General features: G+C 33.6%; 87 protein-coding genes and 1 other RNA gene (2 of these 88 cut by a window edge). 48 read left to right on the top strand and 40 right to left on the bottom strand.

Annotated elements, in window-relative coordinates; genetic code table 11:
- The 9 genes from HNV08_RS12010 to HNV08_RS11970 all read right to left on the bottom strand — a co-directional run.
- Positions 1 to 1,199, bottom strand: partial view of an alpha-amylase gene (locus tag HNV08_RS12010; protein WP_173281571.1) — the 5' portion only. It extends 178 nt beyond the left edge of the window; the window shows 1,199 of its 1,377 coding nt (coding positions 1–1,199); it begins with the start codon at positions 1,197 to 1,199; its stop codon lies off the left edge, out of view.
- 233 nt (positions 1,200 to 1,432) lie between these two features.
- Positions 1,433 to 2,599, bottom strand: coding sequence for an acyl-CoA dehydrogenase family protein (locus tag HNV08_RS12005; RefSeq protein WP_173281570.1), 1,167 nt, complete (start codon positions 2,597 to 2,599; stop codon positions 1,433 to 1,435).
- Positions 2,600 to 2,611: 12 nt separating this feature from the next.
- Positions 2,612 to 3,499, bottom strand: a complete 888-nt coding sequence (locus HNV08_RS12000; RefSeq protein ID WP_173281569.1) for a ComEA family DNA-binding protein — start codon at positions 3,497 to 3,499, stop codon at positions 2,612 to 2,614.
- Between the two features lie 28 nt (positions 3,500 to 3,527).
- The gene (locus tag HNV08_RS11995) at positions 3,528 to 5,117 is read right to left on the bottom strand and encodes an alanine/glycine:cation symporter family protein (RefSeq protein WP_173281568.1); all 1,590 of its coding nucleotides are present in this window, start codon (positions 5,115 to 5,117) and stop codon (positions 3,528 to 3,530) included.
- Positions 5,118 to 5,210: 93 nt separating this feature from the next.
- Positions 5,211 to 6,236 (bottom strand): potassium channel family protein, encoded by a 1,026-nt coding sequence (locus tag HNV08_RS11990; protein ID WP_173281567.1) that lies wholly within the window; start codon positions 6,234 to 6,236, stop codon positions 5,211 to 5,213.
- A gap of 6 nt (positions 6,237 to 6,242) precedes the next feature.
- The gene (locus tag HNV08_RS11985; RefSeq protein WP_173281566.1) at positions 6,243 to 6,470 is read right to left on the bottom strand and encodes a PspC domain-containing protein; all 228 of its coding nucleotides are present in this window, start codon (positions 6,468 to 6,470) and stop codon (positions 6,243 to 6,245) included.
- A gap of 14 nt (positions 6,471 to 6,484) precedes the next feature.
- On the bottom strand, positions 6,485 to 7,759 hold the full coding sequence (locus HNV08_RS11980) for a DUF2851 family protein (protein WP_173281565.1): 1,275 nt from the start codon (positions 7,757 to 7,759) through the stop codon (positions 6,485 to 6,487).
- An 81-nt stretch (positions 7,760 to 7,840) separates the two neighbouring features.
- Positions 7,841 to 8,821: a PLP-dependent cysteine synthase family protein gene (locus HNV08_RS11975; RefSeq protein ID WP_173281564.1), complete on the bottom strand. Its 981-nt coding sequence runs from the start codon at positions 8,819 to 8,821 to the stop codon at positions 7,841 to 7,843.
- A 132-nt stretch (positions 8,822 to 8,953) separates the two neighbouring features.
- Positions 8,954 to 10,186, bottom strand: coding sequence for an ABC transporter permease (locus HNV08_RS11970; RefSeq protein ID WP_173281563.1), 1,233 nt, complete (start codon positions 10,184 to 10,186; stop codon positions 8,954 to 8,956).
- A gap of 9 nt (positions 10,187 to 10,195) precedes the next feature.
- Between HNV08_RS11970 and HNV08_RS11965 the strand changes: the two genes are divergently transcribed.
- Positions 10,196 to 11,542: an exo-beta-N-acetylmuramidase NamZ family protein gene (locus HNV08_RS11965; protein WP_173281562.1), complete on the top strand. Its 1,347-nt coding sequence runs from the start codon at positions 10,196 to 10,198 to the stop codon at positions 11,540 to 11,542.
- A 333-nt stretch (positions 11,543 to 11,875) separates the two neighbouring features.
- Here HNV08_RS11965 and HNV08_RS11960 read toward each other — a convergent pair whose 3' ends face one another.
- From HNV08_RS11960 to HNV08_RS11945, 4 genes are all read right to left on the bottom strand, one after another.
- Positions 11,876 to 12,712: a glycerophosphodiester phosphodiesterase family protein gene (locus tag HNV08_RS11960; RefSeq protein ID WP_173281561.1), complete on the bottom strand. Its 837-nt coding sequence runs from the start codon at positions 12,710 to 12,712 to the stop codon at positions 11,876 to 11,878.
- Positions 12,713 to 12,740: 28 nt separating this feature from the next.
- On the bottom strand, positions 12,741 to 13,583 hold the full coding sequence (locus HNV08_RS11955; RefSeq protein ID WP_173281560.1) for a sterol desaturase family protein: 843 nt from the start codon (positions 13,581 to 13,583) through the stop codon (positions 12,741 to 12,743).
- Positions 13,584 to 14,438 (bottom strand): hypothetical protein, encoded by an 855-nt coding sequence (locus HNV08_RS11950; RefSeq protein WP_173281559.1) that lies wholly within the window; start codon positions 14,436 to 14,438, stop codon positions 13,584 to 13,586.
- Between the two features lie 94 nt (positions 14,439 to 14,532).
- Positions 14,533 to 15,027 (bottom strand): YkgJ family cysteine cluster protein, encoded by a 495-nt coding sequence (locus HNV08_RS11945; protein WP_173281558.1) that lies wholly within the window; start codon positions 15,025 to 15,027, stop codon positions 14,533 to 14,535.
- Between the two features lie 70 nt (positions 15,028 to 15,097).
- Here HNV08_RS11945 and HNV08_RS11940 point away from each other — a divergent pair, with 70 nt between their 5' ends.
- Positions 15,098 to 15,796: a class I SAM-dependent methyltransferase gene (locus HNV08_RS11940; protein ID WP_173281557.1), complete on the top strand. Its 699-nt coding sequence runs from the start codon at positions 15,098 to 15,100 to the stop codon at positions 15,794 to 15,796.
- A gap of 170 nt (positions 15,797 to 15,966) precedes the next feature.
- On the opposite strand, the gene HNV08_RS11935 is transcribed toward HNV08_RS11940, so the two are convergent.
- From HNV08_RS11935 to HNV08_RS11925, 3 genes are all read right to left on the bottom strand, one after another.
- Positions 15,967 to 17,586, bottom strand: coding sequence for an amidohydrolase (locus HNV08_RS11935; RefSeq protein ID WP_173281556.1), 1,620 nt, complete (start codon positions 17,584 to 17,586; stop codon positions 15,967 to 15,969).
- Positions 17,587 to 17,752: 166 nt separating this feature from the next.
- A complete protein-coding gene (locus HNV08_RS11930; protein WP_173281555.1) occupies positions 17,753 to 19,474 on the bottom strand; it encodes a porin family protein in 1,722 nt (573 codons plus the stop codon).
- A 61-nt stretch (positions 19,475 to 19,535) separates the two neighbouring features.
- On the bottom strand, positions 19,536 to 22,556 hold the full coding sequence (locus HNV08_RS11925; RefSeq protein ID WP_173281554.1) for a tetratricopeptide repeat protein: 3,021 nt from the start codon (positions 22,554 to 22,556) through the stop codon (positions 19,536 to 19,538).
- 240 nt (positions 22,557 to 22,796) lie between these two features.
- Between HNV08_RS11925 and HNV08_RS11920 the strand changes: the two genes are divergently transcribed.
- On the top strand, positions 22,797 to 23,480 hold the full coding sequence (locus HNV08_RS11920) for a cell division ATP-binding protein FtsE (RefSeq protein WP_173281553.1): 684 nt from the start codon (positions 22,797 to 22,799) through the stop codon (positions 23,478 to 23,480).
- Between the two features lie 3 nt (positions 23,481 to 23,483).
- Positions 23,484 to 24,353: a hypothetical protein gene (locus HNV08_RS11915; RefSeq protein ID WP_173281552.1), complete on the top strand. Its 870-nt coding sequence runs from the start codon at positions 23,484 to 23,486 to the stop codon at positions 24,351 to 24,353.
- On the opposite strand, the gene HNV08_RS16435 is transcribed toward HNV08_RS11915, so the two are convergent.
- Entirely contained in the window at positions 24,350 to 25,183 is an 834-nt protein-coding gene (locus HNV08_RS16435) for a 2OG-Fe(II) oxygenase (RefSeq protein ID WP_317170242.1), read from the bottom strand. The two genes, HNV08_RS11915 and HNV08_RS16435, sit on opposite strands and share 4 nt — an antisense overlap.
- A gap of 123 nt (positions 25,184 to 25,306) precedes the next feature.
- Here HNV08_RS16435 and HNV08_RS11905 point away from each other — a divergent pair, with 123 nt between their 5' ends.
- A complete protein-coding gene (locus HNV08_RS11905; protein WP_173281551.1) occupies positions 25,307 to 26,596 on the top strand; it encodes a capsular polysaccharide export protein, LipB/KpsS family in 1,290 nt (429 codons plus the stop codon).
- The gene (locus HNV08_RS11900; RefSeq protein ID WP_173281550.1) at positions 26,589 to 27,539 is read left to right on the top strand and encodes a glycosyltransferase family 2 protein; all 951 of its coding nucleotides are present in this window, start codon (positions 26,589 to 26,591) and stop codon (positions 27,537 to 27,539) included. The genes HNV08_RS11905 and HNV08_RS11900 overlap by 8 nt, the downstream gene beginning before the upstream one ends.
- On the opposite strand, the gene HNV08_RS11895 is transcribed toward HNV08_RS11900, so the two are convergent.
- Positions 27,519 to 27,929 (bottom strand): sugar 3,4-ketoisomerase, encoded by a 411-nt coding sequence (locus tag HNV08_RS11895; RefSeq protein ID WP_173281549.1) that lies wholly within the window; start codon positions 27,927 to 27,929, stop codon positions 27,519 to 27,521. The two genes, HNV08_RS11900 and HNV08_RS11895, sit on opposite strands and share 21 nt — an antisense overlap.
- Entirely contained in the window at positions 27,929 to 29,023 is a 1,095-nt protein-coding gene (locus tag HNV08_RS11890) for a glycosyltransferase (RefSeq protein WP_173281548.1), read from the bottom strand. Before HNV08_RS11890 ends, HNV08_RS11895 begins: the two co-directional genes overlap by 1 nt.
- A 44-nt stretch (positions 29,024 to 29,067) precedes the next feature.
- Between HNV08_RS11890 and HNV08_RS11885 the strand changes: the two genes are divergently transcribed.
- A complete protein-coding gene (locus HNV08_RS11885) occupies positions 29,068 to 30,216 on the top strand; it encodes a glycosyltransferase (protein ID WP_173281547.1) in 1,149 nt (382 codons plus the stop codon).
- Positions 30,217 to 30,223: 7 nt separating this feature from the next.
- Here the strand turns inward: HNV08_RS11885 and HNV08_RS11880 are convergent, their stop codons facing one another.
- From HNV08_RS11880 to HNV08_RS11855, 6 genes are all read right to left on the bottom strand, one after another.
- Positions 30,224 to 31,513 carry an O-antigen translocase gene (locus HNV08_RS11880; RefSeq protein WP_173281546.1) on the bottom strand — a complete coding sequence of 430 codons (1,290 nt, stop codon included), beginning with the start codon at positions 31,511 to 31,513 and terminating at the stop codon, positions 30,224 to 30,226.
- Positions 31,514 to 31,516: 3 nt separating this feature from the next.
- A complete protein-coding gene (locus tag HNV08_RS11875) occupies positions 31,517 to 32,833 on the bottom strand; it encodes an O-antigen translocase (RefSeq protein ID WP_173281545.1) in 1,317 nt (438 codons plus the stop codon).
- Positions 32,834 to 33,928, bottom strand: a complete 1,095-nt coding sequence (locus HNV08_RS11870; protein WP_173281544.1) for a DegT/DnrJ/EryC1/StrS family aminotransferase — start codon at positions 33,926 to 33,928, stop codon at positions 32,834 to 32,836.
- A gap of 8 nt (positions 33,929 to 33,936) precedes the next feature.
- Positions 33,937 to 34,920 carry a GNAT family N-acetyltransferase gene (locus HNV08_RS11865; RefSeq protein ID WP_173281543.1) on the bottom strand — a complete coding sequence of 328 codons (984 nt, stop codon included), beginning with the start codon at positions 34,918 to 34,920 and terminating at the stop codon, positions 33,937 to 33,939.
- An 87-nt stretch (positions 34,921 to 35,007) separates the two neighbouring features.
- Positions 35,008 to 35,967 (bottom strand): glycosyltransferase family 2 protein, encoded by a 960-nt coding sequence (locus HNV08_RS11860; protein WP_173281542.1) that lies wholly within the window; start codon positions 35,965 to 35,967, stop codon positions 35,008 to 35,010.
- A gap of 46 nt (positions 35,968 to 36,013) precedes the next feature.
- Positions 36,014 to 37,771, bottom strand: a complete 1,758-nt coding sequence (locus HNV08_RS11855; protein ID WP_173281541.1) for a hypothetical protein — start codon at positions 37,769 to 37,771, stop codon at positions 36,014 to 36,016.
- Positions 37,772 to 37,879: 108 nt separating this feature from the next.
- On the opposite strand from HNV08_RS11855, the gene HNV08_RS11850 reads away from it, so the two are divergent.
- The gene (locus HNV08_RS11850; protein WP_173281540.1) at positions 37,880 to 38,497 is read left to right on the top strand and encodes a class I SAM-dependent methyltransferase; all 618 of its coding nucleotides are present in this window, start codon (positions 37,880 to 37,882) and stop codon (positions 38,495 to 38,497) included.
- 126 nt (positions 38,498 to 38,623) lie between these two features.
- Here HNV08_RS11850 and typA read toward each other — a convergent pair whose 3' ends face one another.
- Positions 38,624 to 40,423 (bottom strand): translational GTPase TypA, encoded by a 1,800-nt coding sequence (gene typA, locus HNV08_RS11845; RefSeq protein ID WP_173281592.1) that lies wholly within the window; start codon positions 40,421 to 40,423, stop codon positions 38,624 to 38,626.
- A gap of 201 nt (positions 40,424 to 40,624) precedes the next feature.
- On the opposite strand from typA, the gene HNV08_RS11840 reads away from it, so the two are divergent.
- The 4 genes from HNV08_RS11840 to HNV08_RS11825 all read left to right on the top strand — a co-directional run bounded on the left by HNV08_RS11840 (position 40,625) and on the right by HNV08_RS11825 (position 43,123).
- A complete protein-coding gene (locus HNV08_RS11840) occupies positions 40,625 to 40,984 on the top strand; it encodes a hypothetical protein (RefSeq protein WP_173281539.1) in 360 nt (119 codons plus the stop codon).
- Between the two features lie 154 nt (positions 40,985 to 41,138).
- Positions 41,139 to 41,681 (top strand): hypothetical protein, encoded by a 543-nt coding sequence (locus HNV08_RS11835; RefSeq protein ID WP_173281538.1) that lies wholly within the window; start codon positions 41,139 to 41,141, stop codon positions 41,679 to 41,681.
- Between the two features lie 87 nt (positions 41,682 to 41,768).
- Positions 41,769 to 42,587 carry a 3-deoxy-8-phosphooctulonate synthase gene (kdsA, locus tag HNV08_RS11830; RefSeq protein WP_173281537.1) on the top strand — a complete coding sequence of 273 codons (819 nt, stop codon included), beginning with the start codon at positions 41,769 to 41,771 and terminating at the stop codon, positions 42,585 to 42,587.
- On the top strand, positions 42,587 to 43,123 hold the full coding sequence (locus tag HNV08_RS11825; protein WP_173281536.1) for a hypothetical protein: 537 nt from the start codon (positions 42,587 to 42,589) through the stop codon (positions 43,121 to 43,123). Before kdsA ends, HNV08_RS11825 begins: the two co-directional genes overlap by 1 nt.
- Before the next feature lie 5 nt (positions 43,124 to 43,128).
- Here the strand turns inward: HNV08_RS11825 and HNV08_RS11820 are convergent, their stop codons facing one another.
- Both HNV08_RS11820 and HNV08_RS11815 read right to left on the bottom strand, forming a co-directional pair.
- Positions 43,129 to 43,500: a DUF1801 domain-containing protein gene (locus tag HNV08_RS11820; RefSeq protein ID WP_173281535.1), complete on the bottom strand. Its 372-nt coding sequence runs from the start codon at positions 43,498 to 43,500 to the stop codon at positions 43,129 to 43,131.
- Positions 43,501 to 43,509: 9 nt separating this feature from the next.
- Positions 43,510 to 43,863 carry a hypothetical protein gene (locus HNV08_RS11815; protein WP_173281534.1) on the bottom strand — a complete coding sequence of 118 codons (354 nt, stop codon included), beginning with the start codon at positions 43,861 to 43,863 and terminating at the stop codon, positions 43,510 to 43,512.
- A gap of 108 nt (positions 43,864 to 43,971) precedes the next feature.
- Here HNV08_RS11815 and HNV08_RS11810 point away from each other — a divergent pair, with 108 nt between their 5' ends.
- The 11 genes from HNV08_RS11810 to HNV08_RS11760 all read left to right on the top strand — a co-directional run bounded on the left by HNV08_RS11810 (position 43,972) and on the right by HNV08_RS11760 (position 50,808).
- Positions 43,972 to 44,586, top strand: a complete 615-nt coding sequence (locus HNV08_RS11810) for a hypothetical protein (RefSeq protein WP_173281533.1) — start codon at positions 43,972 to 43,974, stop codon at positions 44,584 to 44,586.
- A gap of 7 nt (positions 44,587 to 44,593) precedes the next feature.
- Positions 44,594 to 44,965, top strand: a complete 372-nt coding sequence (locus tag HNV08_RS11805) for a hypothetical protein (protein ID WP_173281532.1) — start codon at positions 44,594 to 44,596, stop codon at positions 44,963 to 44,965.
- 32 nt (positions 44,966 to 44,997) lie between these two features.
- On the top strand, positions 44,998 to 45,291 hold the full coding sequence (locus HNV08_RS11800) for a winged helix-turn-helix domain-containing protein (RefSeq protein ID WP_173281531.1): 294 nt from the start codon (positions 44,998 to 45,000) through the stop codon (positions 45,289 to 45,291).
- 15 nt (positions 45,292 to 45,306) lie between these two features.
- Positions 45,307 to 46,071 carry an oxygenase MpaB family protein gene (locus HNV08_RS11795; protein WP_173281530.1) on the top strand — a complete coding sequence of 255 codons (765 nt, stop codon included), beginning with the start codon at positions 45,307 to 45,309 and terminating at the stop codon, positions 46,069 to 46,071.
- Positions 46,072 to 46,164: 93 nt separating this feature from the next.
- Positions 46,165 to 47,559, top strand: a complete 1,395-nt coding sequence (locus HNV08_RS11790) for a DUF4153 domain-containing protein (RefSeq protein WP_173281529.1) — start codon at positions 46,165 to 46,167, stop codon at positions 47,557 to 47,559.
- A 1-nt stretch (position 47,560) separates the two neighbouring features.
- A complete protein-coding gene (locus HNV08_RS11785) occupies positions 47,561 to 47,893 on the top strand; it encodes a hypothetical protein (RefSeq protein ID WP_173281528.1) in 333 nt (110 codons plus the stop codon).
- Positions 47,890 to 48,408, top strand: coding sequence for a hypothetical protein (locus HNV08_RS11780; protein ID WP_173281527.1), 519 nt, complete (start codon positions 47,890 to 47,892; stop codon positions 48,406 to 48,408). Before HNV08_RS11785 ends, HNV08_RS11780 begins: the two co-directional genes overlap by 4 nt.
- Complete coding sequence (locus tag HNV08_RS11775) at positions 48,405 to 49,019, top strand: SanA/YdcF family protein (protein ID WP_173281526.1); 615 nt, start codon at positions 48,405 to 48,407, stop codon at positions 49,017 to 49,019. Before HNV08_RS11780 ends, HNV08_RS11775 begins: the two co-directional genes overlap by 4 nt.
- Positions 49,020 to 49,034: 15 nt before the next feature.
- On the top strand, positions 49,035 to 49,433 hold the full coding sequence (locus tag HNV08_RS11770; RefSeq protein WP_173281525.1) for a ribosomal maturation YjgA family protein: 399 nt from the start codon (positions 49,035 to 49,037) through the stop codon (positions 49,431 to 49,433).
- The gene (locus tag HNV08_RS11765; RefSeq protein WP_173281524.1) at positions 49,430 to 50,095 is read left to right on the top strand and encodes a DUF1361 domain-containing protein; all 666 of its coding nucleotides are present in this window, start codon (positions 49,430 to 49,432) and stop codon (positions 50,093 to 50,095) included. The genes HNV08_RS11770 and HNV08_RS11765 overlap by 4 nt, the downstream gene beginning before the upstream one ends.
- 11 nt (positions 50,096 to 50,106) lie before the next feature.
- Positions 50,107 to 50,808 (top strand): hypothetical protein, encoded by a 702-nt coding sequence (locus tag HNV08_RS11760; RefSeq protein ID WP_173281523.1) that lies wholly within the window; start codon positions 50,107 to 50,109, stop codon positions 50,806 to 50,808.
- A gap of 3 nt (positions 50,809 to 50,811) precedes the next feature.
- Here HNV08_RS11760 and HNV08_RS11755 read toward each other — a convergent pair whose 3' ends face one another.
- The 4 genes from HNV08_RS11755 to HNV08_RS11740 all read right to left on the bottom strand — a co-directional run bounded on the left by HNV08_RS11755 (position 50,812) and on the right by HNV08_RS11740 (position 56,898).
- Positions 50,812 to 51,606: an SDR family NAD(P)-dependent oxidoreductase gene (locus HNV08_RS11755; protein WP_173281522.1), complete on the bottom strand. Its 795-nt coding sequence runs from the start codon at positions 51,604 to 51,606 to the stop codon at positions 50,812 to 50,814.
- Positions 51,596 to 52,798: an NAD(P)-dependent oxidoreductase gene (locus tag HNV08_RS11750; RefSeq protein ID WP_173281521.1), complete on the bottom strand. Its 1,203-nt coding sequence runs from the start codon at positions 52,796 to 52,798 to the stop codon at positions 51,596 to 51,598. Before HNV08_RS11750 ends, HNV08_RS11755 begins: the two co-directional genes overlap by 11 nt.
- Positions 52,799 to 52,965: 167 nt before the next feature.
- Complete coding sequence (locus HNV08_RS11745) at positions 52,966 to 53,475, bottom strand: T9SS type A sorting domain-containing protein (protein WP_173281520.1); 510 nt, start codon at positions 53,473 to 53,475, stop codon at positions 52,966 to 52,968.
- Between the two features lie 90 nt (positions 53,476 to 53,565).
- Positions 53,566 to 56,898, bottom strand: a complete 3,333-nt coding sequence (locus HNV08_RS11740; RefSeq protein ID WP_173281519.1) for a LamG-like jellyroll fold domain-containing protein — start codon at positions 56,896 to 56,898, stop codon at positions 53,566 to 53,568.
- Positions 56,899 to 57,425: 527 nt separating this feature from the next.
- Here HNV08_RS11740 and ssrA point away from each other — a divergent pair.
- The 3 genes from ssrA to HNV08_RS11725 all read left to right on the top strand — a co-directional run bounded on the left by ssrA (position 57,426) and on the right by HNV08_RS11725 (position 62,254).
- Positions 57,426 to 57,822, top strand: a transfer-messenger RNA (tmRNA) gene (ssrA, locus tag HNV08_RS11735).
- A 355-nt stretch (positions 57,823 to 58,177) separates the two neighbouring features.
- Positions 58,178 to 60,826, top strand: a complete 2,649-nt coding sequence (locus HNV08_RS11730; RefSeq protein WP_173281518.1) for a T9SS type A sorting domain-containing protein — start codon at positions 58,178 to 58,180, stop codon at positions 60,824 to 60,826.
- Between the two features lie 312 nt (positions 60,827 to 61,138).
- Positions 61,139 to 62,254: a formylglycine-generating enzyme family protein gene (locus HNV08_RS11725; protein ID WP_173281517.1), complete on the top strand. Its 1,116-nt coding sequence runs from the start codon at positions 61,139 to 61,141 to the stop codon at positions 62,252 to 62,254.
- A 112-nt stretch (positions 62,255 to 62,366) separates the two neighbouring features.
- Here the strand turns inward: HNV08_RS11725 and HNV08_RS11720 are convergent, their stop codons facing one another.
- The 6 genes from HNV08_RS11720 to HNV08_RS11695 form a co-directional block, all read right to left on the bottom strand.
- The gene (locus HNV08_RS11720; RefSeq protein ID WP_173281516.1) at positions 62,367 to 64,205 is read right to left on the bottom strand and encodes an arylsulfatase; all 1,839 of its coding nucleotides are present in this window, start codon (positions 64,203 to 64,205) and stop codon (positions 62,367 to 62,369) included.
- 38 nt (positions 64,206 to 64,243) lie between these two features.
- Positions 64,244 to 65,644 (bottom strand): sulfatase family protein, encoded by a 1,401-nt coding sequence (locus HNV08_RS11715; protein WP_173281515.1) that lies wholly within the window; start codon positions 65,642 to 65,644, stop codon positions 64,244 to 64,246.
- A 13-nt stretch (positions 65,645 to 65,657) separates the two neighbouring features.
- Entirely contained in the window at positions 65,658 to 67,199 is a 1,542-nt protein-coding gene (locus tag HNV08_RS11710) for a sulfatase family protein (RefSeq protein WP_173281514.1), read from the bottom strand.
- A 4-nt stretch (positions 67,200 to 67,203) separates the two neighbouring features.
- Entirely contained in the window at positions 67,204 to 68,358 is a 1,155-nt protein-coding gene (locus tag HNV08_RS11705; protein ID WP_173281513.1) for a putative glycoside hydrolase, read from the bottom strand.
- 10 nt (positions 68,359 to 68,368) lie between these two features.
- Positions 68,369 to 70,120, bottom strand: coding sequence for an alpha-L-fucosidase (locus HNV08_RS11700; protein ID WP_206677691.1), 1,752 nt, complete (start codon positions 70,118 to 70,120; stop codon positions 68,369 to 68,371).
- Between the two features lie 165 nt (positions 70,121 to 70,285).
- Positions 70,286 to 73,423, bottom strand: a complete 3,138-nt coding sequence (locus HNV08_RS11695) for a TonB-dependent receptor (protein WP_173281511.1) — start codon at positions 73,421 to 73,423, stop codon at positions 70,286 to 70,288.
- Positions 73,424 to 73,635: 212 nt separating this feature from the next.
- Between HNV08_RS11695 and HNV08_RS11690 the strand changes: the two genes are divergently transcribed.
- The 11 genes from HNV08_RS11690 to HNV08_RS11640 all read left to right on the top strand — a co-directional run bounded on the left by HNV08_RS11690 (position 73,636) and on the right by HNV08_RS11640 (position 93,001).
- Positions 73,636 to 75,165, top strand: a complete 1,530-nt coding sequence (locus HNV08_RS11690) for an alpha-L-fucosidase (RefSeq protein WP_317170239.1) — start codon at positions 73,636 to 73,638, stop codon at positions 75,163 to 75,165.
- Between the two features lie 23 nt (positions 75,166 to 75,188).
- On the top strand, positions 75,189 to 76,376 hold the full coding sequence (locus HNV08_RS11685) for a putative glycoside hydrolase (protein ID WP_173281509.1): 1,188 nt from the start codon (positions 75,189 to 75,191) through the stop codon (positions 76,374 to 76,376).
- A 28-nt stretch (positions 76,377 to 76,404) separates the two neighbouring features.
- A complete protein-coding gene (locus HNV08_RS11680; RefSeq protein WP_173281508.1) occupies positions 76,405 to 78,264 on the top strand; it encodes a sulfatase in 1,860 nt (619 codons plus the stop codon).
- Between the two features lie 30 nt (positions 78,265 to 78,294).
- Positions 78,295 to 80,187 (top strand): sulfatase, encoded by a 1,893-nt coding sequence (locus tag HNV08_RS11675; RefSeq protein WP_173281507.1) that lies wholly within the window; start codon positions 78,295 to 78,297, stop codon positions 80,185 to 80,187.
- A gap of 12 nt (positions 80,188 to 80,199) precedes the next feature.
- On the top strand, positions 80,200 to 81,678 hold the full coding sequence (locus HNV08_RS11670; protein ID WP_173281506.1) for an arylsulfatase: 1,479 nt from the start codon (positions 80,200 to 80,202) through the stop codon (positions 81,676 to 81,678).
- Positions 81,679 to 81,690: 12 nt separating this feature from the next.
- A complete protein-coding gene (locus tag HNV08_RS11665; RefSeq protein ID WP_173281505.1) occupies positions 81,691 to 83,583 on the top strand; it encodes an alpha-L-fucosidase in 1,893 nt (630 codons plus the stop codon).
- A complete protein-coding gene (locus HNV08_RS11660) occupies positions 83,573 to 85,180 on the top strand; it encodes a sulfatase family protein (RefSeq protein WP_173281504.1) in 1,608 nt (535 codons plus the stop codon). The genes HNV08_RS11665 and HNV08_RS11660 overlap by 11 nt, the downstream gene beginning before the upstream one ends.
- 5 nt (positions 85,181 to 85,185) lie before the next feature.
- Complete coding sequence (locus HNV08_RS11655) at positions 85,186 to 86,619, top strand: sulfatase-like hydrolase/transferase (protein WP_173281503.1); 1,434 nt, start codon at positions 85,186 to 85,188, stop codon at positions 86,617 to 86,619.
- Positions 86,620 to 86,852: 233 nt separating this feature from the next.
- Complete coding sequence (locus HNV08_RS11650; protein WP_206677690.1) at positions 86,853 to 88,301, top strand: sulfatase family protein; 1,449 nt, start codon at positions 86,853 to 86,855, stop codon at positions 88,299 to 88,301.
- Between the two features lie 289 nt (positions 88,302 to 88,590).
- Positions 88,591 to 91,359, top strand: a complete 2,769-nt coding sequence (locus tag HNV08_RS11645; RefSeq protein WP_173281502.1) for a chitobiase/beta-hexosaminidase C-terminal domain-containing protein — start codon at positions 88,591 to 88,593, stop codon at positions 91,357 to 91,359.
- Positions 91,360 to 91,414: 55 nt separating this feature from the next.
- On the top strand, positions 91,415 to 93,001 hold the full coding sequence (locus tag HNV08_RS11640) for a glycoside hydrolase family protein (protein WP_206677689.1): 1,587 nt from the start codon (positions 91,415 to 91,417) through the stop codon (positions 92,999 to 93,001).
- 152 nt (positions 93,002 to 93,153) lie between these two features.
- Here the strand turns inward: HNV08_RS11640 and HNV08_RS11635 are convergent, their stop codons facing one another.
- Positions 93,154 to 94,722 carry a sulfatase family protein gene (locus HNV08_RS11635; protein WP_173281501.1) on the bottom strand — a complete coding sequence of 523 codons (1,569 nt, stop codon included), beginning with the start codon at positions 94,720 to 94,722 and terminating at the stop codon, positions 93,154 to 93,156.
- A gap of 379 nt (positions 94,723 to 95,101) precedes the next feature.
- Between HNV08_RS11635 and HNV08_RS11630 the strand changes: the two genes are divergently transcribed.
- The 9 genes from HNV08_RS11630 (at position 95,102) to HNV08_RS11590 (ending at position 109,928) form a co-directional block, all read left to right on the top strand.
- Positions 95,102 to 97,570: a glycoside hydrolase family 95 protein gene (locus HNV08_RS11630; protein ID WP_173281500.1), complete on the top strand. Its 2,469-nt coding sequence runs from the start codon at positions 95,102 to 95,104 to the stop codon at positions 97,568 to 97,570.
- Between the two features lie 95 nt (positions 97,571 to 97,665).
- A complete protein-coding gene (locus HNV08_RS11625) occupies positions 97,666 to 100,179 on the top strand; it encodes a right-handed parallel beta-helix repeat-containing protein (RefSeq protein WP_173281499.1) in 2,514 nt (837 codons plus the stop codon).
- A gap of 304 nt (positions 100,180 to 100,483) precedes the next feature.
- Positions 100,484 to 102,397 carry a glycoside hydrolase family 97 protein gene (locus HNV08_RS11620; protein WP_206677688.1) on the top strand — a complete coding sequence of 638 codons (1,914 nt, stop codon included), beginning with the start codon at positions 100,484 to 100,486 and terminating at the stop codon, positions 102,395 to 102,397.
- An 84-nt stretch (positions 102,398 to 102,481) separates the two neighbouring features.
- Complete coding sequence (locus HNV08_RS11615; RefSeq protein WP_206677687.1) at positions 102,482 to 103,744, top strand: DUF6786 family protein; 1,263 nt, start codon at positions 102,482 to 102,484, stop codon at positions 103,742 to 103,744.
- 10 nt (positions 103,745 to 103,754) lie between these two features.
- Positions 103,755 to 104,792: a family 43 glycosylhydrolase gene (locus HNV08_RS11610; RefSeq protein WP_173281498.1), complete on the top strand. Its 1,038-nt coding sequence runs from the start codon at positions 103,755 to 103,757 to the stop codon at positions 104,790 to 104,792.
- Between the two features lie 146 nt (positions 104,793 to 104,938).
- Positions 104,939 to 106,357, top strand: coding sequence for a sulfatase (locus tag HNV08_RS11605; protein WP_173281497.1), 1,419 nt, complete (start codon positions 104,939 to 104,941; stop codon positions 106,355 to 106,357).
- A gap of 15 nt (positions 106,358 to 106,372) precedes the next feature.
- Positions 106,373 to 107,512 carry an alpha/beta hydrolase gene (locus tag HNV08_RS11600; protein ID WP_206677686.1) on the top strand — a complete coding sequence of 380 codons (1,140 nt, stop codon included), beginning with the start codon at positions 106,373 to 106,375 and terminating at the stop codon, positions 107,510 to 107,512.
- 42 nt (positions 107,513 to 107,554) lie between these two features.
- Positions 107,555 to 109,057, top strand: coding sequence for a sulfatase family protein (locus HNV08_RS11595; protein WP_173281496.1), 1,503 nt, complete (start codon positions 107,555 to 107,557; stop codon positions 109,055 to 109,057).
- A 7-nt stretch (positions 109,058 to 109,064) separates the two neighbouring features.
- Entirely contained in the window at positions 109,065 to 109,928 is an 864-nt protein-coding gene (locus HNV08_RS11590) for an alpha/beta hydrolase (RefSeq protein WP_173281495.1), read from the top strand.
- A gap of 16 nt (positions 109,929 to 109,944) precedes the next feature.
- Here HNV08_RS11590 and HNV08_RS11585 read toward each other — a convergent pair whose 3' ends face one another.
- On the bottom strand, positions 109,945 to 111,096 hold the full coding sequence (locus tag HNV08_RS11585) for an adenylyltransferase/cytidyltransferase family protein (protein ID WP_173281494.1): 1,152 nt from the start codon (positions 111,094 to 111,096) through the stop codon (positions 109,945 to 109,947).
- 362 nt (positions 111,097 to 111,458) lie between these two features.
- Here HNV08_RS11585 and HNV08_RS11580 point away from each other — a divergent pair, with 362 nt between their 5' ends.
- A complete protein-coding gene (locus tag HNV08_RS11580) occupies positions 111,459 to 113,843 on the top strand; it encodes a glycosyl hydrolase family 95 catalytic domain-containing protein (RefSeq protein WP_173281493.1) in 2,385 nt (794 codons plus the stop codon).
- A 95-nt stretch (positions 113,844 to 113,938) separates the two neighbouring features.
- Positions 113,939 to 115,343 carry the 5' portion of a sulfatase-like hydrolase/transferase gene (locus HNV08_RS11575; protein WP_173281492.1) on the top strand. Its footprint extends 116 nt past the window's final position, so only the first 1,405 of its 1,521 coding nucleotides appear in the window; its start codon is at positions 113,939 to 113,941; the stop codon falls past the right edge of the window.

The following is a 115,343-nucleotide window of genomic DNA, read 5'->3' as shown; positions in this document are numbered from 1 at the left end:
AAACCAGAATTATTATAACCATTTCGTTTAGCGATATATTCATCTGTGTCTACATGCAATATTTGAGTAGATCCGCCAGCTAAATTATTGTGTATCCATATTAAATTATTAAGACGTTCTTTATTTAACCACTCTTCATAATCTTTGTAAAAAATAGTAGGATAACCTTCATGTGTTAATATATATGCATAAGCCAAAATTTTATTATTAATTATTTCATCTGTATCATGATTGGTAACAAATGTCACTGCTCTAGATGCATTTTGCTTCCATAACATATCATCATTTAAGGCATTTAAATTATTACCCATAAATGCATCTTTCATCTTATAATAACAGGCAAAATCAAAAGCACTAGCCTCAGCAGAGCTCGTCCAAGAATTTAATAACGATACATTACTATCCCATAATTCACCCACAGAAAACCCACCTACTTCGTCTTTCCATGCTTTTACTACCCATGGATCAAATCCTTTAACATAGTCAAAACGCCAGCCATCAAAGCCTATGACATCTCTGTAATATTTAGCCACACTATTTGAGTTTTTCCATAACCAATCTTGCACATAAGTTTGGTTATGTGATAAATCTGGAAAACCGCCAAATGCACCACTATCATTATTTTGAATATTGTTTGGATGAAAATCAGTTGCTGATCTGTAGAATAATCCTGACATAGGATTAAAATCCGTCCAGGTATTTCCACCAGCATACGGATTTGACTCACTAGCTCCTCCACTATTATGGTTTATCACAATATCTGCAATAACACTAAGGCCATTTTGATGTGCCGTGTTTATCATATTTATTAACTCTGTTCTAGAGCCAAAACGTGTTTCAACACTACCCATTTGATTGTATTCTCCAAAATCATAATAATCAAAAGGATCATAACCCATTGAAAATGGACCATTCTGCGCTTTTGAAGCTGGCGGCACCCAGATGGCATCGATTCCGGCAGTACTCCAAGCCGCTACTTTTGAGTTTACGGTATTCCACCACGTTCCTCCTGCAGGAACATCCCAATAAAAAGCTTGCATCATAACACCTGTTCCTATTGGTTTTAATCCGTTTTTTGCAGTAGCAACAGTGACTTTAGTTGGCTGAATTGATTCGTTTTCTGTAGTAATTTCATCTTGACTACAATGAAAACAACATAGGACTAAGCACGCTAATCCAAAAAGTTTAAAATATTTCATAGTTATTAATTTAGTTGTTCTTAAAACTAATGAAATATTAAAGTTGAACAAAACACAAATACACACGAAAACGTTTTCGTGTTAATAAATTCATAAATAATATATACACAAAATACGAATACAATAAAAAACCTATCATAATTTTGATAGGTTTTAATTTTTAAGAATTCTTAATTTAATTTTTACGCGCTTCTAAAGATCTATTTTAAGCGCCATATATGGAATACAATATATTAGGTCGCGGGCTTATAATCTTTATTATCAATAACCATTTTTGCAATTATCTCTTTAAGAATCTCAGATGTTCCACCACCAATTGGACCTAGGCGACTATCTCTAGCCATACGTGCTAATGGATATTCTTCCATATATCCATAACCACCTAAAAACTGAAGACATTGGTAAATGACATCATCTGCCATTTTTGTAGATTGCAATTTCGCCATCGTGGCTTCTTTTACAACATAGTCGCCTAAATCTAGACGCTTGGTTACGTAATAATTAAATTGCTTACAAATCTCCATCTGAGTTTCACAATCTGCGTATGTATGTCTTAATGCTTGGAATTTATCAATTGTTCTACCAAAAGCAGTACGTTCACTCATATATTGTTTAGCATATTCTAAAGCATACTGTGCTCTAGCATGCGCATTCACCGCCATAATTAATCGTTCAAGAGCAAAATGTTGCATTATATAAGGAAAACCTTGATTTTCTTCACCCATTAAATTTGCTGCAGGAATCTCAACATTATCAAATGCAATTTCACCAGTATCCGATGCTCTCCATCCTAGTTTATCTAATTTTGTAGCTGAAATACCTGGTGTATTTCTATCCATTACAAAAATGCTTATACCTTTATTTCCGAGGTCAGGGCTTGTCTTAGCCGCAACAATTAAATAGTCACTATAAACTCCGTTTGTAATAAATGTTTTAGATCCATTTATTTTATATGTATCTCCTTCTCTAACAGCTGTAGTTCTCATACCAGCAACATCACTTCCACCAAATGGTTCCGTAATACATAAACAACCAATAGCATCACCTAGCGCACTTGGTGTTAAATATTTTTCTTTTTGCTCATGATTCCCTTCTTTATTTAAATGTGTCATTGCCAAATAAGCATGTGCCCACATGGCTGCTGCAAAACCACCAGAATTAATTCGTTGCAATTCTTCTAAGAAAATAACCGTGTAAAACAAATCTAAATCTAATCCACCATAATTTTCTGGTGTCGCTAAACCAAAGTAACCCATATCTCCAAATTTCTTCCAGATGAAACGTTCAATATGACCAGTTTCTTCCCATTTATCAATATGAGGCACAACCTCTTTATTTAAAAAATCTCTAAGACTAGATCTAAATAGATTGTGTTCTTCAGTAAAATATAAGTCAGACATACATTGTTGTTTTTAGAGCTGCAAATATAGTTTAATTATCTCGTATTTTTTGATAGGAAAATCTTCTACCTTTAGTAAATCTTCTATCGCATTAAAGCCACCCCTAAGTGTTCTTTCTTCAATAATATTGTTCGCAATTTCATAATCTATATACTGAATTGTGACTAACTGATCTCTAGTTGCAGTATTTAAATTATAGGTTTGAATAGCTCTTGGTGTCTTTACTGTAAAATCATTTTTAATGCGCTCAATCACTTCTTGTTCTAAACCATATATTTCGTTTAACTGAATATCTGAAATAAATCCTCCACTAAATTTATTTCGATATTTAATAATCCGTTCAGACAATTTTTCACCTACACCATAAACTTTTCGCAATTGGTTCGCTGAAGCAATATTTAAATCAATCTTTTGATTATATGATTTCGGTGTTGAAGCTTTTGAATATGAATTATTATAACCTTGAGACTTTGGTTTTGGGTTAGAAATCCATTCTGGAAATTTAAAATAAGGCGAAATTTTAGCTAAAAACGAATCTGAAACTTTAGTCACGTTCTGAAAATCTTTGGCAGAATTAACCCATTGATTGGTTGCCCTAAATTGATGTAACCTATCAATTTCTTCATTAGACATTCCTAAAGAATAGCCTTTATAGTCTGTTATATAATTAGGATTGAAAGGATAAATTTTTGGTTTCTTATTCTCCATTTCAACCAAACGTAAAGCATCTACTTCTTTTCTAAATTCATCAAGTTTAGTATTGTTCTTTATGCTATCATCTGAGGTGTTAAAAAAAATATTAGGAACAAACCAATAAAGACATTGAATAATTACAATCAATGCCAACAACAAAAAAACCCCATTCCGTTGTTGATTAGTAAACTGGAAATGGGATTTCATAATATTTTGAAATTAATATTTGTAAGGCTTATTTCGCTTTAATAGCCTTCATAAATTTACTTAATTCTTCCTTTACTTTTGGTGCAAGAATCACTAAACCTACCATATTAGGTACCATCATAGCAAAAATCATGGCGTCTGAGAATCCAATAACTGAACCTAAACTAATTGATGCTCCTACGATAACAAATAAACAAAATAGCACTTTATAAATGTATTCTGTATTTTTAGATCTTCCGAATAAATAAGCCCAACCTTGGTAACCATAGTATGACCAAGAAATCATAGTACTAAATGCAAATAATACTACAGCCACTGTTAAAACATATGGGAACCATGAGATAACAGACTCAAATGCACCAGACGTTAATAAAATAGCTTCAGCATCATTTAAACCTGCATTTGCTGAAGTTACATTACCTGTAATAACCAATACTAAAGCAGTCATTGTACAAACTACAACTGTATCAATAAATGGTTCTAATAACGCTACCATACCTTCCGATGCGGCATATTTTGTTTTTACAGCTGAATGTGCAATAGACGCTGACCCAACACCAGCTTCATTTGAAAAAGCTGCTCTTCTAAATCCTTGTACTAAAACACCAATTGCTCCACCTGCTACACCTTCTGGACTAAATGCTCCATTAAATATTTGTATGAATGCATCTCCAACCATGCTAAAGTTCGCAAAGATTACAAAAAGTGAAGCAGCTACATAAATGGCAACCATAAATGGTACAATCTTATCAGTAACTTTCGCGATTTTCTTTATACCACCAATAATTACGATACCAACAAGAATCGCCATCACCAAACCAAATACCCAACGGTATCCATTTATAAACGATTCTTCGCCTCCTGTCATATGCTCAAATAATTGAGCAGCTTGGTTGACTTGAAACATGTTTCCGCCTCCAAATGAGCCACCAATTACAAATACTGCGAAAACTGCGGCTAATACTTTTCCTAAACCACCTAATCCTTTAGAATTTAAACCTTTGGTTAGATAATACATTGGTCCACCAAATACGGTTCCGTCTTCTGAAATATCTCTATATTTTACACCTAATGTACATTCCACAAATTTAGAGGCCATACCTAGAAAACCGGCTATGATCATCCAAAATGTTGCACCAGCTCCACCAATTGATACTGCAATAGCGACACCTGCAATATTTCCTAAACCTACGGTTGCAGACAATGCTGCTGTTAAAGCTTGAAAGTGAGACACTTCTCCTTCGTGATCTTCTATAGCAATGGTTTCAATATTATCGCCACCTGGTGTTGAGTCACCTGCACCAATTAAAGATTCATGATGATCTATATCATCATATTTTCCTCTTACGATATTTACTGAAGTAAAAAAGCCTTTAAAATTTATAAACTTAAAATAAATGGTAAAGTATAATGCACCTAAAATTAATGGAAACAATACCCAAAATACTTTTACGCCTCCTCCAAAATCAATCTGGTAAAATATTGCGCGTACAAACCAACCAGTGGCACTTTCAAAAGCGTCGTCTATTTTTTGATCAATACCTACTTCTTGGGCTTCTTGAGCAATGTTTAATAATGGTAATATAAGGGCAAAAATTGATAGAAGATATTTCTTCATGTGTAAGAGTTGTTAGTTAGTTTTGTGATTAAAGTTGACAAGATGCTAAAAATTATTGAGTTTTTAAAGTCTATTTAGTTAAAATGGTTGCATCTATTGACCAATATTGAATTCTAAATTCAATTTTCTGATCTGTTCGGGACGCCCTAAAACAATTACTTTAGAACCTGGAATGAGTTTTGTATCAGCTTCCGGATTTACAATATATTCACCTTTATCATCCTTAAAACCAATAACTGTACAACCCGATTTTTTTCGAAGATCTAACTCCCTAATCGTCTTAACCTCATTAATATTATATAGTTGCTCTACTTGTACTTCTTCGATGTTAATGTTACGTTCACCTACAATGCCAAGGTTATCAATAAATTCTACTAAATCTGGAATCACAACCAAGGAAGCCATATGATCACCACCAATTTTATCTGGTAATATGACATTATTAGCACCTGCTAATTTTAGTTTATTATAGGATGTTTCTTGAGATGCTCTACTTATAATTTTTAATTGTTTGTTGATCTGTCTGGCTGACAAAACCACAAACAAATTATCTGCATCACTCGGTAAAGCACTTATTAATGTATTGGCTTTACCAATGCCAGCTTCACTTAACACTTCATCTTCATTGGCATTTCCAAAAACATAAGGAATAGCGTCTTCTTGTAATTTATTTATAATATCCTTATCGCGTTCTATAACGACATAAGGTTTATTATAATCTTCTAGCTTTCTCGCAGCTTGTTTTCCATTTCGACCAAAACCACAAATGATAATATGATTTGTCATGGCATCAATTTTCTTTTGCATTTTACGTTGTTTTATGTCTTCAAAATTATTTTTACTAAGTATAAATTCAGTAATAATAGAAATTGCATAACCTACAATGACTACACTCGCCAAAATTAAAAATATGGTAAATATTTTAGATTGCGTATCTAACGGATTTACTTCTGCAAAACCAACAGTAGTAACGGTTATTACAGTCATGTAAATAGCATCTAACCAATCATAATCTGAGATAAATCTATAACCACATACACCAACTGTTAGCAAAATCACTAACATCATTATTGCCGTGTAAATCTTAGATCTATATAGTCTTATTAGCGGATTATCCATTGTGAATTATAAATCGAAAACCGAAGAGCGTTTTGTGTAAATAATATCTTTTATTCGCATCCAAAATGCTAAAAACAAATATAGGGCAAAACCAAATCCAACGGTTACAAACGTTAAATACATAAATGATGTTCTAACAATTTTTGCTCTAATCCCTAAACGATCTGCAATACGCTGACAAACGTAATAGCCTCGTTTTTGAAAATATAATAATAAACTGTGAGATTTATTCATAACATGCAAGTTACCTAAATTTTAACGATTAAGCTATTACCAATTGCACATTGTAAACACTTATTTTTATCACAATAATTTTGTTTTAATTGAATCAAAGCTTGAGAATTTAGTGCATTTTTATCAATTGTTTTTAAATCTAAAAATTTAGACACTACACTGTTATGCTCTATTTTTAATTCTTTAATAAGCTGAAACACATCATCTTCTACCGATTTCCCTAAGGATTTAGCATAACTAAACTGAATAGGAATTAAGGTATTTATGATGAGTAAATCTACAAACGATTTCGTTAATAGTTTTTTTGAGGATTTTGAAGACTTCTTAAATGTATAATGGGTTTGCCAAAATTCGGTTACACCCAAATCAAAAAACTCGTAAATAGCATCTTTAGATTTTAGTTGTAATATTTTAGAAAACAGACCTTGTTCCTTACTATACAAATTTGCGAATTGAGATAAACGAACAGTAGGAAAATTTGGTGGTCTTAGTCTAAAAAATTGCAATGGTAATACACCAAGGTTAGTAAGATTGAATTTTTGTTTCAAGAATTCATAACGTTTTTTTAAATCGTTAAAGTAAACCTCTTCTACACCAGAATCTCTCAACAAATTCGATTGGCCAAATAATAATGCTTCTACATCTAAAACATCACTTTGTAATTTTCTAAGTATTGAAAAGTCAATGGAATTGGCTAAACTAAAAAATGGTTCTCCATTCACTTTTAATCCGAAGTTTTTTAATACCATTTTAAACATTACTGCTTCCCAATCGTTATTAGATTCTTTTAATAATTGATGAATGGTTTGTGATTTTCGTTCTAACCTTTCGATGTACAAACGTTCTAGCCAATTATTGAATAAGAAATCATCCACATCAGAAAAACTAGATTCACAATTTATCCAAGATTTAGATTCCATAAGTTGTCTATACTTGTGTATTAGACTTAAATCCACATAGTGTTTTAGTTCTAAAGTTGGAATTTCGGAATTGTCCTTTCTATAAATTTCAGTATCGTGCTCCCAAACGACGTGAAGAATTACATTATCATAGGCCTTATCCGTTTCGTGACTATGAACATACCAATCTGAAGATTTTAAATGTATTTCTACATTTCCGGCCCAAAGTTGATCGGCTATTCGAAGCTGAGCATTAAAAAAATCTGGACCTGCATTATGATTATGCTGTCCTAAATTAATGATACGGATTGATTCTTCTTTTGTAGTTTTTAATACGGCTGAATCAAAGGCTTTATGTTTCCAGATATAATGTAGGAAATCCTCTTGCATGCTCTAAAATAAAAAAATCCTGACTACTAATCAGGATTTTTATTTATAATATTTTAGTTTCATGGGTGTTACACGAATAATCTATTCTATGTATCCCATCTCACGCATCCAATCATCATTGAACATTTTTCCAACATAGCGGCTTCCATGATCATGAAATAAAACCACAACGACATCGTCTGGTTTAAAATGTTCTTTTAACTGTAACACACCTTTAATAGCAGAACCTGCAGAATTTCCTAAAAACATACCTTCTTCCTTTGCTAAACGTTGTGTATAAACGCATGCATCTTTATCTGTTACTTTGGTAAAGCCATCAATTAAACTAAAGTCTACATTTTTTGGCAATATATCTTCTCCAATTCCTTCGGTGACATAAGGATATATTTCGTTTTCATCGAAAATGCCTGTTTCGTGATATTTCTTAAAAACAGAACCATAAGTATCTACACCCCAAACTTTAATATTTGGGTTTTGCTCTTTGAGATATTTACCAACACCAGAAATGGTTCCTCCTGTGCCAACACCTACAACGAAGTGGGTAATTTTACCTTCGGTTTGTTTCCAAATTTCGGGACCTGTACTTTGGTAATGTGCTTTTGTATTACTCGGATTGTCATATTGATTGACATACCAAGCATTTGGTGTTTCTTCACCTAAACGTTTTGAAACCGAATAATAACTACGTGGATCTGTAGGTTCTACATTTGTAGGACAAACAATAACCTCAGCACCAACAGCACGCATAATATCTACCTTTTCTTTAGATTGCTTATCTGCCATTACGAAAATACACTTGTATCCTTTAACTATAGCAGCTAAGGCTAATCCCATGCCTGTATTACCAGAAGTTCCTTCTATTATTGTGCCTCCTGGTTTTAATCTTCCATCAGCCTCAGCATCTTCAATCATCTGCAAAGCCATTCGGTCTTTAACAGAATTTCCTGGATTAAAAGTTTCGTATTTAGCAAGTACTAAGCATGGTAAATCCTCAACCAGTTTGTTCATTTTAACTAATGGTGTATTACCTATTGTACCTAATATATTATCTACGTAGTCCATTTTTGTTTTTTTGCGGTTACAAAAATAAGTGAAAAGTTAAAAGTATATAGTTAAAAGTTGGATATTATCTTGGCTAACCTAAAACCGAAACTATGCCAATAAATAAAAAAAGCGCGTAGCAATTACGCTATATTAATCGAATCTCATCGCCTTCACTGGTGATATTTTAGAAATAATTACAGAAGGAATTAGCAACATTAACAAACACGCTAAAAATGTACCTATATTGAGCAACAGTACATAATCCCAACTGATATAAACAGGTGCAGTACTCACATAATAGGTATCAGGATTTAGAGGAAAAAGCTTCAAATATTTTTGAGCAAATAGCAAGCCTAAGCCAATGAGGTTGCCCCAAAACAAACCTAAACCAATTAAGTAAGACGCGTTATACAAAAATATTTTTCTTATAGTCCAATTAGAGCTTCCCAATGCTTTTAATATGCCTATCATTTGAGTGCGTTCTAATATCAACACTAATAACGCTGTAATCATATTAATACCAGCTACGATTATCATTATAGCTATAATGCCGTAGGTATTTTTATCAAATATTTTAATCCATTCAAAAATGGTGTAAAATTTTTGAGTAATTGAAATAGCATTTAAATGAGAGTCTGTATTTTTATAAACCTGTTGGCTAATAGTATCTATTTCAGAAAAATCATCTATAAAAACCTCAAAATTTCCTATTTGATCTGATTTCCATTTATTCAATCGCTGAATATGTCTTAAATCTGCAAGAAGAAATTTCTCATCGAGCTCTTGAAAACCTGAGTTGTAAATACCTACAATTTTCAAATTCATTATTCTCGGTAATTTATCTTCTTGTTCTGCAAAAAGCGTTTGAAATTTATCACCAACTTTAAAGTTTAATCTATTTGCTAAATACGAAGAAATAAGCACATCTTCATTTCGTTTTTGTGTATAATCTGGAAGTTGTCCTTCTACTAAAAATTCTTCGAAATAGTCCCAATTATAATCGGCTCCTACACCTTTTACGACTACGCCTTCAAAATCTGTTTTGGTCCTAATAATCGCAAATTTTGTTGCTACAGCTTGGACATGATTAACGCCTTCAACACTATTAAAGTTAGGATAAAAATCTTGATCTATGGAAATAGGCACTTGTGACTCATCTGAAGCATTGGTGTCATAATTAGTAATTTCTATATGTCCATTAAACGCTACAACTTTGTCTCTAATTTTTTGCTGTAAACCTAAGCCTGTTGCTATGGCAATGAGCATTACAATAATACCAATAGCAATTGCTGCGATACCAATTTTAATAATTGGTGCCGAAACACTACTTTTATACGTTTTATTGCCAATTATACGTTTAGCTATAAATAACTCGAAATTCAAACCTACTATATGCTTTTAAAGGTTGTCAAAAATACAGTTTTATTCTCGATAATTATTGGGATTTTCCTCTTTACGTTTTCTTGTGGAAACAGAATGAAGACTGAGGTCGGGACTGGTAATGAAAACATTTCGGATGGCAAAGCTACGTCTAGTGTATTGAATGTCACTGATTCTGTGTCTATTGCACCAACGCATAGCCAAACAATAGCGACTCAAAACCAACCAATTATTGTTGGCGCGAATAGAACCGAACAGTATATTGATTTATTAAAGAATAAGCGCATTGGGATTGTAGCCAATTTAACCAGTGTTATCGATGTTACACCTAGAGCATTAGAAACCATTCATTCGGCCAGACTTTATATTCACTTAGTAGATTCGTTACTAAAACACCAGATTAATATTAAAAAGGTATTTTCTCCAGAACACGGGTTTAGAGGCACAGCAGATGCAGGTGAATTAGTAAAAGATGGTGTTGATACCAAAACTAATCTTCCTATTATATCATTACATGGTAAATATAAAAAACCAACAAAAGCGCATTTAAAAGATATCGATCTTATGGTTTTTGACATTCAAGATGTTGGTGTACGCTTTTACACGTATATTTCAACCTTACATTATGTAATGGAAGCCTGTGCTGAAAATGATATTCCTTTATTAATATTAGATAGACCAAATCCAAATGGTAATTATATTGATGGTCCCGTTTTAGAAAAAAAGCACAGTAGCTTTTTAGGAATGCATCCTATTCCTCTCGTTCATGGTATGACCATTGGCGAATATGCCAAAATGATCAATGGCGAAGCTTGGTTAAACCATGGTATCAAATGCGATATTACTGTTGTAGAATTAAAAAACTACAGTCATTCTCGTTCTTATAAGTTGCCTATAAGACCTTCTCCTAATTTACCTAATGACCAATCTATTCGATTATATCCTAGTTTGGGATTATTTGAAGGTACTAACATAAATGCTGGTCGAGGTACTGAATATCAATTTCAAAGGTATGGTGCGCCATTTTTAGATAAAAATCATTATCCTTTCTCTTATACGCCTGTTTCAAATTTTGGCTCTAAATACCCAAAACATCAAAACAAAATTTGTTATGGTGTGGATTTGTCTACAATTAAAGCAGAACGCTCTTTTAGTCTTAAATATATCATTGATGCGTATCATCACGCTACAGACAAATCTAAATTTTTTAATACTTCAAATTTCACGACACATGCTGGCACTTCATTATTACAGCAACAAATTGAATCTGGCTTAACTGAAGAAGCCATAAAAGCTACTTGGAAAAAAGACCTAGAAGCGTACAAAAAAAGGCGTCGATTATACTTAATCTACAATTGATGAATTGTTGCGATGATCCTTGTAAAGTATAGGATCGTCAATTAGTTCTGCAGCACGACTATTCGTGTCTTTACTATTCGTGTCTTTTTTAAGCTTAGAATTTTCGTGATTTTGTAAAGTAAAACCTAGCAGACTTGCTAGAATTAAAATGAGGAAAATGCGTATAAAGTTTTTCAAAATAAATATAATTAGCATCACAATACCTGTGATAACACCATAAAAATAAATTCCCTCTGTCTTAAACCTAAGAATTATTAATATTTATAGACCTAAAAAGCCTATGAACTGCATAAAAAGGAGAAGAAGTGCTGTGTTTTATGTTTTTTATAGGTACTATTCTTGCAACACCTTAATTAACCGATCTGGATAATCACTAATAATCCCATCAACATCCCAAGCGATTAATGCCTTCATGTCTTGTGTTTCATTTACCGTCCAAGGAACCACTTTAAAATTTTCTGCTTTTAAATTTCTTACAATAGTTGCGTCTAATAGTTTGTAATAAGGGCTTACGATATTGGGCATTTTTTCACTATCTAACATGGAAATTTTCCCACAAATATCTTCGTCTTCTTCCACCAATAAAGCGATGACTGTTTCTGGAGATTGTTTTATAATTTCTCTTAAAATTCGCACATCAAATGACTGAAGAACAACTAGAGATTCTACTTGATGCTTAGTAATCTCATCTAAAACCAATTTTACATACCGATCTGGTTGTGGCGTAAAAATGTTATAATAGGCCTTCTCTGATTTTATCTCAATATTAAAAGTAACATTAGATTTTTTTTGCTTTACCAGTTCAAAAACGTCAGATAGTAATGGCTTATAAGTTTTTAGTTTTTCTTGTTTTGGATACGACGGATGAAATTTTAAACCACAATCAAACTGTTTAATTTCATTATAATTCATGTCGTATAAATTATAATGTTTTTCCAAAGCTTCCGGAATTTCATTTCCTACAGCGTCTAAACAAATCACAGGATTCATAAAAGGCTCATGTGACACTACGACTTTGTTATCTTTGGAAATAACAATATCTAATTCTAAAGTATTCACGCCTAAATCTATCGCTTTTTCAAACGCAGGTAACGTGTTTTCTGGCATTAAACCTCTACAGCCTCTGTGTCCCTGAATGTCTATTTGCCTTTTGTTTTCATTACAACGCATACAACACAATATCAACCATAATAATAATTTAATTTTCAGTATCTGCCGAAAGTGTTGGCTTTTCATAGTTTTGAAATGGCTGCTTTAGCAGTTCTTTTATATTGCTGTTTTTAACTTCATCTGGAAAAACATCTACACCATAAATTAACTTTTCACGATCCATGTACATATAGGTTCCAAAAATACGATCCCAAATACTAAAAATATTTCCATAATTAGAGTCTGTATATGGTAGCCTATAATGATGATGCGTTTTATGCATATCTGGCGAAATTATAACATAGCTTAATACTTTATCTACACCTTTAGGTAATTTTATATTGGCATGTGTAAATTGTGTAAATATTAAAGACATTGCTTGATAAAGCATTACTAATGCAATTGGTGTACCAACGGCAAAAACACCAAATAAAGTAAAAGCAAATCTTATTAGGCTTTCTACAGGATGATGTCTATTAGCCGTAGTTGTATCTACCTTATGATCTGTATGATGTACCAAATGCACCATCCATAGTGGTTTTACTTTGTGCTCTACATAATGTGCCAAATACGCACCAAAAAAATCAAGTAATAAAATACCTAGCAAAGCATACAACCATAGCGGCATTTGTGGTAACCAATTAATAACACCAAAATCGTTTGCAACGACCCAATCTGCAGAACCTAAAAGTAAAAATGCTAATGCAAAATTGATAATGATTGTGGTCAGTGTAAAAAATAAGTTTGGTAGCGCATGCTTCCATTTCTTATACTTAAATTTAAACAACGGCAAGCCACTTTCTAGCAACCAAAAAAATGTTAGTCCACCAATAAGTATAAGACTTCTGTGTAACGAAGGAATGGTTTCAAAATAATCAATAATGTTCTTCAATTAGTTATTATTTAAATTTATAATCTGTTGTGCTTTCTTCAAATTTACTGAAGAAATCTTAGATTTCCATTCCTCGGCATTGGTTTTATCCTCTAAAATTGTATATGTTGTATAATACAAAAATGCAAAAAAGCCTTCATTAGATTTTTCTATCGTTTCTGGTTCTAGGCGTTTTAACTGCCTTAAAACTTTTTTCGGTCGTTTTTTAATTAAGCCGTATTTAATTCTTAAAAGTTCTAAGCGTTGAGACAATCCTTTTTTATCGCCTTCACTTTGTAAAAACAAATTAGCTTCGTCTAAGTAAATCTCTGACAACCTTATTACATCACGCCTCACATTGGCATTCAAAAACAGAGAAAAGTCTAAATATTTTGAAGCTAAATAATAAGCAGAATAGAAATCCTTTTTTTGACGATACCCTTTTAATTCTAGAGAAATAAATTCTGTATTTAATGCATAATTCTTAATAAACACCGATATATTCTCGTAGTCTTCTGGGTTGCCGTTAACATTTAAAATATTACCATTAACATCTAAAATCTTTATCGTATCATCATTAAATTTATCTATATAGGCTTGACTTCTTTTGCCCTTAATTTCATGATACAAATCTGCATATTGATATTCGCTCACTATAACAGGCACAAAATTTTTCCATATTAAAGGACTTATGTATTCATCTTCAAATAGGTTATTAATTAGCATTAAATTACCTTCTTCATCGTTCACAAAAACAGGGTATTGAAATTTTGATGTCTCCTCCCAAACCATCAAAATCATTTTGTTTTCTACCGATGCCATACTTTTTGCAATGTCCAAATTGGTCATCCAAGCTTGCGCAAATGTGCAGTTCACTGTAAATAGAATACATATTGTTTTTATAACCAGATTTCTCATAAATAAATTTTAAAACATTAACTATCAAAAACTATTCCTAATGACATAAATATTAAAATTGAATCCGTTTTTTCATTTCTTCAACAATGTTATATGCAGCCGGACAAATGGCAACATTCTTCATGGTTAAATTAGAAATTTGTTGAAACTTCTTTCTATCTGTATGCGGAAATTCTCTGCAAGCCTTTGGTCTCACATCATATATAGAACAATAATTATCTGCACCTAAAAACGTACAAGGCACTGATTGCAATACATAATCATTCTCTTCATCTAAACGCAAATACGTTTCAATAAACTGTTGCTCTTTCATCTTAAAAGACTTAGAAATACGCTGAATATCTTTATCTGTAAATAAAGGACCTGTTGTCTTACAGCAATTTGCACATTCTAAACAATCAGTACGCTCAAACGCATCTTCATGCAATTCTTGCATTAAATAATCGAGCTGTTTTGGAGGCTTCTTTTTTAGCTTTGTAAAAAAGGTTTTATTCTCCTTATGCTTATCTTTGGCCAGCTTAGGAAGGTTATTGATTTGGTCTTGCATAAAACAAATTTAAGTAAAGTTCTCGATACAATTTTGAGAAAAATCAAAATCACTCCAAATCACAAAACTTATGAAGAAAGATATATTTGGCAAAGCACTACTAGACTACCAAAATGGTAATTATACTGAAGACATTATCACGTCTACAAATATATCTGATGAAGATGCCTTACCACTTCCTTATTTATTTAGACCATACGCAGACATGCCAAAACTAGAGCAAAAAGCTTTGCAATTATCTAAAGGTAATATTTTAGATGTAGGTTGTGGCTCTGGAAGTCATTCGCTGTGGTTACAAAATAAAGGACTAAATGTAAAAGCTATTGATAGTTCTAAAGGTGCAATTGAAGTCGCTAAAAAAAGAGGTGTAATTAATGCCGCATTACAACCACTTTTAGAAGAAACGGAGTCGTTTGACACCATTCTATTATTGATGAATGGCACAGGAATTTTTCAAGAATTAGCTCTAGTTGCTCAAAACTTAAAGCATTTAAAATCTCTATTAAAACCAGGAGGTCAAATTCTTATTGATTCTTCTGATATTTCTTATATGTACGAAGATGATGATGGTGGACAATGGTTAGACTTAACCCAAAGTTATCCTGGAGAACTCGATTACTATTTGTCTTATAAAGGCGAAAAAGAAACTGCAATGAAATGGCTTTATCTCGATTTTGAAACTTTAAAAACGGCTTGTTTAACGGTTGGTTTGAAATGTGAAAAGGTTATGGATGGCGAACATTTTGATTATTTGGCGCGCTTGTTTTAATTTGTTTCTGAGGAAGATTAATGCTCGCAAAGTCACAAAGTTTTATGTGTTAATCAGTCAATGAATTTTTAGTATACATCTATGACTCGCAGTAACTAATCCACCGTGTAACTCTGAAGCTTTGATTCTCTGAAACTTTACAACTTTGAAACTTTTTTAACTAATCCCTTCTACTGCACTTCACCTCCAACGACAGTATTCAATACCTTAATGTTAGGAATTTCCTTAGTATCAACCGTCATAATATCTTTATCTAAGATGATGAAGTCTGCAAATTTACCAACTTCGATACTTCCCTTTTCGTTCTCTTCAAAATTTGAATAAGCGGCCCAAATGGTCATTCCTCTTAAAGCTTCTTCTCTCGTTAACGCATTTTCTATTTGAAAACCTCCTTCTGGATATTGCTCTAAATCTTGTCTACCAACTGCGGCATAAAATGTTAAAAACGGACTAACACGTTCTACAGGAAAATCGGTTCCTAAGGCTACTTTCCCATAAGCTTCTAGCAATTGTTTATAGGCATACGCTCCTTTTATACGTTCTTCTCCTACTCTATCTTCTGCCCAATACATGTCACTCGTTGCGTGCGTTGGTTGAATTGATGGCATAATATTTTTATACATCTTAAAATCTTCATCAGATACAATTTGGGCATGCTCTACGCGCCAACGTTTATCTTTTTTACCTTTTAAAACCTTAGAATACGTTTCTAAAACCGCATGGTTTGCAGAATCTCCAATAGCATGTGTATTCATTTGAAATTCAGAATTGGCAATACGCTCAGCCGATGTTTTCAAAGTTTCTAAGTCGGTAACTAATAAACCTAAATGATTAGGCTTATCACTGTATGGTTCTTTTAACAACGCTCCTCTAGATCCTAGAGCACCATCTGCGTAAAACTTAAACGACCGTACATTCAATCGATCTGTTTTTGTAATGCCTTTACTTAAAAAATAGTCTAAATTATCTTCGGAATAAGATACCATAGCGTAAATACGCATTTTTAGTTTTCCGGATGCTTGAAGCGCTTCAATTAGCTCAATAGATTCCTGGTTTAAACCTGCATCATCAACGGTTGTTAAACCCAAATCAAAACATATTTTTTGAGCCTCTAATAAGGCTTTTGCTGCTTCAAGCTTTGTTGGTTCTGGCCAAAATTCCATTACCAAAGACTCCGCATTATCAATTAAAACTCCTGTTAATTCGCCGTTTTCTAATACAACTTCTCCGCCATCAATTTTACTATGCTTCGTCACTTTACCCAAATCTAAAGCGGCTTGGTTCACCAAAATCGCATGGCCATCTATACGTGTTAGTGCAATTGGTGTGTTAGGAAACAATTTGTCTAGTAATTTTTTATTCGGATATTGTTTGTCTTCCCAATCGTTCTGATCCCAACCTCTACCTACGATGAATTTTTGTCGTTTTACATTCTGAAAATCTAAAACACGCTTCATGACATCTTCAAAACTTTTTGTACCAACTAAATCTACCGCTTGCTGATTAAAACCTAAACCTAAGAAATGACAATGTGCATCTATAAAACCTGGCACTATAGTTTTACCATCTGCGTTTAATGTATCAATTGCTTTAAAGGTGTCATTAATTTCTGAAGTTGATCCTACAGCAATGATTTTACCATCCTTTACAGCAAATGATTCTGCTTTATTAAAGTGTTTATCTACAGTATAAATATTGGCATTTGTCACTATCAAATCCGCTTGAAGCTTATCTTTTTGGCAAGCAAACAGTGTAAAGAGAATTACAATAGAAAGTATTTTTTTTATCATTGCTTTTGATTTTGGTGGTTGGCAATCTGCATCATGTGTTTACAACACTTCATGTTATATCGCAGGCTGTTGTAAAAATAAGAAAAGCGTTTCGAAACCGAAACGCTTTTTAATATATCTAAATAGATCCTATTTATTTTAATAAAAACACGGAAATATTTCCGAATTAAAAATCGAACTGATACGTTGCTCCTGCTAAAAGTTGAATCCCTTGAACTGGGTAATCTAACCAACGCTCATAATCTTGATTAAAAATGTTATTCGCTTTAGCAAATACAGATAATTGCTCATTGATTTTATAGCCAACGTGTGCATTAAGATCAAAATAGCTGTCTAAACTCACTCTAGTTACACTAGGCTGAGCAAACAACATATTTACAATACGTTCATCTTTACGTTCACCAACATAATACCCACTTGCTCCTGCAAACCATTGTTCTGTAATTTGATAATCTACAAATAATGAAGCTTCCAAATCTGGTAAATTCCATGCTTGTGGTTGATCTTTCGTATCATACGCAAAATATTGCCCTTTGATACCTAGCGAAAAATTTCTGTTAACATCTACATTTAATTCGCCCGAAATTGAAAATGTAGTAATATTATCATAAACCACATTAAATGAATTTCCAAAATGATAATCTTCAGTTGGTATGTCTGGTGCTCCATTAGACTTAAATAAAGCTTTTCCTTTTTCAGAACCATAGTTACCTCTTACATTATAACTTAGATTGTTTGTTAATTTTCCTTTAACACCAACGAAAGCACTAAACTGCTGGTTGGTTGGTGCTACACCCAAGGTTGGCGACACAAATGGATTAGTATTAGCAAAACTATAATACGAATTTTGAATCACAGAACCTGTTAAACCACCATAAGCAATTAAAAGTTCATCAACTAAACGGTAAGAGGCGTCTATGTTTGGATGAATATAGAACTTACTCTTACTTAATTCGGTGTCGTTAAAGAACGTTAATCTCACACCTAAATTAATCGTTAAATCATCTTTATTTAACTGATATGAAGGTGCTAAACCAATCATAAAATTACCATAATTTAGTTCACTAGTATCTTCGTAATTAGTATCAAAACTACCCGAAATTCCATCTAAAAATACTTCTGCTTCTATATCTGCATCTCGTATAGATACTTCAAAATTAGTATTGGCATTGAATAAATTCTCTCCAGATCCACGATCATCTCCAAAACGTCTAAAACGTAGACTCGCATCTTTTACAATAGCATCATCAAAATTAATTTTTCCACCAATATTAAAGCTTGTGAAGGTATGTTTAGAATCTATAAAATCTGCTTCTGCTTGTCCAAAGAATTCTTGTGGTAAGCCATACCAATTATAGGTTTGCATATCAAAACCGCCATCTACTTTCCAAGAAAATTCTCTTAAGTTTTTAGCGTAATGTGCGTTCAATTTTGTTTTTGAAAAATTATCATCTAGTAATAAATCGTCAATTCCACCTTGAGACGAATGATGACTAAAATAACCACCAACATTCTCATCTCTACTTAACTCATGGTTTAAATATACTTCTCCTAATATCGTAGTGTAAGTACCAACACCTAAAGAGGCGTAATTATCATATAATTTAACAGCTTTCACTTTATCTACTGTTGCTGCTTTTCCTTTTGCTGGAGTAAAGGTTGAAGCCACAGGAATTGAAAAAATATTATACTTAATGTCCTTTTTCTTAACAGCATTAGAATCTATTAATTTAGGATTATCCTTTATCTTAAAGGCATCTGAAATGGTTGGCTGATATGGTTTTATAACATTAACCGTTTGGTCTGCTATGGTGTCTTTTTCTTGAGCCACCACAAAAGACAAACTACTTGATATGGTGAGTATAAAAATTAAAAACTTGATTTTCATTTTATAGGTTTTGATTTGAATTTACTTTGACTAAAACTTCTCGCCTTCCGAAAGAATTGTTTTAATCTTCAGTTTCAATTGATGAATTTGTTTTAGCTTCTTCTGCTTTTATTTTGTTGAGTTCTTGTTGCGCTTCGTTTACCACTTCCGTAAAATCTGGAAAATTACTAATCACACTTTCTAAAATATAGGTTGCTTGAAACGCATCACCTAAAGCATAAAAATTCTTAGCCATGACAACTAATCCTTTAGCGCTAAACAATTTGTAGCTACCATAATCCTTTGCTAATCTTTGTATTACTGTGTTAGATGCTTCATATTCACCAGCTTTGTTTTTAAAATAGCCATTATAGTAAAGTGCTTCAGCGGCAACACTACCTGTTGCTATTTTTTCTACCTCAGCATACGCTGTTTTTGCCTTCGTTTCATTTCCGGTTTTTATGGCAGAACGCGCTATGATTAATTTAGCATCACTGGTTACTTTAGTATCTAAATTAGAATTACCTAATACGTTTTCGGCATAATTTTCTGCCTTAGTAAAATCTTCCTTTTGGTAGTAAGCATTCATTAAATTAGATTGTGCATAGATGACATTCTGAGGATAATCTGCTTCTAACTCCAAATCTTTTAAAACTGGTATGGCTTTATCCCATTGCGATTGACTTAAATAAATCTCACAAAGTTTAACCGTTGCTTGTTCTGTATATTCAGATTTTGAAGCATCTACAACCGCTTTGTAATGTGGCTGCGCATTTTCAAATAAATCTTTTTTATAATACAACTGAGCCATATAGAAGTGCGCTTTTAAATTATGAATACCATTTGGAAACTCATTTAAGTATTTATTAAATTGACGAATCGCTTTATCCGTTTCATTATCTAAATAAGGTTTTTCTGCCGCTAAATAAGTGGCATTATCTAAATCTACGTCTGTCACCTCAACATAATCTAAGGTTCTCACCCAATTGGCATACTCATCAACTCGACCTAGATCTATATATATTAATCTTACTGTTGAAACCGCTTGAACAGCCTCACCAGAGCCAGGAAAATCTGTCGCTACTTTTTTAAACTTGCTCAAAGCACGCTCGTTGTCGTTTCCGTTATAATACACTAAACCTTGACGCAACAAAGCCTTAGATGTAAACGCACTTTTACTATATTCAGAATTTAAACGATCATACATTTGCATTGCCTTATCTGTGTCGCTCGCTTTTACATAAGAGTTAGCCAACTCATACATGGCATCATCTCGCAATGCCGATTTAGGATAGTCATTAATAAAGGATTTTAATTCTGAAATTTTTGCAGACCCTTTACCTAAATAGCCTTGACTCATAGCGGTTTGAAACGCTGCATAATCGGTTTCAATTTTATTAATCTGAATGGCTTTATTATAAGCCGAAATTGCATTTTGGTATTGACTAGACACAAAATAACCATCTGCCAATCTTAAATAGGCATCGTTTTTTCGAAGTAAATCTGCCGAATTTGAATCTATAAACTTCTCAAAATAACTAGAGGCATTAGTATACTCTTTCAACTTAAAATACGTATAAGCTAAATTGTAATTGAGGTGTTCATTTTCTTCTAATTTTGAAGCTTCACTTAAACCTGCAAATTGCTTAAAACCAATTAATGCATCGTTATAATTACTGAGATTATATTCCGTTTCTGCTTTCCAAAACGTTGCTCTAGCGACATAAATAGGATCAATGGATTCTTTTAAAGAACCATTAAACAGATCTAAAGCTTCATTGAATTTGTTCTCATTATACAATTCTACAGCTCTAAAAAATGCTACTTTTTGGTATGCTGCTTTATTCTCAAAACTGTTTTTCCCTTTTAACAACACCAAAGCTTCTTTGTAATTTTTTGATGTGATATAAGAGTCTATTAATAGAGTTTCTATTTCTTCTTTGTAGCCAGAATTTGGATATTGATCGAGATAACTCGTTAGTACTTGTGGTACAGATTGGTAAGGGTTCCCAATATCATAACTAATCTTTGCATAATTTAGCCACGCGTCTTCCTGTATTTTTAGATCATAATCCATTTGAGATGCATTTCTAAACGCGTTTAAAGCTTCTTGTTTTTTATCTAAATTAATATAGCTTTCACCTAAATGGTAATAGGCATTTTGCGCAACAGAATTGTCGCCTCCAATAATTTTGTTGAATTCTGAAATAGCGCTTTCAAAATCATTTTGTTTATAATACGCATAGCCTAATTGGTAATAATCGGTATTATTCCATTTGCGTTGCTTGCCTTTGTATGCCTTTAAGTATGGAATCGCTTCTGCATATTTTTCTAGATTAAAATAGCTTTCACCAATGATTTTTGAAAGTTCAGATTTTTCAGCTGCATTACTTTTAGGCAATTGGGCTTCTGCTAGCTCAATAGCTTTATCAAACTTACCAAGTTTAAAATTTAAATCTGCTTGATAATAGGATAGCTTCTCTTTATATTTTTCGTTATCACTAACCTGATCAAAATACTCATTGGCTGTATCGTAATCATCACCTTGATACGCTAAAAACCCAATATAATATTTAGCTTGAGAACCATATTCTTTAGAATTCACAACTCTGTTGAGATACTTCGTTGCTTTCTTTTCGTCTTTAGTTGAATATAAAGAGTAACCATAATTAAAATTAAATCTTTCTTTTTCTTTACGAGCAATGCTTCTTTCATCAACACGCTCATACCATTTACGGGAATAGGCGTATTTACCATTATTAAAATAGTAATCGGCAACATCTAAAAAAGCCGTATTTCTCTTTGTACTTGTTGGATATTCTTCAACAAATTCTGTGATTAAATCATCTGCATTTTTCTGATTTAATCGCACAGCACAATTAGCAATATAATAGGCACAATCCGATTGAATCGTCACATCATCCGAGTCATTTTTCACGTCTTGAAACAACGACTGTGATGCCTTATATTGTTTATTGTTGTATAACGTTAAAGCCTTTTGATAGTCTTGTAAATCACTTGTATAAACGGCTGATTTTTGCGCAAATACAAATGACGAAAACACTAGAAAAACGATGATTAACTGTTTTTTGAGTAACACCATTATTTTACAATTTTTTGAATGATTTAATTTCGGTTCAAATATAATTCAATACCTATTCTATAACGATAGAATTTTTTTATAATTATACACCAAGTTATTAAAAGTAGTTTTCTATAAGGTCTTTTTAATTGATTGCAATTAGTTAGCTAATTTTAAAAATCAGAAATTAACTTATAGCTTTTGCTAATTGAGATTTTAAGCAATACTTTTACAGTTACCAATAATTTTTATATCAACATTATGTCTGAGACGGTTTTAGAACTTAAAGATGCTACAATTTACCAAGGTGAAAGTATGGTACTTTCTAAAGTTAATTTTGAAATGCAAAAAGGCGACTTTGTCTACCTCATAGGTAAAACAGGTAGCGGAAAGAGTAGCTTTATGCAAACCTTATATGGCGATTTACAATTAACAGAAGGAGAAGGAACTGTAGTCGATTTTAATCTTAAAACCATGAAGGAAAAAGATATTCCTTTTTTAAGGCGTAAGTTGGGTATTGTTTTTCAGGATTTTAAATTGTTACCAGACCGAACCATCATTGGGAATTTAGAATTTGTACTAAAAGCTACAGGTTGGAAAGACAAAGAGCGCATTAAAGACCGAATTGATTCCGTTTTAGATAAAGTGGCTATGAAAACAAAAGGATTTAAATATCCTCATGAACTGTCTGGTGGTGAACAACAACGTATTGCTATAGCGCGTGCTTTATTAAATGATCCTGAACTGATAATTGCAGATGAGCCTACAGGTAATTTAGATCCGCAAACGAGTATAGAAGTTATGGAAGTATTGCAAGACATTAACAAAAATGGCAACACTATTTTAATGGCTACTCATGATTATGCTCTACTATTAAAATACCCAAGTAAGACCCTAAAATGTGATGAAAACAAAGTCTTTGAGGTTGTACAACGTAAGAGTTAACATATGAGTTTTTTATTAAATCGTTTATCTCAAAAACGCATCTGGACCAGAATCTATAAAGAACGTTTATCGGAGCCTTTACATTTAAACCTAATTAGTTTTTTTGTATTGCTTTTTGGTTCGTTTAGAAGCAAAGTTTTATATGATTTGGTGTTAAGACCTCACCACGCCTTTAGTATTTTAAAAGCCGCAGACCAAGCTAAGGAACGAGGCTTTTCTGAAATTAGTGTTTTAGAATTTGGTGTAGCCCATGGCAGTGGCTTAATGAACATGATTAAGGTTGCTGAAAAAGTGACTAAAACTACAGGTATTAAGATAAACATTTATGGATTTGACACAGGTAAAGGCATGCCAGAACCTGTAGATTATAGAGATCATCCTGAGTATTATAATACTGGCGATTTTCCTATGAATAGAGATCTACTTGAAGACAGAATAAAAGGAAAAGCACAACTATTTATTGGGCCAATAAAGGAAACTTTAAAAGAGTTTTTAAAAACAACGTCTTCAGAAACACCAATTGGTTTTGTGTCTATCGATGTAGATTATTACAGTTCTACCATGGAAGTTTTAGAGTTATTCAAGGAAGACCCTAATCTATTTTTACCTCTAACTTATATTTATTTTGATGACATCTTTATGGAAAACCATAATGACAAATCAGGAGAACTGTTAGCCATTAAAGAATTTAATGACACGCAAAAATTAAGGAACATCGTCTATCATAAATTCTTAGTAAACAAGCGCTTATTTAAGAATTCTAATTGGACCAAACAAATTTACTATTTGCATGTTTTAGATCATCCTTATAGGTTTGAAACGCAACGAAACGAAGCGCAAAGGGTTTTAGATAATCCTTATCTTAACATTTAAGATTCTTCGTCCTTTTTATAAATATGTGGATTTTTTCTAATCCCTTTTTTAAATACTTTACGCACTAATGTTCTTAGTTTAGCATCTGTATCTAATATGAAATTTTTTACGGTTTCACCTGGTCTACCCTTGTATTTAGTAACATGAAATTTATCGGTTGGCTTCAATGCCTTTGGACTAAAATAATAATTAGAAATACAACATCTAGACGCTTCTTTAGCATTTACTTTATTTACAGAATGCCAAGAGGTATCATGAGTTGCCATAACCACCAAACGATTAAATTTACTCTCAACAACAATAGGCTCTTTTTTAGGTCCATTTGGCCACAACTCTAAATGTCCTCCATTTTTTAGTTCCCAATTTGGTGTAACATAATACAGTAAATTTAATACACGCCAACGCTTACGTTCCGCGTCATGTGAATTATCTAAATGTGGATTTAAAAAATTCTCATAAGCCATTAATGACAATCCACCTGCATATAACGAGTTATCTGCATATAATGTATCTATCTCACAAAGCTCACCTATTAATTGAACCACACGTTCATCTTGAAAAGCATAAATCACTTTCTCAAGTAAAGGATTATGATTATCCATTTGAGCAGACACATACTTATATTCTCTTATCGTATTTAAGCATCGCATGTCACTTTTATCAGGAAACACTTCAAAACATGCTTTTGCTATGTCTTCAGGTAATAAATCATCGATATAAAAATAACCAATACGCGATTTAGAAGCATTATACGTTGATAAAACATGTGCCTTTTGAGCTACGATTTTATCACAAATATGATTAATAATATCTTCTGAAGAATAATCCACTTTTCACTAATTTAATGCTATGGCAAGATAATTTAAATTCGTTTAATGCTAAAGTCTTTGAGCTTCATTTATAATTTAATTACATTGTACTCCAATTAATATTTATTGAGCGTATAACCATACATGAAAGTCATTTGCCTTAGTACATTAGATAAATTTTCTAGATTTTATCTTGATATTGAGCGTCAACTAAAAGCTAAGAACCATTCAAAAATTAGCTTAAAAGTTTACAGCCTTTATATTAGTGGTTTTCTTTATACACTTTTTAGATTTAAACCCAGTTATTGGATCACAGTTAAAGCCTGGATTTTAGCTCATAGAAGACGAAAACATTATTTGTCTATTATTAATTCTCAAGACGTCTATAAGTCTTTTGCATTTGATACGTATTATAAATTCCATACGGCCTTAAGCGATAAGATACCTACCATAGCCTTACAACTACAAACCTTAGCGTACATTGATGTTTTTGAGGCTAAATTCACAAAAGAACAACCAGATTTCCTTATTACCATTGGCGATTCTAGGTTATGCATAGAAATAGCTATTGCTGTAGCAAAAAGTAAAAACATAAAGGTCTTTTATATAGAACAAGGTCCATTTAACACCACTTTTTTTGATGACAAAGGTGTCAATGCTAATATTAGTTTCAGAGACAAAGACACAACTTCCTTAAAAATTAATAGACCTACAGAACCCATTAGATCACATACTGAAAAATACAAGCGTTCGCCAATCTATCGTGGTTTAGATATGGTTTTAATGACTTTGTTTGAACACACGTCTTTGTATCCTCCAGATTTAAAATACAGTGATTTAAACAGTTATAGGTCAAAAACCGCTAGTAAGCAAAATATAAACCTCTCCTCCGAGAACACTATATTGTTAATTTTACAAGTACCTTTAGATGTGAATATGATTTACCATAGTCCTTTATACAACACACACACCGAAATCATAGCAGACATCTATAGCTATTTACCAAAAGCAGTCACTTTAGTGGTTAGAGAGCATCCACTTTATATAAATAAATATGAGCCTAGTTTATATAACTATATTTCAAAAAACAACATTGTTATAGATAATACTTCAACATTACATCATGCTTTAGAAAATGCTAAAGTTGTAATAGTAAATAATTCTACTGTAGGCATTGAGGCTATTTTAAAATATAAACCTGTAGTGGTATTAGGAAATGCTTTTTATGACCATTCTTCTGTCTGTTTAAAACTTGGCAACAAACAAGAACTCTCTAATGTATTAGAAAAGGCGCTTAATTTTGTACCAGACACAACTAAAATCGATACTTTTGAAACAGAATTATATAATAGTGTATTAATCCAAGGCGCTATTACTGATAAAGTTTTAAAATCTTCAAAAACGATTGCTAATTATTTACTAGACAATGAATAATACGCCTTTTTTCTCTGTTGTTATTCCTTTGTATAATAAGGAAAAATATATTTCAGAATGCCTAAAAAGTGCCTTAGATCAAAATTTTGAAGATTATGAAATAGTTATTGTAAATGATGGCTCAACTGACCAAAGTGTCACTATTGTAGAATCTTTTTCATCGGATAAAATAAAACTATTTCATCAAAAAAATGCAGGTGCTAGCGCAGCGAGAAACAATGGTGTAAATTTTGCAACTGCCAAATACGTAGCATTTTTAGACGCAGATGATATTTGGAAAAACAACCATTTAGCCTGTTTAAAAGCCAGTATAGAATTGCATCCAAATGCTGGATTATATGCGAACAACTATTGCATAAAGTATAATATAAATCATGTTATTCCTGCACAAATAAATATTGTAGAAAACGCAAAACAACCTATAATTATTGAGGATTTTTTCAAAGCAAGTCTTAATGACACCATTGTGTGGACATCTGCTGCTGCCATGGAAAAAACTAAATTCATAGATTACGGTATGTTCAATCCTATTTACTTAAGTAGCCAAGATCTCGATTTATGGATTAGAATCGCATTAAAAGAACCGATCGTTTTTAATCCGGAAATTACAATGATTTACGACAAATCTATTGAAGGAAGTTTAGGAAAGTTTGAGGACAATGCAGCTAGATTCATACTGTTTAATTCCTTTACAGCATATGAAAAAGACAATTTATATTTGAAAAAATATTTAGATATTAAACGCTATGGATTAGCATTGAGAACAAAAATAAATGGAGAAACCAAAATTTACAAAGACACTTTAAAAACCTTAAATTATAACCATCTCAATTTTAAACAGAAAACCTTATTAAAGACGCCTACATTTTTATTACAATTACTAAATACGGTAAGACCATATATCATTAAGAGTAAAATATACCTATACCTTTTTAAAAGTTAAAAACTCATCAAAATCTCTGATATAATCATCCTCATTATAAACCGAAGAGGCCAAAACTAAACACACACATCCTGAAGAAAAATTATCAATTTCTCGCCAAATACCTGGCACAATTAATAAGCCTTTGTGCGGTTTGTTGAGATAAACCGTTTTACTTTCTTTTCCATCCTTTAACAGCACATTGAAACTACCAGATAATGGAATAATAAGCTGATAGAGATTTTTATGAGCATGTCCTCCTCTAAAAGCATCAGAAGGCACATCATATAAATAATATACACGTTCAATTTTGAAAGGAACAGTATCTTTTTCTATCACTGCCAATAAGCCACGATCATCATGTACTTTTGGGATTTCTATAATTTCAACATCGTTTATTCTAGTATTCATTAATTATCAATTAAGATTTGCCACTCTTTAGATATCTTTTCAACAGAAAAAGATGCTACACTCTTTTTAGCATTGGCTTTACAACGAAGATATAATTTTTCGTCATTAATAAAACGATTAAATGCATTTGCTAACACTTCAGGATTATGATTTTCCACCAATAAACCGTTGTATTCATTATCCACAACACCATCTTCAAAGTTTTTGTATTCTACACTAACTACAGGAATTCCGCTTGCTAATGATTCTAAAACGGTCATTGGAAAACCTTCAAATTCACTTGTTAAAACTGTAAATTTTGAAGCATTTATATATTTAAATGGATTTTCTGAAAACGGTTTAATTTCAACAAAATCACTAAGCTCTGAGTTTACAATTTTATCATGTATCAACGTTTTGTCTTTACCATTTCCCATTAAAATCAACTTAATATTTTTACTGGGAAGTTGAGATTTTGAATATGCATCTATTAAAAGTGACAGATTTTTTTGTTTTTCTTCAAAGCGTCCATACCAAAAAATAAAATGGCTTAATGGTTCTATTTTTTTAACTTTTAAACGATCTATGTATTCAAAATCAATAGGATTATATATGGTGTTTAAATTTTTAAACTTATATAATTCGTCAACTTTTTTCTCAATACCATTTGATACTGAAACAATTGATTTTACATTTTTATAAAAGTACTTTGTTAAAAATTTATTTGGAGGAAAATAAAGTTCAATAGTAAAATTATGCACCACATATATAGTAGATTTAGGATAAATCAAACCTGAAATCATATATTCAGAAAAACGTTTACTGCGTACTCGATGATCTATAACAACATCGATTTTATTTGATGATAAAAAGTTTTTAAATAAAAGAAAACGATTAAACCTTCCATAAACAGTATCATTTTGCTCTTTAATAGCTCCAAGGTTAAATAATGTTCCTTTAAATGGATATTTTATACCATTTAATATGGTTACTATGTAAACATCATACCCTAAGTCCGAAAGAAAAACAGACTGCATTGCTGCGACCCGATCCGCACCACCTTCACTTAGTGAACGCGCTACAATACAAATTCTTTTTTTATGTTTACTTTGCATAACCTTTAAATAAAGGATAAAGATATTAAATGAAACCGCAATAAATGAAAGTTTTACTCTTTGGTGAATATAATAGAGCGCAATGGAATATAAAACAAGGATTAAAAAGCTTAGGACATGATGCCATTCTAGTTAGTACAAGAGATGGTTTTAAAAAAGTAGATGTAGACATTGAAATTAGAGATCCTTACAATTCTTATATTCTAAAAAAATTGAGGATAATTATTAAAAGGTTTTCAGGAATTGATATCACAGCAGTCTCCATTAAGCGCCAAATAAAATCTAAAAAACATTTATTGTCAAATCATGACGTTGTTCAATTTATTAATGAAGCAATATTTGATTTCGAAAGAAAAGACCAACGTATCATATTCAATTGGCTATCTGATTGGAATAAAAATGTCTTTTTATTATCAGCTGGTTTAGATTATCCAAGTGTCAGTTATGCTTTCGATAAGAAATTTAGATATTCTATTTTAACACCCTATTTTGAAAACAAAGGCACTAAGAAAGACTTTTCGCCTGCACTCAGTTATTTAACGGAATCTCACATAGATTTACATAAACATATTTTTAATACTATTAAAGGTGTCGTTTCTAACGATTTAGACTATCACATTCCATTAATTGGATATAAAAAATATTTAGGCATGATTCCACATGCCATTGATTTAAGTCAACTAGAATTTAGGAAACTACAAATACAAAACAAGATTGTTATTTTTCATGGCATCAATACGCATAATTATTTTAAAAAAGGAAATGATATTTTTGAGAAAGCCTTAGAAATTATTCAACAGAAATTTGATGATAAGGTAGAAATCATAACAGCTCAAAACCTACCATACAAAGACTACATTAAAAGTTTTGATAAAGCACACATTTTATTAGATCAAGTGTATGCATACGACCAAGGATACAATGCTTTAGAAGCTATGGCAAAAGGCAAAGTTGTTTTTACTGGTGCCGAAAAAGAATGGTTAGAGTATTATAATCTTAAAGAAGATACGATTGCAATAAATGCTTTACCAGATGCAGAGGCTATTGCGAAAAAATTAGAATGGTTAATTCTCAATCCTGAAAAACTAATTGAGATTTCCATTAACGCCAGACAGTTTGTGGAAGCACACCACGATCACATTAAATGTGCTGCTGAATATTTAAAAATTTGGCAAAACCATATCGAGCAGTAGGTCTCAGTTATTTTTGTTCCTTACTTTGCGTATTATAATAGTATTTAATCACAAACACGACGACTATAAAATAAATCACGTACCTCGCAAAATGAGCCAAAACAACACCTTCTGTTCCGAAATATGATATAAATAACTTAGTGAGTACAAAAAACAAGACTAATGAAATTAACTCTGTAAACACAAAACTCTTCACTAAGCGTTTTGCTAAAAATTGATGTGCTAAAACCACTGAGGCCAAGCGCACTAAATCTCCTAAAAGTTGCCATTTAAATAAGGGTTCCATGCCAATAAAATCTGGATATACCAACTGTATAATCACATGTCTTAACAAATAAACCAACAACATTCCTAAGGCAAAAATGGGCAGAATGGATTTATAGATTTTTAAAACTTCATGCTTAAATTCGTTTTTACTGTGAATATTAGAAAATTTTGGCAACACGTACAGCGTAAATAATCCCGTTGCAAATACCATATAATTTTTTGAAATAAATGTAATAGCCGTCCAATAACCTGCTTCATTAATATTTATTTCTTTCGTCACTAAAGATCTAATATCTAATTCTATATAATTAATTAAAAAAGTAGAGATAAAAGACATTAAGGTAAAGGCCAATAACTTTTTTCTGTAATTAAAATTAAGTTTTATGGATTTAAAGTCTACATAACCCTTAAGGGTTTTACCAAACACAAATACCAGAACTAACAATTGAATAACTGGCACCAAAATAATTGCAATTAATACACCTTTTAGGTTTAAACGAAACAAACCAATTAATAGCACAACTGCACCAAGTAGGTAACTAATGAGCTCAATTTCAGCATAGCGTTTATAATCAGACAAACCACTTATAACAGCATTAACCACTCTATTTACAGCAATAAACGGAACAATTACAGCTAACAATTGAAACACATACAAGTAGTCTTGCGAAGAAAACAAATAATCTGAAAAGAAAGAGGCGCCAAAATATAATACAGCCGATGATAAAACCGACCCAACAAGTACAAAAAGAGTTACCGAAGAAAATAACTTTGTTAGCTCTGGCTGATCATCCTTAAACTGCGCTATATATTTAACAACACCAGAAAACACGCCTAATGTAGAGGTAGACGTAAGCATTGCTAATACATTTCTAATCTGACCTATATTGGCTATTCCGGCTTCGCCAACTGCTACTGCTAAAAGTCTTTGGATAAAAACAGACACTACCAATCTTATAGAAATGACCAAGGCATTAAGCGAAGTTATCTTCAGCACAAGGTTACCACTAAGAAATTTTGGGAGTTTCACGTTTTATGGATTGGTTTCTTCTAATTCTTCACGCGATAAGATACCAAATAAAGAATTATTAAATATAAGTAAGACAATTGCAAAATAAATTAAGTAACTAACAAAGTGACCCATTACGGCTCCTTTTAAACCAAACTCATCAATTAAATAAATACTAGAAAAACACATGGTTACAAATAGAAATATTTCTAGAATAATATAATGCCCAAACATTTTTTTAAGCAAGAATTTATACACTATTACTGAGGCCAAAATACGCATAATATCGCCTAATATTTGATACCCAAATAAGTGTTCTACATCCTGAAACTCTTCTGAAAACATTAAACGTACCAGCAATGATCTACTTAAATAAATCACAAATAACATTAGTACAAATGCAGGCATAATGCTTTTATAAAACCAAAATACTTCTTTTTTAAATGCACTTTTAGACTCAATTTTAGAAAATCGAGGTAAAATATAAAGTAACATTAAAGAATTAATAAACATTAAATAATATTCTGAAACGCGCGTCATAGCCGTCCAATAACCTGCCTGATATATACCTACCTCAGCAACAAGATAATTTCTAATTATAATCATAACTATAGGTAAAGCAACTGCACTTACTAACGCCATTACCATGTTAGGACTTAATGTTTTCACAACCGATAAACTTACATTAGATAGTTTTATTCTACTTATAAAACTTTTTCTAAATGCAATACCTACAATAGTGATTAATAAATTTAATGCTGGTGATATTACTATGGCCAAAAGAGCTCCTGTAATATTTTCTCTCACTATTAATAATACGGTTACTAAAAGCCCTAAAACCTGACCAATGGTATTAATTATTAATAAATATTTATGCTTAGAAAAGCCATTCATTATGGAGAAAACAAACATGTTTAACGCATAAAATGGCAATACAATAGCTAAGGCCTTAATTATATTTGTAAACCTATATTCCGAAAAAAACAATAACTCATTAAGGGTTTCGGCATTATAGTAACATAATAGAGCTAATAGAAAAGATGAAAAAAAGCCAAGGTAAAATACAGTAGATAAGACTTCGGAAAGCTTTGATAAATTTTCTTTAATCTGACTGATAAATTTTACAACGCCACTATACAATCCAGAAATTGCAACGGACTGTACTGCATTTATAAAATTTTTAAGGTTACCTATCAATGCCATTCCGTATGGCCCAATATAGATGGCAATACATTTTGAAATGATTATACCAGATAAAATCTTGAGTCCTAAATTGGCTGTATTTAGTCTTGCAGACTTTGCTAAAAATCCTCTGCTGATGTCATTAAAATACTTTTTCAATTAGTACGAATTTAATATTGCTATGACCTGCTGTACTTCTTCAGTGCTCATCACTGGACTTATAGGTAAACTAATTATTTTTTTATGTATCTGTTCTGTTATTGGTAATTCTACATTAGAAAACGAACTTAAAGCTTGTTGCTTGTGCGCAGGTGTAGGATAATGAATTAACCATTCTATTTTATGTGCATCTAAAAACTGTGTAAATTCGGTTCTATTTTCTACCTCTACCACAAAGGCATAAAACACGTGCGCTTTTGTCGTATCATAAAATGGCAATTTAATTTTAGGATTTTTAATTCCGCTTACATATGCACTTGCAATTTTACGTCGTTTGTCGTTATCTGCGTCAAGCGTTTTTAGTTTAATATTTAAAAAAGCCGCTTGCATATCATCTAATCGGCTATTAACCCCAACAATCTCATTAACATATTTCTTTGCACTTCCATAATTGCGAAGTAATTTCACGACGTCAACCAATTGAGGGTTTGAGGTCGTAATAGCACCTCCATCTCCTAAAGCTCCCAAATTTTTACTTGGATAAAAACTAAATGCTGCGGCATGAGACAAACTTCCAGCTTTTCCTAATTTACACTCCGCACCATGCGCTTGAGCGGCATCTTCAATTAAAAGCAAGTTATGAGTTTCTGCTATTTTTTGTAGACTTTCCACATTGCATAACTGACCATAGAGATGTACCATAATAATGGCTTTAGCATCCGTTATATTTGCTTTTACAGAGGCCACTGAAATATTATAGGTTTCTGGATCTGGCTCTACTAAAACAGGTACTAAATCCGCATGCAAAACCGACAAAATTGTAGCAATAAATGTATTTGCAGGCACTAAAACTTTATCGCCTTTTTTTAAAATTCCTAGTTGAATATAACCTTTTAAAATAAGTGTTAATGCATCCAAACCATTGGCAGTACCAACACAATATGTTGTTCCACAATATTTTGCAAACTCATTTTCAAAGTGGGTTACATTTTTTCCTAATACAAAGTATGCATCGTCTAAAGAAGACTTAAATGAGGCTTCAAATGCGTCTCGATATCTGTTGTTAATTTTATGTAAGTCTAAGAATTTAATCATATTTACATTTATACTCGAGGTACTTTTAAATTTTTATGACTATTTGTTTTTACAAGAAACGTATTGGCAGTATGGCTTCTAGCGCCACAACTTTCTTTCCAAAAAATTAAGCCTTCGTTTATCTTAGAACCATGGTCTTCACTCGAAATATTAAAATCGAAATAGCGTTTATCTTCACACATGTCATTGATAATAAAATAATAAGCCAAATCTAGACTACCAAAACTATTTTTATCCCTATTACCAGACACATATTGTGGGTGTACTGTGGTTGCTGTTAAGAAAACCGTTGTGCCTGCAACTACTTTATTATCCTTATAAATATTGACTTGTTTTATATGCTCAGGAAAACGCGATGCTAATAACTCTATTTCTTCTAATGTATGAACCGGTTTTATACCATGTTTATTTTCTAAATTAGGAATGAGGACATCGTTCCAGAAGCCTTCAAAATTTGAATCTACTTTTAACTCCAATCCTGATCGTAATGCCTTGTTAATGCCTTCTCTTCTATTCTTTTGAAAACGTAATTTATGTGCATAATCGATAACCATTAAAACATCTTTCTTCAACAATTGCGCATTAGCCTTGTATAGAAAATAATCTAACTCATCTGATGGCATTTTATTGTAAAAGGTAGGAATAACTCGTATTTCTATTTCTTCCAAGCCCTGAGCTTCATAATAGGCCAACATAGCTTTAAATGCTTCTAATGCTGTGAGTAATTTTGCACTGTCCTTGAGTACAAAACTTCCATAAGTTAAACCTTGATGAGATATCACTTTATTACCAACAACATTAGCTGGCAATAGCGCAAATAGTTCATCATTTTTATAAATCATCACTGAGACATCTTTAAATCTATCACCGTGATAATCCATAAAATCTCTATAAAACAAGAACGTGGCATTCTTTGCTTTTTTCACAAAGCCATCCCATTCTGATTTTAAACTAGGTTGATATGATTTTACTACAAAAATGGTATTTGACATTTAGTTGGTGACCAAATTAATTAAAAAACTATGAAATAGGTAATTGTTTAGCAACTAGCGTGCTTTTAGATTTACAACGTACGCATCTCAATCGGTTTTCTTTGGTGTGCTAATCGTTTCAATATTTGTGGTATCTACTATATATAGTGGTCGCCCTTTTACATTCACGTTAATTCTACTAATATACTCGCCTATCACACCAATAGACAACAATTGAATTCCTCCAATGAAGGCAGCACTCATAATTAACGACGTCCAACCTGTAATGGTTTGTTCTAACGCGTAATGTGAAAATACGGCATATATAATGAGTAAGAAAGAAAAAAAAGATATTAGAAATCCTAAGCGACTTACAAACAGTAAGGGTTTGTCAGAAAATCCTGTGATGCCATCAAAGGCTAAACGAATCATCTTTCCGTATGAATATCCAGATGTACCGTGTTTCCTAGAATCTCTGCTATAAAGCACATGTGTTTGTTTTAAGCCTAACCATGCTATTTGGCCTCTTAAATACTTATTCTGTTCAGGCATTTTATTAATGGCTTCTACTACTTTTTTAGAAACTATTCTAAAATCTCCAGCATCTAACGGTATATCGAAAGACACCATTTTTTTCAGTACTCTATAGTACAATTTAGCCGTAATTTTTTTAAAAATAGATTCACCTATTCGTTTCTGTCGCTTTGCATAAACCACATCAAAACCTTCATTAAACTTGGCATATAATTCTGAAATTAATTCTGGAGGATCTTGTAAATCAGAATCAATAATTACTGTACATCGCGCGTTGCTATACTCCAAACCAGCAGAAACCGCTATTTGATGCCCAAAATTTCGACTTAAATTAAGATAATACACACGTGAATCAGACTGTGATAGTTCTAGAATTTTTAACAAAGAATCATCAGAACTACCATCATTTACAAATAGTATTTCATAATGTTCTGTAATAGAATTTACGGTGTTTTTAATTCTATCATAGAGCATTTGTAAATTCCCAGATTCGTTATAAACTGGGATAATTATGGACAATTCATTTTCTTGCATATTCCTTACCTTAATAAGGTTACTAATATAATATAAATCAATGAGCTTATTTTAGCGTTTCGTCTGCTTGAAAAATATTAAAATAAGCATTACTCCAAACGATCGTATAATGATTGCGTTCTAAGAAAGCATTCATAATAGCATTACGCTCATTACTATGAGCATTGGTGTTTTGTTTCTCTGTTGACATATAATCGTCGATAGGTTCTGAAAACTCGTAAAAAGTATCAAACTTTTGTTGTACAACGATTGGCAATTTGGATATTTCTTTTTCTGCTTTATTAAGTTTTTTTTCAAATGAATTATAATCATAAATCCAAACCCAAGGATTATACATATAAGGTTTAGTCACTGTTAAAAAATGTAACATTGGGATTTTATCATAAATCATTAAATAGTCATCTTTAGCCACGTATTTATCTAAATTCATAAGCAAGTCATTAATAATATTGGCTCTACGTTCTGTTGTGTAAATGCCTTTTGCCAATGGACTATTAATAGCAAAGGTTTTGTGTAATCTACTTCCGCTATCAAAATAAGACTGTTGGGATATATGATAGCTTTTAAGCATTAAAAATGCCAACACAGTAGCATATAAAAACATTTGAACTGTAGGCTTTGTCAACTTAATACTTAATGGATCGGAATTCCGTTTTTTAAATACAAGATCTAAATTTTTAACACCGTAAAAAAATAGAGGCAAACTAATCCAAATTGCCATATAACCACTATTCTTAATACCACCTCCTGTTCCTAAGGTTATAGTAATTAAAGTTAAAAAAGATAAAAAGCCAATAATTTTTAGGGCATTGCTTATTTGATATCCGAACAAAACAAGGCCGCAACCTATTAAACAAAGACTATATATTGGATATATATTATGAGTATTAAACCAATAGCATAACACCACAACTGTGACACCAAAAATCAGATAATTGTAGATCTGTTTGTTTGATAGAACGTGTTTAATTACGTAGTACAACACTAATATAAGACTAAGTTTAATGGTTTCCTTCGCAACATTAAGATAGTTATAAAATGGCGCACTAAACACAGATTTAAAACTATGAGAGCTATTTTCTGTTTGCCCTAAATCCACTATTGTAAGTAGTGCATTTTTCATTATGTCTACTTGACCAAGTAAACTAAGCGTTACATATACCAGTAAAAAACCAATTACGGAACCCAAACCCACAAAAAGGATAGGTTTCACAGATTTATAAACTGATTGTTTCTTTAAATAAAACGCAAACGGAATTACTAAGACTAAAGAAAACAGCACCACGTTTGGAATCCTAGTAAATACATTGATACTGAGAAGAAATCCTGCCCAAATGAATAATTGATTACGACTGTTAATAACTGCTTTATAAAGTAAATAGATAATTAAAACAGACATCAGTGCAGTTAACTGATTGTGATAATATGTTAAATAACCAAAATCATTTACAAATAGCACCATCACTAAAGCGCCTAACAAAAACCTTTTGGGTACAAACGGTTTTAATAACCTATATGAAAGGTAAAATGTTGCTGTATTGACAAGTATCGCTAAAATTCTAAACCACAAAATCCCACCATCTTCATATAAGAGATACCAAATACCACCTACAAAACCAGCAAACCAATACAAAAAATTATATTCTACACTCTCTGGATTGGCAAAAATCTGCTGATAAAAAGTTAAAACAAAACCGTCATCACACACATCAAAGCCTTGAAAAGCCAAAATAAGTTGTAAAACCACAATAATACTAAGTGTGATTGCTAAACTGTATTTTTTAATAATTGAAGATGGATTCATTGCGTTTGAATCTAAAAATAAAAGAGGGTTTAAGTAAAATTCAAATATAACACCTTATTTTATGCTTATTCTATTAATTTAGCTGCAATAAAAATACAGACTAAAAACGTGTCCATAAATCTCGATCCAAGAAAAATTCTTAGTCATCCTATTGTTTATACAACATATCAAAAAATAGTAGGTGGTTATAGAGCTCGTAAACTTTTTGTTGAAAAAAATGTAAACATAATCGCTGGCCAAAAAATCTTAGATATTGGCTGTGGTCCTGGTGACATACTAGAATTTTTACCAGAAGTAGACTATACAGGTATTGATTTAGATGAAAATTACATTGCGCAGGCCAAAAAAAAATATGGGCAAAGAGGCCATTTTAAATGTGCAGGTGTGGATGGTTTAGATTTAGAAGACAATCACACCTTTGATATCGTAATATCGGCTGGCGTGTTACATCATTTAACCGACGAACAATGTTTTAATTTATTTAAAATTGCGGTTAAAGCTTTAAAACCTAATGGTCGTTTTATTTCATTTGATGGTTGCTATATTCCTAATCAAAATAAAATCTCAGAATATTTCTTAAAGAAAGATAGAGGTCAATTTGTAAGAACTCAGGCTGAATATGAACGTCTTTCTAAAGCGTACTTCAATTCCGTTGAGTCTACAATTGATGAATCTTATTTTTACATACCATATACTTCGATTATTATGGATTGTAAAAACCAATAATAATACCTCATCTCGTATTCTGACATAATTGACAAAAAAAAGAGAAACACTTTTCAGTATTTCTCTTTTCTATATTATAGAAGTCATCTATGTTTTTCTGAAATAAATTTAGAATGACACTATGTATTACAAATTCTTGTTACGCTTACGATCTACTTCTTTTAAATAGATTTTACGCAATCTTAAGTGATTTGGAGTAACTTCAACATACTCATCTTTCTGAATATATTCTAACGCCTCTTCTAAAGAAAACTTAATAGCAGGTATAATCTTAGCTTTATCATCTGCTCCTGAAGAACGTACATTACTCAATTTCTTAGTTTTGGTAACGTTAACCGTCATATCATCTTGACGCGAATTCTCACCAATTACCTGACCTTCATAAATATCTTCACCTGGATCTACGAAGAATTTACCTCTATCTTGTAATTTATCAATAGAATAAGGAATGGCTTGTCCGTTTTCCATAGATACTAATGATCCATTTTGACGTTCTGGAATTCCACCTTTAAGTGGCTTATAATCTACAAAACGGTGTGCCATAATAGCTTCACCTGCTGTAGCAGTTAATAACTGATTTCTTAATCCTATAATTCCTCTAGAAGGTACTATAAATTCACAAACCATACGATCTCCTTTAGCTTCCATGCTAATCATTTCACCTTTACGCATTGTTACCATCTCAATGGCTTTACCTGATACGTTTTCTGGTAAATCAATAGTCATTTCTTCAAAAGGCTCACATTTAACACCATCAACTTCTTTGATGATTACTTGTGGCTGACCAATTTGTAATTCGTAACCTTCACGACGCATTGTTTCAATTAATACAGATAAGTGTAATACACCACGACCAAAAACCATGAATTTATCTGCGCTATCTGTTTCTTCAACACGTAAGGCTAAGTTCTTCTCTAATTCCTTAGTTAAACGATCTTTAATATGACGCGATGTTACAAACTTTCCATCTTTACCAAAGAAAGGTGAATCGTTAATGGTGAACAACATACTCATTGTTGGCTCATCGATAGCGATTGTTTTTAAACCTTCTGGGTTTTCAATATCTGCAACGGTATCACCAATTTCAAATCCTTCTAGTCCTACAATAGCACAAATATCACCTGTTTGTACTTCTTCTACTTTTTTACGACCTACACCTTCAAACGTATGTAATTCCTTTATTTTACTCTTTACTATAGAGCCATCTCTTTTTACTAAAGAGATTTGTTGATTTACTTTTAAACCACCTCTTGTTAAACGACCAATAGCTATTCGGCCTGTAAATGAAGAGAAATCTAAAGATGTAATTAACATTTGAGTTGTGCCTTCTTCGATTTTCGGTTCAGGAATATGCTCAATAACCATATCTAATAATGGTTCAACATTTTCCGTTTCTACTTGCCAGTCATCGCTCATCCAATTGTTCTTTGCAGAACCGTATACTGTTGGAAAATCTAACTGCCATTCTTCTGCACCAAGTTCAAACATTAAGTCAAAAACTTTTTCATGAACCTCATCTGGCGTACAGTTTTCTTTATCTACTTTATTAACAACGACACAAGGCTTTAACCCTAAATCAATTGCTTTTTGTAATACAAAACGTGTTTGTGGCATTGGCCCTTCAAAAGCATCTACCAATAATAATACACCATCTGCCATGTTTAAAACACGCTCTACTTCACCTCCAAAATCGGCGTGACCAGGTGTATCAATTACATTAATCTTTGTGTCTTTATAAACAACAGAAACGTTTTTAGACGTAATTGTAATACCTCTTTCACGTTCTAGATCATTGTTATCTAGTATTAAATCTCCTGTGTTTTCATTTTCACGAAATAATTGACAGTGATACATTATCTTATCTACCAATGTTGTCTTTCCGTGATCGACGTGTGCAATAATTGCAATGTTTTTAATCTTAGTCATAACTGATGCTGATTTTAAGCGTGCAAAGGTACATCTAATTCTACTCATTTCGTTAATAAATTGTTATAATTTCATTTTCAAATCATCTGATGTCGTATCTTAGGATAAATAATTGATTAACAGCACATAGACAATGTTCTTGTTTCTACACTGCCACATATCATTTGAAGTTACTAATTGTTGATCCTAAATATTTTACAGATGCAACGCGTTTTAAAATCCTCTAAGTTTATCCCTTTTATCTATTTTTTGTCTGTCGTTATTTATTGGTTTACAATACTAAATAAGTCAGAAGGCATTTCTGCCTATCCTATTTTACTCTTTGGAATTCCCTTTGTTTGGCAACTCATAAAACCGAGCAAACAACTTAATTTCTCATTGGGTATTGTGTTTGTTTGTCTATCGTCTTATCTATGCTTTGCCTATATTTTTAATCTATTGCATATTTTTAATTGGACAGAAGCCGTTAAAAAACTGCTGTTTCTAGGTGGTATTCTGGTTGTTGGAAATTTAGTAATGTCCCTTTGGATGATTAGAAATAGTATGACTAGGAATTTTTGAGGATTGGTTGATGGTTGATGGTTGATGGTTGATGGTTGATGGTTGATGGTTGATGGTTGATGGTTGATGGTTGATGGTAAAATTTTGAAATAAAACGATACAATTACACCTTCATATTTGTATATTTATTGACAAAACAATTAACTCTAAAACTTTGACGATTCTGAATTTAAATTTCAAAAAACTAAAAACGATTATTTGCTTACCTTTATTTATTTCTTTATTAGGATGCCCAGAAGAAGATGAATGTACCAAAACCATCGAAATTCCTCAAACATATTTTGTAGGGAATCAGAGTTATTCGCATATAACTACACAAGAAGTTTCGTGTGATTTTGAATTATTAGAAGTGCCTGAAATTATTGAGGCACCCGTTTTAGAGAATTTTTCTTATCAAATATTAAGTTTTAATTATGTACCAGATACAGGTAATAACACCACATTACTTCAATATGAGATTCAACTTAATAATCATAATGATTTTGATGTTACAGGCTTTCCAATATTAACTATTTACGACGGAAATTTTGAAATCTCAGGAAACCTCTCATCAGATGCAGATGAACCTTGTAATGCGATTTCAGCGAACTCTAGCTGTATACTTTCCATGAATAAAGAATACGACATAGAACCTGGAATTCTTCCACCAGACACCTACCAAATTGTTAATGTAGAATACCTTGGCCTAAACGAATAACCCTTAGCGTAAATGTTGTTCTGCTTTAAGTATAAATGTTATAGTTAAATAGTATATTTGTACACTAATTATTGCCTTTATACTGATATGGATTTAAAACGTATTCCTAAACTAAAACATACAGATTCTAACAACTTTTTTTTACTCTGTGGACCATGCGCTATTGAAGGCGAAGACATGGCATTGCGCATTGCAGAGAAGGTCATTAACATTACTGACAAATTAGAAATTCCTTACATATTTAAAGGCAGTTTTAAAAAAGCAAACCGAAGTAGAATTGATAGTTTTACAGGAATTGGAAACGAAAAAGCCTTAAAAATTCTTAGAAAGGTTTCTGAAACGTTTGATGTTCCTACAGTGACAGATATACATGAAGCTTCTGATGCTGCGATGGCTGCAGAATATGTTGATGTGTTGCAAATACCTGCATTTTTAGTAAGACAGACCGACTTGGTTGTTGCGGCAGCCAAAACAGGAAAAGTGGTTAACTTAAAGAAAGGGCAATTTATGAGTCCGGAAGCCATGAAACATGCTGTACAAAAAGTAAAAGATGCTGGTAACGAAAAAGCTTGGATTACAGATCGAGGTACCATGTTTGGCTATCAAGATATGATTGTAGACTTTAGAGGCATACCAACCATGCGTCAATTTGCACCAACGGTTTTAGATGTTACGCATTCTCTACAACAACCAAATCAAACTATTGGTGTCACAGGTGGACGACCAGATATGATTGAAACCATTGCCAGAGCAGGTATTGTTAATAATGTAGATGGTTTATTTATTGAGACCCACTTCGATCCTGCAAATGCTAAAAGTGATGGTGCCAATATGCTACATTTAGATAATTTAGAAGGTTTATTAAAGCATCTGGTAGCCATAAGGAAGACTATTAACAACTTCTAATGAAGTTCCATAGCTTAATCATAATTTCAGTTTTATTTTCTAGCAATTTTTGCTTTACACAACCAGGAGAAATAGAAAAAGCCAAAGCACCTCGAAAACTAAATTTAGTATTTTCTTCAGGTGTTTTAGTTCAAAAAGAAGTTTTTACTGAGTTTAACGTCATAATTGGAAACGTTAGTAATGAATTTCCTCCAAAAATGTTCCCGATTGTTGGTGTTCAAGGTTTAAGAATAGGAATGGAAACAAATTTAAAGCGTGATGAAAACTTTAATATCGCACCAAAATTAGGCTACGAAATCTCTATTACTTTTTTTTCTATACGCTTATCTGCACTTAATTATTTTAAAAACGAACAATCAGAATTTAGAATTTTACCAGAACTAGGCGCTAGCTTTGGAGGAATGGTTAATCTAACATATGGCTATGGCATTAGTTTTAACAATACAATTGGCGGAATTTCTAACCACAGACTTTCCCTAAATATTAATTTAAACCGTAAATTAATGAAGGCCAACTACAAACTCATAAAGTCTTAAATTATTTAGACATCCTTCTTATAAAACCCTTTCTGTTTTATTCCTTCAACGTCTTTTAAAATCGAAATAAAAATAGAATCGTCTATATCATCTAGTGTTTTATAACGCAGTGATTTCACTACTTTACGTTTTTCGGTCACTAAATAGGCATCCCATTTTTTTGATAAATGCGCAGAATGCCAAAACCCTACGTCTACATAATCTTTACTCTGATTGATATAACAGATTGGTCGCTTATCTATATAATAACAAGGCAAACGCCATTTGTATAACAAATCTGCTTCAGGCAAAGTATGTTCTATTAACACTTGCAAATGCAAATAAATAGACTTGTATGGTTCTACTTGTTTTAAGATATGTGCTTCAGCCGGATTCATTTCTACATTTTAGAATAGTCTTAAAACACCAATAACCAATAATGCTATACCAATAATAGCTTTAAAAGGCATTAATGATGCTGAAATTTTTCTTAAGGTTGTCTCTAAAGCAGGCACTTTGCTAAAGACATGTGTTAATAAAAGAATACCTCCTAAAATACTCACAATATTTAAGAGCAAACTGCCTCTTATAGTAAGTATAGATAAAACCACAAGCGCACCACCAATTACGGTTTGAAAAGGCACTAATTTTCCTGCTATATTATTAAAAAAATTGCTTTCACCATCCCATTTATCTAGTGTTGCAAGACCGAGTAAAATACCTCCAGAAATATTTGCTATTGTTAAGAGTAATCCAATCATTTCAAAAATTTTTGTTATTCGTTAGATGATAAATTTAGCTAAAACTGCAAAATAAATTTGTTGAAACCGAATAATTTATTTTACTTTGTATTTCAAAGTACTTTAAAAATGAGCGATAAAGATTATTTAAAAGACATTAGTGAGATTAAAAATCTTATGAATAAATCCTCACGATTTATTTCTTTAAGTGGTTTATCTGGCGTTCTCGCTGGTATCTATGCCCTTATTGGTGCAGCGATTGCTTACTGGTTAGTAATGACATACAGTAATGGCACTTTATATATATTCCATGGTAGGGTATTTTGGGCTTGCATGGCTGTTTTAATGATGATAGCCATTTTGAGCGCAGTTACTGGTATCATCCTCACGACTAGAAAAGCTAAAAAAACTGGCGACAAAATGTGGGACAACTCCTCTAAACGTCTCTTGTTAAATTTTCTAATTCCGCTAACGGTTGGTGGTGTTTATTGTTTAATTATTTTAAGTCAAGGTACATATGGACAAACAGGTGGTTTAATGCTTATTTTTTACGGGTTAGCCTTAGTGTGTGCTTCAAAATATAGCATAGGCGACATTCAATATTTGGGTTATATCCAGATTATATTAGGACTAATAGCCAGTTATTATCCTGGTTATGGGTTTTGGCTTTGGGCCATTGGCTTTGGAGTAATGCATATTATTTATGGGACTTGGATGCATTTTAAATATGATGTAAATAAATAGAATACCAATGAAATCAATTCTAAACATAACGTTTTTGGCATCATTATTATTCCTATGTACATCGTGTCATTTTAATAAAGGACATTTTGTAATTACCAATGCAAGTGATTTTAAAATTGATTCATTAGCCATTAACCCTAATACTAAACAAGAATTTATTAGCTTAGACCAAGGCGAAAGTATGGCCTACAGCATATCAATGACTGAAGCAAAATCAGATGGTAGCTACTTCATTTCTTATAAAAATCATGAAAACAGCAACAAGATTTCAAAATCCTTTGGTTATTATTCTAATGGTCATCAAATTGAAGATGAAATACATATAACAGTATTAAATGATACTGTTTTAATTAAAAGTAAATTTGACAAAACATATTAAAGACAGAAATTCCGGCATTTGTTGGAAACACTATGAGTATAATTACTAACATAAATAAACTTTTTGATCACAGAATACGACTAGGCATTATGTCTGTACTTATGGTTAATGAGTATGCCGATTTTAAAATGCTAAAGGAATTGTTAGGTGCCACAGACGGCAACTTAGCCAGCCACACCAAAGCCTTAGAAAAAGCAGACTATATTTTAGTTGAAAAACAATTTATTGGAAGAAAACCAAACACCAGATATAGTGCTACTAAACTGGGTAAATTAGAATTTAAAAAACATATTGAAGCGCTTGAAAAATTAATAAACAAGACTTAATTTTTAGAAATTTCGATGGAAAACTTTGTACATAAAAACTCAATAGTCAGAGAAATCTGGGGAACTAGCGACACCATTCTTTTGGTATTTGCTGGTGCATCTGCAGAGTTTGCTGCCAACAAAGCTGTCGATTGGCTTTATTTTACAGGCAAATTACCATCTGACCCTTTAGGACGCTTATTTTCTACGGTTAACTATGCCAAAGCCATTGTATTTTCTGAGAAAGATGATGCCATAAAAGCTATAAATCATATTACCGCAATTCACACGTCTGTTGAAAACAAACGCGGCGCAAAGATTCCGCAATGGGCTTATAAAGATGTTTTGTATATGCTGATTGATTATTCGATTCGTGCTTATGAAATTTTAGAAAGAGAACTTCAACTTGAAGAAAAACAAGACGTTTTAAACGTGTTTGGCAATGTTGGTTCTAGAATGGGAATTAAAAATCTACCACTTACCTACTCTGATTTTGAAATTGAAAGACAAAACCATTTAGACGAAAATTTAAAAAACGGAAACTATACTAAAGACTTATACAAACAATACCGAAAACATCTAGGCCTTTTTAGGTATCGTCTATTATTAGAGTCGCAGATATTACTGTTACAAGATTCTGTAAGAACGTTACTCCTATTAAGAAAAGTATCATTATTAAAACCCTTAATTTCAGTTTATAAAATTTTTAGAAGCCTTAAACTCGATTGGATTTTAAAAGACATCATTTTACCAACAGCCTATAAACAAGATATAAAACGATTAAATATTACAACCACATAAATTAACGAAACCCAATATTTCGACTACAACTCGTATGTCGCTTTTTTTTTAATCATTTACTTTGAAATACAAAGTACTTTAAAATAATTAAATATGAAAAAATTAGCACTCTTTATCGCAGCCTTATTATTTAGCACCTTATTCTACGACCAATCCATAGGACTTAACCTATTTCTATTTAGTATACTTACCGTTGTAATTCTGTTTATTAATAATAAATCGCATTTTAAAAACAGAAAAACCCAAATCTATTCGGCTGCGTATCTTATTACAGGTTTAACTATATTTTTTCATAATTCTACACTTTCAATTATTGCCAATTTCGTGGCATTTTTCACGTTAATTGGCCATCTTTCTGAAACGAAATCGTCCATTTATATCAATTGGCTTAATGGATTGTATACCACTATTGCTGGTTTCTTCCACAGAAATTTTGCATTAGCAAATACAAAATCTAAAGACGAGGATATAGAAGAAAAAGAACCTATTGACTATCTACATTGGGCAAAAATCATATTGATTCCTGCTGTAATTCTTATCACTTTTATTGCATTGTATAAAGAAGGGAATCCTGTATTTAGTAATATTATTGACCAAATAGATTTTAGCTTCGTTAATATTCAATGGTTATTAGTGGCTGGTTTGGGTTATTATCTATTCAATAATATCTATGCACCAATTGAAGTAGAACCTGCTACAGAATTAGATTTAAAAACGGAAAATGATTTACAAAAAACCAGTACGTTTTCACTACCTAAACTTAAGCAAGAAAACCAACTTGGCGTGATTCTTATTTCATTATTAAACGCTCTTATAGTACTCTACCTCATCACTGATGTTGCATTTATAACTTCAGATTTCGAAATAAAAGCCTCGCTTTTTTCTGCCCAAGTGCATAGTGGTATTAATGCACTCATTGCATCTATTGTCATTGCCATTATGATATTACTTTACGTTTTTAGAGGAAATCTCAACTTCTATGAGCAAAACAAAACTCTAAAACGTTTAGCCTACACTTGGATTATTCTCAATATTCTTCTTGTTTTTAGTATCACATTTAAAAACAGTCAGTACATCTACTACTTTGGGTTAACCTATAAAAGAATTGGTGTTTTAGTGTATTTAATCTTAGCAACAATTGGTTTGGCAACGACCTTGTTAAAAATAGGTTCCATTAAAAACAATTGGTATTTGTTTAGAGTCAATACGCAAGCCGCGTTTATCATCCTCATAGCATCTAGCACTGTAAACTGGGATTATCACATTACGAACTACAATTTTAATTATGCGAAATCAATGGATTTTAAATATCTACTCAACCTTTCTGATAACAACACTTTTATATTAAATGAACAACTAAACACTAAAGCGCTAGATGAAGAAGATGTTGCTCAAATTAAATCTAAATATCACAAATACATCTATGAATTAAGAACCAGTAATTGGCAAGAGTTACAATACGATAATTTTAAACTCAATTCTAAATAACATGCTTGGATTAATTCTAATTGCCATTTTCTTTGGTGTCGGATTTACATTTCTCATACTAAGAATTAGTATATCTAGTATGTTTTGGTTTTCAAAAAAACCGAACGATAAAATGTATGTTTTTAAAAATCAGTTTCCATATTACATGATGGTTTTATCCGCAATACTAGCAACAATCCTAATCGGTTTTGATTTTGCCTTTGTTGCTTCGTATTACGCATTAGGTGTTTACTGTTTTGCACTTTTAATTTGGAATTTTAAGTTGAAACATTGTAAAAAAACATACACTACCACAACACGTTTAATAGAACAACATCATCCCAATTTACCATGAACAACCTATTGAAAATATTTAAAGACAAGCGGAAACAACTCATCATTTGGCTGTTTGAACATTCGCAACGTTTCTATACATCTATGTTTAAAAATCATCAACCTTGGCAAGTGTCTAAAGCCGATTTACTTAACTATCCGAAGGCGTCGTTTGGAAGACATTTAGGCGATTTTTTAGATGAAAATAATTTTGAATTAATCCCAAAAGTTGAACGACACGATTGTTACCATGTACTTTGTGGTTACAGCACTAAAGTAGAAGATGAAATTGCACTTCAATGCCTTTGTTATGGCAACGGAAAACGCAGTCCGTATTTGTATGGCGCCATAATTTTGGGTATTGCTATCCTTCCAGATTATTATAAATATTACTATAACTCTTTTAAAACAGGAAAGGCTGCCAATGCATTTCATCATTACGATTATCAGAAATTATTACACGTTTCTATTTCAGATTTTAGAGATGTTATTTTCTCAAAAAATGAACTATTCAATCTTAATTTAAACACAGCATGAAAAAACTAAAACTATTAATTCTAGCAGGTATTTTAGTAACCATAGGTGTCTTAGCTACCTTTCATTGGGTTGGTTACAAAGCCAAAGGATTGACTTACAATGATGTGGATAGTATTCCAAAAAACACAGTCGGACTCGTACTTGGTGCAAGCCGTTTGGCGTCTAGTGGTAACATTAATCTATTTTACAAACACAGAGTTGATGCAGCCGTTGCGCTTTACAAAGCCGGAAAAATTGAATACATATTAGTCAGTGGAGACAACAGCCGAAAAGACTATGATGAACCTACAGATTTTAAAAACGATTTAATTGAAAAAGGCATTCCGGCAGAACGTATATTTTTAGATTATGCTGGTTTTAGAACGCTTGATTCCATAGTTAGAGCCAAAGAAATATTTGGCCAAGATGCGCTCACTATTATTTCTCAAAAGTTTCATAATGAACGTGCTATTTATATCGCGCAACATTTTGGAATTGATGCCATTGCTTATAACGCCAAAGACGTTTTTAAACGACCAGCACGAGAATATTTAGCGCGTGCAAAAGCGAGTTTAGATTTATTATTTAATGTAGAACCAAAATTTTTGGGCGATACAATAGCCATCAAATAAAACACACATCACATCATGAAAATTCAATTTAACAAATACTATTTAGGCCTAGCTCACTTTCTTTTTCTGGTAGAATTGGCTATTGCTTTCACATTAAAAACAGGATTTATTCGTCATACGTTTAGCGATTATCTTGTTGTTATTTTATTATATGCAATTATTAGAGGATGCACTAACATGAGTGTTTGGGCCTCTAGTTTAGTCGTCCTCATAATTGCTTTTGGTATTGAGTTCCTCCAACTCACACCATTCTTAGCCTACTTTAACTTACAAGATAGTTATACTGCGAAACTCATTTTTGGGAGTACGTTTCAGTTTACAGATTTGGTCGCTTACACCTTAGGTATCGTAACTGTTTTGGTGGTTGAGAAATCAATTACGAGATATAATTCACTTCAAAATATTACCTTATGAATCTGATAAAAAACGTAATTCAAAATCAATTTAAAACCTTATCATTAATTAGTGTTGCCTTAGTATTTAGTGGCATATCTTTACTGGTTAGAATTAAATTGAATAAATCTTTCTTCTACTTATTTTTAATTTGGAATGTCTTCCTAGCAATCATTCCTTATGCCATTACCATGTACCTCAGTACCAAAAAGAATGTAAGTAAACTAACCCTTGTATTTGGCTTTTTGGTTTGGTTAGCCTTCTTACCAAACGCACCTTATATTGTTACCGATTTAATACATATTAGAGCTGGTAACAACGCATTTCTATGGCTCGATATTTTAGTGGTTCTATCCTTTGCATTAAGCGGCTTGCTCTTGTTTTACTTATCTGTGATTGATATGCAAAATCTCGTTGCTTCTAAATTTGAAAAACTTCCAATAAAAACCATTACAGCAGTCATTTTATTTTTATGCGGATTTGGTGTTTATTTAGGTCGTTTTTTAAGATACAATTCTTGGGAAATTATAAGTGGTCCTCACATACTATTTAAGGATATCATAAATATCATTATTGCTCCTTTTCAACATTATGAAGCATGGCTCTTTACCACAGGATTTGGACTATTCTTAGTCGTAGGCTTTTGGATGTTTAAGAATTTAAATACCTTAGAAAACAATTAAAAAACGAAAACATGAAATCCATAATTTTAATATTTGCACTTGCCTTAACGTTATCTAATTGTGATGAAAGACGAACAAACAGAATTAATCATGATGCTACCATAGAAACAGAAGTAAAAAAAGATAGTTCTCAAATTGAAATTGCAGACTTACCCATTTTAATTGACAGTACAGACTATTTAATTCATCCCATTGGACATATTACAGAATACAAATCGAGATTTTCTAGTTATTCTGGTAAACGCGGCTACAACTCCTTTTCGGTTTCAAATTATAACGACTTTTCCATTCAAGGGGAATTTAGTAATCTAAAATTTCAGCATATAAATTCTGAAAAACTAACAGCCTTAACAGATAAAATAGTTGAAATAACCTCTGTAAGATTTCTTGAGACCATCAGAGAACAGACAGGATTTCAATATTTAATTTACACCATTAGAGATACCGACACTAACAAAGATTCAAAAATAAATTCTGAAGACATTGAAGCGCTTTACATCAGTACCATTGATGGTAAAAATTTAAAAAAACTGACACCAGATTTAGCAAAAATTGCGTATTGGAAAGTGATTCCGAAATTGAATAGATTATATTTTAAAAGTATATCTGACACCAATAAAAACGGAGAGTTTGACAAACACGACCATGTGAATTACCAATACATCAATTTAAAAAGTAACAATCTAAACGTAATAGATTATAAACCGCTTTAAAATTTAGGAAGCTCTATTTTTATCTTGAATTTTCCGAACAATTTTAGTTGTTCTGTTTCGTGTTAGTATTCTAGGCAACACAGATAAAAATTTATTGATAGTACCAGGAATTGCAACAACCTTTCCTTTATGCATGGCTTTGTAACCATATTCAGCAACGTCTCTTGGACAAGCCATATTAAAGGCAATTTTATTTTCAGACGTATCTTGAGACACAACACTTTGAAATGAAGTTTTAGTTGGACCAGGACACAAAGCCGTTACTGTAACTCCTGTTCCTTTTAATTCATTTGAAATGGCTTCAGAAAACGATAAAATATAACCTTTTGAAGCATAATACAAAGCCATTAAAGGACCTGGTTGAAATGCTGCTAAAGATGATAAATTAAGAACTTTACCTTTCCCTCGTTTTACCATATCTGGCAATATCAGCTTTAAAAGATGTGTGGTTGTTAATATATGGAGGTTTAACATTTGTGATTCGCGCTCCCAATCCGTATTACAAAAGGTACCAAATAATCCAAAACCTGCATTATTAATTAATACATCTATAGGCTGTCCTTTTATGGCTTCATAAATTTCGAGCGAAATGTCGGGTAGGCTTAGATCTTTTAATAATGTCGTTATTTCAGTTGAGTGTTCTTTTAAAATATTATTTTTCGCTTCCTCCAACCGATCTGCATCAATATCTATTAATATTAAATTGTAAGCATCTTTAGCCAAAAGTAATGACAACTCAAAACCTAATCCTGACGCGGCTCCTGTAACTAAGGCTAACTTTTTATTTTTATTCTCCATCTATATAATCCTGCAGATATGTAAAACGATCGGTTAATTTACCGTTTTCTGTCATTTTAGCACGTTTTAATACATCATCGTCATCATTATTATAAAAGGCAGGAATCACATGTTTTAAAAATGTTTCTCCAAAACCTTCACTTGCGTCTTTTGGTAATTCGCATGGTAAATTATCTACTGCCATAACCGTTATGGCTTGTATGGCATCAAAAGCAACTTCTTTTTCCGATTTTGCATCATAACCATAAAAAGGATCGGCAATTGTAGATGGCCTAATTGTACTTGCTACAGGACCATCAATATCACATGAAACGTCAGCCACTAAATTTATTCTAAAATCAGGATGCTTAGCATCTTCCCTTGTAAATAAATAAGGGGCATTATTACCATAAAAATGACCTGCTATAAAATAATCTGTCTCTTTAGCATATGGCATAAAATTACTCTCGTAACCCGTTGGATCTTTATAAAATTTTAACCTTTCACCTACTTTTCCATCTATACGTTTAGCATATTCCATAACATCTGCCATAACATAAACAGGCTCGGTAAATTGACTTGTGAGATATAACGCATCACTGATCTGTTTAATACCTAAATGGTCCAAAATTTCTTTGGCACCATAGGCCACTTTCCCTGTTCCTGTTAATAAAATTTTGATATTTGGAATTGTAATTTTATCTAATTCAGCTTTTACAGCATCTAAATCCGCTAAAGTTTCTACCTTAGGTAAGGTAAATAATTTATCTCGCAAACCTAAAGCCCTAAAGCCATTGTAAGCACCAACCAAACCTGCATAACGACCAAAACCTATGAGTCTGGCATTATTTTTTTTAACAATGGTTTCGTGATCATACATTTCTATGTTTTTTTCTAACATGGCAATTAAAAGCTTTCTATTGTAAGGCTGCTTCTTTATGGTATGAGAGAAATAAAAGTATTTTTTATTCGGAATTAAATTTTTAATTGGCACTTCTTTTACACCAATCATAACATCAGCATGAGATACATCGTCTAAAACTTCAAAACCTAAACTAGAATATGCTTCATCAGGAAAAATCCTTATATCAGAAGATTCTACAATAAATGTAGCTTCTGGAAATAGAGTTCTGGCTTCTGCTAAATGTTGTGGCGAAAAAACCACACGTCTGTCTGGTGGGTTTTTACGTTCTTTAATAATGGCGAATGTCATATTACAGGAATTTTCTCTCCCACGTAAGGGAATATCTTAGTTTTGACGAAAATAGTATGATTTTAACTATTTCTCAATTATAACAAAGATTTTTTGCTAGACGCTATAAAAAATTCCAAGATTAATATTATTCGTATATCTAATAAATAGATTTTTCTTCCGTGCCTCTAATGGATTATTATTTTACAAATTTTCTGCTGGGTTTCACTTCTCACTTTCGCTATATATACGCCTGTTTTAAATGAAGACAAATTGATTCTATTTTCAAAAACATCAGAATCGAGTGGCATTGTTAAAACAACACGACCTTGTAAATCGTAAATATCCACTTTTGTAAGATTTGCTATTTTTCCTTCTATAAAGAGCGCGCTAAAATCCTTTAAATAATAGACTTTTAAATCCTCAAATTCTGATGCACCTATTGATAAAGCTTCTACAGTAGTTCGTAAAAAGAACCTTCCCGTTCCTGAGATATTAGATGAAGGCACTATACTATATGATTGGTTATTCAATAAAGTTGAAGTTTGCATCAGAACGTCATCTAGATAAACATTAACAGAATTAGGTAAAGTCGATTCTGCAATGCTAAATTGAATTTGCTCACCTTGATTAGCATTTATACCTAAGGGAATAGAAACCTCAGTAAGATCTGATGGATTTAAGGTCTGTAAGGCCATTGCATTTCCGCTATTGTCTAGAACTAATTGCGAATAAATTACAAAATCTGAATCTGTTGTGCCCCAAAGTTCTGCATCATAGCCTTTATCTCAACCTTGGCTGGCGTTATCGTTGAAATAAAATTCAGTATTATACGATTTTGTGCTAGAACTTAAGGCTAACTTAAGATAAATTAATGCGGTACTACGCCCTAAAATAAAATCATCATTTGTCCCTGTGGTTTGCATATCTGTAGTAAATTCTAAATCGTATGCTGCGACCTGAGCAGCATCTGCAGCTACATAAAAGCCCTGACCTGGCGCTATTAATGTTGAAGTATTTGTATTGGCTAGGTTGTAAATTGTCCACTTATTTTCTTCGGAAGCATTGTAACCATAAATTGCTGCAGATCCATTTGCAAATAAATCTATGTTTGAAACACCCAAATCGACCTCATGGTTTAAAAATGCATGTACATTGAGGTAAGACGGATATGGATTACCAACAAGATTCCATTGTGTGAAATTTGGTCCGCTATCCAAGATATTCACATTCACTGCATCAGGAATAGTACCTGTAAAGATTAGTGTCTCACCAGAATCTGTTGCCGCTCTATATCCTGTACCACTGGTTAAATTTACTGTTGTATTAACGTCGTAATTCTCATAATCGCCTGTTGTTTTATCAAAAGGTGCAAACGCATATACTGCAGGTAATTCTCCATTATCTAACAAGGCTGTGGCATTTTCAGGACTTAAAAAACTAGACCACGATTGACCCGAAAGCGGTGCAGATATTAAATCATTGCCTAAGCTATTAGCGTTAACAAAACGGTTATAACTTATAGATCCTACTACACTTCCAACCGCACCAGTTAACAAACTAGAATAGCTAGTTGAAGTAGAGTTTAATGTAATATTTGTAGCGGTTAGTATGTTATTTACTGTAAGTGATGCACCGGCTTCAATGCTTACTGAGTTTGCTACTGTATTAGAACCAATAGTTGCATCACCCGATGTAATAAAAATATCATCATTTGCTGTAGCTATACCGCTTGGATCACTTGGTAACCAAACACCATTATTAAAGGTATAGATAATACTACAGTCAATATTTACTATTTGTTGTAATGTATTAGTATTACCATTAGCATCCGTGGCTATCCAAGTAACTGTTGTTTCCCCTTCAGGATATGTGCCTGATGCATCAGAAGTGCCAGTAAAATCATTGGTTAGGCTTACAGAAGTCGCAGGCGATGTAGTAGACACCCAATTGGAATTAATATCCATATTATTGAGAACACCTTGTGCTCCATTTCCAGTTTTATCAGTCAGAGTACTATTTCCTGTACCATCTTCAAAATCATAATAAGCTAAAAGATCTGTTATTGAAGCATCAATCATTTCTTCATAATCATTTGCAATGTCTTGTTCTGTCCTAGCGATATCCCAAAAACGCAATTCATCAAGTTTTCCATTAAACCTGCTTACTGAAGAGGAAGGAAATTGTCCTAAGTAAGTGGTTGTTGCCTCAAAAACTTGAGGAAACCCATTATTTACAACAGGCTTACTTTCTCCGTTTATAATAATTTGGTTAAAGGAAGATCCATTTCCTGTAAAAGCAATATGATTCCAACCTGGAGGAATAACAGCATATGTAGTCATAATCTCACCAAAATTAGTTACCATACTCAAAGTTTCATTAGTGTAATTTGAAGTAAAATTTCCAGTTCCGATGTATTTTAAATTAGAGTCATTAAAGGAGAATAAATAATCAAATTCTTCCGAACCATTAATTCCATTTTCAGTGTACATCCAAAACTCTATGGTTTTAAAACTACCTATAGTTTGATTTATAGTCACCATATCGTCAACACCATCAAAGTCTAGAGCAAAATTATTGTTTACACAATTATCAGATACTATAAGAGCAGGCACTATAACTTCAGTGGTACATGAATCTATCAACGCATCTGAAGGAATAGCAAAGGATAAGATTGGTACTGTTGTATCGTCAATGATTATGTTTTGCGTTTGACTTTCAGTATTCCCATTACCATCATCGTATGTCCACGTTACAACTGTTGTTCCTTGTGTTGTGATTGGGAATGCAACATCTGCGGTTGCGGAAATTGCTCCACTGTTTGCTGTAGGTGCTGTTGGTGTTGCTTCGCATTCCTCTATTATATCTAATAAATTAGCTTGATCAAGAACAATAGCTGGTGGCTCTTTTTCAAAAAAGTAAGCAGAACCTGAACGAGAACCTGCATCGTCATTTCCAAAAGCTCCAACAATGACAGAATCACCAGCGATAGCAACGGAAAAACCAAAACTGTCACTTGCAGCGGCATCGGATGCTGTCAGTTTAGATTGTTCTGTCCAACTGTTTCCTGAGCGCATAAAGATATAGGCAGAGCCAGAACCAGAACCTGCATCATCATTTCCAGATGCACCAACAATAGCATAATCGCCAGCTATAGCAACGGAATAACCAAAATTATCAAGGGATGCAGCATCGGATGCCGTGAGTTTGATTTGTTCTGCCCAACTGTTTCCTGAGCGCATAAAAATATAGGCGGAACCGGAATTTGAACCTGCATCGTCATTAAAACCAGCACCAACAATGGCATAATTACCATCTATGGCTACGGAATAGCCAAAATAGTCGCCTAAAGCAGCGTCAGAGGCCGTCAGTTTGGTTTGTTCTGTCCAACTATTTCCTGAGCGCACAAAGATATAGGCGGAACCAGAAGATGAACCTGCATCGTCATTCAAACGAGCACTAACAATTACATAATTACCATCTATGGCAACGGAATACCCAAAATAGTCACCTAAAGCAGCGTCGGAGGCCGTCAGTTTGGTTTGTTCTGTCCAACTATTTCCTGAGCGCACAAAAATATAAGTGGAACCTGACTCTGGACCTGCATCATCGTTTTGATGAACACCAATAACGGCATAATCGCCTTCTATGGCAACGGAAAAGCCGAAAAAGTCATTTGCAGCAGCGTCGGATGCCGTCAGTTTAGCTTGTTCTGCCCAACTGTTTCCTGAGCGCACGAAGATATAGGCGGAACCTGAAGATGGACCTGCAGCATCATTTCCATAAGCACCAACAATGGCATAATCGCCAGCTATAGCAACGGAAAAGCCGAAAAAGTCATTTGCAGCAGCATCAGAAGCAGTTAATTTAGCTTGTTCTGTCCAAGTATTCCCTGAGCGCATAAAAATATAGGCGGAACCTGAATTTGAACCTGCATCGTCATTTAGATAAGCACCAACAATAGCATAATTGCCATCTATGGCAACAGAATATCCAAAACGACCTTCTGTAGCAGCATCGGAGGCTGTGGCTTTAATAATTTCATTCCAGTTTTGGGCATTAAGCGTTAGATAGGCTGCAGATACGATTAGGGCAAGTGAAAGTAGCACTTGTTTTTTCATGATATATTGGTTAGGGTTGGTATCAGTATGACGTGCGATATTATAACATCTGCACATACAAAACAATACGCATTTAATAGGCATATTTGATGCTAGTAAAACTAAGTCTGATTTTTTTAATTTGAAATACTCAATTTGAGTATAGTTTAAGTCTTTACATTCGATAAACCTTAAATCTATTTTTACCAAAACCAGTCACTATAATAGATTAAATCATTTTTTTAATCTTTAGGATTTTTATGATTCTGCCATTATTTCTTAAAATACTTTTAAAACCGGTTTGGTATGGCATTTGCTTCAGTATTTTTAGTAATTTTGCAGTCCTTGAAATTTTAATACGGTTTCCTGGTGTAGCGCGTTAGGGATAGTAGCGGCATCCTTTTGCTTTTTTTAGCAAAAGATATAGCGGATAGCCCGACCTGATAAGGGAACGCCCAAATAATATGACTATTTATGAATTGATGAGTTCCTGAAGCAAGTTTTGGATTAATTCAATGACATAAATTAAAAATTTACTATTTCATTAAGGGGTCGACTGGTTTTGACAGCGAGATTAATTAAATGGTAAGCACGTGGTGTAATGGCATTGAAACACCTTAAAGGCTAGACCAAATTTTAAACGGCGAGAATAACTACGCTTTAGCTGCATAATCTGAATTATAGTAAGATTTCGTGCTCATTTCTACTAGGTAGAAAAGCTAAATGTCTCCAGAAAGCCTTGGTTAGTGGCGTTCTTTTTTGAGGCATCGTAAATATTAACTAAGATGAGGTAGCGCTTTGATGCCTTTTCGAGATTAAAAAGCTAAGTTGTAAGTGGGTTGTCTTTAACCAGCTTGCAGTCGAAAACCTAAGAAAAGAATAAACGTGTAGAAAGCCCTTTGGTTACTTGTTTGGACGAGAGTTCGATTCTCTCCGACTCCACAATATTCACAACTGTGTTGTGACTTAGAATACAAACACCCATCAAGTTTATTTGATTGGGTTTTGTATTTTAATGTATATCTGTTGACTAACTCAAACAATCAAACTTTTAACCATGTTATCCTATATGATTATCTTGCTAATTCGCAATTAAATTTGTTTAGGTTTACTTTAACACCACACGCTTCTCTACTTTTTTCTTTGCATTAAATTCTAGAAGGTTACTACCTATATATTTTGTTCTATACCGCATTAACAAAGCTAATACAAGAAATGAGAATACTTTTGGTCTATTTAAGCAATATGAATTTTTCATAAAGATTTAATTTTGATCAAATTAATTAATCGTACTAATATCATGACTAAAACACTACAATTTCTTATTCTTTTTGCTTTTGTTGGCATGGGCAGCCCTCTGCTTATGGCCCAAGACGAAACTTTTACGGCAGGTACCGACGACCTTTGGACTAATCTTGCTAACTGGTCTAACAACACCATCGCCACTGGAAGGGCTACCATAACGACTGATGTAGATTTAGAAGCAGTTGCACGTACAATAAAAGACATTAGATTCACTACCTCATCAACAAAAACAGTATCGAACGGCACCTTAATTGTTGGAGATGTTGGTGCGACAAACACTATAAATAATGCAACTTCTGGATCTGTGGTCAATTTTGATTGTAACTTTACAGTAAATGTTGATGCTAAAAGATTTAGAAATAACGGTCTACTAGTTTTCACAAGCGGAAGCACACTTACCCTAGGTACAAACCTTCTTACCATTACTAATATTAACAATACCACTTCAGAATTTAATGGCATTGTTACAGGATCTAGTGAGATAGAGTTGACACAAGGATTATTAGAACTAGGTTCTACTTCTGATTTAACGGGTTTTACTGGAAATTTTACTATCAACGGTACATCTCAACTTATTTCTAATACTAATAATGTATTTATTTCGTCAACCAGTTCAATAAACTTCAATGGGGCTAATGGTAGCGTTATCGTTAACGGAACAAATAGTATTGAAGGATCTATCAATAGGTCTAACATATCTTCTGGCACTTCAGAAGTCGTATTTAATGCCAACCAAGCTAATATGACCGATCTTATAGTAGATACACAAACATTAGAATTAGACTTTGACCCTTCAGTAACATTAGTACATTTTTCAGGATCTACAATTAGCAATGGAGGCATTGTGAATTTAAAAAACTTAAAAAATGGAACATTGAAAATTGGAAATTCAGCAACGGACGTGCCACAAGCCATATTAGACACTTGGCTTCTAGATGGTGTAGAACCTGTGGATGGCACCCTTTCTCAAGACGCATCTGGTTATATTAACAAAGTTACATACACATCTACAACTGGTCAAAACATAAATTGGGAAGATGGTTCTTCTTGGGTTGGAGGAACAGTACCTGGACCTACAGATAATGTCCTAATTCTTGGTAGCTTAATTATAAACTCTGATGTCGTTGTAAATAATTTCACCAACAGAAATGATCCTGGTATATTAGAACGAGTTACAGTAAATCCGGGTTACTCACTTACCATCAATGGAGATGCCATCACTAGACACAATCTTTGGGCAAACTCAAACTCTACTAGTTTTGCAAGCCTTATATTTAATGGATCTGTAACAGATCAAATAAGTTATTTTAGATATGTTAATTCCGTAGCTAATGGCAACGATCTTATTGCTTCTCCTGTTAGTCTTGATTTTGATACTTTTGCAACAGACCCTTTTAATGGAGATCTTTTCGAAAACCCAACGAATACCTCTGAAAAATTATTTGGCCCTTTCAACAATACAACAGGCCAATACGAAACTATGGATACCGTTATTGATGCTACTGAACTCATAACACCAGGAATAGGTTATAGAGCAGGTACTACATCAGGTAGCACGATTTACTTTAAGGGTTATATTTTAAACTCACCAGTGCAAAATATCTTGGTAAATATTACTGATGAAACAACTACACCAGGAGCCACGGGAAATTATAAAACTTGGAATTTAATAGGCAACCCATTTCCTTCATATATAGATTTTGGGGCTTTCTTTACAGAAAACGCAAGTGCCTTCGATTCAGGAGCATACCAAGCAATTTACGGCTACGATGCTGATGACTCAGATGGCAGTAATTTCACGATCTGGAATGCCTTTAACGCTAGTGACAAAATTACTCCTGGACAAAGCTTTTTTGTTAGAGCTAAATCTGGTGGTGGTACTGTGACCTTCACACCTGCAATGCGAACTATTGGTGCTTCTGATGATTTTATTGCAAACCGATCCGAAACACCCAATTTTGTACTTTCAGAAATCTTTTTATCCAACCAATCATCCAACTATTCTACTAAAATCTATTTTGCAAATAATCAGACTCGTGGTTTAGATCCAGGATATGATGCTGGTGCTTATGCCGGTTCTGCTGATGGTATTTTCACACATTTAGTAGAAAATAATGCGAATGTGGAATTTGCGATTCAAGCCTTACCTTATAATGATTTTAATGATGTGGTTGTTCCTTTGGGTATTAAAAGCGAAGCAAACACGCAATTAACAATAGGTTTAAATACTGAAACGACGTCAATTCCTTCTACCGTTAACGTTTATCTTGAAGACAATGTAACTAACACTTGGACCTTATTAAATAATAGTGATTATGTTTTTACACCATCCGAAAATTTAAACGGAACAGGACGATTTTATATCCATTACTCATCAACAGCATTATCTATAAAAGATGACGTTTTAAATGGATTAAGTATTTATTCTGATCTGGCTACAAACACTGTAATAGTAAAAGGTCAATTACAAACAAAGACATCCGCTTTTGTATACGATATACAGGGAAGGTTGGTATTACAAGACGAACTGGACACATTTAACACCACAAATACTATTAATGTCAATGCTTTAAAAACAGGTATTTATATTGTAGAATTAACAAATGGTACTCAAAATAGATCACAAAAAATTATGATTAATTAAAACTATATAATCAACTATTAACGGGTTGGCTATAAGTATCTTATTTTAAGTTATAAAAATCATCCAAAAACCGCAATATTTGAAAAGATATTACGGTTTTTTTTATCTAAATAATGTACGCTAATAACACCTTTTGTTTACACCATAATAACGAACATATAACGCTAAAGTTTATATGCATAAATTAACACTAATTATAAATGAATTGTGACTCTAAATTAGTTTATTTACAATTAGAAATCGATTTTATGAAAAGACCAACCCTAATTTGTTCTTTATTTATATTAAGAAAAAAACATTAAACATTACAATATGCATCAACAACGTTTATCACTACAACTCCCAAATTTCGTTTTGGTATTAACACTGGTTCTATTCGTAATTAGCTGTAAAGATCAAAACAATAAAAAAACCGATGAATCCGTAAGGGTAGATAAAACCGAAACTACACCAAAAACAGTAGCGCCTGAAGGTATGCTTTGGGTTGCGCAAAAAACATTTTTACAAGGTGCTAAAGATTCAGATCAATACGCCATGCCAAGAGAAAAACCTGCACACTGGGTTACTGTAGATGGTTTTTTTATAGATGTTACTGAGGTTACCAATAAACAATTTAAAGCCTTTGTAGATGCTACAAATTACGTCACTATTGCAGAACGCGAAATTGATTGGGAAGAGATGAGTAAGGAACTACCTCCAAACACTCCGAAACCTCATGATTCTATCCTACAACCTGGTAGTTTAATATTCAACAAAAATGTAAATGCTGTTGTAAATATGGAAAACTATGGTCAATGGTGGACCTGGAAAACAGGTGCAAGTTGGAGACATCCTGAAGGTCCTGATTCTACTATTGAGGGAAAAGAGGATTACCCAGTAGTACATGTAGCTTACCAAGATGCTTTAGCATATTGCAAATGGGCAAATCGACGTTTACCTACTGAAGCTGAATGGGAATCTGCGGCACAAGGAAAAAATACAAATACCATTTTTACTTGGGGCAATGATGCTGCTCAACTAGATTCAAATGCCAACACTTGGCAAGGTGTATTTCCTACCAAGAACGACTCTCAAGATGGTTTTGAATTTATTTCACCTGTAAAATCCTATCCTCCAAACAGTATTGGATTGTATGATATGACGGGAAATGTATGGGAAATTACGAGTGATTTTTTTAATGTCAACTACTATAATGAATTAAACACAACTAAACCAATTCTAAATCCGAAAGGCGCAGAAAAATATTTTAATCCCAACAATCCTTATCAAGTAGAACATATAATGAAAGGTGGTTCATTTTTATGTCATGCCTCATACTGTGCTAGTTTTAGAATTTCTGCTAAAATGGGCGTTTCAACAGATTCTGGTTCTGATCATATGGGCTTTAGAACCGTTGCAACTCCAGATATGCTAGCATCTAAAGAATAAACTAAAACCTTTCTTATATATCACTAAAAAAAGGGAAATTTAACTTTCCCTTTTTTTAGTCTATTCAATGTTTTCCAAAACGAGTTTTGCTCAATATCATCCTTTTATTAGATTAGTCTATCATAGTGAATTCTTTTGATACTCTCGTTACTCTAATATAAAATGCGCCCCAATCTTCTCCATTATCTGTGGTAAACCAAGCGCTCATATCGGTTTCACCTTTAGTAAAATTCCCTGTAAAACGAATAACCTTAGCGTCTTTTGCTACAGTCTTAGTTTGTTCCCAAGCTCCAATTTTTACACCACCAGATCTAAAATTCATAGTTCTACCTTCTGCAATGGCTTCTGTAGAGATTGTCCCTTCTTTACCAGCTACAGCTGCGTTAATTGCTAAATGAGACTCAAATGGCCATCTACTTAACTCTATACTATATGTACCAGACTGTTCAAACGCTACAGTAAACTCACCTCCTACAGGGTTCTTTTGTGCTTCTCTAATATAATTCTGATTCCATGGTATTTTAGAATCGTGGACATGGGTATCATGACAGGTCAATTCTATAGGATTTTGATGATCTGAACCTAAAACGATAATAGGAAATTGATTAAACTCTGTAGAAACAGAACTCCACCATTCATTATAGTAGCCTCGCATTTGTTCTACTTTTTCAGGAAACTGTGTTGCTAAATCATTTTCTTGACCTGGATCATTAGAGATATCATATAATTCTTTACCATTAACCAATCGCATTTTTCCAGACATCACAGCACTTTTCCTCCATTTTATTGGACTTTGTACACGTTGTGAATCGGTAATAAGATAATCTCTACCAATGGTTTTCTCTTTCCCTAATAGAAGTGAAGAAATATCCGATCCGTCCATTTCCTTTTGACCCTCAGGTAATTCTAAATTACATAAAGTAGCTAATGTTGGTAAAATGTCTAAATGAGCCGTTAAATCGGTTACATCCTTACCTCCATTTATATTTTTTTCTGGATACGAGATGAAAAACGGTACACGGTGTCCACCTTCATATTCACTATTCTTTGTACCTTTCATTCCAGCATTAAAACCGTATAATTTACCACCTACTGTTTTATATCCTGAAGCAGTTCCGTTATCTGTCATAAAAATAACGATGGTATTATCTGCAATTTTTAAGTCTTCAAGTTTCTTTTGAAGCTTCGCAAAGTTGTCGTCTACATTAGTAATCATTCCATAGAATATCTTTTGAAACTCAGGAATATCTAAATCCTTATATTGGTTATAATAACTTTCTGGAACATTGTATGGTAAGTGCGGTGCATTAGTAGAAATATAAGTAAAAAATGGTTGATCCTTATGTGCTTCAATATAATTTATCGCTTCATCAAACCATACGTCCGTGCAATAGCCTTCGTATTTTGTTGGTACACCATTTTTAAAATAGGTATCATCAAAATAATCATTATCCCAATAATCTGGTGTTTGGCCAACACCTCCTCCTCCATGTGTTATGGTATATTTAAATCCTTTATCTTGTGGTCTAGAAGGGTAAGTATCTCCCAAATGCCATTTTCCAAACATCGCTGTTTCGTATCCATTTTCTTGAAACACTTCTGCCATAGTTACCTCATCTTCTCTTAATATTGAAACACCTCCTATAGTGTGCCATACACCAACTCTATTCGCATACCTCCCAGTCATTAAACCAGATCTTGAAGGCGCACAAGTTGGCCCTACATGAAAATCGGTTAATCGTACAGATTCATCATGAAATTTATTTAAAGCGGGCGTTTTAACTAAAGTGTTACCATGTGCACCCAAATCTCCATAACCCTGATCATCGGTAATGATTACAATAACATTAGGCTGCTTAGCTTTATGAGTAGGTGCAGTTTTTGTGGATTGAGATGTACATGAAAATACAAGTCCCAAAAGAGTTATTAATATAATTAGTTTATTTTTCATTTTAATACTAAATTTTGAAGGTAAATACTGTTGTTTAATTATTTAGGTAGTTCATTTTTCCAAGCTTTCCAAAGAGTTTTAAATTCATTCACGAGTTGCTTATTACTTTCGGCTAAACTATTTTTCTCAAAAGGATCTTTAGAAATATCATAGAGCGCTTCTCTTTTTAGGTTGTCATTAAATAATAGTTTCCATTTGCCTTTTCTAACGGCTCCTTGTGCCCACTGATTGGTTGTCTCTTTAGGAAAACGCCACTCCCAAAATAAAGGCTTCGTTCTATTAAAACTATTGTTTGCTAGAATAGAACTGATATTTTCACCATCTATACTATAATCGCTTGGTAATTCTGTTTGTGCCAAGCTCGCAAAAGTTGGTAATAAATCTACCGTAGATAAAACACTTGTAGAATCTACCTTATTTTCTTCGACATGATGTTTCCATTTTACAATAAAAGGCACCACAACACCACCTTGAAATATATCCACTTTTCTTCCTTTTAAACCTGCGGTTGATCCTGCTTCTTTAGAAGGTCCCCATCCTGCAGGACCATTATCACTAGAAAACACTATTAAGGTATTATCATCTAATCCCATTTCTGATATGAACGATAACAAACGTCCTACATGAAAATCAGCGTCCTTTAAAACCGCATAATAGGTTTCTTTACTTGGTGATAAACCTTTAAAAGATTCTCGTTGCTTCTCGGAAGGCCATAAGGGTGTGTGTGGATCTTTTAACCACAGGTTAACAAACATTGGTTGTTTCCCTTTATTTCGTTTAATAAAATCTATCGTTTCATCTACTGCAATTCTGCTCGAACTTTGCACCCATAACGTATCACTATCCATATAACGTGTAGTGGGCCATTTTTGATCGCCCTTCCAGGTTGGTCCATTCCCATTCCAAACTCGAGTTTCATCATAACCATATACTTTAGGTTCTGGAGCTAAAGGATCACCATGTGGTTTGCCGCCTCCACCCAAATGCCATTTCCCAAAATGTGCTGTTACATAGCCTGCTTTTTGCATAATTTGAGGCAGGTAAACAGGCAAGGAATCATTTAAATAATTTGGCATATTACGTTTGGCATTAACTTCGTTGCCCGCAAAATGTCCGTGCACACGATGTCTTGCTGGAAAATGACCAGTTAAAACAGAAGCTCTGCTTGGCGAACATACACCACTAGTCACATGAAACTGTGTAAAGCGTGTGCCTTCTGAAGCCATTTTATCTAAATTTGGAGTCTCAATTTCTGAATTTCCATATACGCCTAAATCACCGTATCCCCAATCATCTGCGAAAATAAAAATAATGTTTGGTTGCGAATCGCCAGACAATACTTCTGTTTCTACATTCGATACAGTTGCCTTTCTTGCATCATTACAAGAACACATTAAAATAGTTACTAATAAAAGCGCAATTTGTTTTATAAAACTCATTCTGCTATCACAATTAATCTCCAAAAGTTTCTCTTTTTTGCTCGTCTAGTAGTGCTGCCGATAATTCATTCACTTTTTCTGGGTACTGACTTGCTAAATTGGTGTTTTGGCCAACGTCGTCTTTAAGATTAAAGAGCTGAATTGTATCCTTAGCGGTATTGAAACGCTGTCCTTCATCAAACCATTTTGGAATTCTGGTGTGGTAACCATCTTTATTATTAATGTATAACCAATCGCCTTTTCTTATCGCATATTTTGAAGACCAAGTATTATGAACCATAATCTCTCTTATAGGTTCAACTGTATTCGTTAACCAAACATCAGAAAAATTATAACTATCGTGCTGAAAACCATCTGGTAATTCACTATTTGTTAGCGACACCAATGTGTTTAGGATATCGATTTGGCTAAACAATTGATTACTCGTAGTACCTGGTTCTATATGTTTGGGCCATTTTACAATAAAAGGAACATGATGCCCTCCTTCATATATATCCCTTTTTACACCTCTAAAAGGATGAGAACTATCGTGGTTGTAATTTTTGATACGCTCGTATGCATAACGCTCTGAACCATTATCTGAAGTAAAAATCACGATAGTGTTTTCATCTGCATTAATCGCTTTTAGAGCCTCTAATATACGACCGACAGCATCATCAGTTTGGTACACAAAATCGCCATATGGTCCTGCTTTGCTCTTTCCTCTAAACTCCTCATTAGGAATTATAGGTGCGTGAGGTGAAGGAAACGCCATGTATAGAAAGAAAGGTGCTTTTGCTTTTTCCTGATTTTTTATAAAAGTAACAGCTTTACGCGTAACGGTTGGCAACACTTTATAAAAATCCCAATCTTTAACAGCTGGTCCTGGTCGTAGTTCCCAATTACCTTCTAATGCAAAATCTTCTTTAGGATGTTGTAATGTTAATGTAGGAATTTCCTTTACTTTATCGTCTTCGATCCATGTATAAGGTGGGAAATTTATAGTACCATCACCAAAATAAGAATCAAAACCTATTGATAAAGGACCTTTAGGAATTGATTTTCCCCAATCATAAGCTAGAGCTGGCCAAACTTCTACTTCTTTTTTACCATGTTTAGCTTTTACTTTTTGTGTAATCTCTTTTTTTCTAATCGCTTCCCAATTCCACCCTAAATGCCATTTACCAATAGCTGCTGTGTTGTAACCGTTATTATTTAGAATTTTAGGTAATGTTACCTGATTTTCTTTAAAGACAGATTCACCCATAGCGTGTACGATATCATTAAAATCTCTCCAATGATAACGACCAGATAACAATGCATAGCGACTTGGCGTACAAACTCCTGAAGAACTATGTGCATCTGTCATTATTAGACCTTCTTTTGCTAATTGATTTAAATGAGGTGTAGGTATTTTAGATTGCGGGTTTTGAATTTGTAAATCACCAAACCCCATATCATCTGCATAAAATATGATGATGTTGGGCTTATTAACTTGAGGTGTTGATTTTATTTGTTCTTGACAAGCTGTTAAGCCCACCAACATTATTAAGTAATAGTAGGCGCTTATTTTCATGATATTAATTTTGTATTTTCCAATCTATCGTAGCTTTCTTGTTTTCTAAATCAACCCAAATACTAGCATGTTCATAGTTTCTGGTTAAAATCCAACCATCTACTTGCATCTCGTCTAAAGGTTTCCCTAGCGGTTTATCAAATTCAGGATACCATAGCAGCGAACCCATTCCTAAGCGATAACCCCAATTGTAACTGATATAAGAATGCTTTTGCGCGCCAGCCAAAAAAGAAGCTAAGGCAAAAGTTAAATGTTTTTTAGAAATTTCTTCTTTTTCTTTTTCAGATTTAGTCATAAAAGCTTTGTTTAACCAAGCATTTTCTGGCCATGTCTTAAACACCACAATTTTTCCACTTTTACCAGCTTTTTCCATTTCTTGGATATCTTTAAGCATACTTTCTTTCGTTTTGCTATTAAAATATCCGAAATGCTCAATCATGATGGCATCCGTAAATTCTGGAAAATCATTTTCACTATTTCTTTTTGGTGTGGAGCGAATACCATTATATACAATTAATTTATCGTTTCCAATTTTGGCTCTAGTCTCTTTTATTAGATCCTTTAAACCTTGTTGAATGGCTTCAAATTTTTCAGTTCCCCACAATTTTTTATTCCCAGGATTGGTTACTTGCACTAAACCATCAAAAAAAACACCATCAATGTTTTTATCTTTCAAATTAATTTCTGCGACATCAGACCACCATTCTCGAACTTCAGAATTAGACAAATCGTAACGTTTAATTCTATTATTCTTTACATCTAAATCGCCTGTTTTTGTTTTAAGCCACCAATCTGAATTCGTTTGGTAATCTTCATGCGCTTTATACATATTGTAATCTAAAAACGCATTCCAATAGAATACCACCTTCATATCTGGATTTAAATTCTTTAACACTTCTGCATCTGCCGCAATGGCCTCTTCCGAATGTTTATATTTAGGAAATCCATGCGCCTTTTCTAAAACCGTAAAATTTGAACGCTCTGCTATAAATTCGGCTTCAGACTTGGTTAGCAAATCTCCTTTTTTCCCAAAGTGAAAAGCTACTGGAACCTTGTCCCAATTAAATTTTGGATAATGCTTATCATTTTGTGAAACGGCTGTATATACCGTAAAAAGAGCTATTAACAATAAACTTTTATGTAAAGCAGCTAAATTCATAATGTTATGACTATTTAATAGGCGAAATTTTGATAGATTTTAAGCTCGATGTATCAGAATTACCTTCGACCAACGTTGTTTTTATAATATGATTACCCGCTGTTTTAAATTCTAAAATTCCCATTCTACGGTAAGCATATTTATCTGTTGCCGCTTGCTGGTTTTGAATTTTAATTCCTTCATCGGTTGTTGTTTTCCAAACTAGGCGTCCGTCCCCTTTGTATTCTAAATCTAAATAATAATAACCAGGCTCTTGCACATTGACTTCCCAACAAACTGTTCCGTCTTCTTCCCAATTACTTACTTGGTTGGCATGTTTCCATTCTCCAAATTTCTCCATCCAACGTACATTTTTTTGTTCAGCCCCTTCAACCTCACCAAATTCTGTTAAGAGCCTTGTTGGAATATTGGGATATATCCCTAAGTCTGTTTCAACAACAGCTTCTGCTTCTTCAAGTTCTACTTCAATTACAGAAATCAATTCTTCTGGTGCTTCAAATGGAACGTCAATAATTAACCAATCTTTATTTTTAGAAAATTTAAGTGAACTCCTTTTATCATTATCTAAAAGGACTATTTTTTTAACTTTAGATTTTAATCCTGGTAAGTATAATTTACCATTAGTTGGCCATTCACTTACAGATAAATAAAGTGATGTATCTTTTGTTGTGACGTCACCCCAAGGTAATGCATAACCCCAAGGAGAACTGCCTGCTGCATATACAACTTGCGGATATTTCTTTATCCATTGTCCCGACTCTTGTAAAAACTTTATACCTATATTAGGTATTGCACCATCACTATCAGGGCCTACATTAAATAAGTATGTACCTCCTCTAGCCACAGTTTCAATAACCCTACCTAAAATCTTTTTAGGGCTTTTAAAATTATTATCATACCAAGCATAAGACCATGAATCGTTGTTAGTGTCACAGGTTTCCCATAGTCCTTCTACATTTCGAGTAGGCACTTCCATATCTCCAATACTGGCATAATCACCCATCCCATAACCTACGCGACTACACATCATTGCATTTGGTTGTAATTCTCTTACCATATCCGCTAATTCTACAACATACTCTTTTGGCATATCTCCTGGTGTATCAAACCATACGAAGTCTATTTGCCCATAATTGGTGCAAATTTCTTTTACTTGTGGCTTACATTTATTATAGAAATAATCTTTAAAGCTTACTTTATTTCCATTTTGATCAACCTCTGGACCTCTAGTTCCTCCTGGAGCCGTCCAATCTTGATTATGCGAATAATAAAATCCAAATCCAAGTCCTAATTCTTTACAAGCAGCAGATAGTTCGTGCATTGGATCTCTACCAAACGGTGTGGCATCTACTATATTAAAATCACTAGCTTCAGAATCAAACATTGCAAATCCTTCATGATGCTTACTTGTTATTATAATATATTTCATGCCTGCATCTTTTGCTAATTGAGCAATCTGTTTAGCATCAAACTTAGTAGGATTAAAGGTTTTTGCTGTCTCCATGTATTTTTCAGGAGCAATATTGGCAACGCGTTTACTCATTAACCATTCACCTATACCATAATATGTCTTATCTTCCCATACACCACCTAAATTAGAAAACAAACCCCAATGAATAAACATGCCGTAATTCCCTTCATCAAACAACTTTGCTTTTCCTGTTTTTAATGCATCACCAGAAACAGTTGTTTCGCCCCACATTTCCTCCATACCTTTTTTGTTTTTGTCTTGAGCATGGATATGCATAATGCTAAAAAGCATTAAGAGAACGGAAACTAGTAAATATCGATTATTAAACATATGTGTATTATATTTTTTTCTTGTTTGACTAGTAGATAAATAACACCTACTGTCACCCATTTTTTTTAAACCTCTTTTGTTGTCAACACCATTAAGTTGACTGCTTAAATTAATTATATGATTAAACTATATTTTCAACCTTAAGCCTAATGTCCAATTAGGGTTATTTCGATAATAAGAGTTTAAATTATTTGTATCATTTTCAATATATCTTCGGTTATCTTCACCTGTAAGGTCACTAACACTTACACTTACGGTTAGTGCTTTAGTAAATTTATACTTTAAATTCATCCCTAATCTAGTGGTGCCTTCTGTATAGTGTGCTTCATCTGCACGTGTATTACCAACACCTCCTAAATTACTTAAATAATTACTTCTGTAAGCCGCAGCAAATCTAAAAGAGAAACCATATTTTTGATAGTACAATACACTATTAAAACTGTGTTTAGACGAGCCAGGAAGTCCATTGGTTGCATCACCATAGGCATCGTCAAAATTACTTCCGACGTAAGAATAATTGGCACGTAAACCGAATCCACTTGCAAAACCAGGTAAGAATGTAAAGTGCTGATTAAATCCAATAGCAAAACCATATAGTTGAGCATTTGTTATATTTATAGTTTTAGAAATATCAAATAATAAATCTTCTTGACCTGCCGGAATAGCAACACCTAATTCCTCTTCTCCAGGGTAAGCTTGGTTAATCAGTGTTTCTCTACCAATGTAATCTATCAATCTTTTGTAAAACACACTTCCTGTAAATGAACCTCCATTTTTTGTATATACACCTAATGTATTATCAAACATCCAAGCAGAATAAGGCGTTATATAGGGATTGCCAGTTGTAATTGTTCCTCTAATCGTACTAGAACCTAAATCTGACACATAATTTGGAGAACTTGGATCGAATATTTCAGACGATGGGTCTAAAAAACGAATAGAAGCATTTGGAATTAAATTTCTATAGGCTGGTCGAGCTATTCCTCTTGAAATACTCCAACGGTATTTGATATTTTCTCGTAAATCAAAATTTGCCGTAAAACTAGGTAACACATCCCATCTAGAATTATCAACTTCATGATATAGTGCACCATTCAACTCTACATCACTTACATCATCTTCTGTAAGTGGGTCAAATTGGCTCACTGCAGAAAACCCCCAAGATGTATTATCTGTTTTTATAACTCTTACACCAAAATTGACATAAGTAGGAATATTAAACACTGTAACTTTAGTATCTACTTGAGCATAATTTGCAAAAGACATTTCTCTGGCACCATAAGATCTCGATCTACTTAATTGCAGATTATCTTCATCAGATTCAACTTCACTTAAAGGTGTTTCAAAGTCAAAAGCACTTCCTCCGTCTAGGTTTGCAAAATCTGGTGTTAGATTTAACACTTCACGTCCTGGTGTATACAGCCATTGTGACAAACCAATATCACCATACATAAAACCATCTGAAGTAAGATTGTCTCCAATAAGAGCTATAATAGATTCTTCTTGTTCTGTCGTATAATTGCTATAATTTAAACTCGCTTCTCTTGCTTCAAACTCTGTTGTTGCAATTCTAGAACCGACAAATAAATCTGTTTTATTACTTAACTTATATTCAAAATCTAATTTTGAAGAAAAATTATCACCCTTTGTTCTAATAAGTCGTCTTGCTGTAGGGCGAAGTGTTAATAATGATGAATCAAAAGCCTCATCTGGAATACTATACTGTGGTAATTCTCCTCTTAAATCAATACTAAAAGAATCTTTATCGTAATCTGAACCGTTTAACCGTGTTGTGATCTGCGTTAGATTCTGAAAAAAGTTAAGATTAGAATACGCCATATCAATATCAATCTTCAATTTATCAGACGCTTTAAACTTAGTACGTAATCCTGCTATATTATTTGTTGCGTGGTTGTCGTAAAATTGATTTTTATTTTGAATATTAGCTCCATTTAATTGTGAGCCTGCACCATCTATATAAAGTAAATTATTGCCATTAAAATCTATACTTCCTGGGCTAAAAAAGTTATTAGCTCCGAATAATCCATTAGCACCACCTGGCGCTAAACTCATCTGAAACATTTGTCTGTCTGAATCACTATTTAGTCTTGTAAGCACGTAATCTCCAATAAATTCTAAATTATCATTTACCTTCCATTGAATTGCAGTTGCTAATGCTAAACGTCTTCTAACACCATTCATATAAACATTATTAATCGTAGCTGGCGTTAAGACATCTTCGTAAAGTTGATCTCCGTCATCAACATTGAAAACACCATCATTATTAGAATCTTCTTGTAAATCAACAAAACGGTAACCTCTAAATGTAGATGATTGTTTTGCATAAGCTTCGTCAGAATTAATTACAGAAACAATAGCCCCCAAGTTATCGTTTAGCTTACCTCCAAAAGCTGCATTCACTCTATAATTGGGTGACGCATTATAAGTAGATTCAATATCCTTAAATTCACTATCAGCAGAGGCTCTAACATTTAAACTTGCAAAATAATTTTTTCCTTTTTTGTATTTTTTATCCAATGGCTTCAATGTTTCAAAATCAACAGTACCACCTAGTGATGTAGACGTATGTTTGGCTTGAGAAGTCATGTGAATTTTTGCACGAGAAATAATTTCGGTAGGAATAACATTTAAATTAAACTTTCTAAAATCTGACTTCCCTTCATTACCACCAGAAATAGGCACACGTCCATTCATAGTTACCTTTACAAATTGAGGGCCTAAACCACGAATAGACACTCTATCTCCTGACACATCATCAACATTTCTTTCAATCTGAACACTTGCCACTCTCTGTAAAGCATCTGCAACATTACTATCTGAAAAGCTCCCAATATCCTCTGGCGTAATAGCTTCAATAACGTTAGTCGCATTACGCTTTAAATCAATTGCAGAGCGCTGTGCAGCTCTAATTCCTGTAGTAATCACAACTTCATCTAATGCTTCTGAATCTACAACCATAACAACATCAATGACATTTTTACCTGTCGTAGAATATTCTATGGTCTTAAAACCTATATAATGAAACACTAATATGGCATCATCATTCTTTAATTCAATAGAATACTCTCCATCCATATTAGTCATTGCACCGTTTTTAGTACCTTTTTCAATAATACTAGCGCCAGGCAAAGGCACTTTATTGACATCAGTAACGACACCTGTAATAACTATATCTTGTGCAAAACCTATAAAGCATTGAAATAGAATTATAAGTAGTATAAATTGCGAATTATTATTTTTCATAATTATGATGAGTTAGTTTGTATGACTACAAATATGTACCAAATAAGAACATTTAGCTTGCTCAGTTCGTTTTTAAATTTTCTCTAATCAACCAACTCCTTATACTCTAGGTCTTATAAAAGTAATTGATTTTTTTCAGCAACAAAATGACTTATTTGAGAAGCCTTACTAAATTAGTAAATGGTTAATTTGTAATTATTCAATATAAATGGATGCAGATGTCTATTAAAAAACTTTTTATCATCACTTTTTTAACTTTCAGCACTTATCATGTTTTTAGTCAAACGCAATCGACTATTAAAACTATAAATGCAAATTGGGAATCTATGGCTGAGCTTTATGAGGTGCCAGAATGGTTTCAAGATGGTAAAATAGGCGTTTGGATGCATTGGGGAATTCCATCAGCCATAGACGAAAACAGAATTGAAGATGGTTCTCACTATGGTAGACGTATGTATGGTTCAGAAACGTATGATGCAAGAAACGAAGCTGATCGCATAAGAACTGAAAAATTAACCGAATGGCACACAAAAAGATTTGGGCATCCATCAGAATTTGGTTACGAAAAATTTATAGCCAATTTTAAAGCTGAAAACTTTGATGCTAATGCCATTGTAAAGTTTGTTAAAGATTGTGGCGCACGTTTTATTATGCCAGTTGCAACTCATCATGACAATTTTGATATGTATGACTCCTTTTTTCCTTGGAATGCCGTAAAAATGGGGCCAAAAAAAGACATTCTTAAAGAATGGAAAAACGCAGCCTACCAACACCATTTAAAATTCGGAGTATCTACACATTTATATTGGTCTCCACGATTTTTTAGAACCGCTCGGAAATTTCAAAAAGAAGGCACTCCAGAATGGGAATTCTTTAATATGGATTATGATACTGCCACATTTGCTAGTCAAGACAGTTGGAATCAACATTGGTACAAACGCTGTTGGGATTTAATTGAAAAATACGATCCAGACCTATTTAATAACGACTCTCCGTATCCAACTATAAAAACAGGTAAGGGACTAGGTGTAAAACTTTTTTCTGACTATTTAAATAGAGATTTAAAAGAAAACAACGGCAAACAAACCACGGTTTTATCTTTTAAGAATGCTAAACAAAACAAAGCGGCATTTACCTATAACTTAGAACGTGGTATGTTTGGAGAACAGCAAAAGCATCCATGGATTTGGGCGACCGATTTATCTGGAAGTTGGTTTTATCGAAAACATTCGTTTACTAAAATGTCTTTAGACGTATTAATTGGTAATGCTATTGATGCCATAAGTAAAAACGGAATAGTAATGATAAATATAGCCTTAAAAGGCGATGGTACAATCCCAGATAATCAAAGGCAAATGCTTAGTGGTTTCGGAGCTTTTGTAAACATCAATAAAGAAGGCATTTACAACACCAGACCATGGAAAACTTTCGGTGAAGGACCATTAGAAATCGTAACTAAACGTGCAGGTGAGAATTTAAAGCCTTTTTCTGAGAAAGACATTAGATTTACTAAAAAAGGGGACAACCTATATGCGTTTGTTTTAGCACCGCCAACAAAAGACATCCAAATTAAAGTATTAAAGTCAGAAGGCCTTTTACAAAAAAACATTAAAGACATACAGCTATTAGGTAGTGTTGATAAAATTAACTGGAAACAAAATAGCGATGGTTTAACCATTAAGAATAATTTTAAAGCGATAACTAATCAATCTGCTATTTGTTTTAAAATAATAACAGAATAATAATTAAGTAAACAGACATATAGATGCATTTTAAAACAACATTATTAGTGCTTTTAATAGCCGTTTCCTTTAGTGCCTGTTCGGCGCAGAAAGCAGACACCAAATCTAATGAGACACAAATACAGCCTGAGTTCTCATGGGATAAAATACCATTGTATATGCATTTACGTAAAGCTGAAGCGTTTACAAAAAAAGAGGTCACTTACCTTTCAAAATTCCCATTAATAACTTTCGAAAAAACCACAGGAAGTAAAACGTTTGGTTCTACAGAAAAAGGCACAATTAATGCTGCTAAAGCTGTAAAAGATATCAATCCTAATGCTAAAATATTATACTACAAAAATGTGGTTATCAATTGGGGAAGTTACCAAGAAGACAAACAATTTTTAAACGAACATCCTGAAGCTTTATTAGTAAACGCAAAAGGCAAAAAAGCCTTAATGCCTAATGGTAAAACAGGTTTTTTTGACATTTCTCAAGATTTCGTTAGAACCTATTGGATTAACCATATAAAAAAGGTTACAGAAAGCCCATTTATTGATGGTGTGTTTTTAGATGCTAATATAAAAGTACTCGCACCTGTATTTTTTAATAGTCGTGTTGGAAAAGAAAAACAACAGGCTATTAAAACAGGGTACCTTACTATGATGGCTGATTTAGATGCCGAAATAGGAAAAGACAATTTACTTATTGCAAATATTTTACGAGTACGTCCAGAATTTGAAGATTCAGGTAGGACTTACCTAAAATTCTTTGATGGATCTTACATAGAAGGTTTTGAACATCAAAATTTTGGCATGACTTATGAAGATTACCTAGCACAAGGTATAGAAGCCGTACAACAATCCGCCAGAGAGGGAAATATAATTGCAATGTCCCTAGGGATAGGCAAAGCTTTAAAAAATGCAGAAGCAGGTATTGATGATGTAAGAAAAAAAATTGATCTCAATGAAGATCTTAATGAACGTTTAGATTATCTGTTAGCTATTTTTTTGGTCTGCGCAGAAAAATACAGTTATGTCTATCCGCACGATGGTTACAATACAAAAACATCTGCAGTTTGGCTAAAGACGTTTCCGCAATACGAGAAAAAACTCGGTGATCCAAAAGGCTATGCAAAACGCGATGGATATATCTATACAAGATCATTTGAACATCTCGATGTTTGGCTCGATATTAAAAACAAAAAAGCCGAACTGAATTGGAAATAAATAAAAACTTAAATTTTACACCACTAAAATGAAATCACTATTAGCCATACTTACAATTTTATTATGTGTTTCTAACCATGCCTATAGTCAGAAAAAGAAAGACCTAATAAAACCTAATATTATTATTTTTTATGCAGATGATTTAGGTTGGCAAGACATACAACTCAATGATTTAGACGCACCTTGTGCATGGGACACACCAAACATTACAGCGTTTGCTAAAGATGCTATAAATTTTACAAATGGTTATTCACCAGCACCTACTTGTGCGCCCTCTAGGTCCGCACTATTAAGTGGATTGCATCCGGCGAAAACAGGGATTACCAATGTTAACGGTGGTGGCATTCCTAAAATTAATAAATCTGCAAAATATATTAATCCTTATTATCCTTCAGGTTTAATGCCAGAGAACTTTACTATCGCAGAAGCTTTAAAGATGAATGGCTACACCACAGGACATGTTGGTAAATGGCATGCAGGCTCTCTAGAAATCCAATCGTCTAAGAATCAAGGCTTCGATTTTGTACACGAGTCTAGAGGAGCACATCAAGGCCCTAAAGGACAGCATAATCGTACAAATAATTTTGCTACAAATTCAAAAAACGATCCTTACCGTTTAAGTGAAGAAAAATATTTCCCGTATACGGACGCTTCACCTAATGGCATTTCCTATCCAACAGATGCAGTAACAGAACATGCTTTAGAGTTTATTAAAAACAGTAAAGAAGAACCTTTTTTCTTGTATTTAGCACATTGGATGGTACACTACCCTATTCACACCAAAAACCGTGAATTATTACAATATTACTGCGATAAATTAGGAATGGAATTTCCAAAAGAAGACATTCCTATGACCGCAAAGGGACAAAACAATCCATATTTTGGAGCTATGGTAACCACTTTAGATTGGAGCTTTGGTCGTGTTATAGATTTATTAAAGACCACCGATGACCCTAGAAATCCTGGTAAAAAATTATACGAAACAACCTATATCTTTTTTTCATCAGATAATGGAGGAGCAGAAAAACGAAAAACAGAAATAATGTCTGATAATGCACCATTAGATAAAGGAAAAAAATATACAGAAGAAGGCGGTATTAGAGTTCCGCTTCTTGTTTCTGGGCCAAATGTTTTAAAAAACACAACAAAAGATGTTTTAATTAATCAACTAGATTTTTACCCAACAATTTTAAAGCTTACAAATAGTACAATTCCTTCTCAATTTGATTCAGAGTTAGATGGATTAGACATTTCAAATGTATTACTAACCAATAAAAAAGAGGTTAAAGATGAAAATGGACATGTGAGAACAGATTTGTGGTGGCATTACCCTTATGGCGACGACACTAAAAACCAGTCTGCAATAAGGTCTGGAGACTATAAATTATACAAAAATTTTAATTCAGGGGAATATGTTTTACACCGTTTGTATAAAAATGGCAAACGTAATGATTTAGAAGAAAAATACGATTTAGCCGAACAAGAACCTCAAATTGTAAACGATTTGGCCACTAAATTAGAAAAATATCTTAAAGATTACGACGCCAAACTACCTTATAAGAATCCTTTAAAATTTAAAAATACAAATTCTATTCCTACTATAATTAGTGACGTTTTTAATGAAAAATCTCGTTCGGTTTCAGTAGCATTAGAAGCTGGAAAATCAAAAGTAATTGAAAGTTTTGCGCTTATAAAAATCTCAGATCAACCTAATAGAAAAGGAAAGCGAAAAAAAATCAAATCGACCTATATCAAAGTCCCAGTAAAAGTAAGTAGTAATTCCTTAGAGTATTCCTTTACCATTCCACAAGAAGCCAAAGAGTATGGTATTATCTTAATTGATGAAAATAGATTTATGGTAAAAAGTAAATTTCATACAATAGACTAACTAAAAACATAGAATAAAACTCATATTAAAATGAAAAAAAACTTAGCATTCTTAAACGCAGTATTGCTTGCTCTTTTTTGTGCGTTGTCCATTAACGGTCAAGAAAAAAACGAAATAATAAAACCAAACGTTATCATTTTTTATGTTGATGATTTAGGTTGGCAGGATACAGAAATAAACAATTTAGACGAACCTACACCGTGGGAAACCCCTAACATTGTCGCCCTTGCAAAAGACGGAATGAATTTTACAAATGGGTATTCTCCCGCTCCTACTTGTGCGCCATCTCGATGCGCATTGCTAACGGGCCAGCACCCAACTAAAACAGGAGTTACACATGTTGCTGGTGGTAAACTTCCTACTGCATCAGGACGTTCTAATTACCTTCACCCATTTTTTCCTGAAGGCTTAAGTCCAGAACATTTTACTATAGCTGAAGCTTTAAAAATGAATGGTTATAAAACAGGACATGTTGGAAAATGGCATGTTGGCAGCCTTAAAGCACAAGCATCTACAAATCAAGGGTTTGATTTCGCTCACGAATCTAGAGGCGCACATCAGGGTCCTAAACACCCAAACAATCGTTTAACCAATTTTGCGACACATAATAAAAACGATGCGTACCGTTTAAGCGAAGAAAAATATCCACCTTTTACAAAAGACGCACCAAATGGTATTTCATACCCATATGATGATGTGACTGAAAATGCACTTAAGTTTATTAAAGACAGTAAAGAGGAACCTTTCTTTTTGTATTTAGCACACTGGTTGGTACATGCACCAATACACACTAAAAACAGAGAATTGCTACAATACTATTGCGATAAATTAGGCATACCATTTCCTGAAAAAAATATCCCTATTACTACAGGTGGTCAAACTAATCCTTTTTACGGGTCTATGGTAACTACTTTAGACTGGAGTCTTGGTCGTGTAGTAGATCTATTGAAAACTACGGATGACCCTAGAAATCCTGGTAAAAAATTATACGAAACAACGTATATATTCTTTTCCTCAGATAATGGAGCGGTAGAAAAGGCAAATGGAGATGTTGTTACCGATAATTTTCCATTAGATGAAGGTAAAAAGTATGCTCAAGAAGGAGGTATTAGAGTGCCATTATTAATCTCAGGACCAAATATTCCAAAGGGTAAAACCTTCAATGGTTTGGTTAATCAGCTAGACTTTTTCCCAACAATTTTAGACCTTACCAATAGTAAAATACCGAATCAATATAGCTCAGGTTTAGATGGATTAAATATTGAAAATGTCTTACATCATAATGCAACGGTTATTAAAAACACCAAAGGCGAAGTAAGAGAAGATTTATGGTGGCATTTCCCACATAATAGAGATAACCAAATGCAATCAGCAATAAGACGTGGCGATTATAAATTGTATAAAAACCATGTTAAAGGAAATTATGAATTGTATCGTTTGTATAAAGATGGAGAGCGCGCTGACTTAGAAGAAAAATACGATATTGCAAAAAGCTCACCCGAAGTCGTTAAAGATTTATCAACAAGACTAGAAGCTTATTTAAAAGCATATGATGCTAAGTTTCCTTATAAAGATCCATCCCGAGCAAAAGATCCATCAGATAAAGAAAAAGTTGCAGCGTTACCAACGATTACATCTGATTCTTATGATTCCTCTTCTAAAACATATACCGTAAAGTTAGAAGCAGGAAAATCTAAAGTTATTGAAGCATATGCACTGGTTTGTTACCAAAATTTAAATGCTAAAAAGAAGAAAAACGGTAAAACACGAAAAATTAAAGGACAATACGAAAGCGTTTCTATTGATGCATCTAAAGACCATTTAGAATTCACATTAAAGGTTCCAGAAAACGCTACAGAATATGGCATTATTTTGATAGATGAAAACCGATATATGGTAAAAAGTGAATTCCATAGAAATTAATAAAGTTTGCACATGAAAAAACTTTGCCTAATCAGTCTTATATCCTTGCTCTTTTTTGTGCAAAATAGTTACGCACAAAAAACCGTAAAAAAGCATAAAAATAGCAGACCAAATATCATCTTTGTAATGACAGATGATCAAGGTATGGGAGATTTATCATGTATGGGGAATACCGTTGTAAATACCCCAAATATTGATGCTTTCTTTGAAAAATCAACGCGTTTTACAGAATACCATGTGAGTCCAACATGTGCACCAACACGTGCTGCCATAATGAGTGGACGGCACGAATTTAGAGTAGGCGTAACACATACCATTCTAGAACGCGAACGTTTGGCATTAGATATTTACACGCTGCCCGAAGCTCTGCAATCAGCAGGTTATCAAACCGGACTTTTCGGTAAATGGCATTTAGGAGATGCAGACAAATACCTACCGCAAAATAGAGGATTTAACGAGGTTTTAATGCATGGCGCTGGTGGAATTGGTCAAGTAAACTTAGGGGACTTTCCACCAAATAAAGACAATGTGTATTTTGATAATGTTTTACTTCACAATAAAACCATTGTAAAAACCAAAGGCTTTTGTACAGATGTGTTTTTCGATGCTGCTTTAGCTTGGACAAAAGAACAGATTATAACAGATACACCTTACTTTACCTATATATCACTCAATGCACCACATGCACCTTTGGTAGCGCCTGAAGCTTATAAAAAACGTTTTTTAGAATTAGGCTATGACGAAGGCACTGCGAGTAGATATGGCATGATTGAAAACATCGATGATAATTTCGGAACGTTAATGCAGAAACTAAAAGAATGGAATGCCTTAGACAATACCCTAATTATTTTTACCACAGATAACGGAGCAACCCATTTAAGAGGTACGCTTAATGGCGAAAAAGTAAAACATTTTAATGCCCATCTTAAAGGAGGAAAAAATTCACCAAACGAAGGCGGAGATCACGTACCGCTATTTTTGTATTGGAAAGATGTTTTGCCGGAAGGAAAAGACATTAACCAACTGACTGCGCATATTGATTTGTATCCAACTTTTACAGCATTAGCAGGTGCTGAATTACCTAAAAACATACAACCTTTAGAAGGTTTATCCTTATTACCCTTGTTAGAAGATACCGCGACAACTTGGGAAGACCGTTTACTATTTACCCATTGTGGACGCTGGCAAACAGGTATGGTTAACGAAGCAAAATACACTAAAATGGCGATTAGAAGTCAGCGATGGCGCTTTGTAAATAACACCGAATTGTATGATATCGTTAATGATCCTGGAGAGCGCCATAATGTTGCTGCAGAACACCCAGACGTAATTGCAGCATTTACACCCCCTTATAACGAATGGTGGACGAACTCTATTCCATTAATGGTAAATGAAAATCGAAAAAGAGTAAAAAAACAACCACTGCATATTAAATATTATAAGCAATTAGAAGAACAAGGTATTTTAGAATGGCAACCTAAAACCAATTAACTATCGTATAAAATGATACCAAAATTACGTCCATATTATAAGCAATTAAAAATCTACAGTGTTTTATGCTCTCTGCTGAGTGTATTACTGTCTTGTAATAATACAAATAAAAGTATTACGTCGACAAGCGTAGAACCTTTTAATCAAACCGATAATTGGGTCGTATTAGATAAAACAAATGCAGACCAAAACGGCACTACGTATTCTTGGGATTTTAAGGTAAACCAGTCTTCTGATTATGTGCTTCAAATGGTTTCAAACGAAGCTACTTTTAAAAATAATGAAACTGTAAAACTAAAACTAGGCGAACAATCATTTGAAACGTCTTTATTAAACGACTATCGCATTAACAATAATGAAATTGTTTCCGAATTCGAAACCATAATGCCATTACAACATACAGGTAAGGAACACCTTTCTATTACAACCAAAGCCGATTTTAAAAGACTACGATTCATTCCGCACTTTAAGCAACCTATTGGTTCAGGGAAATATCATCAAGAATGGTTGAGTATGCACCAATCTAAGGAAAAACAAGAAGCTCTTAATCGTTTTAAAGAAGCCAAATTAGGGATGTTTATTCATTGGGGATTGTACTCACAAGCAGGCGGTATGTGGAAAGGCACTAAAATTAATAACGCACCGCATCCAGGACCAAAAGTTGCAGAATGGTTAATGTATGCATTCCAAATTCCAAGAACTGAATATCGCGAATTGGCAAAAACCTTTAACCCAGACCAATCCTTTGCTCAAAATGTAGTAAAACTCGCCAAAGATGTTGGCATGAAATACATTGTTATAACATCAAAACACCATGACGGGTTTGCATTATTTGATTCTAATTATTCTGAATTTAATATGGTAGATGCCACCCCTTACAAAGCAGATATTATTAAGGAACTATATGATGCCTGTTTAGCAGAAGGTATCGATTTTGGGGTCTACTATTCTCATGGAAACGATTGGATGGATGGCACCGATGGAAATTATGCAAACATTAAAAAAACAAACGATTCTTTGGGAATTTATACGCACCCTTCAGGTAAAAATTTATGGGATCCAAGCGATAACACACATAAAGACTATCTGCAAAATAAAGCCTATCCACAGATAAAAGAACTCTTAACCATGCTTCCAGAACTGCGTTTAATCTGGTTTGATGGTACAGGTTTTACAACAGAAGAACAAGCGTTTCAATTTTACAAACTCGTTTATGATAACAATCCAAACGTACTTGTCAATCGAAGAGTTGGCTATGCTTTTGGCGATTACTTAGATGCTGGAGATAACAAGATTCCTTCAGCATCTGAAACACTAGAAAAGTATTGGGAAACCTGTGGTACTACAAACAATTCTTGGGGCTATAAGTCCTATGATGAAGATTGGAAAAGCCCAAAAGAATTACTCTATTATTTTGTAGACATCCTTTCTAAAGGCGGAAACTATCTGTTGAATATTGGTCCTGACGGTACAGGACATGTCCCAGAAACAAGTGCACAAAATTTACGAGCAATGGGCAAATGGGTTCATCAAAATGCGGAAGCAGTTTATGGCACATCACGCTGGAAAACACCTAATGAAGGCCAAGAAGAAACGTTATTAGATGGTACAGGTCATAGAGCTTCTAAAGGTTTCCAAAGAGAATTTACATCTAAAGACTTTTGGTTTACAACCAAAGCAAATAAAGTATATGTTATTTCACTGTCTAATACAGACGGAGACATACTCATAAAATCACTAAGAAAAGGCGAAGCAGAAATTGAACAGGTAAAACGCTTAGGAAGTGATACGACGCTTAGTTATACTCAAAATGAAAACGGACTTCAAACTACAATAACAAACCTACCAAAAGATGTCCTTGGTTATGTTATTGAAGTCACTTTAAAAAATAATTATGAAAACTAAATCCATACAAATTCTTAGTATCAGTGGGCTGTTAGTAACCTCTTTTCTGGTCCTTACTAGTTTTAACCCAAAAACGACCGAGGAACAACCTACACCACAGAAACCAAATATTATATACATATTGGCAGACGATTTAGGTATAGGTGATATTAGTCTCTATAATGAAAACAGTAAAATACCAACACCACATTTAGATCAAATGGGTAAAGAAGGTATGATGTTTACAGATGCGCATACGTCTTCTGCAGTTTGTACACCCACACGATATGGTATTTTAACAGGACGTTACAATTGGCGTACACCACTAAAAGAATTTGTGACTTGGGGCAACTCGCCTAGTTTAATTCAGAAAGGCAAGTTAACCGTTGCACAAATGCTAAAAGACAATGGGTACAAAACAGCTAATATTGGTAAATGGCATTTAGGTTTAAACTGGAGCATGAAAAATAATAGTCCAGAGTTTGATCATTATTCTGGAAGAACAGATCGTTTAAATTTTAAGGACATCGATTATAGTCAGCCCATAAAATTTGGACCTAATGATTTGGGGTTCGATTATTCCTATATAATTTCAGCATCCTTAAATATGCCACCATTTGTCTATATAGAAAATGATATGGCAACTATGGTTCCAACCCAGAAGACCGAAAGAAATAGAAAAGAATATCCTTTTAGCAGTTGGATAAAGGGAGACGTAGCAGATGATTTTAAACACGAAGACGTTCTTCCAACGGTTGTAGAAAAATCCATTGCATTTATAAAAGAAAATGCAAACAAAGAGCAACCTTTTTTTATGTACATCCCCTTGCCTTCACCACATAATCCTGTATTACCTATTGCACCATGGAAAGGGCAAAGCGAAATACAGAGTCCTTATGCAGATTTTGTAATTATGATTGACGATTTAATGGGAACTATTTTTCACACCCTAAAAGCACAAGGTATTGAGGATAATACTATGGTTGTTTTTACTAGCGATAATGGGTATGCTACCACAAACGATTTAAAAACATTAAGACAAAAAAAACACAATCCAAGCTATATTTATAGTGGCTATAAAGGAAGTTATTTAGAAGGAGGTCATCGCGTTCCATTTTTTGTGAAATGGCCTGGTAAAATTAAGCCCAATTCTGTTTCTATTACCACAATTTGTACTACCGACTTTATGGCTACGTGTGCAGATCTATTACAGTATAAATTTAAAGCTAATGAAGCTGAAGACAGCTTTAGTATGATGCCTTTATTAACTAATGAAGGAACCTATTTACGAGAGGCCACTATTCATCATGATAAGTACGGTGTCTTTGCCATTAGAAAAGGAGATTGGAAATTAATTGTGTCCCCAAATTCAGGTATTATGGCTTCAGGAAAAACTAAAACACATAAAGAGAATTTACCCGAAAATATTCTATTCAACTTAAAGTATGACATCAAAGAGGAAAATAATGTGGCGAATAAATTTCCTGAGAAAGTTACAGAATTAAAAGAACTACTCATTAAACATATACGAGACGGTAGAAGTACACCTGGTGCCATTCAACAAAATGACGCGATATTAAGCCAATGGCCACAAGCCAATTTTGCCTTTAAAAATTAACAAAAATGAAATATATACTCAATCTTGTAGCGCTTTTGGTGGGCGGCCTTGTTTATGGTCAAATAGAAAAACCAAACATTATATTTATTTTTTCAGATGATCAATCTTTTGAAACCATAGGCGCCAACGGACAAACCATTGTAGAAACCCCTAACTTAGATAAGTTAACCAAAAGTGGTACAACGTTTACACACGCCTATAATCAAGGCGCCTGGTCTGGAGCTGTATGCATGGCTAGCAGATCTATGATGATAAGCGGTGCAGCACTATGGCAAGCTAAAAACGCAGTAACTAAAGTTAATAATAAAGCACAACAGTCTTGGCCCGAATTGATGTCTGAAGCAGGATACACCACCTACATCTCTGGAAAATGGCATGTACCAATTCCTGTAGATTCCGTATTTGATGTCACTAAAAACATAAGAAAAGGCATGCCTAAAACTACCAAAACGGCATACAATAGACCTATAAAAGATGAAAATCCAGAAACAGCTTGGCACCCTTGGGATACAGAGCATGGAGGCTATTGGGAAGGAGGAAAACACTGGAGCGAAGTTTTAGCAAATGATGGCATTGCATATATTGAGAAGGCCAAAAATGAGGACAGCCCATTTTTTATGTATTTGGCTTTTAATGCACCACACGATCCTAGACAAGCACCAAAAGAATATGTAGAAAACTATACTTTAGATCGTATTAAACTTCCTGAAAATTATTTGGATTTGTATCCAGATATGGGTGGTAAAGCTGTTCCAAAAATTAGAGATGAACGGTTAGCGCCATTTCCTAGAACACCCTATGCCATAAAGGTACACAGACAAGAATATTATGCTAGTATTACGTATATGGATGCGCAAATTGGTCGCATTTTAGAAGCACTTGAAAAATCAGGAAAGGCAGATAATACCTATATTATTTTTACATCAGATCATGGTTTAGCCGTGGGACATCATGGTTTAGTTGGTAAACAAAACATGTATGAGCATTCTATGCGAGCCCCTTTTATTATTACAGGACCAAGCATAAAAGCAGATAAAAAAATAGAGACTCCTATTTATATTCAAGATGCTATGGCGACATCATTAGACTTGGCAGCCATTAAAAAACCAGATTATGTAGCTTTTAAAAGTGTATTGCCATTACTGAAAAATAACTCAAAAAAGAATTATGAAACCATTTTTGGTGCTTATATGGGAACCCAAAGAATGCTTATTAAAGACCAATGGAAATTAATAGTTTACCCAAAGATTAAGAAGAAAAAACTTTTTAACCTTTTAGACGATCAGTTAGAAATGCATGATTTGGCTAATCATCCAGATTACAGTGATAAATTAATTGAGATGACTAATTTATTAGAAATTGAAATGGATAAAAACAAGGATCCTATGACATCTTTAGAAGCGACAGATTATATGGTTTCTAAAAAGAAAAAACATTAACAAAAAAACTTGGAGCACCTCAAGCTAATGGTATGAATAAGGAAAAATGAACATTCAACGACAGGGAAATACTAAAAACGTAGAATTTACAATATGACATTGTTCTATGCATTTAAAACCGTTATTCAAAAAAGAAAAAACCATTCAAGAAAATGAAACTATCACATTAATTATTAGAGCTAGTTGAAATTTTAAATTATTTCTAAAATAGTATCTAAATCATAAATCAATCCATGAAAATTTTAGCCAAATTAAATAAAAGTATGCAGCCGTTTTATAAAATAAGTGTATTCCTAATTATGTGTTCTTTCTTAAGTATACATGCCCAAGAGCGCCCTAATATTGTTATTCTTTTTGCCGATGACTTGGGTTATGGCGATTTAAGCAGCTATGGTGCACAAGATGTAAATACACCACATATTGATCAATTAGCTGAGGAAGGTTTAAAATTTTCTGATTTTCAGGTGCCTTCATCCGTATGCAGTCCATCGAGAGCAGCTCTGCTTACGGGTAGATATCCAATGCGAAATGGGTTTCCTGTTGCGCGTCATACTGGCACCAAACACAGTGCTTATGGACTAGACGCTGAAGAAATCACTATAGCCTCTACACTTCAACAAACAGGGTATTCAACCATGTGTATTGGCAAATGGCATTTAGGATTTATGGAAGGCTCACATCCTATGGATCACGGGTTTGAAGAATTTTTTGGTCTACAATCTAATTGGAATAGCAAATCCGCTGCCTTAAAAAAACTATATAAAAACAGAACTGTTGTAAACGAAAAAGTAACCTACGAAACCCTTTTAGAAAGCTATACAGATGAAGCAATAGCGTTTGTGAAATCAAATAAAGAAAAACCATTCTTTTTATACTTAGCATACAACGCTGTACACTCTCCTATTTTACCGAGTAATGCTTTTAAAAAATCTTCAAAAGGAGGCCCTTATGGAGATTATGTACAAGAATTAGATCATTATGTTGGCAAATTCACCAACTTTCTTTCTGAGAATGGTTACGATGAAAATACAATTATCATATTTTTATCAGATAACGGACCAGCCATTTGTAATTTTGGAGGGTCTGCGGGACCTTTAAATGGTGGAAAATACACAACCATGGAAGGTGGTTTCCGTATTCCTGCCATTATTAAATACAAAGATAAATTTGCAACAGGTATCAATCATACCTCATTATCTTCAATGGACTTATATCCTACGATTGCAAACCTCGCAGGAGCAAAAGTTCCTTCAGATAGAGTTATTGATGGAAAAGATATTACGACTATCTTAGAAACAGGTAAAGGAAAAACCCCTCACGAATTTATCTATTATTACAACGGTATTAATTTACAAGCTGTTAGAAAAGGACCTTGGAAACTACATTTACCAAGAACGTTAGAAGACCAACCTTTTTGGTCTAAAAAACAAATGGGAAAACCATTTAATGGTAAAGCTTTAAAAACATTACCATGTAAAGGTATACAAACATTAAAGCAACCTATCTTAATTGATTTAGATCACGATATGGGAGAATTAAAAGATGTCTCTCGAAAAAACCCAAAAATTGTAGAAGAATTACTGAAAGAAGCAGAACGCGTAAGAAAAGAATTAGGAGATGTTAATAGTGTTGGAACAGACCAAAGATTACCTCCTTTTAAAGACATTCAAGTAAAGCAGTAAAACAGGTTGAACAAATAAAAAAATAAGATTCTATGTTACTTACAAAAAAAGTAAATCTAGTTATATGTATTTGTACCTATCTAGCTTTTGTAATGTCTTTTATTAAAGGCTATCCTAAAACTAATAAACCAAATCTTATTAGCATTTTAACTGACGATCAAGGATATAATGATCTTGGTTGTTTTCGCCTACGATATTAAATACATTACTAAAAAATAAGAATAAAATGAAAAAAGAAAATTCACTGATGACATCGCGATTGAGATTATTTCTGTCATGCATAATACTTTTGTTTTCTAGTTATGTTGGTTATTCCAAAGAGTTGTATGTTTCACCTAATGGTAATGATACAAATCCTGGAACAAAAGACTTGCCTTATGCCACTGTAGGAAGAGCTCTTTCTAATATAAAACACTTAATTGGTAAAGAACCTGTTACGATTTGGTTGAGCGAAGGAAATTATTACCTCTCAGAAACTTTATTGCTAAATGCCTCTTTTTCTGGAACCGCTGAAAATCCATTTACAATTTCATCTATACCTGGAGCACATGTTAAAATTAAAGGTTCTATTCTTTTACGTGATTTAAAATGGACGGAGTATAAGGATGGAATTTATGTAACCCAGGTCCCTCATGATCTTCAATTTGACCAGCTTTTTGTAAACGAAGAAAGACAGGTACGTGCACGATTCCCTAATTATGATTATCAAAACCCATTGCGAGATGGAAAGGGGTATCAACAAGTAACGGGAGGGACTAATAAAAGGTATGACTCATGGTTTAACTATAACCCTAAGTTATTTAGCAAAAAAGAATGGAAACATCCTGAAACCGGAATTGTACATGCGTTCCAAAGTCATAATTGGGGAAATATGCAATACCGAATAAAAGACAGAGATGATAAAAACAGTAAAATTATACTTGATGAAGGAGGATGGCAATTGCAACGAAGATTTGGTATTGGAGGGGAAGGTAAAAAATCGTCTTTGTTTTATATCGAAAATATCTTTGAAGAGTTGGACTCCCCAGGAGAATGGTTTCTTGATAAGGAAACTAGTCAGCTGTATTTTTATCCTAAGACAGAAATAGACTTTAACCTATCAACTTTTGAAGTCCCTATTCTAAAAGATTTAATACATCTAAAAGGAACATCAGAAAAACCAGTAAAGCACATTTCGATTAAAGGAATCAACTTCTCCCAATCAAGACTTACATTTATGGAGGATTATGAACCTGTTGCTCGAGGCGATTGGGCCATTCATAGAGGAGGCGCTATTTTTTTAGAAGGCGCTGAAAACTGCACCATTGAAAATAGCAACTTTGAATACTTGGGAGGTAATGGTGTGTTTATGAGTGCTTACAATCGAGACAATGCAATTAGAAATTGTCGGTTTGTACATATTGGAGAAAGTCCTGTTTGCTTTGTTGGCTTACCATCGTCAGTTCGTTTTTATCAGACTTGGGATGATCGTGAAATTGACGGTAAAGACTGGAACGACATGCGTAAAAATATGGATTTGAAACCTGGTCCAAAATCACCTGACTACCCTAAAAATTGTATTGTAGAAAACAGTATTATGCATGATTTTGGAGATTTTGGTAAACAAGTAGCAGGTGTATATATTTCCATGAGTCATAAAATAAGAGTTTCGCATAATACCATTTACAATTGTCCACGTGCAGGTATATGTATCAATGATGGTACTTGGGGAGGACACATTATTGAGTATTGTGATATATGGGAAACTGTGCGTGAAACTGGAGAACATGGTCCATTTAATTCATGGGGTCGTGAGCGACAATGGCTTGGTGGAGGAGGCACTTCAAAAGACTTCATAAATGCATATACAAAATTAGATGCAATTGATGTGACGATTCTGCGTAACAATCGGATTGCCAATTTTCGAAAATCTATTAGTGCAGGAAATTGGACTATAGATTTAGATGATGGTTCTTCTAACTACGAAATTTACAACAACCTCAACTTGGGTTCAACCATTAAGCTCCGTGATGGTATGTACAGAAAAGTTTATAATAATATTACCGTAAGTGCAGTACCATTGGGTTGGCATGTGTGGCCAAAACAATCATTTGATGAGGTTTATAAAAACATTTTTGTTGTTGCAGGGGCAATTCCTGGAAAAGGAGAGCCAACAGCAGAATTTGCTCGACCAATTCGTTTGCCAAGAGATTTCAAATGGAGTAACAATTATGACTATAATTTGTATTGGAATGTGAATTTCCAAGAGAACCCCAATATGATTAAAAAAAATGATATGAAAGCTTGGCAAGCAAAAGGTTATGATATAAATTCAAAAATTGCCAGACCTTTATTTAAAGACCCTGAAAATGGAGACTACAGCGTATTAGATAATTCCCCAGCACTCAAATTAGGTTTTGTCAATTTTTCGATGAATGAATTTGGGCACCAGATGACTCGTATTTTACCATTTGGTGGTGATTTTTCTGAAAAAGTTCAGGTCACTCTAATACCTGATGCTCGAATGAATGATGGTGGTAGTTTACATTACACTCTTGATGGTTTGGAACCAACAATAGATTCTCCTATTTACTCAGGCCCTATAATTTTAACTAAATCATCAACTATTAAAGCACGCTCCTTTGATAGTAAAGGCAATCCTATCGATTATACGCAGAAAGCCGTGTTCAAAGAGGTCGAAAATGTATTATATCCAAGTTGGTATCAAACTTTACTCGATGGAAAGTACAGCATGGGCCAAAGCAAAACTGATAAAAAGGCTGCCACTGAAGAAATTCTTGGTGCCGTAATGGTTGATATTGCTGATGACCCTGATTTAATTGATGCCTCAGGAGGTTATAATTTTGGCTGTTTTATTAAATCTATTGATAAAAAAAAGGGGAAGGTTTTCCTGAAAGCAGGTTTAGCAGAAGAATGGACTATACAAGCTGTAAATAAAGAAAAGATACTAAATATCTCAGATTTCAAAAAACACTTGAATATTCATAGTGGTAAAAATATAAGCATAACTGCGGTTAGAAATTATCAAACGAAAACGTTCAAATTGAAGTTACCTTGAGTATGGAACGATAGGATTTAAAAAGTAGAAAATGGCAAATAAAACACACTAAATAATGAAAAAACCACTATACATATTAACCGCATTGGCTATAGGCTTTATAAGCAGTGTATGTGCTCAAAAAAAACAGTCTATTACTGAATCAAGTAGTTGGACTATTGAGTCTCAGCACGACTGGCAAGTAAATATAGAGAGCCAAACCGATATAAATATGAGCAATGGTAGAATAGAACCAATCAGTACGAATGCTACTTTTAAAAGTATTATAAAACGGTTTCCCGATAAGCGTTCAGCAAAGTTCATCACCTTTTCTCAATCTCCAGAATGGTTAAATTGGGAGCCAGTTTCTAAATCAGGACCAGCAACTTTAAGAGGTGCTCCTGTCGCACTGCAGTTAGGAGATGGAAATTATTGGATGTTTGGACGACATATTGACAAAAATAAGCATGAGCATTTTAAAAGTAAGGATACAATACTAAAAGGTTATGACATGGTGTTAAAAACAACACCTTTCAAAAACCAATTTGATGCTCCAGGAGGATTAATACCAAGTAGAGGAGGATATCATGCTTGGCAAAGTACTGATATGAAAAATTGGGTACATCATGGTGCTGTATCAGAATCTAATTCACGTTGGGTGACCACAGCAGAATATGTTGATGGAAAGTTGTATTTGTATTACGATTTCCCAAATGATCAAGATCCACATTTATATATAGATGAAGACTTAACGGATGGTATTCCTGGAAAAAATATGGGATTGGTTTTTAAAGATCCATCAGATGGTTCAGATTGCGCTGTCATTCGAGATTTAGAGGGGAAATTTCATATAATAGGTGAAGATTGGTCGCCGATAGATGCTTCTACACATTCTTGGGATTCCCCTTTAGCAATTCACGCTGTGAGTGCTGATGGTTTTAATGATTTTAAAATTTTAAATCCTCCTGTAGATGAACGTACAAAATCAACTGGTAATTTTGGCGAATATGCTCACCCTCACTGGCATAATGAAGCTCCAGATAAATATCCTGGAAAAATAGCTAAGGTCGATGTAAAACAACATAAAATAAAAGCGGGTCAAACGGTTGCATTTGCGAAGTATGAAATTCATGAACCCGATCAAAGTGCTTACGGAGATTGGGCTTCTATTTCTATTGGTGGGCAATACTATTTATTTGGCGATTATGATCAAGCGGGAAAACATGGGAAGAAGAATATGAGTGTGGCTTGGTTTACTTCTAATAATATTAATGAAAAGTTTACTTTTTGTGGTAACATTGGTCAAGGACATCCTGACCCTGACATTATGTTTGCTGAAAATCAGTTTTATCTATTAACGCAAACAAATTTCGATTACACGAGTCCTGGCCCATGGGTTGAAACAGTAGAAGTGCGCTTGGGAGTAGACACAAACAACGATGGTGTAATTAACCAATGGAGTGATTGGCAAATAGTCAAAGAAGAATATGATTACATAAAAGGCTTTGCAAAGCAAATTGGAAAAGTACCAGCACAGCTAGATCTGTCAGGTCTTCCTAAAGGATATGGTTTTCAGTTTGAAGTTAAAATTAAAGATACTACTGATAATGAGTCAAAACCCATTTTGGATATAGTGGAGGTCACGTTTGCAAATCGTATCTAATAAGAAACTGGATTTTTAATCCTATTAAACCCTTAAAAGGGTCTGCGCATTAAGTACAATTCAATACAGACGTACTTTAAAATACATTTGTAAGACTTCTAATTCCTTAAAAACCTTACAGATGTATCTTCGGTACAAGACTAATATTAATGCTAATGTTTATATGCTTCTAACGCAGCTTTCATTTCTTTGACCACTTCAGGGAATTCATCATAAACATTTATAGTTTGATATTTATCATCTTCTAAATTATACAGCTGTGCTTTAGGAGCATCTTCTTTTATTTGTCCATTTTCTAAATCGCTATTCACTCCACCAACTAACGCAACTGCTGCAGGACCACCCCAAGCATGCTGCTTAGGCTTATGACCTGTAAATCCACCACTACCTTGAGCAGGAATATACATCCACTTTCCTTTTCTTAAAGACAAATGTCTCTCTCTTCTTGGAGCTAATAATAACTCTTTTCTAATATTCTCTTTAGGATCTCCCACTAAAGCTGGCAACACATTTACACTATCTGAATTCTCTAAATTATGCTGAGACTGACCTGTTAACACCATAAAAGTTGCCAACATATCTACATTACAAATTAACTGATCTGACAAAGTTCCCGGCGCAATTTTCCCTGGCCATTTTGCAATAAAAGGCACACGATGGCCACCTTCCCAGACTCCAAACTTAAAACCTAACAAATTACCATTAATTTTATGTCCTGCCTTTACGGCATTACGTCCTCCTAAGTTCATCATAGCACCATTATCACTTGTAAAAATCACTAAAGTGTTTTCAGTTACCCCTTGTTTTTCTAGAGCAGACAACACTTCCCCTACCATCCAATCCAATTCTTGTACAAAATCTCCATAAAGGTCTGCATCACTTTTTCCTTGAAAATTCTTTCCAGGTGTAAATGGATGATGTATGTGCGTCGTTGCCAAATATAAAAAGAAAGGGGCTTGATTTTTCGCTTCTGTTTTTTCCGTAATCCAATCAACCGCTTTTCCAGCCAATACAGTGCCTACAGTATAATCGTTATACAATTGATGAGCTGCTGTTGCTCCGCTAAACATATTTGGACTCCTTACGGAAGCTTCTTCAGGAATTGGAGTAATTGGTGTCACCAACTCTTTTTTTCCCCTACCAACATAAACTAAAGGATCATTAGGGTCTGTTCCTACCACATGATCATTTTCTACATACACATAGGGAGGTGCACTATTTACAACAGGCACACCATAGTAATAATCAAATCCTAAATCATTAGGACCTGGACTTAAAGCGTTGTCCCATTTATTTTTTTCTTTTCCAAAACCTAAATGCCATTTTCCTATAACCGCAGTGGCATAACCACTATTTTTAAAGACATCACCAATGGTTAATTGTTCTGGATTTATTAATAATTCAGACGTTACCGGTGCAGGTCCCCAAATACCTTTACCAGCATTCCCTCTTATGGGATATTGACCTGTTATTAAAGCATAACGAGATGGTGTACATACTGCAGAAGCCGAATGGGCATCGGTAAACATTTTCCCTTCACTGGCTAGTTTATCTATATGAGGAGTATGGATTTTTGTAGCACCGTAGCAGCTCAAATCGCCATAGCCAAGATCATCGGCATTTATAACTATAACATTGGGTTTATCATCCGACTGTTGAGCGAATACAAATGCATTAATTCCCAATACAATAGCTGAAATTATTAATTTTAAATCTTTCATTTTAATAATATTTGACGAAAGGTATCCTTTAAGAACAGATTACACTTTCTCATTTCAATCATATGCTTGCTGATTTTAAAAAGACACCTAACAGATCTGGTTTTACAATTATCATTAAACATAAATCAGACTAACATTTGAAAAACATCACGATCAAAAAAAAGAATGGATTAGGTCATACAAATCTCAAAAAAAGATTCGAGTTTAATATGTATATCCCACAAAACAGCAATATTTCACAAACTAAGCAAACATATGATTGAAATGAGAAGTTAAACTTTAATCCTATAGTTTAGTTTTGACAGTATCATAGTAATACATCTTTCTTTAAATATATTGAATGAATGAGCATTCGATTATTTCATGTTAACTCAATAAAATGATGACCTTAAAAAAAATTGTTCTTTTTTCCTTTTTGGCTTTAATCATCAATACGATTAAAGCTCAAGATAAACTCTTTTATAAAACCCCTGCCAAAAGCGATCTCATCAGAAAAGGAACACGCGAAAGTGGTTTTTTACAAACTGCCCTACCGATTGGAAACGGTAGATTAGGAGCGATGTTTTCTGGTGGCATAGACCATGAATTATTCGTAATAAATGAAATTACATTATGGGCAAAATCTACGAGAGGTTTAGATGAAGTGGCACAATCTGGAACTAGAATTGACGGCGGAAAACATCTAGAAAAAGTTAGAGAGGCCTATAGAACAGGAAAATATGGCAATCAAGAAGGCAGTATGGAAGCTATGGGCACTAAGTATTTAACGAGTCCATTAAAATTAGGCAACTACACTAGCTTTACAAATGTAAATATCAAAACAGGACATAAACCAGAGGAAATTGAAAATTATCAAAGAGAGCTCAATCTCAAAGAAGCCATTGCCCGCGTAAGCTACACTATAGAAAATACCAAATACACCAGAACGTATTTTTGTAGCCATCCAAATGATGTTATTGTAATGAAATACACCGCTGAAAACGGGATGTTAGATTTAAACATAAACACCACAACAGCTCACAAGGTTAAAAAACTAAATGTCGCTAATAATAAAATTGATCTTATAGGTGAAGTTTCACTTGCCAACGGCGAAAGTTATTTTTCTCAAACCATTTATGTCGATGCTGGTAAAGGAAAGGTTGAAAATAGAAATAACGCCCTCCACATTTCTAATACTAATGTGGCGTATATTTATTTAACGGGTTATACAGACTACCTACCGTCCTACCCTAACTTTAAAGGACGAGATCATGTTGCAGATACCAAAAACACTATGGATAAAGCGGTTTCCGATGGGTATTTAAAAGTAAAACAAGATCATATTAATGATTACAGTCATTTAGAACAAGCATGTCAACTAGATTTACAGCCACAACTATCTGGTCTGCCTACAGATGAATTACTAGCCAAGGGCGGAAGCATAGAGTTAGAGAATTTATATTTTAATTACGCCAGATATTTACAAACGGCATGTTCTCGTACAGCTCCAGTACCTTCTAACTTACAAGGACTTTGGAACCCTTACATTAGACCGATATGGAATAGCGATTATCATTTAGATATTAATTTAGCGATGAACTACTGGATGGTAGAAACAGCCAATCTTCCCGGTTCTTTTTCCCCTTACCTTAGTTTATCAAAAATTATAGCAGAATCCGGACAACATACAGCTAAAGAAACATATGGCATAAATAAAGGATGGAGTGTGAGTCATATTACAAATGCCTATGGAATTACAGCACCAATGGATCATGGCAGAAGAATACAACAATCTGGCGCGTGGCTTACTCAAAACCTTTTTGAGCATTATGCATTTAATCAAGACATTGAGTACCTTAAAGAAATATATCCTATTCTAAAAGGGGCTGCCGAATTTTATACAGAATTTCTCGCTCCTTGGAAAGATGGAACTTTGGTGGTCTACCCTACTTGGTCACCTGAAAATGGTTACTTAAAAAAAATAGGAGGTAAAAATAATAAGCAAGCCTATGGTGCTTCATGGGATCAACAATTAATACTCAACCTTTTTACAGATTGTATTGAAGCTGCTGAAAAATTAGGTATTGATAAAAAATTCAGAAAGCAATTAAAGGAACTGATTCCGAAACTCTCACCTCAAAAAATAGGGCAATACGGTCAGCTACAAGAATGGCCAGAAGATTGGGACCACCCCAAAAACAAACACAGACATATTTCTCATTTAATAGCCTTGCATCCTGGTCGTGATTTTTCACCCATAACGACTAAAGAAATTACCAAAGCAGCTTTGGTCACTATGGATCATAGAGGTGACGAATCTACTGGCTGGAGCACAGGTTGGAAAACTTGTTTTTGGGCCAGATTACACAATGGAGATAAATCACACCAATTTTATGAGTACTTAACGTCGCAACGTGCCTATAACAACTTGTTTGATTTTCATCCTCCATTCCAAATCGATGGCAACTTTGGTGGTGCTGCAGGAGTTTGTGAAATGTTATTACAAAGTCATTTAAGAAGTGTAAACAATAAAGCCACAACGATAGAAGAGGCTGCTTATGTTGCGTATAAAGTTGATTCTAAAAATTCAAATCACTTCCTTCCTGTTGTACCCTCTAAAGATTTGACAACAGCACCCTACATTCTTCATTTATTACCGGCATTACCTTCTGCCTGGCCTCAGGGTAAAGTTGAAGGTCTTAGAGCCAGAGGTGGACTCGTTGTAGATCTAGAATGGCAAAATATGCAACTTGTAACCGCAAGTGTTACTGCAAATACAGACAGTTCTTTCAGAATTTATGATGGTCACCAACTCAGTGCTGTAATTCATTTAAAAAAAGGGGAAGTATTGAATTGGCCAAATCAATAATTATTTTCAATACAAACAAGAATTATAGAATAGTAAGTTAAACGTATGATATGATCTTTAAACTAACTAAAAATTTACTTGCAATACTGTTGTGTATGAACTCGGTGTACGCAATTGATATTCATGTAGCTGTCCATGGGTCTGACACAAACAAAGGAACAGAAGCACAACCAGTACGTACTATTCAAACTGCTATAGATAAATTAAAAGCTAGTGGCCGTATTGGTAAAGAACCTTGCTCTATTATTATTCATCAAGGTACTTACAGATTAACGACTCCTTTAAACATTTCTATAGACGATAGTGGTAGTGAAGCGTTTCCAGTGATTTACCGTGCTGCTAAGAACGAAAAAGTAACCATTACTGGAGCACAACTTATAACTTCAAAATGGGAAATATATAAAGACGGTATCTACCGAACGCAGGTTAAAAACCTAAACGCCATAGATCAATTATTTGTAAATGAAGAAAGACAGCACATGGCTAGATACCCAAATTTTAACGCAGGATTTGTAACCAACAATAATTCTTTTGAAGGTAAAAAAGCAGGAACAGTTCCTTTTACAGGCTGTGCGCCTGATGCTTGGAGTCAAGAAAAAGCAAGAGAATGGAAAAACCCAGAAGGAGCCATTCTAAACGGAATGCATAGAGGACTTTGGGGAAGTCAACATTATTTCGTTTCTGGAAAAGATAAAGATGGTAAACTTATCTATAAAGGTGGTTGGCAAAATAATCGATTTGCACCACCTCACAAAGAATATCGCATGATAGAGAATGTTTTTGAGGAATTAGATGCTGCCGGAGAATGGTATCACAATACAAAAGAGGGTTGGTTGTATTATATGCCAGAGAAAGGAGTGCAATTAAATCATGTAAAAGTGGAAGCCGTACTACAATTAAAACATCTAATTCAGGTTTATGGTAACTACAAACAACCTGTACAAGAAATGGCTATTCTTAAAAGTGGTAATGGACTTAAAGAAACTATTGTTAAAAATTACGAGACCGTTAAACCTGTTAAAAACATCCAATTTAGAGATCTTTATTTTACGGGTACAGACCGTACTTTAATTGAAACTATGGAACCATTATTACGAAGTGATTGGTGTGTGTACCGTGGAGGAGCTATCCATATTCGTGGCGCGGAAAATATTGTCATTCAAAATTGTTCCTTTCAAAAATTAGGAGGTAATGCTGTTTTTATAGATAGTTACAACCGAAACATTACCATCAAAGAAAATTTATTTTTAGACAATGGTTCTACAGATGTCAACTTTGTAGGTTCATTTGCAGCTGTACGTAATCCTTTATTTAATTTTAACCACCTTTCTATTCCTGTAGATAAAATAGATACTATTATAGGTCCAAAATCAATGGACTATCCAGCAGATTGTCTTGTAGAAGGAAATTTAATGATGCGTTGTGGTCGTTTTGAAAAACAAGCTTCAGGAATTAACATTTCTATGTCTTCTAGAATTACGCTTAGACATAACACCATTAGTCATACACCAAGAGCAGCAATTAATATTTGTGATGGAACTTGGGGTGGACATTTGATTGAATATAATGATTGTTTTGAAACCGTATTAGAAACACACGATCATGGTGCGTTTAACTCTTGGGGTAGAGATCGTTATTGGTATCGTAGTAGTCCCTCTGGACCTAACTTAAGAGATGATAACGGAAAAGCTCTTATTAGTCATCAATTAGACAAATACCCTAACCTACCGTTATGGGATGCTTACCAAACAACCACCCTCAGAAACAACAGAATGCAATGTGATCATGGCTGGGATATTGATCTAGATGATGGTTCTACTAACTACGAAATATACAACAATCTATGTTTATCAGGAGGCATCAAGACTAGAGAAGGATACCACAGAATTGTTACCAACAATGTTATACTTTCAAAAGGATATACTTGTAATGTACCTTACCCAAAACCAACCTATGATGTTTTTGAAAGAAATATTCTATGGGGAAGTACAGTGTATAAAGCTAGTAACCCAACGCTTTGGGGAGGTAGTAGAAATTACAATTTTGTTCACAACCCTAATGCTATAAACACTGAGCCTGCCTATGGTGCACAAACACAAACAAAAGACGATGCCGAAAGCTTGTATGGAAATGTATACTTTAAAGCCCCTGAATCAGCAGACTTTTCTGTTTTAAAAAAATCAGATGCACTAAAATTAGGCTTTAGAAACTTCGACATGACTAATTTTGGAATTACTTCAAATAAATTAAAAAAATTAGCACTGAAGCCATCCATTCGCCTTCCAGAAAAACAAAGTCCTAATGCTTTTGTGAATACAAAATTTCAAAAAATAATGGGTGGAAAAGTTAAAACCTTAAAAACTGAAGCAGAATTAACGGCAACAGGAATGTTTCGAAAATTCGGTGCTTTACTTATATCAGTACCCAATGGTAGTGGTTTGGCTAAAATAGGATTTAAAGTAGATGATGTCGTATTACAAATTGATGATAAAGACATTACTAGTGAACATGTCTTTCTTAGACGTATACACGCCATGAGTAAAGGTAAACATGTTATTAAGGTTTGGAGGGAACAAAAAGAAGAAGTATTTTATTATTTCAAAAACTAATTCGCTAAAAAAATATACAAACAGACTCTATTAAATTAGATATTGACAAGCGATATTTTAGGTAAAGAAAGCTATTTCTATGTATCCCTAATCGTTCCGTCTTCAAAGTTTATTTGTGAATCAAGACTACTTATGCCATAATGCGTAGTGGCATTCCATGTTAATATTATTAGTTCATAATTAAAAACCCTAAATAACCATAGTCTTAGCAAAGGAATGGTTGAAATGAGAAAGCCATTACCATTGTGTTCAGTTAATTTTGAAATGGTATCAACTCGTACTATTATATATAACAATGAACCAAATGGTGAAATTAGCAATGATAAAATCTACACTTTTAATCTTTATCTTTTTTACGGTTAGTATCAATGCTTCAGCCCAAAAAAATTCAAATTATACGGTAAGTTCACCCAACGGAAACATTTCTGTAGAATTATTACATAGAAATAGCACCATATTATATACACTTTTAAAAGAAGGTAACCCCCTTGTAAATCCTTCTAAACTATCAATTTTACCACATCAAAAGACTGAAATAACGGGTTCTACTATAAACTCAAAAAATGAAACTTGGCAACCTGTTTGGGGTCAGTTTAGTAACATTCGTAATCATTATAACGAACTTGTTCTTAATCTAAATATTGAAGGCATATCTGCAAAATTATATGTTCGTGTCTTTGATAATGGTATCGGACTTAGATACGAAATAAAGGATTATACCCCTGGAGAAGCAGCCATTTTCTCTTGTGAATATAAATTGAACGAATCCAATTTGTTTTACAGTGCAAACGGAGAAAGTGAACCTTATGGTCCTTTATCTTCTAGTGAAATAGTAAACTCTAAAAAAGACCTTAAATTATTAGTACCTGTTGTTGTAGAACAACCTGAAAACATCTTTTTATCCTTTTTAGAATCCGATTTATATGTAGCACCAGAGTTTGGAGTCATAAATTTTGAATATAATACAGAAGAAAAAACACTAACAGCTATAAATAAAACTCAACTAACAGGAAACCATACCAGCACGCCTTGGAGAGTTATTTTAATCAATAATAAAATTGGCGATTTATTAACCAATACAGTCCCTCTTAATTTAGCCACACCGTCACAATTAAAAGATGATTCTTGGGTACAACCAGGTAAATCACTATGGGATTGGAGAGTCCATGGTTATAAAACAGAAGATGGCTTTGTTTATGGAACAAATACAGAGAGCTACATTCGGTTTATTGATTTTGCTGCTGACAAAGGCATTGAATACTTCTTAATAGATGCTAGTTGGAGAACAAAAGTTAGCACTGGACACTTTGAAGTTTCTGAAGATTTGGATATGGAAAAAGTGTCGTCTTATGCCAAAGAAAACGGTGTAAAAATAATGTTGTACTACGATAGGCGTAAAGGAAATTTTGGTGATGAAAAATTATTCCCTTACTACGAATCTATGGGAATGAGTGGCATTAAGTATGGTTTTATGAAAGATAATGTACCTTTTTCTAAAGAAGCCATCCAAAGAAGTGCCGAAAGTCATTTGTTAATAAACTTTCATGATAACCCAGTGCCATTTACAGGCATAGAAAGAACATTTCCAAATGCCATTACAAAAGAATATTGCCATGCTCAACAAGATGCCAGGAAAGCATTTACCCCAGAAGCTTTTATAAAGATGGCTTTAATTAATGCCATTCAAGGACCTTTAGATATGACCAATGGCAATTTTGACATTACAGGTATTAATAGCGGTTCTAGACTCAAAGGACCAAGAAAGCCTAATACATATTTCTCAACAGTAACTTCAGAAGTTGCAAGAACATTAATTATTTATAGTGGTTTTGTGTGTATACCAGATGCCCCTGAAGCTTATAATAAAAAAGCAGATTTATTTGAGTTTATCCAAAATATGCCAGTGGGACAATGGGATGAAAGTATCGTTTTAGACAGTAAAATGAATACATATATTTCTACAGCAAGAAGACATGGCGAATCATGGTTTATTGGCTCAGTTACCAATACAGAGGCAAGAACTTTAGATATAAAATTAGATTTTCTAAAAAAAGATAAAACCTATCTCATCACCTACTATGAAGATACCTCAGAAACGCATGGAATGAAAAACCCAGAGGCTTACCAAATAAGAACAGAAAAAATTAATTATGGAAAACATGTTAAAGCTATAATGGCACCTGGTGGAGGTCATTGCATGTGGATTAGACCCGAATAAACAGTACAATATGCTAATAACACATTATAATTAGTAGATGTACTAGATAACTTTAAATCATAAATGAAAGTAAAACAAACACAAATGAAGTTTTTAGTCATTCCCCTTATTAGTTTAGGGATACTAACAACCAGTTGTAAACATAATATGGACAAAAAAGAAGTAAATAGCATTGAGAAAACATTAGAAACGTCCCCTTTTCATACCTATGGAGAAGACCTTTCTTTTCTAAAAAAACATACCGAAATTATAGAACTAAGTGATGCTACAGGCAATAGTAAAGTTGCTATTTCCCCTGCCTTACAAGGTAGAGTAATGACAACCAGTTCAAAAGGTGAAAAAGGAAGAAGCTACGGTTGGATAAATCGAGAACTATTTAGTGCTAAAGACACCCTAGAACATATCAATGTTTACGGAGGCGAAGAACGCTTTTGGTTAGGACCCGAAGGTGGTCAATATTCCATATTCTTTAAAAAAGGAACTGACTTTACTTTAGAGAATTGGTACACCCCAAAACTCATCGATTTAGAATCATTTGATGTAGAGGCATCCTCAAATCATAAAGTAACCTTCTCTAAAAAAGCTACCTTAACTAATTATTCGGGTTTTAAATTTGATTTCAACATAGAGCGCGAAATTAAAATATTAGAAACACCACATGTTTTAAAAGAATTTGGTTTAGACGCCATGCCAGGCATTAATGTTGTAGCATACGAAACTATTAATTCATTAACCAACATTGGAGATGCCGATTGGGTAAAAGAAACAGGATTATTATCTATTTGGTTATTGGGAATGTTTAATCCTTCACCAGACACCACTATTGTTATTCCGTATAACTCTGGTGAAGAGGCAACTTTAGGTGTCCCTGTAAACGACGACTATTTTGGAAAAGTGCCAACTGAACGTTTAATAATTAAAGACGATGTAATATACTTTAGTGGTGATGGCAAATTCAGAAGTAAAATTGGCTTATCACCAAAACGCGCTAAAAATGTTTTAGGGTCGTACGATGCCTCAAGTCAAACATTGACAATATTAAAATACAATCAACCTAATGCTATTTTAGATTACGTAAATTCTAAATGGGAGTTTCAAAAAGAACCATATTTAGGTGATGTTGTAAATTCTTATAACGATGGCGAACCCGCTCCAGGAGAAAAACCATTAGGTCCCTTTTATGAGCTAGAAACATCGTCTCCAGCTTTAAATTTAAAAGTAGGTGAACGAGGTACTCATATTCAAATGACCTGTCATTTTGAAGGTACACTAACAGAACTATCTAAAATTTCAAAAAAGGTTTTAGGTGTTTCAATCTCTGAAATAGAAACTGCTTTTAAAAATTAAAAATATTTAGATGAATAAAATAAAACTAAGTTTAGGGCTATTAATTACTGTGTCTACTTTTCTAATTTCGTGGAAATCAATTCAAAATACTAAAGTTATAGGCACCTCTAAAGTCGTAACAGAACAAGATAATAATCCCGATTGGAAAACAGTAAAATTCAAGTACGAAGAAGTTAAGGGTATCGGTAAAGATGTAACGTACAATAGACGTGACAATAGCGATATCATAAAGGTAGATGACACATATTATGTGTGGTACACACGTATGGATAGTCCGCAAACATCTGGTTATTGGGGAACCATTTGGTATGCCACCTCAAAAGATGAAGGATATACATGGACCGAACAAGGAGAAGCACTTGGCTTAGGACAAGAAGGGGAATTTGATAATCATTCTGTATTTACCCCAAATATCTTAGTATATAAAGGCAAATATTATCTGTATTATACAGGTGTAAAACCTACTTCAGGAATCCAAGGAGATATATTTGAAGCCAATAGAACCACAGATATTACAGCAATAGGATTGGCGGTTTCGGACAGTCCTGATGGTCCTTTTATTAGAGTAGCCAATAATCCTGTACTTAAAATTAGTGATATAGCTTCAGATTTTGATAGCTTTAGAATAGATGACACCAGCATGGCAATAATAGATGATAAAATCGCTTTGTATTACAAAGGTAGAGCACTAAAAACATCTCCAAAGCAGACTAAAATGAATGTCGCGTTTGCTAAACATCCTGAAGGCCCATTTAAAAAAAATGATGGCTTCGCATTAGAAGGAAGTCACGAAGTTTTAATTTGGAAAGAAAAAGGTGGTATTGCTACATTAGCGTCCCTTAATGAGTCCATAAATTTTGCACCAGATGGTATTCACTTTTCAACCTTGGTAAGTGATTTAGAAAACACACCAATGGCACCAGGTTTATATCGACCGCATTTAGAAAACGGCAATCCAAACACTAAAATTCCAGGTTGGGGAATTAATATGATTAGAGCAAAAAAAGGACTTACCTATTTACAGCGTTTTGAAATGATTATAGATTAATAAGTATAACTCTATTTTAATTATAAAATTTGTAATCCTCTTTGTAAAAGCCATGATAATAAAACCAATACGCCATTGAACAAATTGAGATTTACAAACCTTAATTTAATTTCATAAACTAATCCACAGCATTCCGTTAATGTATTATGATTAAATATACTCTACATATCAAAATTTTAATTCTTGCATCGCTATTTCTATCGTGTAACTCCACAAGTACGATAAATACAAGCCATGCTATTCAAGACATAGAGGCCAAAACCAAACCGAATATTGTCTTTATAGTTGTGGATGATTTAGGGTATTCGGACGTAGAATATATAAATCTAAAAAAAGGCCTAAAAACACCTCATATTAATCAATTGACCCAAAATGGAATGGTCTTTACAGATGCTTATGCTGCGGCTCCTGTTTGTTCCCCAACTAGAGCAAGTATAATGACTGGGAAATCTCCGGCAGCTGTTAAGGTTACCTGTCATATTCCAGGTATAGGTATGGAAACATATGCAAAAAAACAAAATCACAATAAAGATTTAAAGGAGGCCTTTTTCTTAGATCATTTACCTTCAACCGAGCTTACCATCGGTGAAGCATTAAAAGAACAAGGCTACACCACAGGCTATATTGGTAAGTGGCATTTAGCTGGAGGTGGATCAAGGGCTTCAACAAACGGAGTTGTCAATGCGGCCTATCATCCAGATCAATACGGTTTTGATGTAAATATCGCAGGCTGTGCTTATGGGCAACCTGCAAGTTATTTTTCCCCATATAAAAACGGAACTATAGCTGATGGACCTAAAGGAGAATATTTAACCGACAGATTGGGTGATGAAGCTGTGAAGTTTATAGAGCAAAACAAAGACACGCCTTTTTTCTTGAATTTGGCGACATACACCGTTCACAAACCTTTGGTAGCTCCTAAAGAAACCGTTGAAAAATATAACGGCAATAAGTATTTTGCCATGATTGAAAAATTAGATAAGAATGTCGGAAAAGTAATGACAAAATTAGAATCACTCAATTTGTTAGAAAATACAATCGTGGTGTTTTATTCAGATAACGGAGGTCTTTTTGGAAACGCACCCTTAAAAGGCATAAAGGGGACTTTAAATGAAGGCGGAATACGAGTGCCATTAGTTGTAAATTGGAAAGGAAAGGTAAAATCAGGAAGTGTTTGCAACACACCAGTTACAAGTGTTGATTTTTTTCCAACATTTATTGAGTTAGCAGGAGAAAATACAAGTCGATATTCAGAACTAGAGGGCGAAAGTATATGGCCTTTACTACAAGGAAAACAAGACGTGTCGGAAAGAGCACTTTATTGGCACTTTCCGCATTACAGACGAGAAGGCCTTTCTATGGGTGCAGCCATCCGTAAAGGAAAATGGAAATATATTATTGGTTTTGATACACAAAAAGCATTTTTATATAACCTAGAGGAGGATTTGTCCGAAACGCATAATTTAATTGATACGCACCCTGACAAAGCTGAGGATTTAGCGAATGATTTAAAGAAGTGGCAAAAATCCGTTGCTGCTGAGATGCCTATAGAACGTACCCAATAGCTAATACAAATAAACATGATGCATTACATTAAAACATTACCTTTTTTATTTACTATATTATTTTTCTTAAATGGAATTTCGCAGAATATTTCTAATGACGATGTATCCAATGGTGCCTATAGAACCGCATTTATAAATAAAAAATGGAAGGAATTAGACACCAATAAGGATGGTAAATTCATTGAAAATGAGAATAAAAGACGCTGGAAACATGCAAAAATATTAGATACCAATAACGATAATGTAGTCTCTTATGAGGAATATAAAACCAATGTTGTAATCCCCTATTTAAAAACAGAAGGCAAACGAAAATTAAACATTTTATATAAAACAACTAAAGAAGACAGTTTATATCTCGACATTTATTATCCAAAAACACGCAAAGAAAATCAAAAACTACCTGTAGTAATTTACACACACGGAGGTGGTTGGGCTGCTGGCAGTAGACACGGAGCTGCCAATGCCTCATTTAGAATTGTCCATAACGCTCTATTAGAAAAAGGATTTTGCATAGTATCCGTAAGTTATAGGTTATGGCGTAAAAACGGCACCACCGCAATGCGCGATTGTATTATAGATAGTAAAGACGCTTTGCGTTACTTGTCTAAAAACAGTGAAGACCTAGGCATAGATAAAAACCGCTTTTTTAGTTTTGGAGATTCGGCCGGAGGACAAATAGCTCAAATGCTCTTATTAAGTGCACCTGAAACATTAGAAGGAGATTCTAAATTAAAAGGAAACGATTATAAAATGGTAGCGGGAGTTTCTTGGTATGGCCCTTGTGATTTTGAAAAAACAAGTTTATTCAATCATGATGATCGCAAAAACTTTAAAGACCGTTTTGGTCCTAGAATTTTATTACCAAATACGAAGAAGAAAGACCAATTAGCCTTGTACAGGGAAATGAGCCCTATCAATTACTTAACTAAAAACAGTGCGCCTTTATTACTCATCCAGGGAGATAAAGACACTACAATCCCTGTAAAACATGCGTACTATATGGCAGAAAAAGCCAATAAAATTGGTGCTCCAGTTACCACACTAATTGTTAAAAATGCAGGTCATAATTGGAGAAAAGTCGATAATCCTATAGATCCAACTAGGGAAGAAATCATCAATCAGACCGTCAATTATTTAGCATCTCATTTAGAATAAAATAAGGCTAAAAATCAACAACAGTGGTAATAACTTCATAATATGAATTCATTTAAAATTAATACGGCCTACCTAATCTTAATACTTTTAAGCCTCTTTACTTGGTCTTCTAGCGCTCAAAAACAATCCACAAAACCTAATATAGTTTTTATTATCTGTGATGATTTAGGTTATGGTGATGTGCAAAGTTTAGCACCTGAAACCAGTAAAATAAAAACACCTCATATCGATCAACTAACTAAAGAAGGCATGACATTTACCGATGCCCATTCTGGCTCTGCAGTATGCACTCCAACACGTTATGGCATAATGACTGGTCGTTATAGTTGGCGTTCAAAACTACAAAGTGGAGTTGTTCAAGGTTTTGCCCCTAACCTAATTACAGAAGACCGTCCAACAATAGCAAATTTCCTTAAAAACCAAGGCTATCATACAGCTATTATAGGAAAATGGCACCTTAACTTTCAGTATCTAGATTCTATTTCAAATACACCTATTGCAAAAAAATCTAAAAAATACTTACCACCTATTGGCTCTACCATACCTGATGGTCCTATACATCGTGGGTTTGATTATTTTCATGGATTTCATCATGCTAGAGACATGAAAGCCGTGATTGTAAACGATAAAGTTATGCTCTACGATGATGAAATTAATATGCTACCAAGATTAACACGAGAATCTGTTAAATATATTACAGATCAGGCTAAAAATAAAGATGGAAAACCATTTTTCTTATATGTGCCTCTAGGGTCACCACATACACCAATTGTACCTTCAAAAGAATGGCAAGGTAAAAGTGGTCTCGGTAAATATGCCGATTTTGTTATGCAAACAGATGCTACTGTCGGCGCCATAACAGACGCTCTAAAAGCCAACGGCTTATCAGAAAATACATTGGTTATATTTACCAGTGATAACGGTACATCTAAAGCGGCAAACATACCCGATTTAGAAAAAAAAGGTCATATCGTAAGCGCAGGATATCGCGGTTCAAAATCCGATTTATGGGACGGAGGGCATCGTGTGCCTTTTATTGTAAAATGGCCTAATGAGGTCAAACCGAATTCTACCAGTGATGCTTTAATTTGTTTAACGGATATTTATGCTACATTCTCTGAAATAACAAATGTGGCGGTTCCTAGTAAAAGTGGAGAAGACAGCGTGAGTATTTTACCGGCTTTATATGGTGAAGACATCAATAGCACAAGAGCTGGCGTTATCCATCATTCTATTAGTGGTCATTTTGCGTATCGTTTAGGAAAATGGAAATTGCTACTCGCAAAAGGTTCTGGTGGTTGGTCATCACCAAGAGAAAAACAAGCATTAGACATGCCTATTGCACAGTTATACGATATGGAAAATGATCCTGCAGAAACAGAAAATTTGTATGAAAAACGTCCTGAAATTGCAGCACAACTTTTAAAGCAATTAGAGTTAGATATAAAAACAGGAAGAAGTACCAAGGGCGAATTTTCTAAAAATGATGTAAATAAAATCGTTTTATGGAAATCTAGCACCAAAAAGAATAAAGCCAATCACTAAAAACACTATGAAACCAACAAAAATACAACTCATATCAGTATTAATTTTGTTATTTGGTACGGCAAATGCACAAACCAATTTTGAACCAGATTCCACCTTAATTTACAAAACAACGGTACAAGGGGACTTAAAAATGAAGGTATTTAAACCTTCTAGTCATTTCATTACGGACCATCGTCCTGCAATTATTTTCTTTTTTGGTGGTGGTTGGTCAGGTGGCAACACCAAACAATTTTATCAACAAGCACGTGTATTTGCAGATAGTGGTTATGTGGCTATTTCAGCAGAATATCGTGTTCGTGGTAAACACAAAACTTCGCCTTTTGAATGTGTTACAGATGGTAAATCCGCCATACGTTATTTAAGAACACATGCCGACAATTTAGGAATTGATCCTAATAAAATAATAGCTTCTGGTGCCTCTGCAGGTGGACATGTTGCTGCATGCACTGGTATAATTAACAATTTTGAAGAAGCAGATGAAAATTTAAAAATTAGTTCTATACCCAATGCATTAATTCTATTTAATCCTGTTACGGATACAACAGAAAAAGGATATGGTATGGATAAAGTGGGCGAAAATAGAAAAACAGAAATTTCCCCAAACCATCATGTAGTAAAAGGTATACCACCAACACTTATATTTCATGGAACAGCAGACACAACCGTTCCTTTTGAAAATGTAGAACGCTTTACCAAATTAATGACAGAAGCAGGCAACATATGCCAATTAGTACCTTTTGATGGAAAAAGACATGGTTTTTTTAATGGGTCTTATTTTCGCAAACGAGGAAACGATAAAATCTTTAACCGAACTATGAATTTATCTTTTGAGTTTCTTGAAAAATTAAATTTTCAGACTATAGACTAAACGGTATTATAAAAAGTTATAAAATTTCTTTTCTTCGAATTTTAATGCGCATTGTACCTTCAATTGGTGCTTCAGAAACTAAAATTAAGTAACCTCCACCACCTGCTCCAGCTAATTTCCACGCTAAGGCTTTATCTTTGTATTTTGCAATCTCAGTATTAATTTTTGGGTTGACCATCGCTGGAAACATTTTAACCTGTGCATTGAAAGAATTTAAAATCCCTTCAGCAAATTTTTTAATATCTTTTTGTAAAACGGCTTCCCATACGGCGTCTGCAGCATCTGTGAGTGATTTTACATTAGCTTCATTAATATAAGTTTCTTCCAGAAGATCTAATCCTTCATCTCTTGGCCAAAGTAAGACCATGTGTAGATGATCTTCTAACCACGAAAGGACTGATTCCGAATGAATAGACTCAAATTTCGTTGGCCAATAACCATTATCATAATAGTGCCTAACGAGTCCAGGCATGCATATACCTATTGCATCTTGCGCACCAGAAATCAGTGTTGAACCTGGTGTGTTTTCAAATTTAAATAGTATTTCTGCTAATTTTTCAGGTTTATCAAATGGCAAATAATGTGGCCATATTTTTTTTGCTGCATTTCTAGTGGAAGTAGACATCCCACAACGTTCATTATACTCTATAATAGGTTCTAAAGATAAGGTTATTGCCCATCCTGGTAAGAACTTAGAAACATAAGGTTGATCTATCCATGTACCAGCTAAATCTATTCTGTACGGCAGCGAACAATTACCAGACGTTCTAATAGCCGTTGTAGATCGTGGAGGTAAATCAGCATCTGGTACACGCCTTAAAATTTTTAATTCAATACCTAAAGAATTACAATATTCTTCTTTCATAGACGAATATCCATCTTCATTAACAACAAATACATCTGGACTTAATTTCTTAAGTTCTTCTTTAAAATCTAAAATACCAGACCCACGATTAACAAATACCTCTTTAACATATTTAATTGAGTTAATCATATAAAGTCTTTCTTGTTCTGAAGTAATAGTTTTACGACCTTTTAAATTCTCAATAGTAGCATCAGAACCGATACCAACGTAAAGTTCACCATACGTTGCCGCTTCTTTAAAGAAAGCCACGTGCCCACTATGAAGCATGTCAAAACACCCTGAAACAAATACCTTTTTACTCATTCTTAGTTATAATTATTAGTTACAAATTGGAGCATAGAAGCTCAACTCTAAAGCTTAAACCCGTTCAAATTTCATACATTTTTTGCAAAAAAAAGAGTAAACACTAAAAAACATATGAGTTTCATTAAGAGATGATTTTCAAATCATTTACTAAAAAAACTCAACTAATTAAAATTTGTTTCAAATCTGTTCGTTTCATAAGATGCCGCAAAATCTATAGAATATTAAGATTATGGGACGCTTTTTTGTCTGAATGGAAAATTACAGATAAAATTTGAAGGATTAGAGCACCTGTCTCTATACCATTAAAATTATCTTTGTTATAGATTTCCGATAAACCTAAAATCCATATTTAAAAACTAATGTATAGATTACAACTAAAAAATACTCTTATATATTTATTTATTTGTTTTGCTAGCAACTCATTTTCACAGAATAAAACTTTCGATTTCAAAGTAGAATACGAAACTTTTTTATCAAAACATGATATGCTTTGGGATATGGTTCCAGACAAATGGCAAACCGCGCCATATTCTGGCAATGGAAATATTGGATTTTTATTATATCAAAGTCCAGAAGAAAAGGACAATGTTATTTCTCTTCATATAGGAAGACACGATTATTACGACCATAGAGAGGCAGAAACGAAAGCAGATGAAATGCTTTGGATTAAACGAAGTCGATTACCATTGGGTCATTTTAAGTTAAAATCCACAGGAAATATAATTAGTGTAAACATGCGTTTAAATTTATGGAACGCTGAGTTAACGGGTACAATAAAGACATCTAAAGGTAATTATAACATTAAAGCGCTTACACACAGCACTAACGATATTATCTATTTTGAAACAGATGCTAAAAACGAATCTATAGAAATAACTTGGCATGCCGAAGCGCCTATTCCTCCAGTTTACGAAGTCTTACAAAAAGGTGGTGGCCCAAAAGGTGGTACTTGGGATAAAATGAGAGCCGTAACTTTAGAAATGGCACCTCAACCTACATATAGTACAAAACACAGTTATAATTTTTGTTACCAACCCTTATATAATAATCGAGGAGAGACCACTACAGGTTGGAAAATAACAGGCAACGCATCCAAAAAACAACAATTAATAGCCAGTGTACATCATAGCTTCCCAGAGCACAACTCTTTAGACATTGTCACTAAAAATTTAGAAGCAGCTGAAGTGCTATTTAAAGACAATAACTTTATTTCTACACATCAAAAATGGTGGCATGACTATTACCCGTTAAGTTTCTTAACCCTTAATGATGCCGAAAAAGAATCCTTCTATTGGATACAAATGTATAAACTAGGCTCAGCGTCTAGAGGAAACGGACCAATTTTAGATTTAATGGGACCTTGGTATAACAGAACCTTTTGGCCAATGGTTTGGGGCGATTTAAATGTGCAACTCATCTATTGGACCCATTTAACTGCAAATAGAATGTCTATTGGCGAATCCTTACCCAATAACATTGATAAATACGCAAAACATCTAGAAGACAATGTGCCTAATCATTGGCAAAACAGTGCTGCAGTTGCTGCTTTAATGCCACAAGACCTCATCGCCTACAATGGTTCAAAAGTACCAGATATGTTAGCATGGATTTTAAATAATTATTGGTTGCATTGCCAGTTTGAAGGCGATGATAGTCGTATGCGAGATAAATTATTTCCGATTTTAAAAAAGACCGTAAATAGTTACTTAAATTATATCAAAGAAAATCCTGTACATGCTGAAGATGGCAAAATTCATATCAAATACAGTTGGTCACCAGAATATAAACCTGGTCGTGGCCAAGATATAAATTTCACCTTAGCGTTAATTCGTTGGAGCTGCCAAACACTCATCGCTATTGATAAACAGCATCACATAAACGACCCACTTAAAAAAGAATGGCAACATTTATTAGATAATTTAGTGGATTTTCAAATTGATGACAATGGTCTTATGGTTGGTAAAGACAGACCTTTTGCGAATCCACATAGACATTATTCGCACCTACTCGCTTTTTATCCATTAATGGTAATTACCCCAGAAAACGAGGCGGATAAAAAATTGTTACGCACGTCCTTAGACCATTGGTTAGATGTAACGTTTAATAGTGGTAAAAAAGTTAAAGCCATGCCAGTAACAGGTTATACAGCAACCGGAGCCTCATCCATGTATGCGCATTTAGGCGATGCCGAAAAGGCGTATTATTATTTAGATTTTCTCATAAAGCATAAGAATATTTCATCAACCACCATGTATTCCGAAGGAAAAAGCAATCCTGTGATTGAAAGTCCCCTATCCTTTGCTACCAGCTTACATGATATGATGTTGCAAAGTTGGGGCGGAAAAATTCGTGTTTTTCCTGCAAGTCCAAAGAAATGGAAAGACGTGGCATTTCACAATTTCAGAACGCAAGGCGCCTTTTTAGTAAGCGCTAAAAAGATAGATGGACACACAGAATTTGTTACCGTAAAAAGTTTAAAAGGCAATGAATGTATTGTTCAAGTTGATTTTGAAAACCCTCAATTTTATATCAACGGAAAGTCAATTTCTGTAAAAAAGGGCGGAGATGATTTTTATAACATAAATTTAAAGAAAGACGAATCGGTTATCATCACGTCCAAGTCATTAAAAAATACAGATTTAAGCATCATAGAGTTACCAAAATCGGAAACAGAGCAAAATCTATTCGGTTATGGGGAGAAAACAAAACGACTACCAGGACACGACTATTACAGTTCTTATTAAATTATTGTGAACCTTCCTTACTAGAGGTTCATGACCAAAGAGATTGACTAAGTAAAAGCAACATTTGACCAATAAAAATTAAATATAACAGATACATGAAAACATTATTATATTGTCTATTTATACTCGCTTCATTCGTGTCATGTACTGCACAAAAGCAACCCAAGAAACCGAATATCATTTTTGTATTTTCAGACGATCAACGTTTCAATTCGTTAAGCATGACAGGCGATACGGTAACCGAAACCCCAAACATTGATCAGTTAGCCAAAGAAGGTGTTTTTTTTAATAACGCATATATTACAAGTCCTATTTGCGGACCAAGTAGAGCCAATATTTTTACAGCACAATGGGAACGTAGAAATAAAATAGGATTTACCAATATTTCTAAACATGTTATTTCTGATGAAACTTACCAAAACAGTTGGCAAGCCCAATTAAAAAAAGCGGGATATTCTACAGCTTTTATTGGAAAACATCACACCAAAATTGGCGATAAAAAAGACACTCCATTAGTAGAAAATACTGATTTCAGTTATTATGGTAATGGCCATTTAGGCTTTTATCCTGCCAAAAAGCACAAACAATTTAATAATCTAAAAAATAAGACGCAAGTGGAAGGCTTATTAGAAGCTACAAAAGCTTTTCTGTCTCAAGATAATGCTTACGAATACTTCTTTGAAAATGCAGATCCTTCCATCAAAAACCAACTCACTAAAAGAGACCCAAACAAGCCTTTTTCTGCTTGGATAAATTTAAACCTTCCACATGCATCTAGTATTGGTGGAATGGGTAGTAAACCAGAAGATCCAGACTATTACAAAACAAAATATAACGATGTTAAACATAAAATAGTATTACCTGTTGGCTACCCACAAGCTATTAGTCTCCCTGAAGAGGTTTATGCTACAAAGGATTTAATGAAGTATTATGTAACGTCTAATAAAGGAAAATTGTTAAACGACAAACTAAAAATGGACCGTGCGGTTTACGCCATTGACTTAATGATTGGAGAATTACGTAACTTTTTAAAAGAAATTGGTGAAGCAGAGAATACTATTATTGTCTTTTGTTCCGACAATGGTTTGTTTTTAGGTGAACACGGCTTAGGCGGTAAAACCATTTTATATGATGAATCTGTACATGTACCAATGATTGTCTATTCCCCATTTTTTAAGGATAAAACAAAAGGAAAAGTGGTAAATGAATTGGTTGTAGGGCAAGATATTCCGGCTACTATTATAGAGATGTGTGGTTTAGATGTACCAGAAACCTATCAAGGAAAAAGTATGTTACCCTTAATAGAGGGAAAAAATGAAAATTGGCGTGAAGACATTTTTTTAGAAAACCTATTTACAGATCAAGGGTATCCTAGACAAGAAGGTGTACGCAGTAAAAAGTTTAAATACATTCGTTCGTTTAGTAAAGCGAACGACCGAAATAAATACATTCCAGAACAAACCATTGAAACAAATGAACAACCTATCTATGAAGAGTTGT

The organism is Winogradskyella eckloniae (assembly GCF_013249045.1).
In the GTDB taxonomy this organism is placed as follows: domain Bacteria; phylum Bacteroidota; class Bacteroidia; order Flavobacteriales; family Flavobacteriaceae; genus Winogradskyella; species Winogradskyella eckloniae.
This window is presented reverse-complemented; position numbering and strand designations above follow the sequence as displayed.

What these genes read in the sequence shown, in the direction of transcription:
- HNV08_RS11920 (WP_173281553.1), top strand. Translation starts at nt 22,797, where the DNA reads ATGTCTGAGACGGTTTTAGAACTTAAAGATGCTACAATTTACCAAGGT.
- HNV08_RS11590 (WP_173281495.1), top strand. Translation starts at nt 109,065, where the DNA reads ATGAAACCAACAAAAATACAACTCATATCAGTATTAATTTTGTTATTT.
- HNV08_RS11640 (WP_206677689.1), top strand. Translation starts at nt 91,415, where the DNA reads ATGAAAAAACCACTATACATATTAACCGCATTGGCTATAGGCTTTATA.
- HNV08_RS11795 (WP_173281530.1), top strand. Translation starts at nt 45,307, where the DNA reads ATGGAAAACTTTGTACATAAAAACTCAATAGTCAGAGAAATCTGGGGA.
- HNV08_RS11755 (WP_173281522.1), bottom strand. Translation starts at nt 51,606, where the DNA reads ATGGAGAATAAAAATAAAAAGTTAGCCTTAGTTACAGGAGCCGCGTCA.
- HNV08_RS11715 (WP_173281515.1), bottom strand. Translation starts at nt 65,644, where the DNA reads ATGAGTTTTATAAAACAAATTGCGCTTTTATTAGTAACTATTTTAATG.
- HNV08_RS11990 (WP_173281567.1), bottom strand. Translation starts at nt 6,236, where the DNA reads ATGGATAATCCGCTAATAAGACTATATAGATCTAAGATTTACACGGCA.
- HNV08_RS11765 (WP_173281524.1), top strand. Translation starts at nt 49,430, where the DNA reads ATGAATCTGATAAAAAACGTAATTCAAAATCAATTTAAAACCTTATCA.
- HNV08_RS11785 (WP_173281528.1), top strand. Translation starts at nt 47,561, where the DNA reads ATGCTTGGATTAATTCTAATTGCCATTTTCTTTGGTGTCGGATTTACA.
- HNV08_RS11670 (WP_173281506.1), top strand. Translation starts at nt 80,200, where the DNA reads ATGAAAAAACTTTGCCTAATCAGTCTTATATCCTTGCTCTTTTTTGTG.
- HNV08_RS11720 (WP_173281516.1), bottom strand. Translation starts at nt 64,205, where the DNA reads ATGAAAAATAAACTAATTATATTAATAACTCTTTTGGGACTTGTATTT.
- HNV08_RS11855 (WP_173281541.1), bottom strand. Translation starts at nt 37,771, where the DNA reads ATGAATCCATCTTCAATTATTAAAAAATACAGTTTAGCAATCACACTT.
- HNV08_RS11790 (WP_173281529.1), top strand. Translation starts at nt 46,165, where the DNA reads ATGAAAAAATTAGCACTCTTTATCGCAGCCTTATTATTTAGCACCTTA.
- HNV08_RS11820 (WP_173281535.1), bottom strand. Translation starts at nt 43,500, where the DNA reads ATGAATCCGGCTGAAGCACATATCTTAAAACAAGTAGAACCATACAAG.
- HNV08_RS11705 (WP_173281513.1), bottom strand. Translation starts at nt 68,358, where the DNA reads ATGAATTTAGCTGCTTTACATAAAAGTTTATTGTTAATAGCTCTTTTT.
- HNV08_RS11750 (WP_173281521.1), bottom strand. Translation starts at nt 52,798, where the DNA reads ATGACATTCGCCATTATTAAAGAACGTAAAAACCCACCAGACAGACGT.
- HNV08_RS11870 (WP_173281544.1), bottom strand. Translation starts at nt 33,928, where the DNA reads ATGATTAAATTCTTAGACTTACATAAAATTAACAACAGATATCGAGAC.
- HNV08_RS11840 (WP_173281539.1), top strand. Translation starts at nt 40,625, where the DNA reads ATGCAACGCGTTTTAAAATCCTCTAAGTTTATCCCTTTTATCTATTTT.
- HNV08_RS11760 (WP_173281523.1), top strand. Translation starts at nt 50,107, where the DNA reads ATGAAATCCATAATTTTAATATTTGCACTTGCCTTAACGTTATCTAAT.
- HNV08_RS11895 (WP_173281549.1), bottom strand. Translation starts at nt 27,929, where the DNA reads ATGAATACTAGAATAAACGATGTTGAAATTATAGAAATCCCAAAAGTA.
- HNV08_RS11815 (WP_173281534.1), bottom strand. Translation starts at nt 43,863, where the DNA reads ATGATTGGATTACTCTTAACAATAGCAAATATTTCTGGAGGTATTTTA.
- HNV08_RS11945 (WP_173281558.1), bottom strand. Translation starts at nt 15,027, where the DNA reads ATGCAAGACCAAATCAATAACCTTCCTAAGCTGGCCAAAGATAAGCAT.
- HNV08_RS11605 (WP_173281497.1), top strand. Translation starts at nt 104,939, where the DNA reads ATGATTAAATATACTCTACATATCAAAATTTTAATTCTTGCATCGCTA.
- HNV08_RS11615 (WP_206677687.1), top strand. Translation starts at nt 102,482, where the DNA reads ATGAAGTTTTTAGTCATTCCCCTTATTAGTTTAGGGATACTAACAACC.
- HNV08_RS11965 (WP_173281562.1), top strand. Translation starts at nt 10,196, where the DNA reads ATGCTTTTAAAGGTTGTCAAAAATACAGTTTTATTCTCGATAATTATT.
- HNV08_RS11675 (WP_173281507.1), top strand. Translation starts at nt 78,295, where the DNA reads ATGAAAAAAAACTTAGCATTCTTAAACGCAGTATTGCTTGCTCTTTTT.
- HNV08_RS11630 (WP_173281500.1), top strand. Translation starts at nt 95,102, where the DNA reads ATGATGACCTTAAAAAAAATTGTTCTTTTTTCCTTTTTGGCTTTAATC.
- HNV08_RS11975 (WP_173281564.1), bottom strand. Translation starts at nt 8,821, where the DNA reads ATGGACTACGTAGATAATATATTAGGTACAATAGGTAATACACCATTA.
- HNV08_RS11580 (WP_173281493.1), top strand. Translation starts at nt 111,459, where the DNA reads ATGTATAGATTACAACTAAAAAATACTCTTATATATTTATTTATTTGT.
- HNV08_RS11625 (WP_173281499.1), top strand. Translation starts at nt 97,666, where the DNA reads ATGAACTCGGTGTACGCAATTGATATTCATGTAGCTGTCCATGGGTCT.
- HNV08_RS11710 (WP_173281514.1), bottom strand. Translation starts at nt 67,199, where the DNA reads ATGAAAATAAGCGCCTACTATTACTTAATAATGTTGGTGGGCTTAACA.
- kdsA (WP_173281537.1), top strand. Translation starts at nt 41,769, where the DNA reads ATGGATTTAAAACGTATTCCTAAACTAAAACATACAGATTCTAACAAC.
- HNV08_RS11935 (WP_173281556.1), bottom strand. Translation starts at nt 17,586, where the DNA reads ATGATAAAAAAAATACTTTCTATTGTAATTCTCTTTACACTGTTTGCT.
- HNV08_RS11700 (WP_206677691.1), bottom strand. Translation starts at nt 70,120, where the DNA reads ATGCTTTTTAGCATTATGCATATCCATGCTCAAGACAAAAACAAAAAA.
- HNV08_RS11805 (WP_173281532.1), top strand. Translation starts at nt 44,594, where the DNA reads ATGAAATCAATTCTAAACATAACGTTTTTGGCATCATTATTATTCCTA.
- HNV08_RS12000 (WP_173281569.1), bottom strand. Translation starts at nt 3,499, where the DNA reads ATGAAATCCCATTTCCAGTTTACTAATCAACAACGGAATGGGGTTTTT.
- HNV08_RS11665 (WP_173281505.1), top strand. Translation starts at nt 81,691, where the DNA reads ATGATACCAAAATTACGTCCATATTATAAGCAATTAAAAATCTACAGT.
- HNV08_RS11595 (WP_173281496.1), top strand. Translation starts at nt 107,555, where the DNA reads ATGAATTCATTTAAAATTAATACGGCCTACCTAATCTTAATACTTTTA.
- HNV08_RS11620 (WP_206677688.1), top strand. Translation starts at nt 100,484, where the DNA reads ATGGTGAAATTAGCAATGATAAAATCTACACTTTTAATCTTTATCTTT.
- HNV08_RS11685 (WP_173281509.1), top strand. Translation starts at nt 75,189, where the DNA reads ATGCATTTTAAAACAACATTATTAGTGCTTTTAATAGCCGTTTCCTTT.
- HNV08_RS11650 (WP_206677690.1), top strand. Translation starts at nt 86,853, where the DNA reads ATGAAAATTTTAGCCAAATTAAATAAAAGTATGCAGCCGTTTTATAAA.
- HNV08_RS11915 (WP_173281552.1), top strand. Translation starts at nt 23,484, where the DNA reads ATGAGTTTTTTATTAAATCGTTTATCTCAAAAACGCATCTGGACCAGA.
- HNV08_RS11810 (WP_173281533.1), top strand. Translation starts at nt 43,972, where the DNA reads ATGAGCGATAAAGATTATTTAAAAGACATTAGTGAGATTAAAAATCTT.
- HNV08_RS11930 (WP_173281555.1), bottom strand. Translation starts at nt 19,474, where the DNA reads ATGAAAATCAAGTTTTTAATTTTTATACTCACCATATCAAGTAGTTTG.
- HNV08_RS11940 (WP_173281557.1), top strand. Translation starts at nt 15,098, where the DNA reads ATGAAGAAAGATATATTTGGCAAAGCACTACTAGACTACCAAAATGGT.
- typA (WP_173281592.1), bottom strand. Translation starts at nt 40,423, where the DNA reads ATGACTAAGATTAAAAACATTGCAATTATTGCACACGTCGATCACGGA.
- HNV08_RS11635 (WP_173281501.1), bottom strand. Translation starts at nt 94,722, where the DNA reads ATGAAAGATTTAAAATTAATAATTTCAGCTATTGTATTGGGAATTAAT.
- HNV08_RS11800 (WP_173281531.1), top strand. Translation starts at nt 44,998, where the DNA reads ATGAGTATAATTACTAACATAAATAAACTTTTTGATCACAGAATACGA.
- HNV08_RS11825 (WP_173281536.1), top strand. Translation starts at nt 42,587, where the DNA reads ATGAAGTTCCATAGCTTAATCATAATTTCAGTTTTATTTTCTAGCAAT.
- HNV08_RS11905 (WP_173281551.1), top strand. Translation starts at nt 25,307, where the DNA reads ATGAAAGTCATTTGCCTTAGTACATTAGATAAATTTTCTAGATTTTAT.
- HNV08_RS11725 (WP_173281517.1), top strand. Translation starts at nt 61,139, where the DNA reads ATGCATCAACAACGTTTATCACTACAACTCCCAAATTTCGTTTTGGTA.
- HNV08_RS11985 (WP_173281566.1), bottom strand. Translation starts at nt 6,470, where the DNA reads ATGAATAAATCTCACAGTTTATTATTATATTTTCAAAAACGAGGCTAT.
- HNV08_RS11960 (WP_173281561.1), bottom strand. Translation starts at nt 12,712, where the DNA reads ATGCGTTGTAATGAAAACAAAAGGCAAATAGACATTCAGGGACACAGA.
- HNV08_RS11745 (WP_173281520.1), bottom strand. Translation starts at nt 53,475, where the DNA reads ATGGCCTTACAGACCTTAAATCCATCAGATCTTACTGAGGTTTCTATT.
- HNV08_RS11695 (WP_173281511.1), bottom strand. Translation starts at nt 73,423, where the DNA reads ATGAAAAATAATAATTCGCAATTTATACTACTTATAATTCTATTTCAA.
- HNV08_RS11690 (WP_317170239.1), top strand. Translation starts at nt 73,636, where the DNA reads ATGCAGATGTCTATTAAAAAACTTTTTATCATCACTTTTTTAACTTTC.
- HNV08_RS11980 (WP_173281565.1), bottom strand. Translation starts at nt 7,759, where the DNA reads ATGCAAGAGGATTTCCTACATTATATCTGGAAACATAAAGCCTTTGAT.
- HNV08_RS12005 (WP_173281570.1), bottom strand. Translation starts at nt 2,599, where the DNA reads ATGTCTGACTTATATTTTACTGAAGAACACAATCTATTTAGATCTAGT.
- HNV08_RS11780 (WP_173281527.1), top strand. Translation starts at nt 47,890, where the DNA reads ATGAACAACCTATTGAAAATATTTAAAGACAAGCGGAAACAACTCATC.
- HNV08_RS11775 (WP_173281526.1), top strand. Translation starts at nt 48,405, where the DNA reads ATGAAAAAACTAAAACTATTAATTCTAGCAGGTATTTTAGTAACCATA.
- HNV08_RS11885 (WP_173281547.1), top strand. Translation starts at nt 29,068, where the DNA reads ATGAAAGTTTTACTCTTTGGTGAATATAATAGAGCGCAATGGAATATA.
- HNV08_RS11995 (WP_173281568.1), bottom strand. Translation starts at nt 5,117, where the DNA reads ATGAAGAAATATCTTCTATCAATTTTTGCCCTTATATTACCATTATTA.
- HNV08_RS11865 (WP_173281543.1), bottom strand. Translation starts at nt 34,920, where the DNA reads ATGTCAAATACCATTTTTGTAGTAAAATCATATCAACCTAGTTTAAAA.
- HNV08_RS11655 (WP_173281503.1), top strand. Translation starts at nt 85,186, where the DNA reads ATGAAATATATACTCAATCTTGTAGCGCTTTTGGTGGGCGGCCTTGTT.
- HNV08_RS11730 (WP_173281518.1), top strand. Translation starts at nt 58,178, where the DNA reads ATGACTAAAACACTACAATTTCTTATTCTTTTTGCTTTTGTTGGCATG.
- HNV08_RS11890 (WP_173281548.1), bottom strand. Translation starts at nt 29,023, where the DNA reads ATGCAAAGTAAACATAAAAAAAGAATTTGTATTGTAGCGCGTTCACTA.
- HNV08_RS11585 (WP_173281494.1), bottom strand. Translation starts at nt 111,096, where the DNA reads ATGAGTAAAAAGGTATTTGTTTCAGGGTGTTTTGACATGCTTCATAGT.
- HNV08_RS11860 (WP_173281542.1), bottom strand. Translation starts at nt 35,967, where the DNA reads ATGCAAGAAAATGAATTGTCCATAATTATCCCAGTTTATAACGAATCT.
- HNV08_RS11600 (WP_206677686.1), top strand. Translation starts at nt 106,373, where the DNA reads ATGATGCATTACATTAAAACATTACCTTTTTTATTTACTATATTATTT.
- HNV08_RS11740 (WP_173281519.1), bottom strand. Translation starts at nt 56,898, where the DNA reads ATGAAAAAACAAGTGCTACTTTCACTTGCCCTAATCGTATCTGCAGCC.
- HNV08_RS11770 (WP_173281525.1), top strand. Translation starts at nt 49,035, where the DNA reads ATGAAAATTCAATTTAACAAATACTATTTAGGCCTAGCTCACTTTCTT.
- HNV08_RS11925 (WP_173281554.1), bottom strand. Translation starts at nt 22,556, where the DNA reads ATGGTGTTACTCAAAAAACAGTTAATCATCGTTTTTCTAGTGTTTTCG.
- HNV08_RS11660 (WP_173281504.1), top strand. Translation starts at nt 83,573, where the DNA reads ATGAAAACTAAATCCATACAAATTCTTAGTATCAGTGGGCTGTTAGTA.
- HNV08_RS11900 (WP_173281550.1), top strand. Translation starts at nt 26,589, where the DNA reads ATGAATAATACGCCTTTTTTCTCTGTTGTTATTCCTTTGTATAATAAG.
- HNV08_RS11680 (WP_173281508.1), top strand. Translation starts at nt 76,405, where the DNA reads ATGAAATCACTATTAGCCATACTTACAATTTTATTATGTGTTTCTAAC.
- HNV08_RS11610 (WP_173281498.1), top strand. Translation starts at nt 103,755, where the DNA reads ATGAATAAAATAAAACTAAGTTTAGGGCTATTAATTACTGTGTCTACT.